The sequence below is a fragment of the Methylocystis sp. Uni0008 genome (assembly GCF_056838045.1).
The window spans coordinates 3041923-3155749 of the sequence record NZ_CM166370.1 but is presented as its reverse complement, the minus strand read 5'-3'; the positions used below and the strand labels follow the sequence as shown (position 1 = coordinate 3155749).

101 protein-coding genes, 2 tRNA genes, 11 pseudogenes and 1 other annotated feature (1 of these 115 cut by a window edge) are annotated in these 113827 nt (G+C 61.7%); of the genes and pseudogenes, 67 read left to right on the top strand and 47 right to left on the bottom strand.

Translation table 11 applies throughout. The annotated features are described in order from the left end of the window. Nucleotides 1–305: 305 nt before the first annotated feature. Both AC0X69_RS15790 and AC0X69_RS15785 read left to right on the top strand, forming a co-directional pair. Nucleotides 306–1472 carry an IS110 family RNA-guided transposase gene (locus AC0X69_RS15790; RefSeq protein WP_482608713.1) on the top strand — a complete coding sequence of 389 codons (1167 nt, stop codon included), beginning with the start codon at nt 306–308 and terminating at the stop codon, nt 1470–1472. Nucleotides 1473–1981: 509 nt separating this feature from the next. Further along, the gene (locus tag AC0X69_RS15785; RefSeq protein ID WP_482608712.1) at nt 1982–2440 is read left to right on the top strand and encodes a transposase; all 459 of its coding nucleotides are present in this window, start codon (nt 1982–1984) and stop codon (nt 2438–2440) included. 94 nt (nt 2441–2534) lie between these two features. Here the strand turns inward: AC0X69_RS15785 and AC0X69_RS15780 are convergent, their stop codons facing one another. Next, complete coding sequence (locus tag AC0X69_RS15780) at nt 2535–3620, bottom strand: transposase (protein ID WP_482608161.1); 1086 nt, start codon at nt 3618–3620, stop codon at nt 2535–2537. Between the two features lie 105 nt (nt 3621–3725). On the opposite strand from AC0X69_RS15780, the gene AC0X69_RS15775 reads away from it, so the two are divergent. After that, nucleotides 3726–3974, top strand: a complete 249-nt coding sequence (locus tag AC0X69_RS15775) for a hypothetical protein (RefSeq protein ID WP_482608711.1) — start codon at nt 3726–3728, stop codon at nt 3972–3974. Here AC0X69_RS15775 and AC0X69_RS15770 read toward each other — a convergent pair. Next, a complete protein-coding gene (locus tag AC0X69_RS15770; RefSeq protein ID WP_482608710.1) occupies nt 3971–4342 on the bottom strand; it encodes a transposase in 372 nt (123 codons plus the stop codon). The two genes, AC0X69_RS15775 and AC0X69_RS15770, sit on opposite strands and share 4 nt — an antisense overlap. A gap of 266 nt (nt 4343–4608) precedes the next feature. Between AC0X69_RS15770 and tnpA the strand changes: the two genes are divergently transcribed. From tnpA to AC0X69_RS15750, 4 genes are read left to right on the top strand one after another with little or no spacing between them, the layout of a single operon-like run. After that, a complete protein-coding gene (gene tnpA, locus AC0X69_RS15765) occupies nt 4609–4980 on the top strand; it encodes an IS66-like element accessory protein TnpA (RefSeq protein ID WP_482608709.1) in 372 nt (123 codons plus the stop codon). Next, the gene (tnpB, locus tag AC0X69_RS15760) at nt 4977–5438 is read left to right on the top strand and encodes an IS66 family insertion sequence element accessory protein TnpB (protein ID WP_482608708.1); all 462 of its coding nucleotides are present in this window, start codon (nt 4977–4979) and stop codon (nt 5436–5438) included. The genes tnpA and tnpB overlap by 4 nt, the downstream gene beginning before the upstream one ends. Further along, nucleotides 5399–7003, top strand: a complete 1605-nt coding sequence (gene tnpC / locus AC0X69_RS15755) for an IS66 family transposase (protein ID WP_482608707.1) — start codon at nt 5399–5401, stop codon at nt 7001–7003. The genes tnpB and tnpC overlap by 40 nt, the downstream gene beginning before the upstream one ends. 2 nt (nt 7004–7005) lie before the next feature. Then, nucleotides 7006–7248, top strand: a complete 243-nt coding sequence (locus AC0X69_RS15750; protein ID WP_482608706.1) for a hypothetical protein — start codon at nt 7006–7008, stop codon at nt 7246–7248. 262 nt (nt 7249–7510) lie between these two features. On the opposite strand, the gene AC0X69_RS15745 is transcribed toward AC0X69_RS15750, so the two are convergent. Continuing rightward, nucleotides 7511–8620 carry a hypothetical protein gene (locus AC0X69_RS15745; RefSeq protein ID WP_482608705.1) on the bottom strand — a complete coding sequence of 370 codons (1110 nt, stop codon included), beginning with the start codon at nt 8618–8620 and terminating at the stop codon, nt 7511–7513. A gap of 108 nt (nt 8621–8728) precedes the next feature. Between AC0X69_RS15745 and AC0X69_RS15740 the strand changes: the two genes are divergently transcribed. Continuing rightward, nucleotides 8729–8953 carry a hypothetical protein gene (locus AC0X69_RS15740; protein WP_482608704.1) on the top strand — a complete coding sequence of 75 codons (225 nt, stop codon included), beginning with the start codon at nt 8729–8731 and terminating at the stop codon, nt 8951–8953. Between the two features lie 391 nt (nt 8954–9344). Here the strand turns inward: AC0X69_RS15740 and AC0X69_RS15735 are convergent, their stop codons facing one another. The 4 genes and pseudogenes from AC0X69_RS15735 to istB (AC0X69_RS15720) form a co-directional block, all read right to left on the bottom strand. After that, nucleotides 9345–10430, bottom strand: a complete 1086-nt coding sequence (locus tag AC0X69_RS15735) for a transposase (protein ID WP_482608161.1) — start codon at nt 10428–10430, stop codon at nt 9345–9347. Nucleotides 10431–10641: 211 nt separating this feature from the next. Continuing rightward, the gene (locus tag AC0X69_RS15730; protein ID WP_482608703.1) at nt 10642–11808 is read right to left on the bottom strand and encodes an SGNH/GDSL hydrolase family protein; all 1167 of its coding nucleotides are present in this window, start codon (nt 11806–11808) and stop codon (nt 10642–10644) included. Between the two features lie 168 nt (nt 11809–11976). Continuing rightward, nucleotides 11977–12135 (bottom strand): annotated as a pseudogene (locus AC0X69_RS15725) (IS256 family transposase); the annotation flags it as partial. A 175-nt stretch (nt 12136–12310) separates the two neighbouring features. After that, nucleotides 12311–12898: pseudogene (gene istB, locus AC0X69_RS15720) on the bottom strand (IS21-like element helper ATPase IstB); the annotation flags it as partial. 138 nt (nt 12899–13036) lie between these two features. Between istB (AC0X69_RS15720) and istA (AC0X69_RS15715) the strand changes: the two are divergent. After that, nucleotides 13037–14305 carry an IS21 family transposase gene (gene istA / locus AC0X69_RS15715; protein ID WP_482608702.1) on the top strand — a complete coding sequence of 423 codons (1269 nt, stop codon included), beginning with the start codon at nt 13037–13039 and terminating at the stop codon, nt 14303–14305. Further along, the gene (istB, locus tag AC0X69_RS15710; RefSeq protein WP_482608701.1) at nt 14302–15168 is read left to right on the top strand and encodes an IS21-like element helper ATPase IstB; all 867 of its coding nucleotides are present in this window, start codon (nt 14302–14304) and stop codon (nt 15166–15168) included. Before istA (AC0X69_RS15715) ends, istB (AC0X69_RS15710) begins: the two co-directional genes overlap by 4 nt. Nucleotides 15169–15234: 66 nt before the next feature. On the opposite strand, the pseudogene AC0X69_RS15705 reads toward istB (AC0X69_RS15710), so the two are convergent. Both AC0X69_RS15705 and AC0X69_RS15700 read right to left on the bottom strand, forming a co-directional pair. Beyond that, nucleotides 15235–15441, bottom strand: a pseudogene (locus AC0X69_RS15705) (ATP-binding protein); the annotation flags it as partial. Beyond that, a pseudogene (locus AC0X69_RS15700) lies at nt 15431–15816 on the bottom strand (IS21 family transposase); the annotation flags it as partial. The pseudogenes AC0X69_RS15705 and AC0X69_RS15700, both read right to left, overlap by 11 nt. Nucleotides 15817–16697: 881 nt before the next feature. On the opposite strand from AC0X69_RS15700, the gene AC0X69_RS15695 reads away from it, so the two are divergent. The 15 genes and pseudogenes from AC0X69_RS15695 to AC0X69_RS15630 all read left to right on the top strand — a co-directional run bounded on the left by AC0X69_RS15695 (nt 16698) and on the right by AC0X69_RS15630 (nt 30637). Beyond that, the gene (locus tag AC0X69_RS15695; RefSeq protein WP_482608700.1) at nt 16698–16844 is read left to right on the top strand and encodes a DUF5989 family protein; all 147 of its coding nucleotides are present in this window, start codon (nt 16698–16700) and stop codon (nt 16842–16844) included. Nucleotides 16845–16850: 6 nt separating this feature from the next. Then, nucleotides 16851–17152 (top strand): annotated as a pseudogene (locus AC0X69_RS15690) (carbamoyltransferase N-terminal domain-containing protein); the annotation flags it as partial. A 430-nt stretch (nt 17153–17582) separates the two neighbouring features. Next, a complete protein-coding gene (gene fcl, locus AC0X69_RS15685) occupies nt 17583–18545 on the top strand; it encodes a GDP-L-fucose synthase (protein ID WP_482608699.1) in 963 nt (320 codons plus the stop codon). Nucleotides 18546–18734: 189 nt separating this feature from the next. Further along, nucleotides 18735–20006, top strand: a complete 1272-nt coding sequence (locus AC0X69_RS15680; protein ID WP_482608698.1) for a glycosyltransferase — start codon at nt 18735–18737, stop codon at nt 20004–20006. 29 nt (nt 20007–20035) lie between these two features. After that, nucleotides 20036–20815 carry a glycosyltransferase family protein gene (locus AC0X69_RS15675; protein ID WP_482608697.1) on the top strand — a complete coding sequence of 260 codons (780 nt, stop codon included), beginning with the start codon at nt 20036–20038 and terminating at the stop codon, nt 20813–20815. Nucleotides 20816–21109: 294 nt separating this feature from the next. Continuing rightward, on the top strand, nt 21110–22375 hold the full coding sequence (locus AC0X69_RS15670; protein WP_482608696.1) for a TIM-barrel domain-containing protein: 1266 nt from the start codon (nt 21110–21112) through the stop codon (nt 22373–22375). Further along, nucleotides 22318–22539: pseudogene (locus tag AC0X69_RS23440) on the top strand (TIM-barrel domain-containing protein); the annotation flags it as partial. The gene AC0X69_RS15670 and the pseudogene AC0X69_RS23440, both read left to right, overlap by 58 nt. Nucleotides 22540–22626: 87 nt before the next feature. Continuing rightward, on the top strand, nt 22627–23046 hold the full coding sequence (locus tag AC0X69_RS23435; RefSeq protein WP_510175244.1) for an RpiB/LacA/LacB family sugar-phosphate isomerase: 420 nt from the start codon (nt 22627–22629) through the stop codon (nt 23044–23046). After that, entirely contained in the window at nt 22958–23434 is a 477-nt protein-coding gene (locus AC0X69_RS15660) for a transaldolase family protein (protein WP_510175245.1), read from the top strand. The genes AC0X69_RS23435 and AC0X69_RS15660 overlap by 89 nt, the downstream gene beginning before the upstream one ends. Next, a pseudogene (locus AC0X69_RS15655) lies at nt 23394–24340 on the top strand (IS3 family transposase); the annotation flags it as partial. The gene AC0X69_RS15660 and the pseudogene AC0X69_RS15655, both read left to right, overlap by 41 nt. Further along, nucleotides 23684–23800 (top strand) — a sequence feature (AL1L pseudoknot). Its footprint overlaps the pseudogene before it by 117 nt. A gap of 65 nt (nt 24341–24405) precedes the next feature. Then, nucleotides 24406–24619: pseudogene (locus AC0X69_RS15650) on the top strand (transposase); the annotation flags it as partial. 435 nt (nt 24620–25054) lie between these two features. After that, nucleotides 25055–25897 carry an integrase core domain-containing protein gene (locus tag AC0X69_RS15645; RefSeq protein WP_482608694.1) on the top strand — a complete coding sequence of 281 codons (843 nt, stop codon included), beginning with the start codon at nt 25055–25057 and terminating at the stop codon, nt 25895–25897. A gap of 216 nt (nt 25898–26113) precedes the next feature. Then, nucleotides 26114–26431, top strand: a pseudogene (locus tag AC0X69_RS15640) (DDE-type integrase/transposase/recombinase); the annotation flags it as partial. Nucleotides 26432–26842: 411 nt separating this feature from the next. Then, nucleotides 26843–27886, top strand: coding sequence for a helix-turn-helix transcriptional regulator (locus tag AC0X69_RS15635; RefSeq protein WP_482608693.1), 1044 nt, complete (start codon nt 26843–26845; stop codon nt 27884–27886). 84 nt (nt 27887–27970) lie between these two features. Then, entirely contained in the window at nt 27971–30637 is a 2667-nt protein-coding gene (locus AC0X69_RS15630; protein WP_482608692.1) for a peroxidase family protein, read from the top strand. A gap of 41 nt (nt 30638–30678) precedes the next feature. Here the strand turns inward: AC0X69_RS15630 and AC0X69_RS15625 are convergent, their stop codons facing one another. Further along, complete coding sequence (locus tag AC0X69_RS15625) at nt 30679–30837, bottom strand: hypothetical protein (protein WP_482608691.1); 159 nt, start codon at nt 30835–30837, stop codon at nt 30679–30681. Between the two features lie 124 nt (nt 30838–30961). Beyond that, nucleotides 30962–31396, bottom strand: a complete 435-nt coding sequence (locus tag AC0X69_RS15620; protein ID WP_482608690.1) for an integrase core domain-containing protein — start codon at nt 31394–31396, stop codon at nt 30962–30964. 198 nt (nt 31397–31594) lie between these two features. On the opposite strand from AC0X69_RS15620, the gene istA (AC0X69_RS15615) reads away from it, so the two are divergent. Both istA (AC0X69_RS15615) and istB (AC0X69_RS15610) read left to right on the top strand, forming a co-directional pair. After that, nucleotides 31595–33094, top strand: a complete 1500-nt coding sequence (istA, locus tag AC0X69_RS15615) for an IS21 family transposase (RefSeq protein WP_482608689.1) — start codon at nt 31595–31597, stop codon at nt 33092–33094. Continuing rightward, a complete protein-coding gene (gene istB, locus AC0X69_RS15610; RefSeq protein WP_482608688.1) occupies nt 33091–33927 on the top strand; it encodes an IS21-like element helper ATPase IstB in 837 nt (278 codons plus the stop codon). The genes istA (AC0X69_RS15615) and istB (AC0X69_RS15610) overlap by 4 nt, the downstream gene beginning before the upstream one ends. A 5-nt stretch (nt 33928–33932) precedes the next feature. Here the strand turns inward: istB (AC0X69_RS15610) and ltrA are convergent, their stop codons facing one another. After that, the gene (ltrA, locus tag AC0X69_RS15605) at nt 33933–35252 is read right to left on the bottom strand and encodes a group II intron reverse transcriptase/maturase (protein WP_482613388.1); all 1320 of its coding nucleotides are present in this window, start codon (nt 35250–35252) and stop codon (nt 33933–33935) included. A 627-nt stretch (nt 35253–35879) separates the two neighbouring features. On the opposite strand from ltrA, the pseudogene AC0X69_RS15600 reads away from it, so the two are divergent. Then, a pseudogene (locus tag AC0X69_RS15600) lies at nt 35880–36365 on the top strand (hypothetical protein); the annotation flags it as partial. A gap of 31 nt (nt 36366–36396) precedes the next feature. Here the strand turns inward: AC0X69_RS15600 and AC0X69_RS15595 are convergent. Beyond that, nucleotides 36397–36750: an arginase family protein gene (locus tag AC0X69_RS15595; RefSeq protein WP_482613460.1), complete on the bottom strand. Its 354-nt coding sequence runs from the start codon at nt 36748–36750 to the stop codon at nt 36397–36399. A 200-nt stretch (nt 36751–36950) separates the two neighbouring features. Here AC0X69_RS15595 and AC0X69_RS15590 point away from each other — a divergent pair, with 200 nt between their 5' ends. After that, nucleotides 36951–37787 carry a hypothetical protein gene (locus tag AC0X69_RS15590; protein WP_482608687.1) on the top strand — a complete coding sequence of 279 codons (837 nt, stop codon included), beginning with the start codon at nt 36951–36953 and terminating at the stop codon, nt 37785–37787. Between the two features lie 290 nt (nt 37788–38077). Then, nucleotides 38078–40261 carry an SF1B family DNA helicase RecD2 gene (gene recD2, locus AC0X69_RS15585; RefSeq protein WP_482608686.1) on the top strand — a complete coding sequence of 728 codons (2184 nt, stop codon included), beginning with the start codon at nt 38078–38080 and terminating at the stop codon, nt 40259–40261. An 87-nt stretch (nt 40262–40348) separates the two neighbouring features. Here recD2 and AC0X69_RS15580 read toward each other — a convergent pair whose 3' ends face one another. Further along, nucleotides 40349–40924, bottom strand: a complete 576-nt coding sequence (locus AC0X69_RS15580) for a hypothetical protein (RefSeq protein WP_482608685.1) — start codon at nt 40922–40924, stop codon at nt 40349–40351. Nucleotides 40925–41340: 416 nt separating this feature from the next. Between AC0X69_RS15580 and AC0X69_RS15575 the strand changes: the two genes are divergently transcribed. The 4 genes from AC0X69_RS15575 to AC0X69_RS15560 all read left to right on the top strand — a co-directional run bounded on the left by AC0X69_RS15575 (nt 41341) and on the right by AC0X69_RS15560 (nt 44408). Continuing rightward, nucleotides 41341–42366 carry an integrase core domain-containing protein gene (locus tag AC0X69_RS15575; RefSeq protein WP_482608684.1) on the top strand — a complete coding sequence of 342 codons (1026 nt, stop codon included), beginning with the start codon at nt 41341–41343 and terminating at the stop codon, nt 42364–42366. Nucleotides 42367–42759: 393 nt separating this feature from the next. Beyond that, nucleotides 42760–43122, top strand: coding sequence for a helix-turn-helix domain-containing protein (locus AC0X69_RS15570; protein WP_482608683.1), 363 nt, complete (start codon nt 42760–42762; stop codon nt 43120–43122). Between the two features lie 256 nt (nt 43123–43378). After that, nucleotides 43379–43870, top strand: coding sequence for a type II toxin-antitoxin system PemK/MazF family toxin (locus AC0X69_RS15565; protein WP_482608682.1), 492 nt, complete (start codon nt 43379–43381; stop codon nt 43868–43870). Between the two features lie 259 nt (nt 43871–44129). Then, nucleotides 44130–44408: a NepR family anti-sigma factor gene (locus AC0X69_RS15560; protein WP_482608681.1), complete on the top strand. Its 279-nt coding sequence runs from the start codon at nt 44130–44132 to the stop codon at nt 44406–44408. A 106-nt stretch (nt 44409–44514) separates the two neighbouring features. On the opposite strand, the gene AC0X69_RS15555 is transcribed toward AC0X69_RS15560, so the two are convergent. Continuing rightward, the gene (locus AC0X69_RS15555) at nt 44515–45234 is read right to left on the bottom strand and encodes a hypothetical protein (protein WP_482608680.1); all 720 of its coding nucleotides are present in this window, start codon (nt 45232–45234) and stop codon (nt 44515–44517) included. A 335-nt stretch (nt 45235–45569) separates the two neighbouring features. Next, nucleotides 45570–45962, bottom strand: coding sequence for a hypothetical protein (locus AC0X69_RS15550; RefSeq protein ID WP_482608679.1), 393 nt, complete (start codon nt 45960–45962; stop codon nt 45570–45572). Between the two features lie 245 nt (nt 45963–46207). Between AC0X69_RS15550 and AC0X69_RS15545 the strand changes: the two genes are divergently transcribed. Then, the gene (locus AC0X69_RS15545; RefSeq protein WP_482608678.1) at nt 46208–50071 is read left to right on the top strand and encodes a tail fiber domain-containing protein; all 3864 of its coding nucleotides are present in this window, start codon (nt 46208–46210) and stop codon (nt 50069–50071) included. Nucleotides 50072–50663: 592 nt separating this feature from the next. On the opposite strand, the gene AC0X69_RS15540 is transcribed toward AC0X69_RS15545, so the two are convergent. Continuing rightward, nucleotides 50664–50786, bottom strand: a complete 123-nt coding sequence (locus AC0X69_RS15540) for a NepR family anti-sigma factor (RefSeq protein WP_482613417.1) — start codon at nt 50784–50786, stop codon at nt 50664–50666. Nucleotides 50787–51095: 309 nt separating this feature from the next. On the opposite strand from AC0X69_RS15540, the gene AC0X69_RS15535 reads away from it, so the two are divergent. Beyond that, nucleotides 51096–52208 carry a two-component system sensor histidine kinase NtrB gene (locus AC0X69_RS15535; RefSeq protein ID WP_482608677.1) on the top strand — a complete coding sequence of 371 codons (1113 nt, stop codon included), beginning with the start codon at nt 51096–51098 and terminating at the stop codon, nt 52206–52208. Between the two features lie 65 nt (nt 52209–52273). Here the strand turns inward: AC0X69_RS15535 and AC0X69_RS15530 are convergent, their stop codons facing one another. After that, nucleotides 52274–52906, bottom strand: a complete 633-nt coding sequence (locus AC0X69_RS15530) for an OmpA family protein (protein ID WP_482608676.1) — start codon at nt 52904–52906, stop codon at nt 52274–52276. Between the two features lie 271 nt (nt 52907–53177). Between AC0X69_RS15530 and AC0X69_RS15525 the strand changes: the two genes are divergently transcribed. The 3 genes from AC0X69_RS15525 (at nt 53178) to AC0X69_RS15515 (ending at nt 54942) form a co-directional block, all read left to right on the top strand. Next, a complete protein-coding gene (locus tag AC0X69_RS15525; protein ID WP_482608675.1) occupies nt 53178–53738 on the top strand; it encodes a hypothetical protein in 561 nt (186 codons plus the stop codon). Between the two features lie 146 nt (nt 53739–53884). Then, entirely contained in the window at nt 53885–54748 is an 864-nt protein-coding gene (locus AC0X69_RS15520; RefSeq protein ID WP_482608674.1) for an ArdC family protein, read from the top strand. Next, complete coding sequence (locus AC0X69_RS15515) at nt 54745–54942, top strand: hypothetical protein (RefSeq protein ID WP_482608673.1); 198 nt, start codon at nt 54745–54747, stop codon at nt 54940–54942. The genes AC0X69_RS15520 and AC0X69_RS15515 overlap by 4 nt, the downstream gene beginning before the upstream one ends. Nucleotides 54943–55737: 795 nt before the next feature. On the opposite strand, the gene AC0X69_RS15510 is transcribed toward AC0X69_RS15515, so the two are convergent. From AC0X69_RS15510 to AC0X69_RS15500, 3 genes are all read right to left on the bottom strand, one after another. Beyond that, nucleotides 55738–56013: a cupin domain-containing protein gene (locus AC0X69_RS15510; protein ID WP_482608672.1), complete on the bottom strand. Its 276-nt coding sequence runs from the start codon at nt 56011–56013 to the stop codon at nt 55738–55740. Nucleotides 56014–56096: 83 nt separating this feature from the next. Then, a complete protein-coding gene (locus AC0X69_RS15505) occupies nt 56097–56807 on the bottom strand; it encodes an ABC transporter substrate-binding protein (RefSeq protein WP_482608671.1) in 711 nt (236 codons plus the stop codon). Between the two features lie 673 nt (nt 56808–57480). Continuing rightward, nucleotides 57481–57723 carry a hypothetical protein gene (locus AC0X69_RS15500; protein ID WP_482608670.1) on the bottom strand — a complete coding sequence of 81 codons (243 nt, stop codon included), beginning with the start codon at nt 57721–57723 and terminating at the stop codon, nt 57481–57483. Nucleotides 57724–57829: 106 nt separating this feature from the next. On the opposite strand from AC0X69_RS15500, the gene AC0X69_RS15495 reads away from it, so the two are divergent. Next, nucleotides 57830–58672 (top strand): DNA-methyltransferase, encoded by an 843-nt coding sequence (locus AC0X69_RS15495; protein ID WP_482608669.1) that lies wholly within the window; start codon nt 57830–57832, stop codon nt 58670–58672. Continuing rightward, nucleotides 58669–58920: a hypothetical protein gene (locus AC0X69_RS15490; protein WP_482608668.1), complete on the top strand. Its 252-nt coding sequence runs from the start codon at nt 58669–58671 to the stop codon at nt 58918–58920. Before AC0X69_RS15495 ends, AC0X69_RS15490 begins: the two co-directional genes overlap by 4 nt. Nucleotides 58921–59036: 116 nt before the next feature. On the opposite strand, the gene AC0X69_RS15485 is transcribed toward AC0X69_RS15490, so the two are convergent. Further along, nucleotides 59037–59369 (bottom strand): hypothetical protein, encoded by a 333-nt coding sequence (locus tag AC0X69_RS15485; protein WP_482608667.1) that lies wholly within the window; start codon nt 59367–59369, stop codon nt 59037–59039. Between the two features lie 123 nt (nt 59370–59492). Between AC0X69_RS15485 and AC0X69_RS15480 the strand changes: the two genes are divergently transcribed. Then, nucleotides 59493–59696, top strand: a complete 204-nt coding sequence (locus tag AC0X69_RS15480) for a helix-turn-helix domain-containing protein (protein WP_482608666.1) — start codon at nt 59493–59495, stop codon at nt 59694–59696. 21 nt (nt 59697–59717) lie between these two features. Here the strand turns inward: AC0X69_RS15480 and AC0X69_RS15475 are convergent, their stop codons facing one another. Further along, nucleotides 59718–59933: a hypothetical protein gene (locus tag AC0X69_RS15475; protein WP_482608665.1), complete on the bottom strand. Its 216-nt coding sequence runs from the start codon at nt 59931–59933 to the stop codon at nt 59718–59720. A 487-nt stretch (nt 59934–60420) separates the two neighbouring features. After that, nucleotides 60421–60494: transfer RNA gene (locus tag AC0X69_RS15470), tRNA-Gln, on the bottom strand. Nucleotides 60495–60552: 58 nt separating this feature from the next. Between AC0X69_RS15470 and AC0X69_RS15465 the strand changes: the two genes are divergently transcribed. The 3 genes from AC0X69_RS15465 to AC0X69_RS15455 all read left to right on the top strand — a co-directional run bounded on the left by AC0X69_RS15465 (nt 60553) and on the right by AC0X69_RS15455 (nt 62435). Continuing rightward, nucleotides 60553–60738 (top strand): hypothetical protein, encoded by a 186-nt coding sequence (locus AC0X69_RS15465; protein WP_482608664.1) that lies wholly within the window; start codon nt 60553–60555, stop codon nt 60736–60738. After that, complete coding sequence (locus AC0X69_RS15460) at nt 60735–61811, top strand: Ppx/GppA phosphatase family protein (protein WP_482608663.1); 1077 nt, start codon at nt 60735–60737, stop codon at nt 61809–61811. Before AC0X69_RS15465 ends, AC0X69_RS15460 begins: the two co-directional genes overlap by 4 nt. 114 nt (nt 61812–61925) lie before the next feature. After that, nucleotides 61926–62435 carry an RNA pyrophosphohydrolase gene (locus tag AC0X69_RS15455; protein WP_482608662.1) on the top strand — a complete coding sequence of 170 codons (510 nt, stop codon included), beginning with the start codon at nt 61926–61928 and terminating at the stop codon, nt 62433–62435. Here AC0X69_RS15455 and AC0X69_RS15450 read toward each other — a convergent pair. After that, nucleotides 62432–63862, bottom strand: a complete 1431-nt coding sequence (locus AC0X69_RS15450; protein WP_482608661.1) for an RsmB/NOP family class I SAM-dependent RNA methyltransferase — start codon at nt 63860–63862, stop codon at nt 62432–62434. The two genes, AC0X69_RS15455 and AC0X69_RS15450, sit on opposite strands and share 4 nt — an antisense overlap. Nucleotides 63863–63989: 127 nt before the next feature. Here AC0X69_RS15450 and AC0X69_RS15445 point away from each other — a divergent pair, with 127 nt between their 5' ends. Continuing rightward, the gene (locus tag AC0X69_RS15445; protein WP_482613415.1) at nt 63990–64148 is read left to right on the top strand and encodes a DUF1674 domain-containing protein; all 159 of its coding nucleotides are present in this window, start codon (nt 63990–63992) and stop codon (nt 64146–64148) included. Nucleotides 64149–64185: 37 nt separating this feature from the next. Next, nucleotides 64186–64995, top strand: coding sequence for a cyclase family protein (locus AC0X69_RS15440; RefSeq protein WP_482608660.1), 810 nt, complete (start codon nt 64186–64188; stop codon nt 64993–64995). A gap of 94 nt (nt 64996–65089) precedes the next feature. On the opposite strand, the gene AC0X69_RS15435 is transcribed toward AC0X69_RS15440, so the two are convergent. Further along, nucleotides 65090–66199 carry a helix-turn-helix transcriptional regulator gene (locus tag AC0X69_RS15435; RefSeq protein ID WP_482608659.1) on the bottom strand — a complete coding sequence of 370 codons (1110 nt, stop codon included), beginning with the start codon at nt 66197–66199 and terminating at the stop codon, nt 65090–65092. A 169-nt stretch (nt 66200–66368) separates the two neighbouring features. After that, nucleotides 66369–67166: a dienelactone hydrolase family protein gene (locus AC0X69_RS15430; protein ID WP_482608658.1), complete on the bottom strand. Its 798-nt coding sequence runs from the start codon at nt 67164–67166 to the stop codon at nt 66369–66371. A gap of 313 nt (nt 67167–67479) precedes the next feature. On the opposite strand from AC0X69_RS15430, the gene AC0X69_RS15425 reads away from it, so the two are divergent. The 4 genes from AC0X69_RS15425 to AC0X69_RS15410 all read left to right on the top strand — a co-directional run bounded on the left by AC0X69_RS15425 (nt 67480) and on the right by AC0X69_RS15410 (nt 72632). Next, nucleotides 67480–69414 (top strand): potassium transporter Kup, encoded by a 1935-nt coding sequence (locus AC0X69_RS15425; protein ID WP_482608657.1) that lies wholly within the window; start codon nt 67480–67482, stop codon nt 69412–69414. Nucleotides 69415–69564: 150 nt separating this feature from the next. Beyond that, on the top strand, nt 69565–70431 hold the full coding sequence (trpA, locus tag AC0X69_RS15420; RefSeq protein ID WP_482608656.1) for a tryptophan synthase subunit alpha: 867 nt from the start codon (nt 69565–69567) through the stop codon (nt 70429–70431). Beyond that, nucleotides 70428–71294: an acetyl-CoA carboxylase, carboxyltransferase subunit beta gene (accD, locus tag AC0X69_RS15415; RefSeq protein WP_482608655.1), complete on the top strand. Its 867-nt coding sequence runs from the start codon at nt 70428–70430 to the stop codon at nt 71292–71294. The genes trpA and accD overlap by 4 nt, the downstream gene beginning before the upstream one ends. A 21-nt stretch (nt 71295–71315) precedes the next feature. Then, entirely contained in the window at nt 71316–72632 is a 1317-nt protein-coding gene (locus AC0X69_RS15410; protein ID WP_482608654.1) for a bifunctional folylpolyglutamate synthase/dihydrofolate synthase, read from the top strand. A 59-nt stretch (nt 72633–72691) separates the two neighbouring features. Here the strand turns inward: AC0X69_RS15410 and AC0X69_RS15405 are convergent, their stop codons facing one another. Beyond that, on the bottom strand, nt 72692–73105 hold the full coding sequence (locus AC0X69_RS15405; protein ID WP_482608653.1) for a hypothetical protein: 414 nt from the start codon (nt 73103–73105) through the stop codon (nt 72692–72694). Between the two features lie 282 nt (nt 73106–73387). Here AC0X69_RS15405 and AC0X69_RS15400 point away from each other — a divergent pair, with 282 nt between their 5' ends. The 6 genes from AC0X69_RS15400 (at nt 73388) to AC0X69_RS15375 (ending at nt 78788) form a co-directional block, all read left to right on the top strand. Continuing rightward, nucleotides 73388–74356 carry a hypothetical protein gene (locus tag AC0X69_RS15400; RefSeq protein WP_482608652.1) on the top strand — a complete coding sequence of 323 codons (969 nt, stop codon included), beginning with the start codon at nt 73388–73390 and terminating at the stop codon, nt 74354–74356. Nucleotides 74357–74464: 108 nt separating this feature from the next. Next, nucleotides 74465–75610: a (5-formylfuran-3-yl)methyl phosphate synthase gene (locus tag AC0X69_RS15395; RefSeq protein ID WP_482608651.1), complete on the top strand. Its 1146-nt coding sequence runs from the start codon at nt 74465–74467 to the stop codon at nt 75608–75610. Beyond that, nucleotides 75597–76235, top strand: coding sequence for an amino acid kinase family protein (locus AC0X69_RS15390; protein ID WP_482608650.1), 639 nt, complete (start codon nt 75597–75599; stop codon nt 76233–76235). Before AC0X69_RS15395 ends, AC0X69_RS15390 begins: the two co-directional genes overlap by 14 nt. After that, on the top strand, nt 76235–76792 hold the full coding sequence (locus AC0X69_RS15385) for a flavoprotein (RefSeq protein WP_482608649.1): 558 nt from the start codon (nt 76235–76237) through the stop codon (nt 76790–76792). The genes AC0X69_RS15390 and AC0X69_RS15385 overlap by 1 nt, the downstream gene beginning before the upstream one ends. A 12-nt stretch (nt 76793–76804) precedes the next feature. Then, complete coding sequence (locus AC0X69_RS15380; protein WP_482608648.1) at nt 76805–78226, top strand: DUF6513 domain-containing protein; 1422 nt, start codon at nt 76805–76807, stop codon at nt 78224–78226. Then, entirely contained in the window at nt 78210–78788 is a 579-nt protein-coding gene (locus AC0X69_RS15375) for a DUF447 domain-containing protein (protein ID WP_482608647.1), read from the top strand. Before AC0X69_RS15380 ends, AC0X69_RS15375 begins: the two co-directional genes overlap by 17 nt. 19 nt (nt 78789–78807) lie before the next feature. On the opposite strand, the gene AC0X69_RS15370 is transcribed toward AC0X69_RS15375, so the two are convergent. From AC0X69_RS15370 to AC0X69_RS15360, 3 genes are all read right to left on the bottom strand, one after another. Beyond that, nucleotides 78808–79842: a hydantoinase/oxoprolinase family protein gene (locus AC0X69_RS15370; RefSeq protein WP_482608646.1), complete on the bottom strand. Its 1035-nt coding sequence runs from the start codon at nt 79840–79842 to the stop codon at nt 78808–78810. A 67-nt stretch (nt 79843–79909) separates the two neighbouring features. Further along, the gene (gene fae / locus AC0X69_RS15365; protein ID WP_482608313.1) at nt 79910–80419 is read right to left on the bottom strand and encodes a formaldehyde-activating enzyme; all 510 of its coding nucleotides are present in this window, start codon (nt 80417–80419) and stop codon (nt 79910–79912) included. Nucleotides 80420–80592: 173 nt separating this feature from the next. After that, nucleotides 80593–81483: an NAD(P)-dependent methylenetetrahydromethanopterin dehydrogenase gene (locus AC0X69_RS15360; RefSeq protein ID WP_482608645.1), complete on the bottom strand. Its 891-nt coding sequence runs from the start codon at nt 81481–81483 to the stop codon at nt 80593–80595. 402 nt (nt 81484–81885) lie between these two features. Between AC0X69_RS15360 and rpmB the strand changes: the two genes are divergently transcribed. Continuing rightward, nucleotides 81886–82179, top strand: coding sequence for a 50S ribosomal protein L28 (rpmB, locus tag AC0X69_RS15355; RefSeq protein WP_138165750.1), 294 nt, complete (start codon nt 81886–81888; stop codon nt 82177–82179). A gap of 223 nt (nt 82180–82402) precedes the next feature. Here rpmB and thrS read toward each other — a convergent pair whose 3' ends face one another. The 4 genes and pseudogenes from thrS to AC0X69_RS15335 form a co-directional block, all read right to left on the bottom strand. Beyond that, complete coding sequence (thrS, locus tag AC0X69_RS15350; protein WP_482608644.1) at nt 82403–84355, bottom strand: threonine--tRNA ligase; 1953 nt, start codon at nt 84353–84355, stop codon at nt 82403–82405. Nucleotides 84356–84527: 172 nt separating this feature from the next. Then, entirely contained in the window at nt 84528–84833 is a 306-nt protein-coding gene (locus tag AC0X69_RS15345; RefSeq protein ID WP_482608643.1) for a HigA family addiction module antitoxin, read from the bottom strand. Between the two features lie 15 nt (nt 84834–84848). Next, nucleotides 84849–85129: pseudogene (locus tag AC0X69_RS15340) on the bottom strand (type II toxin-antitoxin system RelE/ParE family toxin). Nucleotides 85130–85360: 231 nt separating this feature from the next. Further along, nucleotides 85361–85437: transfer RNA gene (locus AC0X69_RS15335), tRNA-Arg, on the bottom strand. Between the two features lie 162 nt (nt 85438–85599). Here AC0X69_RS15335 and AC0X69_RS15330 point away from each other — a divergent pair. From AC0X69_RS15330 to AC0X69_RS15320, 3 genes are all read left to right on the top strand, one after another. Beyond that, on the top strand, nt 85600–86367 hold the full coding sequence (locus AC0X69_RS15330) for an alpha/beta fold hydrolase (protein ID WP_482608642.1): 768 nt from the start codon (nt 85600–85602) through the stop codon (nt 86365–86367). A 71-nt stretch (nt 86368–86438) separates the two neighbouring features. Further along, nucleotides 86439–87278, top strand: a complete 840-nt coding sequence (gene cysE / locus AC0X69_RS15325; RefSeq protein ID WP_482608641.1) for a serine O-acetyltransferase — start codon at nt 86439–86441, stop codon at nt 87276–87278. 14 nt (nt 87279–87292) lie between these two features. Then, entirely contained in the window at nt 87293–87889 is a 597-nt protein-coding gene (locus AC0X69_RS15320) for a hypothetical protein (RefSeq protein WP_482608640.1), read from the top strand. Nucleotides 87890–88081: 192 nt separating this feature from the next. On the opposite strand, the gene parC is transcribed toward AC0X69_RS15320, so the two are convergent. Then, on the bottom strand, nt 88082–90349 hold the full coding sequence (parC, locus tag AC0X69_RS15315; protein WP_482608639.1) for a DNA topoisomerase IV subunit A: 2268 nt from the start codon (nt 90347–90349) through the stop codon (nt 88082–88084). 251 nt (nt 90350–90600) lie between these two features. Here parC and AC0X69_RS15310 point away from each other — a divergent pair, with 251 nt between their 5' ends. After that, nucleotides 90601–90843, top strand: coding sequence for a hypothetical protein (locus AC0X69_RS15310; RefSeq protein WP_482608638.1), 243 nt, complete (start codon nt 90601–90603; stop codon nt 90841–90843). Nucleotides 90844–90866: 23 nt separating this feature from the next. On the opposite strand, the gene recO is transcribed toward AC0X69_RS15310, so the two are convergent. The 6 genes from recO to AC0X69_RS15280 all read right to left on the bottom strand — a co-directional run bounded on the left by recO (nt 90867) and on the right by AC0X69_RS15280 (nt 95289). Continuing rightward, nucleotides 90867–91598: a DNA repair protein RecO gene (gene recO / locus AC0X69_RS15305; protein ID WP_482608637.1), complete on the bottom strand. Its 732-nt coding sequence runs from the start codon at nt 91596–91598 to the stop codon at nt 90867–90869. Between the two features lie 7 nt (nt 91599–91605). Beyond that, complete coding sequence (locus AC0X69_RS15300; RefSeq protein ID WP_482613413.1) at nt 91606–91812, bottom strand: DUF1737 domain-containing protein; 207 nt, start codon at nt 91810–91812, stop codon at nt 91606–91608. Between the two features lie 66 nt (nt 91813–91878). Further along, the gene (gene era / locus AC0X69_RS15295; RefSeq protein WP_482608636.1) at nt 91879–92805 is read right to left on the bottom strand and encodes a GTPase Era; all 927 of its coding nucleotides are present in this window, start codon (nt 92803–92805) and stop codon (nt 91879–91881) included. Further along, nucleotides 92802–93509 (bottom strand): ribonuclease III, encoded by a 708-nt coding sequence (gene rnc / locus AC0X69_RS15290; protein ID WP_482608635.1) that lies wholly within the window; start codon nt 93507–93509, stop codon nt 92802–92804. Before rnc ends, era begins: the two co-directional genes overlap by 4 nt. A gap of 19 nt (nt 93510–93528) precedes the next feature. Next, complete coding sequence (gene lepB, locus AC0X69_RS15285) at nt 93529–94299, bottom strand: signal peptidase I (protein ID WP_482613412.1); 771 nt, start codon at nt 94297–94299, stop codon at nt 93529–93531. A gap of 216 nt (nt 94300–94515) precedes the next feature. Continuing rightward, complete coding sequence (locus AC0X69_RS15280) at nt 94516–95289, bottom strand: pyridoxine 5'-phosphate synthase (RefSeq protein ID WP_482608634.1); 774 nt, start codon at nt 95287–95289, stop codon at nt 94516–94518. Here AC0X69_RS15280 and AC0X69_RS15275 point away from each other — a divergent pair. After that, a complete protein-coding gene (locus AC0X69_RS15275; protein ID WP_482608633.1) occupies nt 95288–96190 on the top strand; it encodes a hypothetical protein in 903 nt (300 codons plus the stop codon). The two genes, AC0X69_RS15280 and AC0X69_RS15275, sit on opposite strands and share 2 nt — an antisense overlap. A 4-nt stretch (nt 96191–96194) precedes the next feature. Here the strand turns inward: AC0X69_RS15275 and AC0X69_RS15270 are convergent, their stop codons facing one another. Both AC0X69_RS15270 and rpoZ read right to left on the bottom strand, forming a co-directional pair. Next, nucleotides 96195–98402, bottom strand: coding sequence for a RelA/SpoT family protein (locus AC0X69_RS15270; protein WP_482608632.1), 2208 nt, complete (start codon nt 98400–98402; stop codon nt 96195–96197). Between the two features lie 252 nt (nt 98403–98654). Continuing rightward, nucleotides 98655–99041 (bottom strand): DNA-directed RNA polymerase subunit omega, encoded by a 387-nt coding sequence (gene rpoZ, locus AC0X69_RS15265; RefSeq protein ID WP_482608631.1) that lies wholly within the window; start codon nt 99039–99041, stop codon nt 98655–98657. 389 nt (nt 99042–99430) lie between these two features. On the opposite strand from rpoZ, the gene AC0X69_RS15260 reads away from it, so the two are divergent. Continuing rightward, nucleotides 99431–100036 carry a LabA-like NYN domain-containing protein gene (locus AC0X69_RS15260; protein WP_482608630.1) on the top strand — a complete coding sequence of 202 codons (606 nt, stop codon included), beginning with the start codon at nt 99431–99433 and terminating at the stop codon, nt 100034–100036. A 71-nt stretch (nt 100037–100107) separates the two neighbouring features. On the opposite strand, the gene smpB is transcribed toward AC0X69_RS15260, so the two are convergent. Further along, nucleotides 100108–100584, bottom strand: coding sequence for an SsrA-binding protein SmpB (gene smpB, locus AC0X69_RS15255; protein ID WP_482608629.1), 477 nt, complete (start codon nt 100582–100584; stop codon nt 100108–100110). Between the two features lie 47 nt (nt 100585–100631). Beyond that, entirely contained in the window at nt 100632–101525 is an 894-nt protein-coding gene (gene dapA / locus AC0X69_RS15250) for a 4-hydroxy-tetrahydrodipicolinate synthase (protein WP_482608628.1), read from the bottom strand. A 201-nt stretch (nt 101526–101726) separates the two neighbouring features. Between dapA and AC0X69_RS15245 the strand changes: the two genes are divergently transcribed. Next, on the top strand, nt 101727–103964 hold the full coding sequence (locus tag AC0X69_RS15245) for a lytic transglycosylase domain-containing protein (protein ID WP_482608627.1): 2238 nt from the start codon (nt 101727–101729) through the stop codon (nt 103962–103964). A gap of 9 nt (nt 103965–103973) precedes the next feature. Here the strand turns inward: AC0X69_RS15245 and AC0X69_RS15240 are convergent, their stop codons facing one another. Continuing rightward, nucleotides 103974–104345, bottom strand: coding sequence for an SH3 domain-containing protein (locus AC0X69_RS15240; RefSeq protein ID WP_482608626.1), 372 nt, complete (start codon nt 104343–104345; stop codon nt 103974–103976). Between the two features lie 261 nt (nt 104346–104606). On the opposite strand from AC0X69_RS15240, the gene AC0X69_RS15235 reads away from it, so the two are divergent. Further along, nucleotides 104607–109724, top strand: a complete 5118-nt coding sequence (locus AC0X69_RS15235) for a hypothetical protein (RefSeq protein ID WP_482608625.1) — start codon at nt 104607–104609, stop codon at nt 109722–109724. Continuing rightward, on the top strand, nt 109721–113827 hold the 5' portion of the coding sequence (locus AC0X69_RS15230; protein ID WP_482608624.1) for an alpha-2-macroglobulin. The gene runs 1743 nt beyond the window's last position; the window shows 4107 of its 5850 coding nt (coding positions 1–4107); its start codon is at nt 109721–109723; the stop codon falls past the right edge of the window. Before AC0X69_RS15235 ends, AC0X69_RS15230 begins: the two co-directional genes overlap by 4 nt.

Below are 113827 nucleotides of genomic sequence, written 5' to 3'. Positions count from 1 at the left end.
GACGCCGGAGCGGCCCGGCTGCGCCCGCCAGAGCCGGGACCATCCGGATTTCCGTGTATGGCCTGAGCGGAAAACATCGTCAGTTCCTCGCCTTGGTGAAGAGAGCCGGTCCCGCAAATTCGGACAGTAGCATAAGTGGATTTCCTGCCTGACAGCGGCGAGGATTCTGGCCGCGAATCAGGAGCAATCGATGACGAAGAGGAGCCGCCGGACACATTCTCCGGCCTTCAAGATTCCATGGGGAGGTGGATAGCGACCGGCGCTCTGGCAGAGTGAGGTTGCGACCACCCACTCTGGAGACGGCCATGCAAGTTAGAGCTGATCGCCCCGAAACGCCGGGCGCCATCCATACCGATCTTGGCGCGATTTTTATCTCTTTGGAACTCAGCCGCTCGACTTGGTTGATCACGTCGCTTTTGCCGGGCGGCGGCGGAAAGATGTCGAAGCACACTCTGCCTGCCGGGGACATCGATGCGCTGCTGGCGCGCTTTTTGGAATTTAAGCAGAAGGCGTTGGCGCGGACTGGGAAATCGTTCTCGATCATCGTCATTCAAGAGGCCGGACTGGACGGCTTCTGGATTCATCGGGCGCTGGAGAATGAAGGGATTGAGAGCCACGTCGTCGATCCGGCCTCGATTGCGACATCACGCCGGCGGCGACGCGCGAAGACCGACAGGATCGACGGTGAGGCGCTGCTTCGCGCGCTCTTGGCGTACAAGCGCGGCGAACCTCGCGTGTGTGCAATGGTCAAAGCGCCGGCTCCCGAGGAAGAAGACCGCCGCCGACTTTGCCGCGAGCGCAAAGTGCTGATCGCCGAGCGGGTCAAGCACGTAAATCGCATCAAAGGATTGCTGTTTTCCCAAGGCGTGTTCGGCTACGAGCCGTTGCGTCGTGATCGTCGGGAACAACTCGACTTGCTGAGCACGGGCGATGGCCGTCGGCTTCCGCCGCATCTCAAGACTCAGATATGCCGTGAACTCGATCGGCTCGAACTGCTGCTCGAGCAGGTCAAGGTGGTGGAGGCCGAGCGGGATGCGCTGCTGATCCCACAAGGAGTCGGTGCGCCAGAACCGGCCGCGATGTTGCTCGCCATCAAGGGCATCGGGCCCGAGTTCGCTGCCGTCCTCTGGGCGGAAGGGCTGTTCCGACACTTCGACAATCGCCGCCAGGTCGCTGCTTACGCGGGTTTGGCGCCGACGCCCTGGCAAAGCGGATCAGTGGATCGCGAGCAGGGCGTTTCTAAATCGGGCAACCCACGGCTGCGAACAACGCTTATCCAACTCGCCTGGCTTTGGCTGCGCCATCAGCCGCAATCGGCCTTGGCTCTGTGGTTCGAAGAACGAGTCAAGCGCAACGGCGGTCGTCTGAAGAAGACAACCATCGTGGCGCTGGCGCGAAAGCTACTGGTGGCGTTGTGGAAATATGTGACGGCCGGCGTCGTCATCGATGGAGCCGTGATGAAAGCCGCCTGACAAGGAACATTGACCGAATCCGCATATTGCGGATCCAGGTAGACGAACCGCACTTTCGCATGGCTTGAAAAGCCGCTTTCAAGAATGGTTTCGTCATCCTGAGCCCAGACCCGCCGCAAGCGGGATCTTGGTGCAGCCGTCGCGAACGGCGACCGAATGTGAGGTTGATCGTGCTCGGAAACGGGCAGCGTCATGCAGTCGGGCTCAGACCTTGGATACCGAAACAGCCACTGGAGTTTTATTCATGCGCCATTGACGCAGCCCACTTGACCCGAACTTCCCCATGTGAGGCGAAGGTCGACGATGGAAGCCAACGCGGCGCTGCGGACGATCGTGCGCCGTGACGATGGCGAAAGCTATCGCGAGATGCTGACTCGGATGGCCAAGGAAAGCAGTGTCGAGACGCCGACGATCGACGACCTGATCCGGCTCGATCGTAAGCGCAAGGTAAGAGGCTCTCGAACGGAGACTGGACGAGCAAGACCGATCCGGAGGCGAAGATCGCCAAGATGAAGGACGGCTCGACGCATTTCGCCTACAAGCCCGAACATGCGGTCGATCTCGACACGGGCGTGATCGTGGCGGCGCCGATCCACGAGGCCGACAAGGGCGACACGACAACGCTCGATCCCACGCTGAAGGAAGCGGAAAAGAATCTGTCCGCCGTCGGACTTGCGCCGACGCCGGAAGATCCTTGCGATCTCGTCGCCGACAAAGGCTACCATTCGCGCGACGTTCTGAAAGACCTCGACGACGGCCCATGGAAGACGCGCATTTCCGAGCCGCGACCGAGCACGGGCTATTCACGATGGCATGGCGACGACGAGGCGCGAGCGGCGGTCTATGGGAACCGCAATCGGTTGAAGTCGGGTGTCGGCAGGGAGGCCATGCGCAAACGCGGCGAGATCGTCGAGCGCAGCTGGGCACCTCCAATAACCTGGCTTTTCGTGACTGGGTGTTGGGCGTGAGGCGGCTCGAGGCCATCCTTCCGGGGAGAATCGGTTCATGGGCTTCGAAAGCGGCGTCGCCCGGTGAGCGGCGCCGTCTTTGCCGCTAATTTTGCTACGCAGGCGCCCCTCTCTCGCGCAGCCAGACGAAGCGGCGCATGTTGTAGGCGAGATTGGCGAGCCCGATCTTGAGCCGCGCCCGCGCCAGGCCGATTGTTCGCACGAACAGGCCCATCAGCCCTTTCTGATGCGCGAACACATGTTCGACGGCGCTGCGCACTTTCGACTTCTGCGCATTGGCGATGCGCGTTCGCTCCGGCATCGGCTTGCCCTTGGGCTTCTTGCGATGAATGCGCGAGACGAAGCCGCGCCGCGACAGCATCGCTTCATTCTTCGCCGAGCGATACGCCGTGTCCGCATAGACCTCGCTCGCCGTGTTGGTTTTGTCGAGCACATCCTCCAGCCGCGCGCCGTCATGCGCGGCAGCGTGCGTCGCCGTCCATTTGCGGATCAGCCCATGCGCCCGGTCGATCGACACATGGTTCTTGTATCCGAATGCGGGGATGGCGAGATCGACCGGCGGAACAGAGCCGTCCTCCTCCCGCACTTTGGCTTTCGTATATTTGACCGTCCAACGCGCATCGCGATCTTTCTGTGCGAGCTTCGCCGGCTTGTCCTTCCAGCCCTCTGGAATGCGGCCGTCCTTGATCGCCTGCTTCTCGCCGTTCGTATTGCGCTGCTTGGGCGCGGCGACAATCGTGGCGTCGACGATCTGGCCCGACATCGCGAGAAAGCCGGCCTCGCGCAGCGCTGCGTCGAACTGCTCGAACAAGCGGTCGGCCGCATTTGCCTTCTTCAGCGCCTCGCGGAACGTCCAGATCGTATTGGCGTCGGGAACCGCGTCGGCCAAACCCAATCCGAGAAAGCGCATGAACGACAGGCGGTCCTTGATCAGATATTCGCAGCGCTCGTCCGACAGAGAATGCATTGCTTGCAGGATCAGCACCTTGAACATGAATACATGATCAAATGGCGGACGCCCGCCCTTGGAGCGGTCGGCCCGCGGGACTGCCGCCTCCAGCGCCGCCCGGAACATCTCGAAATCGACAAGCGCCTTCACGCGCTCCAGATCGTCGCCCTTCGCCGACAGCTCAGCCAGCCGTTCGTCGACATCAAAAAATCCGGGCGTTCCCTTCGCCATGGCCGCGATCCCCTTGCGACATGACCAAGTGAATCAACTCAACGCCGATTTGGCCAGAGGTTTTTGGAGGCGTCCAGCTTCGCCCATGTTCTGGAACGCGGCGGGATGCGCCGCACATGGTTGCGAGGTCGCGAAAACGTTCACAAGCGCTATCTTGTTCATGTCGCGGGCTACACTCTCGGCATTTTAATGCGCGCGCTGTTCGGAGCCGGCACTCCAAGAGAGGCCGCAAGCGCCAAAAACGCATTTTTGCTCGTCATTCAGACCAATGTGGCGATGGCCATTGTCATAGTCGCCGAGATCGACGGCGAAATGGCCTTGCTCGCCATCGTCGCCGCGCCCGAGGCCGATTAATCAAACAGCGACTTCATCACCGCGCTGTTAAGGGCCTTGGCATATGCGGCCGCTATCGTCCTCGACCTGGAGTCATATGAATAGACAAGCTCGTTTCCGATGAATACTTCCAAGCATGGAAATATGTCATGAATGCCCACGAGTCTCCAATTAATGAGGCGTCCGTCGGCTCCAACGTATAGGTTTATCATGCGCCAGCCGCAGCCGGCGCGGGCGATGTAGCGGATGGCGTTCAAAACCTCGCGTGGGTCGACCGAAGGCTTGCGCCCTCTGCGCGCCGGCGAGGGAAGGAACGGCTCAACGCGCTCCCACTCCTCATCGGTCAAATCCGTTGGGTAACGCTTGGTTTTCTTCTCAATGGCGGCCATCTTGGCGCGATTCGCTCGGGTCCACATCCCAAGCTTGAATCACGCCCCTCACTCCGTCGCAACCATTCTCAAACGGTCTCTCAGGGGCAGGTCACGCGCCGCTCAGCACCGCGATGATCGAAAACAGGATGACGCCGACCTGGCCGTACATCTTTCGTATCCCTCCGCCGTGGGCCGCCTGGCATTGATGTCGGTTTTTGAGATAGCTGCCTGACGGGTGGCGCGATGATCGTGTCCATTTCAATTACAAGCGGACACTATCGCCGATGTCGAGCAACAATGACGATCCGGCAGCTTTCCGGCGCAGGCGCCGGTCCTGGTCTCTCGATGAGAAGCGCCGGATCGTCGACGAGAGCCTCGAGGATGGAGTTTCGATCGCCGAGGTTGCGCGACGGTACGACCTCAACGCTAACCAGCTCTTCACCTGGCGGCGGCAATTTGGCGTCGAGCCGACCGCGCTGCAGGAACTCGCGCCGATTCTGCCCGTGACGATCACGCCGGACACGCCGACAGAAAATTCCGCTCCAGGGTCGACCGGCCAGATGGAGATCGTCCTCGCCGAGGGGGATCGGATCATCGTGTGGTCCGATGTCGAGACGCCAGCGCTGTCGCGGGTGGTGAAAGCGCTGCGGCGATGATCCCGCTGCCAGCGGGCTGCCGGGTCTGGATCGCGACCGGTCACACCGACATGCGACGCGGCATGCATGGTCTTGCCCTTCAGGTGCAAGAGCAGTTGAAGCGCGACCCGCATGCGGGCGATCTCTACATCTTCCGCGGGCGCCGCGGCGATCTCGCCAAAATCCTCTGGCATGACGGGATCGGCCTGTCGCTTTACGCCAAGCGACTCGACCGCGGAAAGTTCATCTGGCCTGCGGCGAGCGCGGGCGCGGTGTCGATCTCGGCCGGGCAGATGGCCTATATGTTGGAAGGAATCGACTGGCGAAATCCGCAACTCACCTACAGGCCGCAAAGCGCGCGGGGTGAGGCGCGAAAAATCCGGGCACGGGGGCATTTTGGGGCGCCTCGAATCGCTGGATTCGTGATTCACTTCAGGTCATGGACGCCGCCGCTCTTCTCGATGAAAACGCCGCGCTGAAGGCGGAACTTGCCGTCGCGCGGGCGAAGGCGTCGGAAGACATGGCGCTGATCGCTGCGCAAAAGCTCCAGATCGCCAAATTGCAGCGCCAGATCTACGGGCAGAAGTCAGAGCGGTCGGCAAGGCTGCTCGATCAGTTGTCGCTCGAACTCGAAGAGCTGGAAACGAGCGCGACGGAAGACGAACTCGCCGCGGAGCGCGCTGTCGCCAAAACGACGACGGTCGCTGGCTTCGAGCACAAGCGGCCGGAGCGCGACACCTTCCCCGACCATCTGCCGCGCGAGCGCGTCGTGATCGAGGCGCCGAAAGCCTGCGCCTGTTGCGGCGGGGCGCGTTTGCGCAAGCTCGGCGAGGACGTGACGCGGACGCTGGAGACGACGCCGCGCCAGTGGAAGGTCATCGAGACCGTGCGGGAGAAGTTCACCTGCCGCGACTGCGAGAAGATCACGCAGGCGCCGGCGCCGTTCCATGTCGTCGCGCGCGGCTGGGCGGGTCCGAGCCTGCTAGCGATGATCGTGTTCGAGAAGTTCGGCCAGCATCAGCCGCTGAACCGGCAGGCCGAACGCTATGCGCTCGAGGGCGCGCCGATCGCGCTGTCGACCATGGCCGACGCAGTCGGCTCCGTCTGTGCGGCGCTCGAGCCGCTGCGGCGTCTCGTCGAGGCGCATGTCCTCGCCGCCGAACGGTTGCATGGGGATGACACTACGGTTCCAGTCTTGGCGAAGGGCAAGACGGACACGGGCCGGTGCTGGGTCTATGTCCGCGACGACGCGCCCTTCGGCGGCGCCGGGCCGCCGGCGGCGATGTTCTATTACTCGCGCGACCGGCGCGGCGAACATCCGCAGGGCCATCTGTCGACTTATTCCGGCATCCTGCAAGCGGACGCCTATGACGGCTACAACCGGCTGTATCTGGCGGGGCGCGCGCCCCGCCCGATCCGCGAGGCGGCATGCTGGAGCCATGCGCGACGTCCCTTCTTCGCCATGGCCGACATCGAGGCGAACGCGCGTCGCAAGGCGGCCGGGAAAAAGGAAATGCCCCTCTCGCCGATCGCTATGGAAATCGTGCGTCGCATCGACGCGCTGTTCGCCATCGAGAGATCGATCAACGGCAAGAGCCCCGAGGAACGGCTTGCTGCTCGTCGTAACGAGAGCCGGCCGCTGGTCGACGCGCTCCGGACTTACATGCGAGAGCAAGTCGCGAAACTCTCACGCGGACACGACCTCGCCAAAGCGATGCAATACATGCTGAAGCGCTGGCCCGCCTTCACACTGTTCCTCGAAGACGGGCGCGTTTGCCTCTCCAATAATGCCGCCGAACGCGGCCTGCGCGGCATCGCCTTGGGAAGAAAATCGTGGTTGTTCTGCGGTTCAGATCGCGGGGGCCAGCGTGCCGCCGCCATGTACAGCCTCATCGTCACGGCGAAGATGAATGGCGTCGATCCGCAGACCTGGCTCGCCGACGTTCTCTCGCGTATCGCCGCGCATCCCGCTCACCGGCTGGACGAGTTGCTGCCGTGGAAATGGCGATTGGCGGCTCCGCGTGCGTCGGCGCTGGCGGCCTGAGCATGCACGTCAACAAGGTCGATCACGTCACGACCGTCGAGCGTGTCGCCGCACGTCTTGGTGAGAACGTCGACTTCATTCACGATGTCGCTCTCGAAATGGACACCGAGGACGGCGTCGTGTGGGTCTATGGCGTCGGGGACGACGGCATTCTCGCGTTCACCGACTTCGGCATCGAATCTCTCGTCGAGCTGATCGAAGTCCACAAAGATTTGAAGTCGCGCGCCGGCGCTAACGCAACCTGAAATCATCCCCTGCGGTCCACGCCGGATGCATACCATCTTTCCTTCGGCGCGCCGCCGATCCGGGATCGCGGCAAGGCAGGATGCAAGATCGATCGTCGTCATAGGGCAACCTCCGATTCGGGTTGCTCCCCATAGATTCAGACACTTCTACACCTGAAAAGCGAAAAATCATCCCTCTCGGTCAAACCAAAGCACAGAGCGTTGAACAGCCCGGACCCAGACCACAGGTCACCCAGACCACAACTTTTTCGTCGCTTTTTGACTAAAAGACCTTTTTCAGACAAGAGAAAAGTTTGCTGTATCCGTTCTTATTCGGGTGTCCATCGATTGGCAGGTAATCATCAATTGTAAGGGGACACACGTCGTACGAAAATTTATTTTCGGCAAAAAATTGTTTCACTCTTTTTGTGTCCGCATTTTCTGTGCTGAGGAAGCCGACCTCATCTCGTTGTGGAACGAGTATTATCTTCAAATGCGGAAATCGTTCTCTTAGCCTGAGCAATGCCTTGAAGTTCGGTCCGAATAAATGGAGAAAAGGATCTAGACTCGACGTCTGGATTTGAATTCTGCTGTGTAGTTTTGAAAAGAGCCTGTATGTTAGCGAGTAATAACTCAGAGCGTCCTCCACCTGACGCAAAATCGGTAGATTCTGTTGTTTGAACCGAGAGAAGCCCTTGGCCAAGATTTCTTTATCCGAGGCGTCCACGTTGATTCCCCAAATCGCGCCGCCTAGCTCATTCCCGTTACAGATGCCGTCCTTAGCGCAAACATCATCTATTCCTAAGCTACTTGGGTCTGGATCACGTTTAAAGTCATTACTTATCACGATCAGAATCAAGTTCTTGATCCAAATTTGAGTCGCAAGCCACTGGGACAAGAGTTCAAAATTTTGGATCCCAGCTGCCATGAGTCCGCCATTAAGCACTACGGGATAATCTTCTGAGCCTAAAGCGCTCCTGTTCAGCCAGGGGCAACCCCCTTGACCTTCCGTAAACGAGTCTCCAAGGACGAGGTAATCAACCACAGTGCTCCCGCTATCGAAATTGGTATCAATCAAGCCAAATTTGTTGGTATCAAAGGCGCACTTGTATTCGATCCATCCGTTGAGCTGAGATAGGTTGTATGTCGCCGCAGACACGACTCTGGTGTTGGGTACATACGTCCAAAGGCCAGTAAATCCGATTCGGCGGAAGGCATCTTTGGAAACAAACATGTATCTCTTGTCCCAATAATAATCGTTATTTTTGACGAAAATACCCATGAACTCAATCAGAATAATCGTAATAACCACAATGGCAATGATGTCAATAGTCACACGCGTTGCATTTACTACAAGGCGCTTTTGCAACAGCGAACAGATCCTCTTAGCCACGAGCGCCGGCTCCAAAGATTTCTTGTATGTTCGTGGTTTTTTCGCGGCAGCGGCTCAGTCCAATTGAAACACGTTCTTGTAGTCGTGCTTGAGTGGGGCGTCTGTCCAATGGCCCGTCTAACAATGGACCCGACCCAGCCGATGACGCTTCGCTTTGCCGCAATGAAGGAACTGGCCGAATATGTCGCGCCGAAGCGCAAGCCCGCTCATTGTTGTATACCGACATTGCTTCTCCGGTCCCGTCGCGAGAGTGGTTGGGGGATGTCCCGTTTGCTGTTGAAAAGCGCGAAGCGGCTGATGCGTGACGAATCTTATGCCGCGTCGGCGGTTTGAACAAGGTGCGCCGCCGACGCCGCTTTTGCGTTTCGCTGCACGAGAGCGGCTCGGAAGTTTCCAGAGCATTGCAGAGCCTGGAACTCCGTGGCGTTTGTCCCTCGATCGCCGCTTGAGTTTTTTCGTTTCCCAAGATCACGGAATTGCTTCGACGGTTAGTCTACAAAAGAATGTACCATACTTCTCCTGACCCTCAGCAAAAATGCAGACGAGCTTATCCTCCCATCCCACGGTGGGCATATAACAGAGTGGGCACCTCCAATAACCTGGCTTTTCGTGACTGGGTGTTGGGCGTGAGGCGGCTCGAGGCCATCCTTCCGGGGAGAATCGGTTCATGGGCTTCGAAAGCGGCGTCGCCCGGTGAGCGGCGCCGTCTTTGCCGCTAATTTTGCTACGCAGGCGCCCCTCTCTCGCGCAGCCAGACGAAGCGGCGCATGTTGTAGGCGAGATTGGCGAGCCCGATCTTGAGCCGCGCCCGCGCCAGGCCGATTGTTCGCACGAACAGGCCCATCAGCCCTTTCTGATGCGCGAACACATGTTCGACGGCGCTGCGCACTTTCGACTTCTGCGCATTGGCGATGCGCGTTCGCTCCGGCATCGGCTTGCCCTTGGGCTTCTTGCGATGAATGCGCGAGACGAAGCCGCGCCGCGACAGCATCGCTTCATTCTTCGCCGAGCGATACGCCGTGTCCGCATAGACCTCGCTCGCCGTGTTGGTTTTGTCGAGCACATCCTCCAGCCGCGCGCCGTCATGCGCGGCAGCGTGCGTCGCCGTCCATTTGCGGATCAGCCCATGCGCCCGGTCGATCGACACATGGTTCTTGTATCCGAATGCGGGGATGGCGAGATCGACCGGCGGAACAGAGCCGTCCTCCTCCCGCACTTTGGCTTTCGTATATTTGACCGTCCAACGCGCATCGCGATCTTTCTGTGCGAGCTTCGCCGGCTTGTCCTTCCAGCCCTCTGGAATGCGGCCGTCCTTGATCGCCTGCTTCTCGCCGTTCGTATTGCGCTGCTTGGGCGCGGCGACAATCGTGGCGTCGACGATCTGGCCCGACATCGCGAGAAAGCCGGCCTCGCGCAGCGCTGCGTCGAACTGCTCGAACAAGCGGTCGGCCGCATTTGCCTTCTTCAGCGCCTCGCGGAACGTCCAGATCGTATTGGCGTCGGGAACCGCGTCGGCCAAACCCAATCCGAGAAAGCGCATGAACGACAGGCGGTCCTTGATCAGATATTCGCAGCGCTCGTCCGACAGAGAATGCATTGCTTGCAGGATCAGCACCTTGAACATGAATACATGATCAAATGGCGGACGCCCGCCCTTGGAGCGGTCGGCCCGCGGGACTGCCGCCTCCAGCGCCGCCCGGAACATCTCGAAATCGACAAGCGCCTTCACGCGCTCCAGATCGTCGCCCTTCGCCGACAGCTCAGCCAGCCGTTCGTCGACATCAAAAAATCCGGGCGTTCCCTTCGCCATGGCCGCGATCCCCTTGCGACATGACCAAGTGAATCAACTCAACGCCGATTTGGCCAGAGGTTTTTGGAGGCGTCCGAGTGGTTAGGCCGCAGGCCTCAAACGCGCAAATCCCTTCCAGACAATCCTTAGCGCCTTGGCGTGAAAGCCCAAAATCTCAACCTCCAAATCGGGGTGGGTAATTGCGCCATCGCAATCGCTGGGGCAGTTTATATCAGAGAAGGTGACGCTCTTTTATTAAATGGGCAATGCAAGATGCTACAGATTGGGAGAAAGTGGCGGTGTAGTGTACTTGGTCGACGTACAGCGGCTCATTCCTCCCATCTTGGATATCCGCACACCACAGAAAGTTTTCCCCAGGCGGATTTCTCGCAATTGCCTCCCGCATGGCGGGATATCCATAAAGAGAGTACTTATGCTGTCCATAATCTGAGCCAGCAAAGAGGTGATATCGCTGATCATATTTATACGTCGGAACGGGTTGGAAAACGAAAATGGGCTTTACATTATAGACAGAGGCGATTGCCTCGATGATTTTCTTGTTCGAAAAGTAGCGTTCGATTGTTCGCCCGATCGTATCGGGATCCCGGAATTTGAGGTCGTTTGGTTGGCCTGAAACCTCGTTCGGACACCCAGTAAGCTTGCATTTAAGAGATCGAATAGCGCCGACAACCGGCAGCTTGGCAGCCCAAGTTCGCAGGTCCGCGAGCACTTTGCTAGCCGCGGTAAACGGGGGTACCGTTGAAGAATCCATAATTTCTCGGAGGCGTCTTGTGAACTCCGGCTCATCCTCGCCATGATAAAAGAAATCGTTCAGTCCATCTATGAAAATAGCAACGTTTGGGACGTGCCTCTTGAGGAGTAGTGTCTCGAAAAGTGCGCGTTCTTGGCTCAAATAATAGTAACCTCGTCCGAAATTGTAAACAGACACCGCCTTGCCGGTCTGCTCCTGAATTTCTTGCTGTATGTATGACGGGATCGTTTCAGAGTCTGAAACTCCGTAACCGAAGGTAGTTGATCCGCCGAACACAAACACGTTCAAATTTGCTGGATTTGGGGGCCATTTGGCTTGACCGATTGAATATCTGAAACCATTTTCGTCCACATTCACGTAGTCTCCCCGCTGTGGACGTTCTTTGAATTGTGTAAATGGCTCGTACACGTAGGGCCGGGTCCATGTTTCGGTAAGAAGATTGTAAATTTCCGCAATACTTTTTTCAGGATACACTTTCTTTAAGGATTCGATTCCATATTTTTCAGCTACAGGGTTACTGGTTAGCCTGCGCTCTAGGATACGCAGGGTGATATTCAACGCGGCAAAGAAAAGCAAGGCAGCTAGGGATATGAGCCCAAATTTTGAGAGTAGTGATTTGGCTGACATAGGGGACACCTCGAAAAATATCTGCTTAAGGCGTGATGAGTGGCGTTCGCGGTGGCGCAGCCGGGCTGTTTAACTCTGCCTATCCGTGAGGCCGCGTGAAATCGCCGCCGGGACTATCAGGAATTCCGTGTATGGCCTGAGCGGTTGAACATGTTCAGTCCGTTGTCCGAGAAACCGTTCGCCGAACAGAATGGCGAACTGGGCTTTGGCGGGCGACCATTCACGCGCGGGCATGGTCCATTCTTTCTCCGATCTGTTCAAGACCAGAAACAGCAATTTCATCGCGGCTTCGTCGGTTGGAAAATGCCCTCTGGCGCGAATCCCCTGAGTTCTGACGCGAAGCGCAACACCCCCCTGCCGATCTGATATCGGCCAGGTTGATCAAGACCTTCGGGAGCGTTGCCATGCCAGGCTATTCGCTGTCGATTTCCGCTGAGATTTGACCCGGGATTTCCATTGAGAACTGACCCGGCTTGAAGATGGTTTGAGGGTCAGGGGTTCGTCAAGTTCGGGTTTTCTCCTTTGCGGGTTTGTCGGCTTTTGCCGAGCTGTTTTTGAAGCGGAAGCTGTCGTTTCCGGTCTCGAGGATGTGGCAGCTGTGGGTGAGGCGGTCGAGCAGCGCTGTCGTCATCTTGGCGTCGCCGAACACGCTGGCCCATTCGCCGAAGCCGAGATTGGTCGTGATGATGACGCTGGTGCGTTCATAGAGCTTGCTCAGCAGGTGGAAGAGCAAGGCGCCGCCCGAGGCGCTGAACGGCAGATAACCAAGCTCGTCGAGGATGACGAGATCGGCATGGGTGAGCCGCGCCGCGATTTGCCCGGGCTTGCCTTGGAGCTTTTCCTGCTCGAGCGCGTTGACGAGTTCGACGGTGGAGAAGAACCGGACGCGCTTGCGGTGATGTTCGATGGCCTGGACGCCGATCGCCGTGGCGAGATGCGTCTTGCCCGTGCCGGGCCCGCCGACCAGGACGGCGTTGTGGGCGTCTTCCAGGAACTCGCAGCGGTGAAGCTGGCGAACGAGAGCTTCATTGACCTCGCTGCTGGCGAAGTCGAAGCCGGCGAGATCGCGATAGTTCGGAAAGCGTGTGAGTGCCGGTCGTAAACTCCCCAAATGTGCCGATTGAAAAATCCCCAGTTTTCGTGACGCCCGGCCTTCCAGGGCATGCCCTGGAAGGCCGGGCGGCGCCGACTCGCCGATGCTGCTCCCCTTGGCGGAAGGGAGGGCTCGGTGATCAAACTCGGGGAAATTGTCATGATCCTGGAATTACATCGTCAGGGCGTCTCTGTGTCCGCGATCGCGCGCCAGCTCGGAATCGACCGGAAGACCGTCCGCAAGCACATCGCCGCGGGGCTGACGGCGCCCAGCTACAAGGCGCGGCCGCCGCGCGAACGCGCGATCGCAACTTTCGAGGCCTATCTGCGGGAGCGCCTCGTCGCCTATCCGGCGCTGAGCGGCCGCCGGCTATGGCGAGAGATCAAGGATCGCGGATATGCCGGCGGCTACACTGCGGTCACCGACTTCCTGCGCGAACTTCGGCCGCCGCGCTCGAAAGGCTTCGAGGTGCGCTTCGAGACGCCGCCTGGCGAACAGGCTCAGGTCGACTTCGCCCGCTTCGATGTCGAGTTCCTCGACGAGCTCGGCGTCAAGCGGATCGTCTGGCTCTTTTCCATGGTCCTGGGGCATTCCCGCTTCATCTGGGCGCGCTTCGTCCTGCACCAGGATATGCAAAGCGTCCTACGCTGCCATATGGCCGCCTTCGAGGCGCTCGGCGGCGTCCCGCGCGAGATCCTCTACGATCGCATGAAGACGGCCGTTATCGGGGAAGACCCGGATGGCCTCGTTGTCTACAATCGCGCGCTACTGGATCTGGCGCGCCATTACGGCTTTCAGCCGCGCGCCTGCAAACCCTACCGCGCCAAAACGAAGGGCAAGGTTGAGCGGCCCTTCCGCTACATCCGGGAAGACTTTTTCCTCGGCGGCGCCTTCCGCAATCTTGATGACCTGAACGCCCAGCTCCGAATCTGGCTCGATACGATCGCCAATCCGAGGGTCCACGCCACGACCAGGCGCGTCGTCGATGAGGCTTTCGCCGAAGAGAAGGCGTCGCTCAAGCCGGTGCCGTCGACGCCCTATCAGGCGGTGCTTCGGCTCGAGCGGCGCGCGTCGCATGAAGGCATGGTCAGCGTCGGCGGCAATCTCTACAGCGTCCCGGACACGACCCGGCGACGCGTCCTTGATGTCCATGTCTTCGCCGACGCCATCCGCATCTTCGAGGACGGCGAATTGATCGCCGCCCATGCGCCGCTCGAAGGCCGCGGCGAAAAACGTCTCGATCCGGCGCATCGCAGAATGCCGTTGCAAGCGTATCGTCGCCGGCCGCGCCCGACGCATTGCCGCCCCTCATGCTGCGCGCCGGCGATCACGCCGCGAGACGCCCGCTGGCCTTTCTATGACGCGGTGGGGCGCCGGCTGGCGATGCAGGGAGGCTCGCGATGAATGCAACGCCCTCCGCCGTCATCGACCGCGTCAAACGCAATCTCGTCGGCCTGAGAATGCCGCGCGCCCTCGAAATCCTCGACATCACCCTGCGCGGCATCGAGCGTGGCGAGACTACGGCGCTCGACGCGCTCGACATTCTGCTCACCGAAGAACTGACGCTACGCGAGAACCGCCGCGTCCGGATGGCGCTCCAGATGGCGCGCCTGTCCGCCGTCAAGACGCTCGCCGGCTTCGACTTCGCCTTCCAGCCGTCGCTCGACAAGAGCCGCGTCATGGCGCTCGCCGAATTGCAGTTCATCGATCGCGCCGAAGCGGTTCATCTCATCGGACCGCCCGGCACAGGCAAAACCCATCTCAGCCTGGCGCTCGGCGTCGAGGCGGTTAAAGCCGGCCGCAGCGTCTACTTCGCCTGCCTCGCCGACATCATCGCAACATTGGCCAAGGCCGAACGCGAAGGGGCGCTGCGGGAGAAGATCCGTTACTTCTGCCGCTTCTCGCTGCTGATCGTCGACGAGATCGGCTATCTGCCGGTTACGCCCGGCGGCGGCAATCTGTTCTTCCAGCTCGTCAACGCCCGCTATGAAAGGGGCGCCATGATCCTCACCTCGAACCGCGGCTTCGCGGAATGGGGCGAGATCTTTGGCGATCCAGTCGTCGCCACGGCGCTCCTCGACCGTCTCCTGCATCACGCCGGCGTCTTCCAGATCGAAGGCTCGAGCTATCGCCTGCGCGAGCACGCCGACCTCTTGCCCGAACATGTTCGGACGAAAGCCAGCATCCAACCCGCGCCAATCCCGCCGACCCTCCGGCGCCGGGGACGCCCGCCAAAAAACGGAGGCGACGATCAAGACCTCGGCTGATCGCCACGCCCGCCAACTGGGGAATTTTACTCCGGCGCTTCTGGGGAAATTAACATCGGCATTTACAAAGCGCGCGGCCTTGAGCTGGTAGGCGGTCGATCTGACCTCCCGGTCCGCCGTTTCCGCTTTCAGAAGCTGCGACAGGATCGGCAGCGCGGCCTCGAAGGCCGGAGCGCCTTGCTCGGTCAGTTCGCTGACGGCCTGCGCCATGCCGTGCATTTTGAGGCTGCGCAGCATGATGACGATGGCGCCGGCGGCGGGATTATGACGCATGGCGCACCTCCCGGGCTTTGCGCAGGGCGTCGTAGAGCTCGACATTGGTCTGCGGTTCGGTCGTGAGCGTCAGCGCGTTGGGCGGCTTCACCGGCGGCGCGTCGACCGGCTTTCCGTCGACCAGCCGGCACAGCACGTTCAGGATATGCGTCTTGGTCGGCGCGCCCGCCTCCAACGCCAGTTCGACGGCGGTCAGCACGGCCTGCTCGTCATGCTGGAGGACCAGGGCGATGATCTCGACCATCTCGCGGTCGCCGCCCGTCGTTTTGAGCATCCGCTGTTGCAAGGCCCGGAAGGTGGCAGTTCGGCGAAGGGCGCGCCGTTGCGGAGCGCGCCCGGCTTGCGCTGGATGACCGCGAGATAGTGTCGCCAGTCGCAGTGGGAGGGTCTATCCGTGGCCGCAACAGCTTCTCTACGACAGCCAAGAATACGCGGCAAGCGCAGATCTGGCGCGATTGATGCGCGGGAAAATGCAGACTGTTTTTCAATCACTTCCCTGCCTTCTTCCGTTACAAGGAACGAGATCCTGATTTCATAATGAGTTTGTATTTCTGGGGGATATGCACTATTAAGCGCGTAGCAACGAGCTTCTGGCCCAAGACTGATCAAGGATTATCATTAATGCGAGCCACGACTCCTCGCGGTGTTGCGGGCGGGCAGCGGCGGCATGAAATGCAGCCCGACGTGAAGGAATGCGCAGCTTGTTACTCGTGGCGATATCCAGTAATTTGGCGCCCAATCGAAGCGATGCGGAAGTTGCGGAAAGCTTGCGAAGGTTTGCTGCTCGCGTGCCTCGACAATAACATTGGCTGTCGAGGCCAATTGGGGGCTCGTCCAAATGTCGCATGAGGATTTGTCGAGAGACCGTTCGGCCGTCATGGGAGATCCGATTGATCGTTCGGTCTAGTGATCCCCGCAGCGATCGCGATTCTCAGCATGCTGCCAATTCCAGACGGAGAGTCGCCTAGTATCTGGAACTCGCCGCGACGCTCGCCTGGCGGCGGCATTGCGCGTGAAACTGCGCCCGTTCAATCGACTTTGGTTCAAGCTGGGCCTGGCGCGCCACAAGATCACCAACCCAATCATCATGGGGATCTGTTCTTTGGGGTGATCCTGCCTATCGCGACGCTTTTTCGATTGAGGGGCCGACCCGCTCAAATTGTCCTTCGATAAGGACGCGTCTTCATACTGGAATATACGCGATTTGCCCAAGGGGGCGAGCGACATGAGCAAGCAGTTCTGAGGAGAGAGACAAAATGGATTTTCTGCTCGAACTTTGGGACTATCTCAAGACCCGCAAGAAATACTGGATGGCGCCGGTGTTGGTCATCATGTTGCTGATTGGCGCCGTGATCGTTCTGCAAGGAACCGCGGTCGCTCCGTTCATCTATACGCTCTTCTAGCGTGCGATGCGGATACTTGGCATCTCCGCCTTCTACCATGACAGCGCAGCGGCCGTGGAGGATGGCTAAATTATCGCCGCCGCTCAGGAAGAGCGGTTCTCGCGCAAGAAGCACGACTCGCGCTTTCCGCGTCACGCAGTCGATTACTGTCCTGAAGCCTCCGGCGTGACGCCTCAGGACATAGATTTCGACGCCTTCTATGATAAACTGGTCGTTAATTTTGACCGACTGCTGGAACTTATATCGCCTTTGCGCCGCGCGGATTCCAGTCGCTCAAAATTGCGCTGCCGTTGTGGCTGCGCAAGAGGGGTGGCGCTCAATTGCGTCGATAGGCTGAGCCAAAAGGTCATCCGCAGGGGAGTCGCCACTGGAAAACTTCTTCGCGACGGCAGTTTTGAGCAGATTTTGGTTCAGCCCCCGCCGGCGTCGCCGGCGGGGGGCTTGAACTCCGCCAATCGTAGTGCCAAGCCGTTTTTCTGGCGCGGTTTCTGCGTTCCTATCAACGCCTTGCAAATTGGGACTGTAGAAGATCAGTTTGAAGATATCTGCCATGGGAGCAAGCATGACCCGATCCGCCGCCTCACGCCAGACAGATGGAGTTTGCGATAAGGACACCTGCGCAAGAAGCGCCTTTCCATGTTTTTCTTTCCGCGTCAAAAATTTTGGGATTTTACTTGCTCGGCGACGTGCTCGGAAAAGCAATCGGATCGAAGATTTGTCGCTGACGGAGATGTTCCAATGAATGGTCGGCGGATTTGGGTCGCGGGTCACAAGGGCATGGTGGGTTCGGCAATCACCAGGAATTTGGAGCGCTGTGGCGGCAGGGTCATCAAGGTCGACCGTTCCGTTGTCGATCTGCGCAATCAAATAGCCGTCGAGTTATGGCTCAAGCAGAATAAGCCGGACGCCATCGTGTTCGCGGCCGCAAAAGTCGGCGGCATTTACGCAAATGACACGTTTCCTGCCGATTTCATTTACGACAATCTGGCGATCGAAACCAACATTATCCATTCCGCGCATGCAGCCGACGTCGATCGGCTGGTGTTTCTTGGGTCTTCTTGCATCTACCCAAAATTTGCGCCGCAGCCGATTAAGGAAGAGTCGCTGCTCACGGGTCCGCTTGAGCAGACCAATGAATGGTACGCCATCGCCAAGATCGCCGGCATCAAACTTTGTCAGGCTTATCGCAAACAATATGGCCGCCGTTACATCTCGGTCATGCCGTGCAACCTTTATGGGCCGAATGATAATTTCGATCTCACCACGAGCCACGTGCTTCCGGCGCTCATCCGCAAATTTCACGAGGCAAAAGTTGAAGGACGCGACGAGGTCGTGGTGTGGGGAACGGGAACACCGCTGCGCGAATTCCTCCACGTGGACGATCTGGCGCGCGGCATCGTCTTCTGTCTCGATAACTATGATGAATATGAGCACATCAATTGTGGCGCAGGGTCCGAAATTTCAATTCGCGGCCTCGCTGAGACGATCGCGCGCGCGGTGGGATTTTCGGGTGGAATCGTATTCGATACGACAAAGCCCGACGGCACGCCGCGCAAGCTAATGGATTCGAGTCGTATTCTGGCGCTTGGCTGGAAACCCGAGATCTCGCTGGATGAAGGCATCGCCAGCACCTACCGCTGGTATATCGAGAACAAGCTCGCTGGCCCGCAACGGGAGATTGAGCGCGTCGTACCCTTTTGATCAATGGCGACGCGTCGCGATCGCAAACGTCTCCCCCGGCCCATACGCCAATCCGGCGACGGTGACAACGAGCACGAGCTGAGGCAGCTCGCGCTAGACATCAAGCAACCGCGGATGCTAGCATTTTGAGCCGACCCAAAACTGGGAACTATTGTGGAATTGCGGACTCTAGACGCTCCCCGATGGATCATGCGTTTTCAGTACGCTTGGCGTCGCCTTGTTGCGAAACTCAAGGCGCTATCGACCGCAAAGCGCGCTGCATTCCTAAGCGAGTTATCAGATGGAGAATTCATCCTTGAAATAGGACTCCTCTATCCCGGTGGTGGCGCGACCGCGCGCGACATAGAAATCGGCAAGGACTTTCTGAGAGAATCGCCGAGTAGACGATCAGCGCTTATTGCGGGTCTCCTGCAAGCCCGGCTCCGCATGAGACGGCAAACGCTGCAAGGAGAGAACGACCCGGACGTTTGCCCCATTCTTGGAACAGATCGTATTCTGACTTCATCGGAATGGAAAAAGCGGTCTGCGCATCTGGGACTGGCCGGAAAAAAGCCGCTGCCGCCGATCTCGAAGCTTTCAGATCGGGCTTTTGAACACTCGGGCGACTATGTCGTTTCCGCCATCGCCAGTTTGTACAAGGGCGGCCGGCACATCGAAAAATTCCTCGAAAACATAACATCACAAACGATTTTTGATCAAAGCGAATTGATAATTATTGACGCGGATTCGCCAGATGGCGAGGAGCGGATCATTGCTACATATCAGGCGCGTTATCCGAACATCGTTTACAAGCGCATGAATTACCGAATCGGCATTTATGATGCCTGGAACGTCGGCGTGCAGATTGCGCGGGGAAAATATATGACAAACACAAACCTCGACGATTTGCGCAGAAAGGACTCATTCGAACTGCAGGCCGGAGCGCTCAATCGACACGATTTCGTCGACGTCGTCTACCAGGACTATTTCGTCTCTTTCGATGATTCGCTAAGCTTCGAAGAGGCCGCTATGTTTAATTTTAAGAGCGATTTGCCGATCGTTACGCCACATAATCTCTTATTCCTCTGTTCGCCCCACAATGCGCCGATGTGGCGAAAAACCCTGCATGAAGAGATTGGGCTATTTGACACTTCTTTCAAATGCTCTGGCGACTGGGACTTTTGGCTAAGATGTATGGCCCAAAAAAAATCCTTTCTAAAACTCAACACGCCTCATGTCATTTATTTCCAAAACCCGGAAGGCCTTTCTACTCAACGAAACACCCTGGGAACGAAAGAACGGCGCGAGATCTTGAACCGGCATAGCCCTCAGCTCATCCAACCTCATCTTATTATGTCGCGCAGCCAGTTTGCGGATAGTTTAGGAATCACGCCCAACTGGTATCGGAACAGCTCCTACTACGATCTTGTCCAACGGCAGTTGGTCTCAATGCATGAGAGGCGCAAAATAACCGGTGTGTAGATCAACTGCGGCGTCAGTGGACAAGGAGCATGTTCGTGAAGGTGATCGTGGACGGCGTCGCATTTCAATTGATGCATCCCGGCACAACACAGCTTTGTTTGTCAGTTTTAACTGATCTTGCGACGCATGCCGGCCTCGATGTGGTTTTGCTCGATCGCGGCGGCTGTCCATCGATGCCTGGGGTCGAATATGTCGAATTCCCTTCCTTCAGCTGGCGGAACACGGCGGCCGATTCTCTGCACATCGAGCAATTTTGTGTGGCATTGAAAGCAGACGTCTTCCTATCGACGTATTATACGACTCCATTGACTTTTCCTACAGTTCTAATGGTCCATGATGTAGCTCTTGAGCTTCTGGGTGCAGATCCGCCAAAACGGGCGCTCCAGGAACGGGAGATCGCGCTCAGCTTTGCCAGCTATTATGCCTGCGCCTCGGAACATAGCAGATCCGAACTCGAGCGGTCTCATAACTCGATAACAAACAACCGTGCATTCGTAATCCGCGACAATGCGGCGCGCAGTCTCCCAGAACTCCTGACCAAAGCGCAGCACGAGCGAAACAGCGCCCAGATGAAACTTTTTTTCGAAGACTGGAAGAAACTGCGCTCGATTCAGGCGGAGACCGACATTGGCGAAAACCTACCTTGGCTTTACCGCGGCATCAGCAACAAGCGTCTTGGTGCGTTGCTATGCACGCTCGCCAGGGCGTTGAAACCCCTATCTCGGCGCATGCCTGCGCTAGAGGGGTATGTGTCGAAGCTTCAACAGGTGGGCAATGACATGTGGAACTGCAGCGCTCCGCCCTATTAGACGCGAGCCGCCGCCGCCAACGCTCAGATCCCATGAGGTCACTACGATGTCGATTTGCGTCACGCCTCGCCGGATCCGACCGATCCGTTCGTGACTCGGCGCGTGTTGACGAGTATGGCTCCCGCGGGGGGCCGCCTGGCGTTGATTGCGGTTTTTGAGATAGCTGCGTGACGGGTGGCGCGAGATCGTGTCCACTACTATTACAAGCGGACACTATCGCCGATGTCGCGTAACGATGCCGATTCGCCGGCTCTTCCCGATCGGTGGCAAATTGGAAGCCGATTAAATGTAACGTTGCAGCATTGGCAACGCCCGGGATTACTTCGCATCGAAACCGCGGCGATCCGCCTCGATATTCAGCTTGAGGGCTTCTCTTGTTCTTGGGCGCAGCGGCATGGAGCAGGATGGCGGAGCGTCGCGCGCGATCGGCCGACGCAGGCTTATAATTTCGGCTGGTGGGACAATCGCGTTTACCATTATCTCAGCCGCGAACGCGGTGAAATGTATTTCGGACTTGGCGAGTGCGCCGGCGCCCTGGACCGCTCGGGTCAGCGCTATCGTTTGAGCAACATCGACGCGATGGGGTATGACGCGCGGACCTCCGACCCGCTTTACAAGCACATCCCTTTTTACCTCACTTGCCGGCCTGAGAGCGGAATTGCATTTGGCCTTTTCTACGACACGCTCTCCGACAGCACGTTCGATTTCGGCAAGGAGCTCGATAATTATCACGGTCCTTATCGGTATTTCGTGGCTGAGTACGGCGATCTGGACTATTACTTCATCGCCGGCCCCGGCGTCGCAGAAGTGACGCGCCGCTTCACCTGGCTGACGGGGAGGCCGGCCTTCATCCCGCGTTGGGGCCTCGGCTACTCGGGTTCGTCCATGGCATACACGGACGCGCCCGACGCTGCAGAACGCTTGGCGCTATTCTTGTGGAATTGCGCCGAACACGACATTCTTTGCGACAGCTTTCACCTGTCATCGGGCTACACGTCGATCGGCGACAAGCGCCACGTCTTCAACTGGAACCGGTCGAAGTTTCCCGATCCCGCGGCTTTTTCACTCAGCTTTGCCGAGAAGGGCGTGCGGCTTTGCGCCAATGTTAAGCCCTGTCTTCTGACCGGTAATCCTCTGTTCGAAGAAGCGCGCGCGCTCAGCGTTCTGATAGCGGACGCTGCGGGCGAACCGAGTTTGGCCCAGTTTTGGGGTGATCTTGGCGCGTATCTCGATTTCACTAATCCCGAAACTATTCGATGGTGGCAGGCAAAAATACGAGAAACGCTTCTGGATTGTGGCGTCACCGCAATCTGGAACGATAATAACGAATTCGAGATATTGAGCGCTAATGCGCTGGCGCAAAATTTCGGAAAGCCGGTCGCAGCGCGCGAAATAAAGCCGCTGCAAAGCCTTTTGATGATGCGCGCTTCGCGCGACGAGCAGAAGAGCCGAGCGCCACGCGAGACGAGGAACGGCCGCAAATCAGTTCGGGGGGCGTCGGCATGCATCGCTATGTCCAAACTTGGTCTGGCGACAACACGACCTCTTGGGAGACCTTGAAATACAATTTGAAAATGGGCTTAGGTCTCTCGCTTTCGGGTATTTCAAACAGCGGCCACGATATTGGCGGCTTCTCCGGCCCTGCGCCCGATCCTGAACTTTTCGTGCGCTTTGTGCAGTTCGGCGTGTTCCTGCCGCGCTTTTCTATCCATTCCTGGAATGACGATGGGACGGTCAACGAGCCGTGGATGCACCCCGGGGTGACGCACTATGTTCGCGATCTGGCGCATCAGGGCGTTGAGCACGATGACATGAATGTGCTGGTGCTCGGGGGCCGTGTCATCGGCGTTGAGCTCGCCCGCGAGCTGATTGGAGCGTTCCTGAACGCTCGCTTCACTGACGAACCGCGGCATCGGCGCCGCCTCGCCAAGCTGACAGCGCTTGAAAACCCGCTACGCGCGCTGCAGGTCTTCCGCCAGTCGGTATGGCTCGATTACATCCGCCGCAGCTTGATCACGAGCGGTGAGCTGCGCCGCCTAATCGACGTGGACGGGCTTGCGGGGGGTTACCTCGAACCCAGCAATTTTCGAGAAGGCCATCTCCGGAAGTTCCGACTACCGCACGGTCCTCGAGCGGCCGGACGTGCGGACGCTGGACACGAAGATCCTTTACGAGCAACTCGCGGTCCAAGATATCCGAGACGCCGCCGATGCGCTGCGCCCTGTTTATGACGAGACAGCGCGGCGTGACGGATACGTGAGCCTGGAGGTCTCGCCGCTCCTCGCGTACGACGCGACCGCAACGCTCGACGAAGCCAGGCGATTGTGGCGGGCCGTAGAGCGCGACAATCTGATGATCAAAATCCCGGCGACGCCCCAAGGGATTCCCGCTGTCCGCAAACTCATCGGCGACGGAATCAATGTAAATGTGACATTGCTGTTTGACCAAGACTCGTACGAGCAGGTGGCGGAAGCCTACATTGCGGGCTTAGAGACATATGCCGCACGTGGCGGCGAGCTGAAGCGAGTTGAACCGCCCCGGGTTTGCCGGAGGCCCCAACTCTTGAGAGGATGGGGTCATGGAAGCGAAGAAGAAGACGTCCAACAAATTTTCACCTGAAGTCCGCACTCGGGCGGTTCGAATGGTGCAGGAGCATCGGGGCGATCACGCCTCGCAATGGGCGGCGATTGCATCAATTGCCGCAAAGATCGGCTGCACGGGCGAGACGTTGCGCAATTGGGTTCGCCAGGCAGAGCGGGACGTCGGCGTGCGCCCGGGCGCGACGACGGATGAACGCGAGCGGATCAAGGCTCTGGAGCGGGAGAACCGCGAACTGCGACAAGCCAACGAGATTTTGCGTAAGGCGTCGGCGTATTTTGCGCAGGCGGAGCTCGACCGCCGGTTCAAGCCATGATCGCCTTCATCGACGATCATCGTGAAGTGCACGGGGTCGAGCCGATCTGCAGAGTTTTGCCGATCGCCCCCTCCACTTACCACGCGCGCGCCGCGGGCCGCCGCGATCCCGCAAAGCTCTCGGCGCGCGCCCGACGCGACGTGTGTCTTCGCGAGAAGATCCAGCGCGTTTTCGATGAGAACTTCGGTGTCTATGGCGCGCGAAAGGTGTGGCGACAATTGATCCGGCAAGGCGAGACAGTGGCGCGCTGCACGGTCGAGAGGCTGATGCGCGCCATGGGCTTGCAGGGCGTTGTGCGCGGCAAGCCGATCAGAACGACGGTGAGCGACAAGGCGGCGCTCTGTCCACTCGACAAGGTCAACCGGCAATTCGTGACGGATCGGCCGAATACGTTATGGGTGTCGGACTTCACATACGTCGCTACGTGGCAGGGCTTTGTCTATGTCGCTTTTGTCATCGACGCCTTCGCGCGCCGGATCGTCGGTTGGCGCGCCTCGCGCACGGCGCATGCCGGTTTCGTGCTCGATGCGCTCGAGCAGGCTTTGCACGAGCGCCGCCCGCTTCATGGCGGCGGCCTCGTGCATCACAGTGATCGCGGCGTTCAATACGTCTTGACCTGCCCCTGAGAAACACCTCCATGATCGATTAGAGTCCGGCCTATTGCAGGACGGACGAGATGAAGAAGAAACGGTTCACGGAAGAGCAGATCATTGGCATTTTGCGGGAGCAGGAAGCGGGCGCGAAGGTCGCCGATCTGGCGCGCAAATATGCGGTTTCAGAAGCGAGGCTCTACAATTGGAAAGCCAAGTTTGGCGGGATGGACGTCTCCGAAGCCAAGCGTCTGAAGGCGCTCGAGGATGAGAACGCGAAGCTGAAGAAAATCGTCGCCGATTTGTCGCTTGATCGCGAGATGCTTCAGGACGTCATCCGCCGAAAGCTCTGAGGCCTGGTCGCAAGCGCAAGCTGGCGGCGGGGATTTGCATGGACTGGGACGTTTCGATCCGGCGGGCTTGCCGCGTGCTCGAGTTCGACACATCCAGCTACCATTATAAATCCCGTCGCCCCGATCAGGCCTGTGCTTGCTCAAAACTCCGAAAGGTCAGGAAATCCTGGAGATTTACGCGCGACGGCCATAGCGTCGTGGGCATGATTACAATTCTTTCCGCCCTCGTTTCTCTGCTCTCGTTCCGTGTTCGCAGCCGCGCCTCACTGGAGCTTGAGCTCGTGGCGCTGCGAAATCAGGTGACCGTCCTGCGCCGGCAACGCCCTGGTCAGCTTCGGCTCTTCTCCGCCGACCGGCTGCTTTGGGTTTGGCTCTACCGAGTTTGGCCGCAGGTCCTCGAAGCGATGATGCTGGTCAAGCCAGCAACCGTGGTCCAGTGGCATCGCAAAGGCTGCTCTACTGGCGGTGGCGATCGCGCCGTCAGGGACGTCCCCAGATGAGCACCGAGATCCGCGATCTGATCCGCCGGATGAGTCTGGCCAACCCGCTGTGGGGCGCCCCCCGCATCCACGGCGAACTGCTCAAGCTCGGCATCGAGATCAGCCAGGCCACGGTCGGGAGATACCTGCCGTGGCGGCCCAAAGCCCCCTCCCCGACCTGGCGTAGCTTTCTGCACAATCATTTGACCGACATTGCGGCGATCGACATGTTCGTTGTTGCAACCGCGACGTTTCGTCTGCTCTATGCCCTGATTGTCCTCGGACACGACCGAAGGAGAATCATCCATTTCGCGGTCACGCAAAATCCGACACAAGGCTGGCTGGCGCGCCAAATGACCGAGGCCTTTCCCTGGGACACCGCGCCCCGCTATCTGCTGCGGGACCGCGACGCGTCATATGGTTCGGTCTTTCGCCATCGAGTTCGGGCGATGGGCGTCAAAGAGGTTGTCACCGCGCCGCGGTCGCCTTGGCAGAACCCATATGTCGAGCGCCTCATTGGCTCGATCCGCCGCGAATGTTTGGATCACATCGTCATCTTTAACGAGCATCACTTGCGCGAGGTCCTGTCGAAATATTTTGAATACCATCACAAGGCCAGAACGCATCTCTCGCTAAACAAGGATTGTCCGCAACCTCGCGACTTCCAACCTCCCTCTGCAGGCAAGATTATTGCGTTCCCGGAGGTCGGCGGTCTGCATCATCGCTATGAACGTCGCGCCGCGTGAGCTTTTGCGGCGACCGAACAGGCCGACCTGTTTCGGCGTTGCGTGGCCGTTCGGTTTTCTACTGTATCGCTCGGATGCAACGGCGCTGAGAACCCACGCGTGGAGCCCAGATCGCAACTTCCACCAATGTCATATTCGACTCATCAAAAAAGCATCAGTCGCGATCTTCATCGGCAAACCGATCTCCAGACAGGATAGGTTTTTGAGCAGGGACACGGATTTGCCCCGTCCGTGATTGTCACGGACAAACTCAGGTCCTACGGGGCGGCGCTGCAAACCATTGGCTTCTCGGGTCGGCATGAACAAGGTTTACGCGCCAACAACCGGGCGGAGAACTCGCATCAACCTGTTCGACGACGGGAGCGCAAAATGGGAGGCTTCAAATCACCCATGTCAGCTCAACGCTTCGTTTCGTTCCACGCCGTCTACAACGCCTTCAATGTTCAACGACACCTGATCTCCCGAGCAACGCATCGGCGGTTTCGAGCCGAGGCTCACAATGCTTGGCGCGGCGCGACGGTTGCTGCGGCGTGAAGCGAGAACTCAATGATGCTTTCGCGCGAACTCAGCGCGTTAACGTGTCAATGCCTCCCAAAAAGATCCGGCCACGACGCTCGACATCCGTTCACGCCAAAACCGCCCTCAGAGACCCGGCGGCCCTTCGCGCCCCGGACAAGGTCGTTTCGCGTCTCCGCCGCGCGCCGATTTCGCAGCCCTACAGGACACGGGACGGAGCCATAGCTTTTCGATGGCGATACTTGCGAAGTCATGGCAGATTGGTCAGCGAAGGAGTGAGTTATTTTCCGCTCAGCGGAGAAACGCTCTCTGCTTCCTGACGCAATGCCATTTGCTTCGTTTCGCATCTGCGCACCGGGGGCGAAGGTGGAGCCGGAACTTATTGATAGAATTTATGAATGTTCATTTGTTCCCGAGCTCTGGCCTGGGGTGCTCGACGCGCTCGCCGGTTTGATCGAGGCGCGCGGCGGCTCCCTATTCGTCTCCAATGGCGCGTCAACCTATTGGTCGGCGTCCGACATCAATCGGGACCGGACGGAACGCTGCGTTCGCGAGAACTGGCTTGCCCGCGGCACTTTCGCTGCGCGGCTGTTTGGCGCGCGGCATCCGGGGTTTATCACCGAAGATGACGCATTCACGCCCGAGGAGCTTGAGGTCGAGCCGATCTACCGCGACTTTCTCCGCCCGGGCGGCATTGGTCGGGGCGCCGCGACGGTCTTCCCCATGCCGACCGGCGAAAAGGTGATTCTGGCCGTCAATCGCCTTCTCGAACGGGGGCCTGTCGAGAAGCATTTTGTCGACCGGCTGGACGTGCTGCGGCCGCATCTGGCGCGCGCCATCTTAATGTCCGCCCGACTGCAGCTTGAGCGCGCCCGAGCCGCCAGCGAGACCCTGGGAAGCCTCGGTTTGCCGGCGGTGGTGCTGAACGAGCGGGGGAAGACCCTCGCCGCCAACGATCAGCTGAAAAATGTTACAGGCTTCGTCACCTGGCTCGCGCGGGATCACTTCGCGCTGATGGACAAGACAGCTGACCAGATGCTGCGGGCCGCCCTCGAGGCCGTCGAACGCACGCCGGCGGCCGGCGTGCGTTCGTTCCCGGTGCGCGCACCGGACGGAGACGGCGCTTTGGTCGCCCATCTCATTCCAATCCGCCTGTCGGCGCGCGACATCTTCGTCCGTTGCGCCGCGGCGCTGGTTCTAACGCCCGTGGCCGCCCCCTCCGCGCCGCCCGTGGAGCTGGTCCAATCGCTCTTCGATTTGACTCCGGCCGAAGCGCGGGTCGCCCGCAATCTCGTCTCCGGGCAGTCGGTCGACGACATGGCGGATGCTTCAGGCGTTTCGCACAACACGATCCGGACGCATATGCGCTGCGTTCTGCAAAAGACTGGCTGCAACAGGCAATCGGAAGTCGTGGCGCTGCTATCGGGAGTTTCTTTGACGCGTTCGGCCGGCGCGATCCAGGACGTGAATTGATCTCGTCACCAAGATTGGGGATGCGCTGGAGCAAACTTGAGAGATCGTTTGTAGAAAAGAGTGATTTGAGAGGAGCTTTTTATCATGACTTTGACCTTCGACGAGCATGACGCGGGCCGGGAGCCATTCACTCCAAGCGCTGAGGCGCAGCCGCGCTGCATGAATTCGAAATCGCCCACCCCCGGTCAGGGCCCGCTGACTCAAACACAGAAGTTCATCTGGGTCTTCACGATTTTCGCGCTGTTGATGGTTGGAGGACAGTTATTCGCCTGGCGCTACGGCGTAAGCCTCGATGAAGCGGCAAAAACCGGTTTCGCGAAACACACGGTTCTCTTCTGGCAGATGGTCTCAGCGATCTGGGCCGCGACTGTTCTCGCCACGGCGGCGCTGTCGCTCTACGCCTCAACTCGGAGCGATCGTATCGACGAATGGTGGCGTCTGTTTTGGACGTTTGGGTATATCGCGCTGCTCGTCCATCTTTATTGGGCTATCGCCGTCAACGCGGGCTGGGACTGGAACGAGATTTTCAAGAGCCCGCAAGGATTCGGAAAGCCCGAACATGTCGTCGACCATCCTGTGCTCGACCTCGCACTCGCAGCGCTTTGGGGGATCGACGTCGCGCTGGCTTGGCTGACAACGCCCAAAAACAGGTGGTTGCGCTGGTATCGTTCCGGGCTCCACCTGTTCGTGTTCGTTGCGTTCTTCGGGGCCGCCACAAGCACAGGGACCACGGGCGTCGCACGCGGCCTTGGCTTCGGCCTCGCCGCTGTCGCGACCGGCGCGGCCGCTGTCTTCCTTATCCGGCGCGAGGTGGACGAAAAGTCCCTGTCATGGGCGGTGTTCGTGCGCTTTTTCTGGTTATTCAACAAATTCATCGCACACTGGGACAGCCTCCCAACGTTTCTCGCAGTGCTTAATCTGATCGCCGTACGGGCCCGGCTTCGAGAAAAAAATCTGCACAGCGTGTCCGGCATTCCCGTCACGAATAAAAACGGCGTTCGCTCCTTTCCCAACAAGAAGCCGGAATTTCTCGTCGAGCGGCAGAGCGACGGTCTCTACAATGACCTTGAGAAGCCCACGATGGGATGCAGCAGCGCAAATCAAAGCGGCTCGCTCGGCCCGTCAGATTTCGACAAGAGCCATCCCGGCGCACGCTTTGGCCGCAACGTGCCGCTTTCTGAAGCGCATCCCGAAAAAATTGACGCGCTTCTTGAACCCAATCCTCGTCTCGTGAGCAACGTCCTGCTGGCGCGTCCTATCGAAAATGGCGCTCCTAAGGTGACGCCCGCGACCACTCTCAATCTTCTTGCCGGCGCATGGATTCAATTCCAGACGCATGACTGGTTCAATCACGGAACCCCACGGCCGCTCGACGACGAGCCCTTCGAATTCGACGCAATGGATTGGCCCGAAGGAAAAATGCAAATCCGCCGCACCCGCGCCGATCCAACGCGCGATCCAAAATGTGCGAACGACGCCGCGCCGCCAACCTATGTCAGCGCCGAGACGCACTGGTGGGACGCGTCGCAGATTTATGGAGGCGGCGAGGCTTTGCAGCGGGCGTATCGGACAGGAACTGACGGCAAGCTTAAGATCGATCCGAAGACGTATCGGCTCCCGATCGAAGACGTAGAGATCGGCGCGCTGCCATCGAGTTGGTGGGTTGGCCTGGGATTGATGCATGTGCTCTTCACGCTTGAGCACAATGCTATTTGCGATCATCTGCGCGAACAATTTCCCGAATGGCGCCAGCTGAAAAATGGCGGCGACGACCAGTTCTTCCGGATCGCCCGCCTGATCAACAGCGCGCTGATGGCCAAAATCCACACAGTCGAGTGGACGCCGGCGATCCTCGATCACCCCGCTTTGCAGTTCATCATGCATGGCAGCTGGTGGGGCGCCGCCCAGGAATTCATCACCCGGCATCTCGGCCGGATCAGCGAGGGCGAGATCATCAGCGGCATTCCAGGATCGAGGAAGGATCACTTCGGGGAGGATTATTGCCTCACCGAGGAATTCGTCTCGGTATACCGCATGCATCCGCTGCTGCCCGAGACCCTGCCGCTTCGCCGCCGCGAAGACGATCAACACATCCACGCGCTCAAATTTGTTGGCGAGGATTTCGACGACCCGAACCTCGCGACCGGTCCAAAGGCTATGTCCAACGCTGGAGCCCACGCGTCCTTCGCCGACATCCTTTACAGTTTCGGCATGGAGAACCCGGGCGCTCTGCAACTGCGCAACTATCCCAACTGGATGCGAAGGATGCGCCGCAACCACGGTCACCGACAGGAGGAATTCATCGATCTGGCTGCAATCGACATTCTGCGCGACCGCGAGCGCGGCGTGCCGCGTTACAACAGGTTCCGCGAACTATTTCATATGCCGCGCAAGTCGTTCGAGGCGATGTCGGACGATCCGACGATCGTGGCGGACCTTTGCCGGGTTTATGTCGATCCCGACAAGGTCGATCTGATGGTGGGCATGTATGCGGAGACGCCGCCGGTGGGGTTCGGCTTCAGCGATACGGCGTTCCGAGTCTTCATTCTGATGGCTGGGCGCCGGCTGAAAAGCGACCGCCTGTTCACCGACGATTACCGGCCGGAAATCTACACCCAGGCGGGGCTCGACTGGATTAACGATAACTCAATGATATCAGTGCTGTTACGCCATTTTCCCGAGCTTGCGCCCGCCTTGCGGGGGGTGGATAACGCTTTTGCGCCATGGAGCAAGAAGCGAACAGACGCGTAGCGGTTGTCGAAAAGCATTCCAAAGAAACGCGCATCATCTGTTCAAAATGCAAGACTGTGGTCCATGGCCCAGACGAGCAAAAAACCACGTTCGCCCCGCTCGTGACGCTCGCCGCAGACCGCCGCCGCATCCTGCTCCATCATCTCGTTCAGCGCCTCGACCCCGGCGGCAAGGCAGAACCGCTCGAAGCTCGCCGACATGGTCGCCAGCGCTTCGGCTTTCAGCGCATGCGTGGGAATCGCCCGTCGATGTGGTATGTTCCTTCATGGCGTTGCTTTCCTTTCGTGGAATCAGCACCCCGAGCCTAACTGTCCTTGTCGGAAATTAAATCCGAACATATTGATGGTGCAATCCGCCGAGAATTGGCGTTGGAAGAATGCGCCCGACGGCCTGAATGGCGCGCGATGCCGGCGCGTCTTTGTTCAAAGCGAGATGTGTCCGAGCGCCGTTATAATACTCCATATATGAAAGCAACACATGGCGCAGATGCCGCTCGCCAAAGACGACGACATGGTCAAGACATTCGCGTCGGATGGAGCCGATCAGCCGTTCACATTGTCCGTTCTGCCAAGGCGATCGCGGCGCGGTCGGCCGGTCACGGATCCCCATGGCGCGAAGACGCCGCGTGAATATCTCGCCATAGACGCCGTCGCGATCCCGAATGAGATAGTGCGGCGTCCTTTGCCAACCGCAAGCCTCGGTGAGTTGCCGGGCGATCCATTCGGCGGTCGGGCGCGTTGTCACTCCGAACCATAACATCTGGCGTCGGCTGTGCCGTAAAATCAGCAAGCCATAAAGCAGCCGAAATGAGATTGTCGGAACGACAAACAGGTCGATTTGTACGCGGCGGCGCAATAATCGGCCATTGAGCGGCGCATATTGCGGCCGCGTGGCGGCGTAAAACCCGGCCAGTTTTAGGCTGACTTCCCGAACATTGATTCGGGAGGGCGGCCGGGGATGTTTGCGGTGGAGATTTACGCGGCGGTTCGACGCTTTGTTTTCATTGAGGGCAAGAGCCGGCGTGAGGCGGCGCGCGTGTTCGGACTGAGCCGGGACACGGTGGCGAAGATGTGCCGCTATTCGGCGCCGCCGGGTTACGTGCGCACCAAGGCTCCGGAGCGGCCGAAGCTGGGGCCGTTGCTTCCGGCGATCGACGCCATCCTGGACACCGACAAGATGGCGCCGCCGAAGCAGCGGCATACAGCGAAGCGGATTTTCGAACGGCTGCGGGATGAGCACGGCTTCGCCGGCGGCTACACCGTGGTGAAGGATTATGTGCGGCTGGCGCGCACGCGCTCGCGCGAGGTATTCGTGCCGCTCGCGCATCCGCCGGGTCATGCGCAGGTCGATTTTGGCGAATGCGTCGGCGTCATTGGCGGCGTGCGGATGAAGCTGCCTGTGTTCTGCTTCGACCTGCCGCAGTCGGACGCCTGCTTTATCAAGGCCTATGCGGCGGAGACGACGGAAGCTTTTCTCGACGGCCACGTCTCGGCCTTCGCGTTCTTTGGCGGCGTTCCGCTGTCGATCCTCTACGACAATCTCAAGATCGCCGTGGCGAAGATACTGGGCGGCGGCGAACGGCGGCGCACGCAGGCCTTTACCGAACTCGTCAGTCATTTTTTGTTCGACGACCGCTTCGGGCGTCCCGGCAAAGGCAATGACAAGGGGAAAGTAGAAGGGCTGGTAAAATATTCGCGGGCCAATTTTCTGACGCCCGTTCCGCATGCGCCGTCCATCGAAGCACTCAACGCCAGGCTCGCGAAGCGCTGCCGCGCTCGCCAGAACGAGCGCGCCGGCCGGCATCAGCAGACGATCGGCGAGAGGCTCGTCGCCGACATGGCCGCCTTTCGAGAACTTCCCGCCGCGCCGTTCGAGGCTTGCCACAAGGTCGCGACAAAGGTCTCGTCCCTGTCGCTCGTCCGCTATCGCACGAACGATTATTCGGTTCCCACAAAGTATGGCTTTCGCGACGTGCTGGCGAAAGGCTTCGTCGACGAGGTCGCCATTTTCTGCGACGGCGCCCTGATCGCCCGTCATGCGCGCAGCTACGCCCGCGACGATTTTATTTTTGAGCCGCGTCACTATCTAGCGTTGCTCGAGCAAAAGCCTGGCGCGCTGGATCAAGCGGCGCCCTTGCAGGGCTGGACGTTGCCCGAGACGCTCGCGCATCTGCGCCGACTTCTGGAAACGCGCATGGGCAAGCGCGGCAAGCGCGAGTTCATTCAGGTGCTGCGACTGACGGAAGTGTTTCCCGAAGCCGTCGTCATCGGCGCGGCGCTCGACGCCATAAGGCTGGGCGCCATCGGTTTCGACGCAGTCAAACAACTCGTCATCGCAAGAACTGAGAACAGGCCCGCGCGTCTCGATCTTTCCGCCTATCCCTACTTGCCGTCACTGAACGTCAAGACGACATCGCCCGCCGATTATCTCGCGCTCGTTTCCAGGGAGGCGGCATGACCACGTCCGCCTCTGCCGATATCCCTGCGCCGCCGCGGGTTTTGCTCGGCCATCATCTGCGGCAGCTCAAATTGCCGACGATCCTGCGGGAATACGAGAAGGTCGCCGCCGAGGCGGCGCGCGAAGGTCAGGATCACGTCCGATACCTTTTACGCCTCGTCGAACTCGAACTCATCGACCGCGAACGACGCATGGTCGAGCGGCGTATCCGCGCCGCGCGCTTCCCGGCGGTGAAAAGCTTCGACACATTCGACTTCGCCGCCATCCCATCGCTCAACAAACCGCTCGTTCTCGAACTCGCCCGTTGCGAATATATCGTCGCCCGCGACAACATCATCGCCCTCGGCAACAGCGGCACGGGCAAGACGCATGTCTGCCTGGCGCTCGGCCTCGCCGCCTGTCAACGGGGCCTTTCCGTCGCCTTCACGACAGCCGCCGGGCTCGTTCATCAACTGATGGAGGCGCGCGACGAAAAGCGTCTGCTCAGGCTCCAGGCGCAACTCGCCGCCGTCAAGCTGCTCATCGTCGACGAACTCGGCTATGTGCCACTGTCGCAGACCGGCGCCGAACTACTTTTCGAAGTGTTCAGCCAGCGCCACGAACTCGGATCGACGATCGTCACGTCCAATCTGCCGTTCGACGAATGGACGAGCGTCTTTGGTAATCAGCGTCTCACCGGCGCGCTGCTCGACCGCCTCACCCATCACGTCCACATTCTCGAGAGTAGAGTCGAAGACGGGCGCGGTAGTATGGCCGATTGGCCGATACCCCGTTTCCCGTCCCCGCTCATCGAACCGGACGTGCCGATTTCCGGCATCCGGCTCTCCGATTGACTTCACTACAAAGCTGTCGGTCGCGACTGGTAGTAGACGCTCGCCATTTGGAGCACGCCGATTTCTCCGAACACGAGGCTCCGAGAGAACCGACGACTGCCGCGTGTGCCTACCTTGTGCCGTCTCGCGAGGAAGTTCCGCATCCGATCATAGACGTGATTGTCGATCGCCCGGTACGCCGGCACACGCGTCCCCACCGAGAAGTAATTCGCCCATCCCCGAAGGACTCGGTTCAGGTCTAAAACGATCTCGTCCAGGGGGCGGCTATCGCCACGTCGTAGCATCGATCCAACCTTGTCCTTGATCTTTTGAGTGCTCTTCCTTGATGGGCTGGCGCCGAGATACCAATGGCCATCCTTCCGAAAGTGATGTGGTCCGAACGCATAGCCAAGAAAATCGAACCGCTCTCGCCGAGCGTCCCTCACCGAGGTTTTGGTCTCATTGACGGTCAACCCCAGTTTGGTCATCACACCTCTCGTCCATTCCAAGGCCGCGCGCGCATGCCCGTGGCTCAGAATGACAAAGTCGTCCGCGTAGGCGACGACTTTTGCGGAGAATGCATCCGAGCGCCCTGTCAGCCGCCAGTGCTTCAGGAACCGGTTCATGTACAGGTTACTGAGCAGTGGGCTAATCACCCCGCCTTGAGGGGTGCCGCGCTTGTTCGATTTTCCACCAGAAATGGCCTTCTTACCGTTCGCGCCTTGCTCCTCGACCGGAGTCGTCAGCCACATCTTGACTAGATGGAGGACGTCTCGATCAACGATCCGGCGAGCGACTGACTGCATCAGTGCGCCATGAGGGATCGTATCGAAGAACTTGGCGAGATCGGCATCGACCACATCCGTGTAGCCCCGGCAAATCAGCCGGTGCACTTCCTTGATAGCGTTCGTTGCGCTTCGCCTCGGACGATATCCATAGACATTCTCTTCCAGGTCCGCTTCGAAGATCGGCTCAAGGAGAAGCTTGGCGGCTGTTTGTACCACGCGGTCCCGGATCGTCGGGATGCCGAGTGGCCGTTCTCCACCCCCGGGCTTCGGGATCATTACCCTGCGCACCGGCGCTGCCTTATACGTCTTCGCTGCGAGATCCATCCGCAAGTCCGATAACCACTTCTCCAGCCCCTCCGCCTCGATCATCGCGAACGTAATCCCGTCCACCCCCGGAGCCCCGCGATTCGCGCGAGCCAACCGGTATGCGTGGAAAAGAATGTCCTCCCGACATATCTTGTCGTAGAGCAGGTAGAAGCGGAAAGCGGGTTCGGCCTTCGCTTTACAGTAGAGCTTTCTCTGAAGGGTCCGGATATTCAACGGTGTTTCAAGGTTCATCGCCAATCACCACACCTTCCCATCTTCAAAAGCATGCCAAAAGTCGGGGTCCTTCCCTCCCCCGGCATTACCCGGCTTCGACAGTACTATGACCCCGTCCGACTCCCGCTTGGACCGCCGCCCTGAAAGACGACGTAGAGGTCACTGACCTCGTCCAGAACGGGTCTCCCCCGTTGCCCGTATCACCTTCCCGGCGTGCCATGCCCATTACCCCGGCGGATCGACTGGGGGCATGCGTCGATTACTTGCCCAGTCGTGCAGCCTTCCCCGTCATTCAGTCGGGTCGGCATCCGCGATTTCACTTTCGAGGCCTGCTCAGGCTTCACTCACGTTATGGCCCGTCGGATTGCTCGACCGCCCAAGGCGGCCTTTGTCACGAGGCTTCAGTCCGGCCAGTTACCCAACCCAACCGCTCGTCAGCTACCAGACCAATCGACAATTATCTGGGTGGAACCTTCCTCCACTGGCGATACGCGCCATCGGGGCGCACTGAACGGCGAGAGCTATCGGCTCAAGCAATCGAGGGCCCGGCGTCACAAGCAGCCGCAGCCCACCGCAGAGCAGACCATCGATCCCGATACCGGCGAAATCTCGCCGACGTAGCCAAAGAATTATTTCGCCGCCGACATGCAAAGGGGCCCGATCGGGCCCCTTTGCATGTCGGCCATCGCGACCAACTGGCCTGGTTTTACTCCGCCCCAATGGCAGGAAATCTCTCCGCCGTTGACAGATGCACCGGCGCTGCGAACCCACGCATGGCGCCTGGATCGTAACTTCCCTCAATCTATTCGGCTCATCAAAAAAGCATCCGCGAACTTCATCGGCAAACCAATTCCCAGACCGGATAGGTTTTTTGAGCAGGGACATCCAGACTCACAAATAATCATTAGTCTGGAGACCCTCATGGCCCTCGGGAAACAAGCGAAGACTCTCTCTAAGGGACAGGTCGACGCACTTCTCGGCTACGTCGCCCGAACTCGTCGCCCCATCCGGAACCGGGTCATCGTACTCCTCTCAATAAGAGCCGGGTTGCGTGCGAAGGAGATCGCGTCTTTGACGTGGGACATGGTCACTGACTCTGAGGGGCGCATCGGAGCCGCGATCCACCTTCAGGATAGCGCCTCCAAGGGCAGGTCGGGTCGGATCATCCCCATAAGCTCTCAGCTAAGGACAACCCTTTGCATCCCGCAAGCGCGCCGATGGCGGCGTAACAATTGCTTTCGAGGAGAATTGGAAAAGCTTGCGCCTGTCTCGCATCAAAGATCAGTTGCGCGAGTCGCGCGTTCGCAAAGCCGATCTTGTTCCAGGAGCCATAGGCCGCCTCTTCTTCTGGGTTTAACTCAACGTGAAGCGGCCCAACTAGTTCGTGGCCCGCTTCCCCTAAGCATCTCGTCAATCCCGCTTTCAGCAGGGCGTCGGGGCCTGCCGCAGCGCCCTTGTCGGCGTCGGTGGCGTAACGAAATGTTATGGTGGCAAATCTCATTTCGGGGTGCTGCACCGCTCGCGCGAGCAGCTTCGCTTGTGCTTGCCAATCGCCAGCTTTGATTGGGACAATGCACGGCGGCGTTCGGGCGTAAAGCGCCTTCGGTGCTGAGGGCCGCAGGTTTGAAGCAGGCGGGCGCCTGTCGCTTGCGCGCAACACGGCGGGGGTGCCGTGCGGCCTCTCGCTCACACTGCCAAAAGCCAGGAGAGACTCCATTGCAAATCGAGCGCGAAAAAATAATCGCCGCGATCGGCGGGGCGAAGTCTGTCGAGGCGATGGACGATGAGGCCCGCGCAGAGGCGTTGGAAGATTATTTGATGAAGGAACTGGACGAAAGTCCGGTAGCGAAAGTTCCCACGGTCGCTGATTTGGAGAGCCGGATCGAGACGAGGACCTTCCGCCGAGGCGTCGGCAGCCTTTTCGCGGTGGGTGGATTGTCGCCCTTGGGAGAACGACTTTCGGACGAGCCGGAAACCGTAAGGCAGCTGCCGCCGCTTCCCGCGCAGCCGACTTTGCTGGATTACTTCGAACTGCGGTTTGCTCCAGCGCGCCACGCGCTTCAAAGCGCCGACAGAGCGCTAACGCATAATATGGACGAAGAGGTCGTGTTAGCATGCCTGCTGCACGACTTGGGGCAGACGCTTATCAAAACCGATCATGGATGGTGGGGCGCACAACTGTTCAGGCCGTATGTCTCCGAAAGGGTAGCTTTCGCCATCCAATACCACCAAGCTCTGCGCTTCTTTTCAGATCCATCCGTAGGCTATGAATATCCAGAACAGTACAATTTTATCTTCGGTCGAGACTACGTGCCGCCTCCATACATCCGTGCTGCCTATGAATATTGTCGCAAACACAAATGGTATATATCTGCGCGGCTGATCACCATAAATGACCTTTACTCGTTCGATCCAGATCGCGTTGTCGATTTGAGTAAATTTACTGACATTATCGGGCGGCACTTCAAGCAGCCGCCAGAGGGGCTTGGCTTTGACGAGAGTCCATCCGCGCATATGTGGCGGGCGATCTCGACGCCAGATACGCCGCTCTAGGCGCGCACATCGAGGCCGCGGCGGATCCGAAAGGAGATCAGGGGCTGCGCTGCGTTTCGCCGCACTGGGGACGCTTGCCTTGGGATCTTGAATCGGCGTCCTACCAGCCCCATTCGAGCAAGAATTCTGGCCTCACGACGATAGTCGACAGTCCGGTTGGGGTCATGAGTTGCCCTTGGTGTGAGGCTCGTTTGCGCCGCCAAGGGCTGACCTTCAACGAGGCCATGGTCGTGTGCCTGCAAATATCGATTTAGGATGCCTTTCCTTCCTCTCGTTTCGGTTTGCTCAGCGTGCCTCCATCATTCGACGCGACGCCGCCAAGAGAGACGCTCGTCGGCTCTGTCGAGCGGGTGACCTTCCATAATGAAGACAATGGCTTCGCCGTACTGAAGGTGAAGGCGCGCGGCAAGCGCGACCTCGTTCCGGTCGTCGGCCATGTCGCTTCGATCGCGGCAGGCGAATTCATCCACGCCGTCGGGGTTTGGATCACAGACCGCGCCCACGGCCTTCAGTTCAAGGCGGACTTTCTCAAGACCACGCCGCCAACGACGGCGGAGGGAATCGAAAAATATCTCGGTTCCGGCATGGTGCGCGGGATCGGCCCCGTGCTCGCCAAACGGATCGTCGCGGTTTTCGGCGAGAAGACCTTCGAGGTTATCGAGGCGGAGCCGGAGCGCATGCGCGAGGTTGCCGGCATCGGCGAATTCCGGGCTGGGAAGATTGTCACCGGCTGGGCCGAGCAAAAAGCCGTGCGCGACATCATGGTCTTTTTGCACGCGCACGGGGTCGGCACGTCCCGAGCCGTGCGCATCTTCAAGACTTATGGCCACGACGCCATTCAGGTCATGACCGAGAATCCCTATCGTCTGGCGCGCGACATTCGCGGCATCGGCTTTCGGACCGCCGACGCCATCGCCATGAAGCTCGGCATGACGCGGGAGGCCCCCCAACGGGTGCGGGCCGGAATTTCTTACGCCTTGCAGGAGGCGACAGACGAAGGTCACTGCGGTCTCCCCATCGAGGAGCTGATTAAGCTGGCGACGGCGCTGCTCGAAGTCGATGAGGGAGCCATTCGGACTGCCCTCACGGATGAGCTCGCCGGCGGCGATGTGGTGGCGAACACGATCGAAGAAAAGCCCTGCGTGTTCCTGCGGGGCTTGTATCTCGCCGAACGCGGCGTCGCCGATCGGCTGCGCTCCCTGATAGGTGGCTCGCCGCCCTGGCCGACGATCGATGTCGACAAGGCCATTCCATGGGTCGAGAAGCGCACGGGCAAGACTTTCGCCGCGTCTCAGCGCGCCGCGATCGGCATGGTTCTCAATTCCAAGGCGGCTGTGGTCACCGGCGGCCCCGGCGTCGGTAAAACCACACTGCTCGACGCCATCCTGCGCATTCTCGCGGCCAAAGGAACTCGCCTTCTGCTCGCAGCGCCCACCGGCCGCGCCGCCAAGCGCATGAGCGAGCAGACGGGAATCGAAGCCAAGACCATTCACCGCCTGCTCGAGACCGATCCGAAGAGCGGGGGCTTCCGCCGCGACGCCGACAATCCGCTCGACTGCGATCTGCTCGTCATCGACGAGACAAGCATGGTCGACGCCTCGCTGATGTTTGCGGTATTGAAAGCGGTTCCGGCAAAGTCCGGTTTGCTGCTCGTTGGCGACGTCGACCAACTTCCCTCGGTCGGTCCGGGTCAAGTTCTCGGCGACATCATCGACTCAGGCGTCGTTCCCGTCGCGCGGTTGACGGAAGTGTTCCGGCAAGCGGAGGAAAGCCGGATCGTCAGGAACGCGCATCGCATCAATCGTGGCGAAATGCCCGAATGGCCGAAGTCGGGCGAAGAAACGGATTTCTTTTTCGTCGAGGCGAAAGAGCCGGAGCAAGGCGCGGCCAAGATCGTCGACATTGTTCGCGACCGAATTCCGCGCCGCTTCGGCCTTGATCCCGTTCGCGATGTGCAAGTGCTCTGCCCAATGCAACGCGGCGTTCTCGGCGCGCGAGCGCTCAACAGCGATCTCCAGAACGCCCTCAATCCGAACATGGCCGAGAAGATCGAGCGTTTTGGCTGCAGCTTCGCACCGGGCGATAAGGTGATGCAGATCGAGAACGACTACGACCGCGAGGTGTTCAACGGCGACCTTGGTCGAGTCCGCCGTATCGACCAAGCCGATGGCGTCCTCATCGCGGAGTTTGACGGTCGCCAGGTTGAATATCCGTTTGGCGAACTCGACGCGCTCGTTCCCGCCTATGCGACGACGATCCATAAATCGCAGGGATCAGAATATCCCGCAGTCGTGATCGCAATCGCCACCCAGCACTACGCGATGCTCGCTAGAAATCTCCTCTACACCGCGGTTACTCGCGGCAAGCGCCTTGTCGTCATCGTCGGGCAGCGCAAGGCTTTGGCGATCGCGGTTCGTACCCACGGACGCAAGCGACGGTGGACCAAACTCAAGGAATGGCTGTCGCCGCGCTGATCGAATGGCCTGATCAAACATTGATTAGCTTACAGTAGATGCCGTTCGCGAGGCCAAGGCAAGCCCCCTCGCGTTCAAAGCCGCCTCTTATCGACAGAGGATCATTTGAAAGCCGACACAGAAGTTTGCGCTGCAAATCTGATCAGTGCCAATGAGGCGCGTCGTCGAGCGGCCGGGTTCGGGGTCCAAAACCGAGTAAAATGACTCGGCAAAGCCCTGCTTTCTGCAGTACGCATCTGCAGCCGGTTTCCCGCAGTCAGTCGCCCAGTTGAGACACGCGTCCAGCCGATGTCCTTTCCAGACAGGATTGGCTTTTACCTGGTTCAACGGAACAGGCCCCGTGCAGGTGATAGACTTGAAGCCGGTGCAGAAACTGCCCTCACAGACCTGATTGGTCCCGCTCACTCGCGTGCGCCCTACCCCCGGCTCTGGGGCAAAGTTGCTGGCGCCGAAGAAACGCCTGCGCTTGCAGAAATTGTCGGCCGCCGCCTTGCCGCAATCGGTTGCCCAGGTCAGACACCAGTCCAGACGATCATCAAACCACCTCGGCTGATTGTAAATCTTATTCTGGGCGAATGCAGAGTGCGGCATACCTGAAAAGACTAAAAGGAAAAACATTGGCGCCGCAAAAAGGCGTGCATGGGAAAGCAGCCCGCGTTTCATCAAATCCTCCCACACCAATCACGTTCGAGAGGGATCAATCAAAGCTCCGGCTCAACGTTTCCCGCAGCAAATGGTTCCAATGGCGCGAAGACGCCGTGTGAATATCTCGCCATAGACGCCGTCGCGATCACGAATGAGATAGTGCGGCGTGCTTTCCCGACCGCAAGCCTCGGTGAGTTGTCGGGCGATCCATTCGGCGGTCGGATGCGCCGTCACTCCGAGCCATAACATCTGGCGTCGGCCGTGCTGCAAAATCAGCAAGCCATAAAGCAGCCGAAATGAGATTGTCGGAACGACAAACAGGTCGATTGAAGCGATCCCGTCGGCATGATTGCGGAGGAACGTGTGCCTGCTCAAAAGTCCGAAAGGTCGGGAAAGCCTGGAGATTTTCGCGCGACTGCCATAGCGTCGCGGGCATGATGACAATTCTTTCCGCCCTCGTTTCATTGCTCTCGTTCCGTGTCCGGAGCCGCGCCTCATTGGAGCTTGAGCTCGTCGCCCTGCGACATCAGGTGACCGTCCTGCGTCGGCAACGCCCTGGTCAGCTTCGGCTCCTCTCCGCCGACCGGCTGCTTTGGGTTTGGCTCTACCGAGTTTGGCCGCAGGTCATCGACGCGATGATGCTGGTCAAGCCAGCAACCGTGGTCCAGTGGCATCGTAAAGGCTTTCGGCTCTACTGGCGGTGGCGATCGCGCCGCCTCGGACGGCCGCGGGCGAGCGGCGAGATCCGCGATCTGATCCGTCAGATGAGCTTGGCTAACCCGCTCTGGGGCGCCCCGCGCATCCATGGCGAGCTGCTCAAGCTCGGCATCGAGGTCAGCCAAGCCACGGTCGGGAGATATCTGCCGTGGCGGCCCAAAGCCCCCTCCCCGACTTGGCGTAGCTTTCTGCACAACCACCTCACCGACATTGCGGCGATCGACATGTTCGTTGTTGCAACCGCGACGTTTCGTCTACTCTATGCCCTGATTGTCCTCGGACACGACCGAAGGAGAATCATCCATTTCGCGGTCACGCAAAATCCGACACAAGGCTGGCTGGCGCGCCAAATGACCGAGGCCTTTCCCTGGGATGCCGCGCCCCGCTATCTGCTGCGGGACCGCGACGCGTCATATGGTTCGGTCTTTCGCCGTCGAGTTCGGGCGATGGGCGTGAAAGAGGTTGTCACCGCGCCGCGGTCGCCTTGGCAGAACCCATATGTCGAGCGCCTCATCGGTTCGATCCGCCGCGAATGTTTGGATCACATCGTCATCTTTAACGCGGGTCACTTGCGCGACGTCCTGTCGAAATATTTCGAATACCATCACAAGGCCAGAACGCATCTCTCGCTCAACAAAGATTGTCCGCAGCCTCGCCGCATCCAACCCCCGTCTGCAGGCAAGATTATTGCGTTCCCCGAGGTTGGCGGTTTGCATCATCGTTACGAACGTCGCGCCGCGTGAGCTAATTGTGGCCACCGAACAGGTCGACCTGCTTCGGCATGGGAGGCTGTTCGCATTTACAACTGAATCGCTCGGCTGCAACAGAGTTGGGAAGTCCACGCGTGGCGCCGAAATCGCAGCTTCCGTCAATCTTCTATTCGACTCATCGAAAAAGCGTCAGTCGCCAATTTCATCGGCAAATCAATTCCCAGACCGGATAGGTTTTTGAGCAGGGACAGGATCAGACCAGCAAGCAAATCCTACGATGCACCATGACAACAGAACCGCGCCAATGGACGAAGGAGAGTACCGGGGCGCTCAAGGCCAATGACCGCGATTCCGGGGCGACGCATCGATGATGCCTCAAACTGTGAACAACACGAATTCCTCATTTTGACGATGTATAATTCATAAATGGATCATATTGCCGGCCGCATCGCCGAGATCGCACGCAACATCGAAATCGTCGGCGCAGACAATGCGACGCGGTTCGGATTCACGCAGGTGCCGAATTTTCTACTCAAGGCCCCCGAGCTTTCAGCTGGAGCGAAGCTCACCTACGCGATGCTCCTGCATTATGCCTGGGCCAACGACTACTGTTTTCCGGGGCAGGAGCGCCTAGCCGACGACATGGGAGCGGGCAAGCGCAGCGTGATCCGCTTCCTACAGGAACTTGAGACGGCGGGCTTTATCGCGGTGACTCGCCGGGGCCTTGGGAAATCCAACGTCTACCAACTCTTTCTCCAGCCGACGAAGAAACCGCGCAAGAACACATGACGCGACTGGCATTCACAGAAGTGCCAAATTGGCATTTCTGGAAGTGCCAAAGTTGCCGCTCTGAAGGTGCCAAATTGGCAGTTCACTCTATATAAGAATACGCATTTAATAATACTCATATTAATAATACTCAGTTAGGGAAATGCAAATTTAAAAATGTAGAAGAAATCCAAAAATTCAACCCTTAAGGTAATTACCTGTTTACAACACACATTCTATAAATGTCAAGTGCTTGCACTCCATCTGACGGTACAACTTGCGCATTTGTGAATATCAATACTTGGGCACTTTTCGGCCTGCCGAGGCGTACTGGGTCGTGGAGCTGACGAGGTGGTATAATCCTCAAACCTTTATGGACAAAGATTTTGATCGGTGGAATGACAAGAAGAAGGCGATCAACGGCGCGGTCGGCGCTGCGCTATTTCACGAACGGGAAGTCTGGTGGTGCGTGCTCGGCGCGAACGTGGGCTTTGAGCAGGACGGTGGAAAAGGAGACTTCTCGCGCCCAGTCGTTATTCTCAAGAAGTTCAATCTCGACGCCTGCCTCATTGTTCCGCTGACAGCTCGACCGAAGAAGGGGAAGTACTATCTTCCGATCGGAAAGATCGAGCAGCGTGACGCCGTCGCTGTCCTCTCACAGGTACGATTCATCGATCGCAAGCGCCTTACGAATAAGATCTGCACGCTCGACGAAGACGTGTATCGCAGGCTCGCGACTGCGGTTGTTTCGGCCAGCTTCGTGAACTGATGGGTCAAAAATAATTCTCCCCCGCCTTGTGGGCGGGGGCAGGCCGAGGCCGTTTGTACTAGAAGTGTACCATGGCACCGTAAATGCGCAATGAAGCTCGATCGAAGATGAAGAGCCGGAGTTTCCGCACCCGAACTCTTTACAATCGTTCAAGACAGGATTCTCATAGACATGATTCGAGGATGACGCGTCATTTTGTCGTCTCGATCGGTGAGGCTGGCGACAATATCTCTTCTCCAGAAACCGAGGGGTTCGGGAGATGACGACGGCATTGAAAGGCCGGCACGCAGTAGTCGTGGCCAGGCTAAAAAGCAGCTCAAAAAGCCGAGGGCCTGCTGACCTCACAGCAGCGATGTTCGTTGCCCAGACATCAGGGGAGCATCGCCTTATCCCGACAGCTCAAGCGCTCTCGCCGAGTATCTGCAGCAAAATCGGTCAACAGCTGCAGGAAATCTATGGCTCAATCCTCTGTGAGCCTCTTCCAGATCAATTCTCTGAACTTTTGATCGGGCTGGAATACGCGCGGACAAAATCTTAGGCCTACGCGAATTTTCAAGTCATCAAACCAGCGCAGGGAATGGCTCAACAGAGCCATTTTGCTAACGTCGCACATTATCTGTTTCGCGACACATCCTTCAAGAATGTCAAGCCGAGCTTCCAGGTACCGTGTGATCGTTTGCCTCTGCTAGGGATTGCCTTCCGATCTTCGTAAGCTGTTCGATAGTATTTGGATCGCCCGTCGCTCCGATCACAGCCAGCTCCGTCAAAACGGTGTCGATATATTCCAGAGTATACTCGAGATTTTCGATCCATTGATTCACCACGCCTACGAAGTGCCGCACGAATATCTTGTCGTCGGGCGCTGTTGCGGATTTCTCATGCGGGATCAGACGCGAGTATAGTTCTGAAACATGCTGAACTGTCGGGATTCCGAGCAATCCGAGACGGTTGGCGTTTGACTGATACATGGTTGTGGAGACCGCGGGGTGCTGCGAGATTGTTATCGCGTCATGAGCATGCTTATCCCACTCCGGGGTGTCCGGCTGCCAATCGTCTCGCAAACTCCTAAGGACGCTCTTGTGAATCTCGCACTTGCTCTTGATGGCGGTTACCTCTCCGAGCAATCCGAGCGCAAGAGTCTGAGTGTCAAATCGAGTTTGCTCCTGACGTTCGCGTTTTCTGCGATTCTCCGCATCCTCTTGAGCACGGATAACGTTGCTAAATCCTCGCGACGCCCCCCAGACGAGCCCTCCGAAAGCTATGAGCGCACCTAAAATCGTTCCGCCTGCCTGGATTCCTCCATTCTTCGCGAGGAAAGCCAAAAGTGATGGCTCTCTATCTGACCCATGTTTGGCTTCAGCCACGGCGGGTTCCTGCAACGGCGGCGATGGGAAGGGAGCTGACTTGTTGACCTCTCCCTGTCTCGCGGGCGCGGTTGTCTTAGTGTCAGTCGCACCATCCACTGCTGGGCCTGGCGTCGTGTGTTGATCTGCCGGTGTTGATTGAACAGCCTTCTGCGGCAATACGCCCTTCGCTTGGCTAGCTGGAGTCAGCATCGCGAGAGCAAATGCTGCGCCAACAATGACTGCCACTCTTCGACACTGCATTGTGCCTCCCGATCCCAGCGTTTGCGGCATCCATGGCTATTAGTGCAATATTCTGATTTGCTCCCGATTGCGCCGACAAAGCGCAGCGCGCCTTATTCGCCAAAGACATCCTGTTCAAACTGCGAGTAGGAAAGCCAATGCGCCCCACTGGCGAGATCATAAAAGCCGGCGTCGATTCCCGCAGAATCTGTATAAAAACTGGCCTTTTGGATATCTTGCACGGTTGAGTATGGCGGGTTGGCGTACACGAATAGAAGCAGGCCTCGTCCATTGCCGACCAGCCCACTGAACCACGTCCGCAGTCGATCAAAGCGCTCCATCGTGCTATCGGTCGTATGCCGGCCATCTGTGATCGCGATGACCGACGTTCCAAACGGGCTTGGCTTGATGAACGCGGCCGCCAGCGGCGCTACGGGAGACAAGTCGCTGTAGCCGCGCCGATGAAGGCGGGCGCGAACGCCTGCCATAAACTCGTGCATATCCATGGCAAAGCCCCTCCCTTAGCTCACATGAGCAAACACACGAATTCGCTTACGGTAACTGCAGCGCCCCGCGCCTGTCTATTGCCCCACTTCGGCATCCCCTGCTGCTGAACGACCGCCTCGGCTCTCGATGAGAGTCGCACAACGTGCACAACAGTCTGTCAATATCGGCCGCTCCTTCAAAGTCGCATCTTTTATCCACTTTCGCAGAACACAAAATGCAAGCTTCCGCGCTATAATTTCCCTATATGCACGCCGTCGCCGCGTTCTTCGCGAGCATCATCGCTGTCGTAAGTAGCGTGTTCACATCGCCGGCGGTCGCACCCGAGGCACCCGTCGATAGTCGGGCAATGCACGCAGCAGCCGCGGCAGCGACGCAGATTGCGAGCAGCAACCCCTTCTTCGATCCCTCTGCGCCGCCGGTTACTCCCGCCGCTACTGCTCCCGCATTCTCCCCTCCCCCGCCGCAGACCGTCATCAACCAGCCGGTGATCGAGCGCATCATCGAGCGCGTCGTGCCGCAAGGCGGTGCGGGCATATCTGCGGATACGCTTTCCGCCATCCTCAGCGACTTCGGGCAATCGATCGAGGCCCGCCTCACGGCGGTCAATCCGCCTAAGGCGGACATACCTCAGCAAGTCGCTGCCGCGGGCAATTCGGCAAGCTACTATTTCGCACCCGCCTCGCAGCGTATCGATCAGCTCACCCACACGACCATTACCAGCCCGACCATTACAGGCGGGTCGATCTCCAATACCTCAATTTCCGGATACCTTCCGACCTCGGGCGGCACGCTCTCGGGGGCGCTCTCAGCTGGCACACTCGCACTCTCGGGAGCATTCACCGGCACCGACGCGACCTTCAGTGGGACGCTCACCGCCGGCACGCTCAACGTCGCCGGCGTCTCCTCCGGCGGCGCGCTTGTGGGGCCTTACTTCACCGCGACCTCTACGACGGCGACGAGTTCGTTTGCGGGACGCGTCAATATCGGTGGAGGTAATGGCGGTAGCACTAGCGACGGTGCCGTAGTGAGCATCAACAACACCACAGGAACGGTTCCACTCGCCATACACAGCGCAAACGCAATGGGTATCGAACTCTATACTCACAGCGACACGTCGTTCCGCGCGCCTGTCATTGACATGTTCCACGTTGGAGGAACCCAAGATGCGCCCACTGCGACCCCGCAAGGTCAACTGGGCTACCTCGGTTTTGGTGGGCACACTGGAACCGCGTACCTGCAGGGTGCCGCTACGATACAAGCCGATGCCACCCAAGCATGGACGCCGACCGCAAACGGCACGAATCTGAGGTTCTTCACTACCGCCAACAACACGACCAGCATGCAGGAGCGTTTTCGTATTGATCAAAACGGCAACGTCGGCATCGGCACTACATCCCCCGGCGCGCTTCTCTCCGCCGCCGGCAACATCCTTGGCGCGGGCACCCTCGCGCTCACCGGCACCACCGGCACGACGACGATCGCAAGTGGACAGGGCTTCACGATAGGCAGCTCTCAGTTCGTCGTGCAGCAAGGCAGCGGCAATGTCGGTCTCGGTGCTACGTCGCCTACCGGCCGTCTCCATATCTTAACCGGCACTTCGCTCGTCACCCCGAATCCAAACGCTGATGAACTGGTCGTCGAAAAAGGTTCTGGTGATGGTGGAATTACAATTGCCAACCAGAGCAATGCTAAGGGTATCCTCTACTTCGGGGATCCTCAAAACTCTGCTTCAGGGCGAATCATTTATGACCACAGTGACGATAGTCTGCAAATTGGAGCAAACAGCGGCGAACGCCTCCGTATCACCTCCGCTGGCAACGTCGGCATCGGCACCACGAGCCCCGCTCAACTGTTCTCGGTTGCAGGCAACGGCTACTTAACCGGCGGCCTCGGCGTCGGTCTCGCCAACACGACAGCGGGGACGATCCTCACCAGCGGCAGTGTAACGGTTGGACAAGGCTCGACAAACGCTCTCTATGTTGGCGGTAATCCTTCGCTTGGTAATTACAATATCGCATTCACGGGAGGTTTAAACACCCCGACCATCCAAGCAGCAAACGGCGGAACAACGAATGTCCCGCTTGCAATCCAAACAGCCGGCACCGCTGCTCTGACGCTTGGCAACAGCACCGGTGGCGTCGTCTTAAATGGCAACGTCGGGATCGGGACGACGACGCCAACCACCAAACTCGACATAATGGGTACCGCGCGAACGAACGGGGATGGCTTCGGTTTTGAGGTGTCCGATGATGTCAATGCGTACGCTGGTCGACTTCAATACCGTTCATCGCTACTCGGCCTCGCCAACATCACCAACATGCGTCTCGGCGGCTCGACTGGTTCGACTGCCTTCAGTGTATCCGACTACGACAGCGCCATTCGCTTCATCGTCAACCGCACCGGCAACGTCGGCATCGGTACTACCACCCCAGGCGCGCTGCTATCGGCAAACGGCAACATCCTCGGCGCAGGCACCCTCGCCCTCACCGGCACCACCGGCACCACGACCATCGCCGCCGGACAGGGCTTCACCATCGGCGGCTCTCAATTCGTCGTGCAGCAAGGCAGCGGGAATATTGGTATCGGGACGACAAATCCGGTCTACAAACTCGATGTTGAAGGCAGCGCCGCCGTAAGGAGCGGCAATCTCGTGCTCGCCTGGTCGCCCGACAATGCGCGGTACCTGCAGTTAAACCACGACGGTACGAACGGGAACATTTCCTCGCAATCCGGCGGTGGACTGACATTTGGCACTCATTCCGCAACAGACATCATATTTAATCCTAATAATACTGAGGCGCTTCGCATCAAAAGTGGCGGCAACGTCGGCATTGGGACGACGAGTCCGCTCGCCAAACTGGACATATTCAAATCAAGTGGCGGTTCTGGAATTCGCGATAGTATCGGACTTATTCTCTCCAATGATTCCACGGCGGGCGGTGCGGGCAACGCGCTTGCATGGAATATCGGCGGAGTCGAACGGGCAGCTATAAACGGATCGACTCTGGGAACCGGAGGTATGCTCCGCTTCGGTACAACACAGAACGGAGGCTCAACGGCAACCGAAAGGATGCGCATTGATAATTCCGGCAACCTCGGCATCGGGACGACGACGCCCACCGCACAACTTTCAACCACCGGCACAGTGCGCTTCGCTGGCCTCGGCTCGGCTGGTGCAAACCTCGTCACTGATGCTCTCGGCAACGTCACGGCGTCCTCTGATGAACATCTGAAAGACAAGCAAGGCGACTTTACCCGCGGCCTCACGGCCATCAACGCGATCTCTCCTGTGCTGTACAAATGGCGACCGGAGACGGGCTTCGACACGCAATCAACCTACGCGGGCTTTTTTGCACAGAACGTCCAAGCCGCGATCCCTGAAGCCGTTTCGCAAGACTCGCGTGGCCACCTCACGCTCGCCGACCGCCCCATCCTCGCCGCGCTCGTGAACGCCACGAAAGAAATCGGCATGATCGCTAGCGCGTTCAAAAGCTCGCTCACCGCGTGGCTCGGCAGTGCCAGCAACGGCATCGGTGATCTTTTCGCAAAAGATATCTACGCGACGAACGGTACGTTTGAGACGACCAGCACCCGGAAACTCTGCATCACCGACGGCGCAAACGACAATGCACCCCTGTGTCTCACCAAATCCCAACTCGCCGCCCTGCTAGGCCAATCCGCCGCCGCCAACCTCTCACTATCCGTGATATCGGGCACCGCGACCGACGTACCAGAATCCGTGCTACCGCACGCGCCCGTCATCGAATTGAACGGTAACGCCTCCAGCACGATCGACGTCGGCGACACTTACAGCGATCTCGGCGCGCGCATCGTCGCGCCGGAAAGCGATCTCAATCTGGGGCTCGTCATCGTGCTCGACGGCGCAACCACGACCGCCGTCTCAATCGACACCACAGAGCCGGGCGAGCATACGATTCTCTACACCGTCACCTCGCCCACCACCGGCCTCACCAGCAGCATCATGCGCACGGTCTTAGTGCGCTCGGCCGCCGAACAGCTGCCGGTGCCAGTGGTTGAAGACGATCCCTTCACCTCACCGCCCGCCAATGACAATGATTCGCAATCACCTGCGGTCGACACATTTTGATCCACCGCCCAGGGTTGCCAAGCCAATGTTCCGCGCGCTGCGATGACCGCGCGCGGAGCGTATGAGTCATGAACTTGAGGTCGTTGCTGCTTCAATTTGCAGCGCAAGCACTGAGGGTTTACGATCGGCCAATCGCTGGCGTCGGTCTCTCCGCCAGCGGGAGAAACGCCCCGCCCGTGAACGGCGGGGCGTTTTTTGTTCGGTAGAACTCTTACTACTTCGCAAGACGCTCTATCGCGTCGATAAATGCGTCCGGCGCAGTCCTGATCCGCTCTATGACCTGCGTCGGCAATTTTCTCAGCATGCTGATCGCAGACGAGGCGGTGAACGCCTTAACGGTTGAAACGATGCGTTGCATGCGCGACTCCGTTCGAAGACGCCGAATCCATGGCTGGCGTTCGCCAAGTCCCGCAACGATCGTGGCAGCACTTCCGTAAAACTTTAGTTGCTATCGCGCCTGGGACGTCGATTTACTGATTTAGAGTTAATCTCTAGGCGCGACCTGCGCCGCGTCTAGGCCGATCCCGCAATGGTCACACGGAGATTCTTCGTCGGCGGAGATTCTGCCCTAGCGCCCATGAGGTGCAGATGGTTACGCCTTCCGCTCCAGCTCGGCCAGCAAATCGTTCATCTTCTCGGGGAGCGGCTCCGCTAGAACTTTGTCGACCCTTAAACGCAGTTGCTCACCGATCGCTTCCGCAGTCGCGCGCTGCATATCTAAAGTTGTCACGGTGCGACACTCGCTTGGCCCTCTGTCAGGCATAACGCGCACTCCCTTGAGGGAGGAACCGCCTCGCGGGCAGACTGTTCCGCGAAAAATGCGACAAGGTAAACGTTGACAGGAGCTTAGAGCGCTGCGCATCGCTCGGCAACTTCATCCGATGCTCACGCTCGAATTTGGAACCATAGACTAAACGCTTGATTTTCAGTATGGTCGCGGTTGAGGGGCCTCGAATATTTTTACGCGTCCGAAAGCGGCCCAATCCTTACCCAAGCGGTATTGCTAATGCATCCGAGTGACAGCTTGTCCAAGGCTCACCTACGCGAGCCGTTGTTGGCTGCGCTCGTAGACAAAGCCCTGGATGGCATCGTTACGATCGATGAGACAGGCACGATCCTGTCGTTCAATCCAGCTGCGGTGGCGTTGTTTGGATACACGCCCGACGAAGTGCTCGGGCGAAACGTCCGCATGCTGATGCCCGAACCATACCGCAGTCACCACGATGAATACCTGCGGCACTACCTCCGCACCGGAGAAGCCAAAATCATCGGTATCGGCCGGCAGGTCGAGGGACAGCGTCGAGACGGCTCGGTCTTTCCTATGGAGCTTGGCGTTGCTGCCGTTGAAGCCGAGGGCGAGCGATACTTTGTCGGCTTCATACACGACTTGAGCGAGCGGCGCAGATTCGAAACCCGAATGCACGATATACATGCAGACCGTATTGATATTATCGAGAATATGACCGTTGCGCTCGCGCACGAACTCAAACAACCTCTCACCGGAATTAACGCCTACCTCAATGCTGCGAGCAGGCTCGTTAAGAAGGGAGATCTAGGCGAAATAGAGCAGGTCTTGGACAAGGCCTCCAACCAAGTACTCCGCGTAGCCGAGATCGTGGATAGCCTGCGCCAATTTATCGCGCGCGGCGAAGCGATCAAAACCCTCCATCATCTCAACGAGGTTATCCGGACAGCGTGTGAATTCACCGACGCCATGGCGAAGGAGTGCGGAGTCGCGACAACAGTCAATCTGGATGCAGAAGACGACCTAGCGCTCGTCAATAGGGTTCAGATCCAGCAGGTCATTGTGAACCTGAAGCGCAATGCCATCGAAGCGATGGAAAATTGCGAGCGACGCGAATTAACGGTGTCGACGCGCGTGATCGAAGGACACGGGATCCGGGTTGATGTTGCTGACACCGGCCCAGGCATTTCGGAAGCGATCAAAGAAAGGTTGTTCGAACAGTTTGCAACCACGAAGCCACACGGTCTGGGCGTCGGCCTGTCTATCTCGCGTGCGATCATCAATGCACACCACGGACGATTGTGGGCCGAGCCCAATCCTGGCGGCGGCACGATCTTTAGCTTCGTCTTGCCCTTGGCAGACGATAATCAACAGCTCTCGGAAACCGCATAGGCGAAGCGTAAAAACACCATCGATTAAACTTCACACGGCTCGCCGAACGCTAAGCCTAAGGACAATCATTTCTTCCTGACAGAGATCCAGATACAGCCAGGCCGTGCGGTTGTCGGTGCCCGCAAGGAGGCTCTCCCCTCGCCCGCCACGGCAACGAATGAATGTCCGACACCGAGGCGCATCAACTCCCTCTGGACAGTCGTGGCGCGTAGAGCGGACAGCCGAGCAATTTCGCTCGCACTTCCGCCAGCATCACTGTGCACCCCTATCACAGCGTGCGTTCCTGGATATTCCCTCAATATCCCCGCAAGTCGTTGCAGCTCTTCGTGCGCCGTCGCTGTAAGCGTCGCGCTGCTCAGGCCAAACGCGACCCGGCCGAGGTCGAACGAAGCTTCCTTTCCCGGCGCATGCTCTAGGAACAAGCGGAGTTTGGTCTCGAAGTCTGGAGCCGCAACACTCTCTAGATTTGCATTGGTGACAGCTTCACTTTTCGGCGACGGAGCAGGCACTTTCTCCGACTGCTCTTCACGAGCGGACACAGACTCATGGTCATTATTCTTCGGAGCAAAGCCGATGGCAGGGCTCGACGGAATTTGAGGCGTGAACAGCCACCACACCAATACAATGATGATGGCGACAGCGGCCACGAGGCCCAGGGCCGTAGCGAGAGGATGAAGGCCCTTTTCCTCGAAGAGCATCGGGTCCTCTTGGCCAGCCCATCCATACTCTCCCTCAGGTGTCGGGAATTCTCCCCTGTATTGGCTCCACACCCATGCTTGCGGCGCGCTTTCATCAGCGCCCGCATGCCTGCTTTTGGCATCGTCGGAATTCTTAGACATCCTTGCCCCCGCGAGGCATCGGCGAATAAGTCCCGGTCGAGGTTCCCTGATCAGCATCTCCGCAGATGCGGGTCTGTCGCCGTTTCCAAAGATCATTGACCTACATAGTGATTGTGATCACGAGGACGAGATGCGCAACTTCTTCCGAACGCTTGCGCCGGAGCAATTCGATGCGAATGTTTCGATCCGCGCAAATGGCAGCTATAGCTATTCCTATCACGGGACGCTTGTCTTCGTGCCTGCGTTGATACAGGCCAGCCGCGCCGGCTTCTTGGACCTTGAACTAGACGCACGCCTCAAGGACGCTACTGCACAGTTGCGCCAAGAAGGCTTCGAAAAGGCCGACTATCTCGGCCGAGGGCGTTACGCGGTGGTCTTGCAGCGCTCTCGGGCCGGCGGCGAATCCTCATACTTCCCTTCACGCGAGCTGTCGGTATTCAGCATACGCCCGCAACCAAACGGCGCGATCATGATCGCCGGCTTCCGCCCAGATGCAACCGCCCCCTGTCAACTAACTGGCACGGAAGCAGAGATCGACGGCCGGCTCATCGTGACGCTTGAGCGCGGCGTTACCGTCCTCCGTCACAATGCCGAGAACAACGCCGCGACCCTCGATCGCTTCGGCGAATACCATTGGCGCATCAAGTCGCCGGACGCCAACCCATTCATGACCGTCCTGCCGGCAAAGTGACGCCTCGGCAATTAGTGGCTTCGCGACTACATCAGATCCTCACCGCCGTTTTCATACACTTGCCTCTGCTGCTCCGAGCGCTTCGGCGCATCCCGTGCGTCGATAGCGAGGAGCAGGCACATGCGTTCTTTCACACGGAGGCGGCCATGAAGATAGCCGCCGTTTATCACCACGTCACGCAGTCCATAATCGCCGAACTGGAACAAGGCGCAGCCCCCTGGGTCAAGCCGTGGAAAGGCGGTGGTCGCATCGGCATCATGCCAGCGAACGCCATCACCGGGCATCACTACCGAGGGATCAACATCCCGATCCTATGGCACGCGGCCGACACGTACGGCTTCCCTGCTCACGCCTGGCTCACCTTCAAGCAGGCGCTCGACAAGGGCGCGCATGTGCGCAAGGGCGAAAAGGGCACGCAGATCGTCTTCACCAAACAGCTCACAGTGAAGAAGGACGACGCCGAAGATGAAGAGCGACAGATTTCGATGCTGCGCGCCTTCATCGTCTTCAACGTCGCGCAGGTCGATGGACTCGATCTGCCAGAGTCCGCGCCGGAGCAATCGCCGCCGAGAGTGGGCGCGGCCGATGAGTTTGCCGCGGCGACGAGCGCAGACATCCGCCATGGAGGAGATCGGGCATGCTTTGTCCCCTCCTTAGATTTTGTCGCTCTTCCCTACCCTGAGATGTTTGAGACTGAAGAGCAATACCAAGCGACGAAGCTGCATGAGCTTGTGCATTGGAGCGGCCACAAATCGCGCCTTAATCGCGATCTCAGTCACCGCTTCGGCACACAAGCATACGCGGCCGAGGAATTGGTGGCCGAACTCGGCGCGGCATTCCTATGCGCTCACCTTGGCGTGCAGGGACAGTTGCGACACGCCGGCTATATCGATAGTTGGCTGTCGCTTCTCAAAGACGACGACCGTGCCATCTTCACGGCCGCGTCGAAAGCGAGCGTGGCGGCGGACTATCTGCGTTCGTTCTCCGAGAAATTGGAGAAGGAATCGTGAGCGGGCCTCGCTATCTCGTCTTGGACGGCAAGCGCTATCTATGGTCAGACCTCTTGCGCCTGCGCAAGGAACAGCGCAAAGCCGCCAAGAAGGAGCAGCCGACACTCTTCCCTGTCGCGGAAGACTGCCGGCCGCCGAGCCAAAAGACGGCGTGCGGCAGATACAAAGAGCCGACCCTGTTCGGTGAGAACTGAAGCGTCTCAAATGAGCAAGCAACTATGAGCCTCGCGTCATGCGAGGCTTTTTCATGAATATGCAAGGACCTTCCCGCCAAGCATTCGCCGCACGATTCTCCCTTCAGGATATTTCGAGAGGAACATTCGAAGCACGAGAACGAGATCCGCCGCATACCGCGACGCGCCTAAGTCAGTCGCTGCACGGATGTCTGAGACAATCATCTGGCGCACGGCCATGGGACCTCGCTTCAGATTCAACAAATAACTCGAAAGGAGCGATCGATGCTTCGCGGAGAGGACGGAATCCGTGAACAGTTCGCTCGAATCGAGTCCCGCGAATTTCGCACATTCTTCGAGGGTAATCATAATGAATGACTCCATTTTGGCCGCTCACCGCGGCCAACTGTCGGGTTTCGGGTTTGATGCTGGCCTCGCGTAGCTCGATGTCGCCTGCTGCGCCGCAAAGGAGAGCTGCGTGCGAGCTTGGCTGCGAGCCGTCGAGGAATGAGTCTTCCCTATCAGGACATTGTGAACTCGCGATGGCATCGCGTAAGACAACGTCGTTAAAGAAATTTAATTCTGATCCAAGGGAACCAACGGATCTACTCGTCGCCGGCGACGAGGATCTAAGTCATCCGCGCTGCCGGCAATAGTGGCGAGCTTGCCCCATGCGCCGGGGTCAGCACAATCGGAACTCCGACGTAGAACGCGAGAGGCGCAAGCGCCCACTGCGAGAACGCCTTGTTCCCATTTCACCGTCCTGCAAGCAGCATTCATATCCGCGCTGTGCATGACGCTCGCGAGCCCTCGATATCAGGCTTTCTGGTTGGATGCAGGCAAAGAAAAAGGGGTGGCAAGCTCAACATAAAGGCGTCGCCACGGTTTATCGTCGATGAGACGCCAACGATGTCCTGTCCCCGACGTGTCTGACGCCAGCAAAATGTCTCCCGGGCGCAATGTAAAATTCTCACCGTCGCGCGTGGTAAACTCCAGTGTCCCGGACAGCGTGACGACAAACTGCTCGCACTGCGCAGTGTGCCAGTCGCGCGAGGAGCCGGCCGCGGTCTCCTCGAAATGCGCCTTCTTCACGAGAGTTACGGCTCCCAGCGGAAGCTCGATGTGTTCTACATGAGAGCGACCGTCAGCTCCTGTGAACAGGTGGACACAACGGATTACGCCTGGAGCCATTTCTTCACCAATAGCGGGAGCATGCCGCTTTTCTGCAATCGCGCTTGGGCGTCATTTATCGCCGTGCGCAAGTCATCGTTGCCGAGGCGAACCGCGATGCCGAGCCTCTCATCAGTTATCCCTTCCTGCACTACACGCAGCCGAGGGCGGTTCCTGGTCATCCAACGCATGACTGGAGCGAGCTTCATTACCGCGCCGATTTTTTCGGCAGCCAAGTCGTTCAACATTATGCCGATTGCGTGATAGGGATAAGTGCGCACCTCGGCAATTCGACCTTCATCCTTGAGGCGATGGGCCACTGGTTCAGAGGTATTGCCTTGTTGCACTCCAAGAATCATCCCGTGCAGGTCGTCTACGGACTTTATGTGCGGCGTAGCTTCGATATTGCACACCAGACTTTGGCCGGAGCGGATATAGGGCGTGCAGAATGAAGCCAACCGCAAGCGATCGGACGTGATTGTCGCGCCGGACGCGACGCAATCCCACGCCCCGCTCGCGAGGCCTCCGAAAATCTCGTTGAAATCTGCGCCAGTATAGAGAACGAGCCGCCACGCGAGACCAAGATCGGCTGCGACGGCCTGCATCAGTTCAATGTCAAAACCGCAAGGTTCGCCGCCGTCTATGAACTCGAACGGCGGATCGGGCAATGCAGAGCTGACGCTCAAAACGCCGGGTATGACGGTGCTGACGCCCATAAAGCACGCTACGTGGACAGAGAGTTACGCCTGTCCCCGCCTATCAAACCGTCTGTCGCGAAGCAAGCAGCTCGACATAGGAGCAATCATCCGATGGTTCGTGAAATGCTTCGCAGCCTTCATACTCGCGCTCCGCTCTCGATAGCATCATTGATGCCGGCAACAACGCCTGATCCGTATGCGACAGATGCTGCGCGATAATTCGAGAATAGCAGTCCGCGAGGCGTCTTGCGTGTATAGCGCGCACGAATGACGCGCCTTCACCTACTCTTCAGGCGTGACCACCAATATGCTATGCACGCACAGACTGTTCTATTGGCAACTACCCTGAGAGGTTTGAATGGCCTTGTCGTCTCGTGAGATCGCGGAACTTCGCAAAATCATCTCGATTGCACAAAAGCTACTTGCGAAGGCAACGGCACAGCCAAAGAGTGGACGTACAAAAATCGGTCGCCCAACCACGAATGCTCCCCACAGTTCTCGGAGGAGAGGTAGGGACCTAGCCGCTTTTCGGAAAGCGATTGTGGCAGAAAGAAAGCGCGGCGTACCTGTCGTCGAGATCGCTCGCAAGCACGGCGTCACGCCCAGTTACGTCTATCAGATGAGGTGATTGGGGCGGGTTCGGCTAGGATTGAAAGCTCGGACTGGGTTAGCCAAACTTGGTGACTGAAAGCTACGGCTTATCCGGCGGATGATGCGCGATGATGCGCGCGCTTTGATGCAACAGAAGTCGCCCATGCGTCTGCTTCGGAACAGCGGCGCTGTACGCCGCCCAGCCCACCTCGATGTTATTCGCGGCGGCGATCACGTTCGCATGCCCGGAGTCATCGATAGTGGTGACCGTGAATGTCAGCTTGGCCGCTTCCCTGGTATCGAGCCAATCAGCATACCCTTCGAGCGCCATGGCGACGAACATCGTCGTGTCGCGCGTGAACCAGGTGTCGCGGTAGCGACGCGAGATTTCTCCCGCGAGCCATCGCGCGTATTCGGCCGTGTTTTGAGGGACGCGTCGGCCATGGATCATGAAGAACAAAGAAAGAACACTTGGGCGCTTGTCGTCAAGATCCCTGACAGCCACCCTTCCTCAATTTTTTTGGACGTACAGGCTTTTTTTCGTTTTTGCATCCGCGCTCATGGGCTGCCGTATGCGCGCGCGGCTAAGCACTGCGAACGGTGACACGCGCAAAAATTCGATATCAATGGGTGTCCTCTCGCAACGGAGGACATTTATGAATCGAATCATTCTCGGAAACTGTCTCGACACCTTGGTCCAGCTTCCCGACAAGAGCATCGATCTGCTCTGCACCGATCCGCCCTATGGAATCGGCATCGCGAAGAGGGGCAAGCTCGGCAACGCCAAGTTTACGCCGAAGAACTGGGACGCCGCCATTCCGCCGAAGGTCTACTTCGACGAGATGCTCCGGGTGAGCAAGCGCCAGGTCATTTGGGGCGGCAACCACTTCACTCACTACCTTCCCGCGTCGCGATGCTGGCTGGTGTGGTGGAAAAACGACGGTCTGCCCTGCGGCACGTTCGCTGACTGCGAACTGGCGTGGACCTCGTTCGACAAGCCGGCGCAAGTCTTCAATAGCCGCTGGCGCGGATTTATCCGCGACAGCAAGGAGGCGCGCGTCGGGCATCCGACGCAGAAGGCGCTCGAAGTGATGAAGTGGTGCATCGCTTCGTTCAGCGGGCCCGGTGATACCGTCCTTGATCCTTTCTTGGGCTCTGGCACCACCGCTGTCGCCGCAAAGCTGCTCGGCCGTAACTTCATCGGCGTCGAACAGGACGAGGAATATGTCGCTATGGCGCGCGAGCGATTGCGTCGTGCGACGCCGGCAAACGACAACAGGAGGAAGGCATGAGCATCGAAAGCCGCATCGCCGCGGCGAAGGAACTCATCCGGAAGCGCGAAGAGATCGACCAGCAGCTTGCGGAGCTTTTCGCGGGGGGCACGCCGAAGAAGCAGAAATGCTCAATATGCGGAAGCACGGAACATACCGCGCGCACATGCCCGCAGAAGTCTTCGGCGACGCCAAAGCCGCAGACTACGCTCCCCTCGCCGCCATTCGATGCATTGTCGCGTCTCGTCGATGGCGACGGCAGCGCGTAGAAAAATCGGATGAAGCCGCATACGTCAGTCCCCGCACCACAAAGTGCGGGGACATCTTTTTGCGAGAAGATGCGATATCCTCTGCCAAATCGGCGCGCGAAATCCGCAGCGCGAAGCTAATCGCAGTCAATCACAGGTGCATTTCTCCCTGTTTCTTTTAGAAACGCGCGGTACTCTGCGGTGTCCGCGTTGCATTCCTTGTGCGCTTTCCACTTGCTGAAGGCGAAGACCCGATTTTCCAATTCCTTCCTTTCGGCCGCTATGGAGCGCGAGAGGGCTTGATTGCTGTAAAAAGGGCTTTGCCGCGCCGACTCCGGGTTCGCCCAGATGCTGACAATCGTCTCCCCTGTCTCGCGCAGATGCGCCACGAAACGAGCGAACGCCGCCGGGGACGAGAAAGCCATGACGGCGAGCACTCCGATCAGGATCCCAAGCGCAATACGGTTCATTGGCCTCCTCCTGCGCTGCTTAAGCAAACTCTCCATGCTATTCAGGTTGCAGCTCTCATTCTGGGGTGGACAACCTGTATTGTCAATACAACTTCGATGATCCGCGTCAAATTGCGAGAGGCTATGGACGCCTACCGCCAACGAACCGGCGAGAAGCTCACGTACGAGCTGTTGGCGCAGCAGACGGGTATTGCCCTGACGACCTTGCAATCGCTTGCGACGCGTCCCGAATACAACACCCGTTTGAGCACGATCGAGAAAATCTGTATCGCATTGAAGTGTAGCCCAGGCGACCTTCTCGAAATGTCCGACGACGCAGATCCGTAGCGGTCAGCTATGGACTTACGATCAGTCGCTCAGGTCGTCGATCACCACGTCAACGGTCGTCTCGCAGGCGACGAACTGGTTGCCGTCACCCTTGCCGGAGATAGTGAAGCCTCGCCGATCACAGGTGAGTTTCAGGACGCCACCCGAATAGACCGTCAGACCGCCGCCGTAGACGGAGACGTGAGCTTTCTTGCCGCTCGGGATGCGGAAGATCGGGCTGCTTTGTCCCGACTCCAAATGAAACGAAGTTCCCTTGTCTGCCAGCTGAGGCAGCGTCGCGGGAACCCCAATCGGCGAAGGCTTTGGAGGGACGCGCTGCGTTAATTGCTTCGGCAGTGGGAATCTTCGGTGCGTCGATAGCCCGTGTCTGATCGGGCGCATCGCTCTGAGTCGCTAAGCGAAAGCCCAAGACCGATACCCAGACGAAACAGATCACCGAAATGGCAGTAAAAAGATACCGCAGCCCGTCGTTGATCGCGCCATATGCGAGCACGCCGAACAGCATGAAAAGCACCGAGAAAAGGGTGATCAAGAAAACGGACATCAACCGAGGCTACCGAGGGCTTCGCTTGTTGTCGAGGAGCTTGAGGACTGGCGTTTGAGCGGGGCTACGCACCAAACATTAGGTTCCGCCGACCTCTTGAAATTGGACCCAAGAGCGGCTCGCTTGGGAGCCTAATCAGAGCCTAATGAGAACTGTTTATTCCTAACTTATTGATTTTATTGGCTGGGGGACCTGGATTCGAACCAAGATTAACGGAGTCAGAGTCCGCTGTTCTACCGTTGAACTATCCCCCAACGGCGCCGCCGCAAAAACGCGCGCGAACGGCTGGTGACTTAGAGAGCGGCGCGAACGGTGTCAACCGCCACGCCGCCAATGGACACGCTCACGCTCAACGCCTTCAGAACCCTTGCAGGCGGCGCGCCGATCCTGCATGAAGGGAATTTACGCCAGCCTCGTGGCGTTGCAAGGATCGCCGCTCCGCTTCCGGCGATGCGGCGCGAGGCGAGACAGAGCGGCTTCGCGGAATGGATCGAGTGAGGGAATCCGGTCTATCGTCTACGCCGTCGGCGCAGGCTGCGCGCGAGCTTCGAACGGACCCCGCCGCCAGCTTCGAGCGCCACACCTATGCCGCGCTCGACCTCGGCACCAACAACTGCCGGCTGCTGATCGCCCGCCCCGAGCACCGGCCGCGCCGGCGCAACAACGACTTTCTGCGCATCATCGACGCTTTTTCGCGGATCGTGCGATTAGGGGAAGGCCTCGGCAAGGCCGGACGGATCAGCGAGGAGGCGATCGAGCGCACCATCGCGGCGCTTGAGATCTGCCGCGAAAAAATGGACGTGCGCGGCGTCACCCGCGCCAGGCTCGTCGCCACCCAGGCCTGCCGCAGCGCGGCGAACGGCGACGAATTCGTCGAGCGCGTGCGCGAACGCACCGGACTGCGGCTCGAGATCATCGATCGCGAAACCGAGGCCCGCTTCGCGGCCCGCGGCTGCGGATCGCTCGCCGATCCAGCCGCCGAGAGCGTCCTGCTCTTCGACATCGGCGGCGGATCCACCGAACTCGTCTGGCTGACGCGCGAACGCCGCAACGAAAATGGCGCCTACGCCTTCCGCGCCTGGACCTCGCTCGAACTCGGCGTCGTGACCCTCGCGGAGCATTTCGGCGGCCGCAGCGTCTCTTCCGAGACCTTCTTGGCCATGTGCCAGCAGGCGCGCGAGAGTCTCGCGCCCTTCGCGCGCCGCATGGCCTCGGAGCGTCGCTGTCCGCGCTTCCATCTTCTCGGCACTTCGGGGACCGTCACCACCCTGGCAGGCGTTCATCTCGGCCTCGAGCGCTATGACCGCTGGCGCGTCGACGGCCTGTGGATGAGCGACGACGACGCGACCCGGGCCATCATGCGGCTGCGCGACATGGATTTCGATGAGCGAGTCGCCAACGGCTGCATCGGTCCGCAACGGGCCGATCTCGTTCTCGCCGGATGCGCCATCTTCGAGGCGATTCGCGCGCTTTTCCCGGCGCAGCGGACGCGCATCGCTGACCGGGGGTTGCGCGAAGGCATGCTCCTGGAGCTAATGGAGGCCGACGGGGCGCTGATGCGCCGCGTCTAGCGGCCGGCGGCCGACGCATGGATCGGCAGAATAGTTCCGGCGAATTCCAGGGGAGCGCATGACGGACGCACTCGACGAGGCGCGCAGACGCTTCCCTTGCCGCGAGACGCGGCGATGAGCGGACGGGGACTCTATCGGCCCTGCGTCGGTGTGCTGCTGCTGAACGCGCAGGGCCTCGCCTTTATCGGCCGGCGGCGCGCCAAGGGCGCCCATGACCGGACCCGCCCCCCCTATCTCTGGCAGATGCCGCAGGGCGGCATCGACGAGGGCGAGACGCCCTATGAGGCGGCGCTGCGCGAACTCTATGAAGAGACCAACGTGTCGAGCGTGGCCCTCCTGGCCGAGGCCTCTGACTGGCTTTGCTATGATCTGCCCAAGGACTCCAACAATCGGTGGAGCGGCAGATATATCGGCCAGACTCAGCGGTGGTTCGCGCTGCGTTTCACCGGCCATGAGGACGAGATCGACATTCATGCGCCCGGCGGCGGCGTCCATAAGCCGGAATTCGACGCCTGGCGCTGGGAAAAGCTCACTGCGCTGCCGGAACTCATCGTCCCCTTCAAGCGGACCGTTTACGAGCAGGTGGTGAAGGAATTTGCGCCGCTCGCCGAGGCGCAGGCTTAAGCCGACCGCAGCAGCCGCGCGGCGAAGAAACCGTCGATCCCGGCAAGCCGCGGATCTTCGTTCCGCCAGTAATGCGGCAAGGTGCGCAGATCGCCGTCGCCGTTGATGAATTCCTCGGGGATTCCCTCTTCCGGATCGACTGGCATCCGGCGGAAATCCGGATTGCGGCGCAAAAACGCGGCGATCTGCTGCTCGCCCTCTTCCGGCTCGAGGGAGCAGGTGCAATAGACGATGCGCCCGCCGGCGCGCGTCAGCAGCGCCGCGCGATTGAGCAGCTTCGTCTGCAGGCTTGCGAGGGTTTCGATGTCTCCCGGCTTCTTGGTCCAGGGAACGTCGGGGTGACGCCGGATCGTTCCCGTCGCTGAACAGGGGGCGTCGATCAGAATCGCGTCGAAGGGCTGGGCCTGATAGGCGGCCGCGTCGCCGACCGCCACATCGGCGTGCAAATGCAGCCGCGCCAGATTGGCCGCCAGCAGCTTCAGGCGCTCCGCCGAACGGTCTAGCGCGACCACATGCGCGCGGGCGAGCGCCATCTGCGCTGTCTTGCCGCCAGGCGCGGCGCACATGTCCAGCACGCGCTCGTCCGGCCGCGCCGCGAGTAGCCGCGCCGGCAGAGCGGCGGCTGCGTCCTGCACCCACCACTCCCCTTCGTCATAGCCTGGCAGCTCGCTGACCGGCGCGCGGCTGCGCAGCCGCACGGAGCCGGTCGGCATCACGACGCCGTCGAGCCGCTCCGCCCATCCCTGCGGATCGTCCTTCACCGAGACGTCGAGAGGCGGCTCGAGCATATGCATCGCCGCGATCGCGCGCCCTGCTTCTTCGCCGTAACGCTTGCGCCACCGCTGCGCCAGCCACGGCGGCGCGTCATGCTCGCCGCTTGCGGCGATGTCCAGGAATTCCTCGCGACGGCGCACGAGATTGCGCAGCACGCCGTTGACAAGCCCGCCAAAGCCCGCGGTCTTGGGTTCAAGGCGCGCCGCGCGAACGGCGAGGTCGACGGCGGCGTGGTCGGCGGCCTCGAGAAACAGGATTTGCGCCGCGGCCGCGATCAGCGAGAACTCGAGTCGCGCAGCCTGGCGCGGCAGTCCTTTTTCGAGGAGTTCGCCGAGCGCGTGGCGGATGACGCCGAGCCGCCGCAATGCGACCGTGACGATCGAGCGCGTGAGCGACACGTCCCGGGCGTCGAGACCGGAGAGGCGCGAGGGCACGGCGTTCGCCGCGAAACATTCATCGAGCCGATGACCGCCCTGCACGATGTCGCCGATGATGTTGGCGGCGGCGAGTCGCGCCGGCAGACCGGGAATCTTCGCCGCTTCAGCTTCACGCGCCGCTTCGGCGGGGACGAAGCCCTGCCGCGCGCCTTGACGCGCAGGCGCGCGCGCCGATTTGGTCCGGGCGGAAAATGATCTACTGTCGCTGTTCGCCAATCGGCTTCTCCCTCCGCGACCGAGCCGAATCATAGCACAAGAGGCGTCTCGGGCGCGAGGAATGCACAAAGGATCGGCGGTGTCGAAGGCGGAAGACCAACGGAATTCGACGGAGCGGCGCGCGCAAATGCCGCCGGCGGCGCAGCGCGCGTTGGCGGAAGCGGAGGCGCGCCGCCGCGAGGCCGAGCAGCGTCGGGCGGCGCCCGAAGAACTCGGAGGCCGCGGCGGACCCGACCCGGCGCGCTATGGCGACTGGGAAGTCAAAGGAATCGCTAGCGATTTTTAAATCCGTGGCGCGAAAGCCGGTTTTTGGAGCGTCCATTATGAAGAGACCAAGCATATTCTGCGGCCTGTTTCTGTGCCTGACGCTCTCCGGCGCACGACCCGAATGGGCCCAGGCGCAGAGCGTCGATCTCGCTTCGAGCAGGGTCGTCGACCTCAGCCACGCCTTTAACGCCGAAACCATCTATTGGCCGACCTCGCCGTCGGGATTTGAGCTGAGAGTGCTGCACAAGGGACCGACCAAGGCCGGCTTCTTCTATTTCGCGCAGGCCTTTTGTTCACCAGAGCACGGCGGCACGCATCTCGACGCGCCGATGCATTTCGCCGAACGCGGCTGGACGAGCACCGATATTCCCGCCGAGCGCTTGGTCGCTCCGGCGATCGTCATCGATGTCGCCGCCAAGGCCGAGGCGAATCCGGACTATATGCTGAGCGTCGAGGACATCGCCGCCTGGGAGGCCGCGCACGGCCGCATTCCCGACAAAGCCATCGTGCTGCTGCGCACCGGATGGAGCGCGCGCTGGCCGGACAAGAAGGCGTATCTCGGCGACGACACGCCCGGCGACGCCACGCATCTCCATTTCCCGTCGTTCGGCCCCGAAGCCGCCGCATGGCTGGCGAAAGAGCGCCGTCCGAATTTCATCGGCGTGGACACGGCGAGCGTCGACAACGGACCGTCGCAGGATTTCCTGGTGCACAGGATCATCGGCGCCGCCAATATCGGCGGGCTCGAGAACCTGACCAACCTCGATCAGCTGCCGCCGACAGGCGCGATCGTCGTCGCCCTGCCGATGAAGATCGAAAAAGGCTCGGGTGGCCCCGCGCGCATCATCGCGCTCACGCCGCGGTAAATCCATTCTGTGCGTATGTCGCTGCAGTGAGAGGCTCCTCGCCTCACGGCGCTGCGCGCGAAGACGGGCGCCGCGGTGAGGAAAGATTTTCTCGTTACGACTCCTGATGAGAACCAGGAAACTTGTGAGGGATGCGCGCATGCGCCGCGAGCAGGGACGCAAGTTGCGACTGGCGGCTGACGCCCGTCTTTGCGAAGACCGTCTTGAGCTGATAGCGCACCGTTTCACGTGAGGTTCCGTCGCGACGGGCGATCTGGTCGGGGGTCAGGCCCTCCGCCACCCCGCTCGCCACTCGCGCCTCGGCCGCGGTCAGGTCGAACAGCCCTCTGACGAGCGCAATGTCCGGCGTCGAGGGAGCGGCTACCGGGGTGAACGCCAGCACGCCAAACCCGCCTTCGAAAATATCTCGAGACCGGCCCGTGGCGGGAATCAGATGAACGACGACGGGACTTTCGGCCGCCGGCTTGGACGGAAATGAGCGGACCGATGTCGCCGCAGAATTGGAAATCTCCGCGATCGCGCGGGTCAGCAGCGCATTGGCCGATGGGTCGACGAGCGCAATACGGTCTTTTGGCAGCCACGCGAGATGCGACTTCAATGCTTGGAGAAGCGCATTGGTCGCCAGCACTTTTCCCTGCGAATCGAGAATGGCGGCCGGCAGACCGATCATGGCGAGCGCGTCGGCGACCGCTCGCAGCCGCTCCAGCCGCCACCTTGCCGCGAGCATCCCGGCTCGGGCGAGATGGGGGCGCAGCGCGTCAAGACGCCTGATGTCTTCGGCGCTAAATTGAGACAGACCAACACGGCGGGCGATCTGAACGACCACCAAGTCGCCGGTCGGCGCCTTGATCGCCGTCGCGGTGCTGTGATGCAGCCCCGCAGGCCTCAGGCACTCGGCCACCATCGCATCCGCGAGATACTCTTCCTCGGAGAACGCCTCGTGATCGGCGACAAAGCCGGCCCTGTCGGCGGCCAGGAGGCGCGCCGTCGCTTGCGTCCGCGTCACGGCTTCCGAAGCCACAAATGCGCCGGCGGCCTCCATTCCGGCGGAATACCGCCAACCCAGCCAGGCGTTTACATTTCCAACGGCGACAAATCCGCCTGCGCCGTCAACTAATCGAGCAAGGTCATACATCACCTCTGGCCAGAGGTCGGGGCATGCGGCGGCGCCATAAATATCATCAATGAGTCGTTCAATATTCATAAAAATGTTCTTTGAAAGGAAAGCTGTCTTACCCGGGCGTAAGCGAACCGCCTGCGAGCACTCTAAATCAGAATAGTAAGTTTTCAAACGAGACGATGCTGGAATCGCGCGGCGATTACGCCAGCACATCTGCGGTTAAACGACGCTACATGCTCGTCCGGGCGCGGCGTTACTCAACGCCCTTCGCGCGCAAGAAGGATAGCGCCGTACCCCAGGCGTCCGTCGCCGCCTCCGCGCGATAGCTGTCTCGATAATCGGCGAAGAACGCATGCGGCGCGCCGTCATAGACGACGATCTCGGCGGGCGCCTGCGCCATCTTCAGGCGCTCGCGCATGGTCTCTATCAGTTCGGTCGGAATGCTCGGATCGGCGCCGCCATAGAGGCCCAACGTCGGCGTTTTCAGCTCAGCAGCGACGTCGATCGGCCATTGCGGCTGCTCCGGCGTGTGCGGCCCGTCGAGCCGGCCGTACCACGGCACGCAGGCGAGGAGCCGGGGATTGTGAACGGCGTAGAGCCAGGCGATGCGCCCGCCCCAGCAAAACCCGGTGATCGCCGCGCGCGCGGGATCTCCCCCTCTGCTGGCGGCGCAAGCGAGCGCCTCATCGAACGCCGCCATCGTCTCGGCGTCGGGAACTTTGGCGACGATGGCGCGGATCGCGTCGATGTCCGGCGCCTGTTGCGGGTCGCCGTAGCGAATGAGGAAGTCGGGCGCGATGGCGATAAAGCCGAGCTTCGCAAAGCGCCGCACGACGTCGCGGATATGCTCGTGCAGCCCGAAGATTTCCTGCGCCACCAGAATGATGGGGAAATTGCCCCCCGCCAGCGGGCGCGCCAGATAGGCCGGCGCGCCGCCCGGCAGCGTCGTCGTGCCCGCCTCGAGCCCCGTCTCGTCAGTGACGATGGCGCCTGCCGAAGGCGCGCCGGCGGCATGGGCGAACTTACCCGGATTGTTTGGCGGCGGCGTCACGAGGCCTCCTGCGAGCTGAGAACGGCAATTAGCTATGAAAAGGACGCGCTTTGTCCAGCCGGCCACTGGACGCCGTTCGGGTTTCTCCCAAAGACCGATCGGGAAGGCGTCCCCACGCCGAAGTCCGGGCGCCAATCTTGCGCCGCAACAGCGGCTTCTCATTGCCCGCGAAAGCGCGTATATCGCCGCACCGTGCTCGGCGGCCCCCGCCGAAGGAGAGGAAGCCCTTGTTCGTCCTCGATCTCGCCCTGGGCGAACGCCCTCTTCCGAGAGCGTTACGAAACGCGGCCGGTCCCATCAAAGGAAACGTCCCATGACGCAGCAATCCGGCGCCGGTCCCGTCCCCGGCGGGGAGGCAACGCAAGCTCATGGGCATCACGGAGACGAGCGCACAAAGGGTGGGCTCGTCGGTCTGATCATCGGGTCGATCGGCGTCGTCTATGGCGACATCGGCACGAGCCCTCTCTACGCTCTGCGCGAGTCGCTCGCCCATCAGGTGGAGCACGACGCGCTGACGGAGGAGTCCGTCATCGGGGCGATCTCGCTGCTCATTTTCGCGCTGATTTTCACCGTCACGATCAAATACGTCATCTTCGTCCTGCGGGCGGACAACCGGGGCGAGGGCGGCATCCTGTCGCTGATGGCGCTAGCGCAGACCGCCATGGGGCGGCGCACGCAATTCGCCTTTCTCGTTGGCGTTGGGGGCGCGGCGCTCTTCGCCGGCGAGGCGATCATCACGCCGGCCATTTCGGTGATGTCGGCGATCGAAGGGCTGGAGCTCGTCACGCACCGTTTCAACGAATTCGTTCTTCCGATCACCATCTTCATTCTCGTCACGCTGTTCTGGGTGCAAAGTCACGGAACGGCGCGGGTGGCGGCTTTCTTCGGCCCCATCATGATCACCTTTTTCCTAAGCATTGGCGTGCTGGGCGCGATTCATATTCCGGAAGCGCCGCAAGTGCTGCGCAGTTTTGACCCTCGGCAGGGCATCACTTTTCTGGTGACGCACGGCTGGCTTGGATTCGTCGTTCTGGGCTCGGTGTTCCTGGCGGTCACCGGCGTCGAGGCGCTTTACGCCGACATGGGTCATTTCGGCCGCGGCCCGATCAGGACGGCCTGGCTGGGGTTCGTGTTGCCGGCGCTGCTGCTCAACTATCTTGGCCAGGGCGCGCTCGTGCTGTCGCGCCCGGAAGCCGTGGGCAACCCGTTCTTCCTGCTGGCGCCGGACTGGGCGCTGCTCCCGCTCGTGATCCTTTCGACGCTGGCGACGACGATTGCGGCGCAAGCGGTCATCACCGGAGCTTTCTCGCTGTCCCGGCAGGCGATTCAGCTCGGCCTCATTCCTCGCCTGGAGGTGACGCATACGTCGGCGTTTCAGGAGGGTCAGATCTACATCGGCCGCATCAACCGGCTGCTGCTCGTCGGCGTGCTGCTGCTCGTCATCGCCTTTAGAAGCTCGTCGGCGCTGGCTTCCGCCTATGGCATCGCGGTCACCGGCACCATGGTGCTTTCGACGTCGCTCCTGTTTATCGTCGCCTGGCGGAAATGGGGCTGGCCGCTGTTCGTGTCGATCCTCTTCGCCGCCTCGTTCCTCGTCGTCGAATTCGCTTTTCTCGCCGCCAATCTCATGAAGGTGAAGGATGGCGGCTGGGTGCCGCTCGCGCTCGGCGGCTGCGTCATGATCATCATGTGGACATGGACGCGCGGCACGCGCCTTCTCGCCGAGAAAACCCATCGCGACTCCATCCCGATGATGGAGCTCATCGCCATGCTGCAGAAGTCGAAGCCGACGCGCGTGCCGGGTACGGCGGTCTTTCTGACGAGCGATCCGGCTGTCGCGCCAACGGCGCTGATGCACAATCTCAAGCACAACAAGGTTCTGCACGAGCGCGTACTGGTGATCTGCGTGAAGACCGAGGACCGGCCGCGCGTCATGCCGGAAAAACGCTTCGAAATAGAAAGGCTCGCGGACGATTTCTACCGCGCCACGCTCCACTACGGCTTCATGGAGAGCCCCCGCGTTCCCGCGGCGCTCGCCGCCATGCGCAAGGCCGGCTTTAAATACGACATCATGACCACGAGTTTCTTCCTCGGCCGCCGTTCGATCAAGGAGAGTCCCTCATCCGAAATGCCGACCTGGCAGGACAAGCTCTACGTCGCGCTCACCCGCCAGGCCGCCAACGCGACGGACTTCTTTTCGATCCCCTCTGACCGCGTCGTCGAATTGGGCGCGCAGGTGACGATTTAGCGCGCGCGAAAACAGTGGACGGGACGGCGCCCAGGGCCTAAGCAACGGCGGCCCGCAGGGCTCGCGCGAGAGCCGAACGCCTCGGCGGCTCCCCGTCGCATCGGGCTTTTTTTAACAACCACGCCGCCTTACGAAGGACGTCCGTCGCTTATGCCCACCCGCATCGATGATCGCTTCGCCGCCCTCAAGAAGGAAGGGCGCGCCGCTCTCGTGACCTTCGTGATGGCGGGCGACCCGGATCTGGCGACGTCGCTCGACATCTTGAAAGGCCTGCCCGCCGCGGGCGCGGACGTGATCGAAGTCGGCATGCCTTTCACCGACCCGATGGCGGACGGGCCGGCGATTCAGGCGGCCGGCCTGCGGGCGCTGAAGGCGGGGACGACGCTCAAGAAGACCTTGAAGCTCGTGGCGGACTTCCGCGCCGGAGACGACGTCACGCCAATCGTTCTGATGGGCTACTACAATCCGATTTACGTCTATGGCGTCGACGCCTTCCTGCGCGACGCCCATAGCGCCGGCGTCGATGGCCTCATCGTCGTGGACCTGCCGCCGGAAGAAGACGCCGAACTCTGCATTCCCTCCCGGAGCGCCGGCCTGAACTTCATTCGCCTCGCGACGCCGACGACCGACGACAAGCGGCTTCCCAAGGTGCTCGAAAATACGAGCGGCTTCGTTTACTATGTGTCGCTTACCGGCATCACCGGCGCGGCGCTCGCGGACTATGCCGGCGTAAGCCAGGCGGTCGCGCGCATCAAGCGGCATACCGAGCTGCCGATCGCCGTCGGCTTCGGCGTCAAAAATGCGGAGAACGCCGCCGAGATCGCTCGCAACGCCGATGGCGTCGTCGTCGGCACCGCGCTGGTGGAAGCGCTCAGGGCCTCGCTCGACGCCGAAGGCCGCGCCGCGCCCTCAAGCGTCGCCGCGGTGACGGGGCTTGTCGCGTCGATCGCCGATGGCGTCAAGGACGCCAGGCCGAAGGGCGGCGTGATGAGTTGGCTGACGAGGCTCGTGTCATGAACTGGTATTCGAACGTCGTCCCCCCGAAGATCAAGGCGCTGATCAAGCGCGAGGCGCCCGAAAATCTCTGGGTCAAATGTCCCGAGAGCGGCCAGCTGGTCTTCCACAAGGACATTGAAGCCAATCTCTTCGTCGTTCCCGGCTCGGGCTATCACATGCGCTGCCCGGTCGAGACGCGGCTCGCCAGCCTTTTCGACAATGGCGAGTGCGAACTGCTGCCGACGCCGGAAGCGCCGCTCGACCCGCTGAAGTTCCGCGACATCAAGCGCTACGTCGACAAGCTGAAGGAATATCGAACCAAAACCGGCATGGCTGACGCCGTGACGCTCGCCTTCGGAAACCTCGAAGGGGCGCCCGTCACGGTCGCCGTTCAGGACTTCGAATTCCTGGGCGGTTCGCTCGGCATGGCGGCGGGCGAAGCGATCATCGCCGGCTGCGAACATGCGCTCGCCAAGCGCTCGCCCTTCGTGATCTTCACCGCCTCCGGCGGCGCACGCATGCAGGAGGGCATGTTCTCGCTCATGCAGATGCCGCGCACGACCATCGCCGTGCAGCGCCTGCGCGAGGCGCGCCTGCCCTATATGGTCGTGCTGACCAATCCGACGACGGGCGGCGTCACCGCCTCCTACGCTATGCTCGGCGACGTGCAGATCGCCGAGCCCGGCGCGATCATCGGATTCGCCGGCGCCCGCGTCATCGAGCAGACGATCCGCGAGAAGCTCCCCGAAGGCTTTCAGCGCGCCGAATATTTGCGCGATCACGGCATGGTGGACATGGTGGTGCCGCGACAGGAAATGCGCGAGACGCTGGCGCGCCTGTGCGGGCTGCTGACCAAGTCGCCGCCGCGACGCGCCGCCGCCTGACCGTCGCGAGGCGCAGCCGCTATGGATCAGCATGACGCGATCCTGTCGCGACTGCTCACGCTCCACCCAAAGAAGATCGATCTGTCGCTTGGGCGCACCGAGCGGCTGCTCGCAGCGCTCGGCCGCCCGGACCTCAGGCTGCCGCCGATCATTCACGTCGCGGGCACCAACGGCAAAGGCTCGACCATCGCCTTTCTCCGGGCGATGCTCGAAGCCGCCGGCAAGCGCGTGCATGTCTACACGTCCCCCCACCTTCTTCGCTTCAACGAACGGATTCGCCTTGGCGCCGAGGGCGGCGGAAAGCTCGTCGACGACGAACGCCTGAACGCGGCGCTCGAGCGTTGCGAACAGGCGAACGCGGGCCAACCGATCACCTTCTTCGAGATCACCACGGCGGCCGCCTTCACGCTGTTCGCCGAAGCGCCGGCCGACTGGCTGCTGCTGGAGACGGGTCTCGGCGGACGCTACGACGCGACCAACGTCATCGCCGATCCCAAATGCGCCATCATCACCTCGATCTCCCTCGACCATTTGGAATTCCTTGGGGATACGGTCGAAAAGATCGCCCATGAGAAGGCCGGGATATTGAAACGCGGGGCGCCGGCGATCATCGCCTTCCAGTCGGAGCCCGTGTCGCGGACGCTCGAGCGAGAAGCGCGGCGCGTCGGCGCGCCGCTCATCGTCGCCGGCCGGGACTTTCACATAGTCCACGAGAACGGGCGCCTCGTTTACGAGGATGAGCGCGGACTTCTTGATCTCCCGCTGCCGCGGCTTGCCGGACGCCACCAGCATGAAAACGCCGCCGGCGCCATCGCCGCCCTGCGCGCGGTCGCGCCAGAGGTGCCGACATCGGCGATCGAAGCCGGGCTGACGCGCGCCGAATGGCCTGCCCGGCTGCAGCGGCTCACGCGGGGGCGCATCGTCGATCTCGCGCCCCCGGGCGCCGAGGTGTGGCTCGACGGCGGCCATAATGAGGACGGCGGCCGGGTGCTCGCCGAGGCGATGGCCGAGTTTCACGACAAGGCGCCGCGCCCGCTGGCGCTCATCTGCGGCGCGCAGACGACGAAGGACATTCGCGCGCTGCTCAAGCATTTCGTGGGGCTGGCGCGCGAGGTCGTCGCCGTGCCGGTCGAGGGCGAACATAAGAGCTGGCCGCCCGAGGAAGTCGCGAGCCTGGCCAAAGCGGAAGGCATGCCCGGCGCCGCCGCCGGCGGCGTCGAGGAAGCGTTGGCGCTCCTCTCGACGCGCAGCTTCGACGCGCCGCCGCGCGTGCTCATCGCCGGTTCGCTCTATCTCGCCGCCTCGGTGCTGGCCGCGAATGGGTCGGTTGTCGACTAAGCACCACCAGATATATCTGATTTATCCGAGGGGAGCTCCGTGGAGCTCCCCTCAATACATTAGATGGCTTTATCTAACTGAGACTTTTGTAACTGTTGCAAAAGGCTAAAGGTCATTGTTCTAATATCGTTTTTTACATCTTGTAGCGCTTGCTCGGTCAGTTTGCCATTGCCCTCGACTCGAGCTTCCAACCGAGACAAGCGATCTTGTATTTCCTTAAGGCTTTGAATCTCGGAGCCAGCAGATACTACCGTACCGCTAAGATCATACATAGCGGCTTGGTTGATTGCTCGAGCTACCCAAGATCCAAGCCTAAGGCCGTTTTTCCGAGCAGCGCGTCGGGCCGCCTGGATGGTCTCGACATCCATCGACTTCAACCGCCAATCTTTCGGATCGACACCCTCAGCGCCATTGGTGTCAACCACAGCTGTAGAGTCGGCGCTCTTCGACATGTACAGGCTGGATTCATTCATCGCTTCCCCGCTTTTTTCGAATGCTCATTGAGGTACCACACTGGCCACAATAAGCGTACAAGTCACATGATACACAAATGGTGACATCTTCAATACCCTTTCCCACATATTTGTAAAAAAAATTGCCATTTTCTCTTGAAATTTGGTAAATGCCCCTTATCAGCATTCCGCGGCAGACCCCCGGGAGCAATTTTTGTTGCAATAACATCTAGGGCGCGGGAAAAAGATTTCCCCTGCGCGCAGAAGCGCCGGGAATCTATGGGACTGAGGGGAGGGCGGATCTTGAGCGCTGGCGAAGAGGATAATTCGAACGCGCCTCATCCCTCTACCGGAGATGAGGCGCCACTTTTAGAAAGTGCTCAGCTCGTCCTCGACCACTTTCTTGTCGACTTGCACGAATTTCATTCGACCGTCCGGAGATTGGTGCCTGACATAGACACCAAATTGGTCAAGGTCTTGAACAGATATCCTCAAGGCTTCCGCATCGGCTCCGTCACATCAAACGGCGCATTTCTCCCGGACCAGAGGCACGGACTCATTACCCTAGATAAAGGTGCAATTATTGCACTGGACAAGATGTTGAAGAAACTGTTCCCCGGCGCCAGCGATCTCGAGGCCGAGGCGATGCTGTTCCGCGCCGTCGAAGTATACGCTGTGCACGAGGCCCTGCACATTGAGCAGGGTTTGAGCCGATTCGCAGACGTCCAAAAGGTTAAATTAGTAGGTCCAAGAGACCTTCTCGGGCAATTCGACCTCCTAGCAGATCATGACGCCGCGCGATTTGTCGCCGCGCTTGCGGTGGCCAGGATGGGCCGCGCACGCAGAGTGAGTTTCCTCCACGAGCTGCTCCTCACCGAATCGATGGTCAATGCGATCGCTCCGCAGACTTTTAAGGCGCCGCCCGATAAGCCTCATAAACGCCATCGGTTCCTGGGGATCGCACTACACGTTGCGCTCCTGAACCACTTGTTGATCCGCAACAGCTGGGAGCAATTCGAGAAGCGCAATTTTTCTCTCGACACTCCGCTTTATCCGTACGTGTCGTTGGACGACGGCCAAGTCATTCTGACTGGGATGGGAGTCTCGCCGAAGTTGATAGGTTCTGCCCACGCGCCAACCGACTTCTTGCGCACTGTTTTGGATGGGCTCGACAGTGAGCCATTCCATCATTCTGTGCAAAGGGCGGAAGTGATTCTTTACTTGGCGGGATTATTGCCGGTAGTTGAAACGGCAGCGGACGAGGTCGCTTAAGCGTAGCGCTGCTGGTTTTTTCTTAAACCCGCTAACGAGGTCAAAACGGGCTTGGCAGAAGTGTTCGGTTCGATCTAAGTGGGTTGATACCCCAACGAGAGCGAATCCATGACCCTGATGTTGGCGAGCGTCCTCTCCCGCGAAGAGGCGGAGATCGCTTTGGCGCGCGGCGCCGACATCATCGACTGCAAGGCGCCGTCGCGCGGCGCGCTCGGCGCGCTGCCGCTGGATGCGGTCGCCGAGATCGTCGCCTTCGCCGACGGCCGTCGGCCGGTGAGCGCCGTCGTGGAGCTGCCGCACGACGTTGCGCATGCGCTGCGCGACTTCGAAGAGATCGTCGCCGCAGGCGCGGACTATGTGAAATTCGCCCTGCCAGCGACGCCCGACGCCGTCGAGATCATCGACGCGCTGGCGCCGCTGACCGCGAAAACCAGGCTCGTGGCCGTGCTCTTCGCCGATCTCGGTCCGGAATTCGACATCCTCGAGCCGCTGGCCGGCGCCGGCTTTCATGGCGCGATGCTCGACACCGCGCATAAGGGCAAAGGCCGGCTGCTTGACTATATGAGCGTCGGCGCGCTGTCCGAATTCGTCGCGCGCTGCAGCAATCTCGGACTAGCCTCCGGCCTGGCCGGCGCCCTGGAGCCTCCCGACGTGCCCCGTCTGCTCGTCACCGGGGCGGACGTGCTCGGCTTTCGCGGGGCGCTCTGCGCGCATGGCGACCGCCGCGCCGCGATCGACGCGCGCGCCACGGCGCTCATTCGCGACCTGATCCCTTCCGCGCGAGACGCGCAAGCCGCCTTTCACGCCCACTGGTCGTTCCTCGGCCGCGGCTATATCGAACCCCCCGGCGCGAACGACACCGATTGCGTGTTTCTGAAGGATTATGTCGCGCCGGTCGAAATCGGCGCTTACGCTCATGAACACGGCCACACGCAGCGCGTGCGTTTCAACGTCGAAGCCGACGTGACGCGCGTCAACGGCTCCGACGACATGCGTTCGATCTTTTCCTACGACGTGATCATGGACGCGATAAAAATGATTCTCGCCGGCGGCCATATCGAGCTTGTCGAAACCATCGCCGAGCGTCTCGCGGAGAGCGTGCTGCTCCATGAGCGCGTGCGCGCCGTCACCGTGCAGGTTGAAAAGCTCGACGTCGCGCCGGGCGCGGTCGGGGTGAAGATTCGCCGCGCGCGCGCCCATGAGGAGGCGCGTCGCCTGCAGCCGGCGCCGCTGCGCATCGATGCCGTCAAGTAGCGCGCCCCTCGTCGTCAAACTCGGCGGGAGTCTGCATGCCTCGCCGGCGCTCGACGGGTGGCTCTCAGCGCTCAAGCGCTGGCTCCGGCCGCTGACCATCGTTCCTGGCGGCGGACCCTTCGCAGACGCGGTGCGCGCCGCGCAGCCGGTGATGCGCTACGACGACAGCGCGGCGCACGCCATGGCGGTTCTGGCTATGGAGCAATATGCCCTGGCGCTGGCGAGCCGAGAGCAAGCGTTGGAGCTCGCGGGCTCCGTCGAAGCGATCCAGGCGGCGCAGGCGCGAAGACGCATCGCGCTGTGGCGCCCGAGCGGCATGGTCGCCGCCGCTAAAGATATCGCGCCGTCCTGGGAGGTCACCTCCGACAGCCTCGCCGCGTGGCTCGCCCGAAAAACGGGCGCACGCGGGCTGCTGTTGATCAAGAGCGTCGACGTCAGCGACGGCGCCGCGCTGCGCGAGATTGTGCGCGAGGGCGTTGTGGATCCGGCGCTTCCGGATTATCTCGGTGAGACGCCGCTCTTCATCGCCGGTCCCTCAACTCTCCCGCACGCCGGCGCGCTCCTCGCCGAAGGCGTTCCGTCGGGCTCAGCCATCGTAACTTTTCCAACGCGGAAGTCCGCCTGATGACCAAGAAGAAAGTAGTCACGCCGCGCTGGGGTTGGGCGCTCACCGGATCCGGGCATTTCTTCACCGAATGCCTCGACATGATTCGCACGCTCGATCACGTCGACCTCTTCGTCAGCAAGGCGGCGGCTGAAGTCGTGCGCATGTATAAGCACGATCTTTCGCTGCCCGAGACGGTGCGCATCTTCAAGGACACGACGGCGAGCGCGGCGCCGGTCGGCAACTTCTATTACAATTTCTACCACACGCTGGTGCTCGCGCCGGCGACGTCGAACACCGTGGCGAAGTGCGTCGCCGGCATCTCGGACAATCTCGCGACCAATGTCTTCGCACAGGCCGGCAAATGCCGCGTGCCGACGATCGTCTTCGCCTGCGACACCGCGCCCGAACTCGAAACGCGCGCGCCAAAGGGCATGGTGATGGTCTATCCGCGCCGCATCGATCTGCAGAACACCGACGCGCTCAAATCCTTCGAAGCGACGCAGGTCGTCGAGAGTCTCGCGGCGCTGCAGGAGGCGGTGGAGCGCCGTCGGCGCGAAGTCGAGCCGCAACCCTAACGAAAGCTCCCTATGAGCGAGCGCCTGCTGTTCCTCACCGGCCATCTCGCTTTGCCGCGGTTGGAGCGCATGGTGGCGAGCTTCGGCGAAGCGGCGGGGAACTGGCGCATCCACGACATCGGCGTGAAGGTCGCGGCGCTGATGACGCAAGAGATCATTCAGCGGCGGCTGCCGCGGCCCGTGCAAGCCGACCGCGTCATATTGCCGGGGCGCTGTCGCGCCAATCTCGACGCGCTGACCGACGATTTCGGCGTGGCCTTCGAACGCGGGCCGGAGGAGATCGCCGATCTTCCAGCCTATCTCGGACGCGGCGGCGCGGCGCCCGATCTCTCCCGCTACGACATGCAGATCTTCGCCGAGATCGTCGACGCGTCAAAGATGAGCGTCGCGGAGATCATGGTTAAAGCGCGTGAACTCGTCGCCGGCGGCGCCGACGTCATCGATCTCGGCTGTCTGCCGGACACGCCTTTCAATCATCTCGAGGAAACGGTCGCGGCGCTCAAGGCCGACGGCCTGAAGGTGAGCGTCGACTCGGCGAACGTCGCGGAGCTTGAACGCGCCGCGAAAGCCGGCGTCGATCACCTCTTGAGCCTCGACGAAGAAACACTGTCGATCCTTCCCGACAATTCGCCCATCGTTCCAATCCTGACGCCGCGGCCGCATGGCGATCTCGACTCGCTGCAGCGCGCGGCGCGGCGCGCGCGGGACCGATGCATCAGCGCCATACTTGATCCTATTCTCGATCCGATTCATTTCGGTTTCGCCGCGTCGATCGCGCGCTACGTCGAGCTGCGCGCGCGCGAGCCCGAGGCCGAGATCATGATGGGCACCGGCAATCTCACGGAACTGACCGACGCCGACTCGGCTGGCGTCACCGCGGCGATGCTCGGCATATGTTCCGAACTCGATATCCGCCATCTGCTCACCGTGCAGGTTTCGCCGCACACGCGGCGGACTCTGCAGGAGCACGACGCCGCGAGAAGGCTGATGTTTGCGGCGCGCGCAGACCGCGCTCTGCCGAAAGGCTATAGCGACGCGCTGCTGCAGATTCACGACCGCAAGCCTTACGCCGCAACGCCGGAAGAGATCGCCGAGCTTGCACGCGAACTGCGGGATGCTAATTTCCGCATAGAGACGACCCGGGACGGCGTGCACATCTACGCCAAGGGTTTCCACCATGTCGCGGCCGACGCAATGGCGCTCTTTCCGCATCTTGCCGTCGAACATGACGGCGCCCACGCCTTTTACCTTGGCGCGGAATTGATGAAAGCCGAGATCGCCTACAAGCTCGGCAAGCGCTATCGTCAGGACGAGCCTCTCGCCTTTGGCGTCGCGACGGACATCGACGCAGAGGATGCGACCCGCTTCAAGGAAATGGGCCACACCATGCGCAAGGCGGGCCAGGGACCTGCGAAAGATGCCTCTGATACATGAATGCGTCGTCACGACGCTGTCGCCGGAAGGTCGCCCGCATATCGCGCCGCTCGGATTGATCGAGGAAGACGGCTTCTGGATCGCCGCGCCGTTTCGCCCTTCTTCGACCCTGTTCAATCTCACGCATAATCCCAGACTGACGGCGAACTTCACCGACGATGCGCGCATCTTTGCCGGCCTCGTCACGGGACGCCGCACCTGGCCGCTCACCGATATCGAGGGCTGGCCGGCGCCGCGCCTTTCCGCCGCGCTGGCGCACGCCGAACTCGTCGTCGCTCGCGTCGAGGAGCATGAACTGCGGCCGCGCTTCTTCTGCAGGGTGAAGCGCATTGAATCGCATCGCGCTTTTCTCGGCATGAATCGGGCGCGCGCCGCCGTGCTTGAAGCGGCGATACTCGCGACGCGGCTCGACATGCTGCCGCCCGACAAAATCGAGAGCGAGCTCGCCTATCTGCAGATCGCCATCGACAAGACCGCCGGCGAGGCCGAGCGCGAAGCCTGGGACATGGTGAAAGCGAAAATCGACGCGCATCAGCACGCCAAGGTCGACGCGGCCCAATAGGCGCGACAGCGACACTGGGTTAAGCGGGCCTCGAGTCTGGCAGCAGCGCCAGCGCCGCCGCCGGGGCGCAATTCGCCGCTCGATCGGCCAAAGCCGGCGACGCCGCGATCAGCTCGGCAAAATCGACGAATGTCCGCCCCTGCGTACGCGCCGCAAGCTTGCGGCCGACGCCGGCGCCGACGATCGGCGCCTCGAAGGCGAGCGCGCCGCGCGATTGAATCAACGCAATCTGGTCTTCGATGACGCGTCGTTGCGCGCGCGCCAAATATTCAGCAAAGGCGCGCCACTGAGCTTCGCTCAGTTCGGCGGCGTCGCGCCCGGCAAGGCGCGCCAGTCGCGCGCGCGAGGCCGCGACCGTCTTCGGTCGTCCGTCCGCCGTCGGCGAAAGATCGGCGTCTGTTTCGCCTTCGGCGAGATCGCCGAGCACGCGTCGCACGTCCGCCATTGACGCGAAGGCTTCGTTGACGAGCGGCGTCCATCGTCCGGCGACCGGCGCGCGAGGCGCATAGGCCTGAGGCGCGCCGCGCGAAAAGCCCGCGTAGGCGAGTTCGCCACAGGCGAGGCGTTCGGCGTCGCTCGCGCCAAGCGCGGCCACCCGACCGCCGCAAATCGGCGTCAGATCTGTCGTCGTCGAGCCGATGTCGACGAACAGCGCATCGGCGCAATGACTCGCAACGAGTTCGGCCGAGGCGCGCCAATTGGCGGAAGCGACGGCTTCGACATTCGCGCCGACGTCGTCACGCGCGATGAAGCCGCGCTCGCCAGCGTAGAACATAATGTCAGGAGCGCCGATCTCGCGCGCGGCGATTGAGGCGACCGCAGCGACTCCTCGCGCCCTGCTCTCGAAGGCGTCGGAGAGCTCCGCCGTCATCGTGACGCGATGGCGCTCAGCCTCGCCGATTGCCGCACGCGCGTCGTGAAGCGCCTGCTCCAGGCTCGCAACGCTTTCGTGGGGCGCGCAGGCGATCTGGACGACAGCCGTCAAGCGGCCGTTATCCGCCCGCGCGGCCTTCACATGCGCGCCGCCGATATCCCAGCCGATCACCGCGGGCACGCGCGTCTCCCAAAGAAAAAGGGGAGCCGCGCGGGCTCCCCTTCACTGTCGAAGGCTTTCGCGCGGCTCAGTTCGGCGCGAAGGGGTGCTTGGCTTCGTTGCGCTTGGCGACGACCTCGGAGGCCTTCGGCTCGCCCTTGACGGCGCGCGCGATCGCTTCCTTCGTCGCGGTGTAGTTGTAGTCCTGGATCTTCTTGTCGTCCGAAGCGTCCCAGTGAATGAACACGCCGACCGAAATGAAGATGTCGTCGGCTTCGTCGACCGGGATCACGCCCTCGGCGACCGAATCCGCAACGGCCTTGGCGACGCCATGCTGCGCCGGGCCGAACATCTGCACCGCCTGCTTGGCGCCCTTGATCGTCACCTTGTTGAAGAGGATCGTGTTGGGCTTGCAGAGCAGGTTCGGCGCGACGACCGCGAGCAGCGTCGTGAAGCCGTCCTTGTTGTTGACGAGCGCATTGGCGAAGGCCAGCTCGGCCGCCGAGCCGCGCGGACCCATGATCAGGTCGATATGCGCGACTTCGTTGCCGTCGCCGACCAGCGATTCGCCGACCAGCATCTTGTTGATCACTGCCATGTGTTTTCTCCCAAAAATCCCAGCGCGTGAAGCGCTTCATACAAGCCGCGCGCGTGGCGCGCACGGCGATGAGAAAGCTCCGCGAGCGGTCGCTCGCGGCGCGGACTCAACCATTTTTGCGCACGCTTGCCAAGGCGCGCCAAGGCGGCGCGGACCGGCAGGCGCGAGCAACGTCAGACGAGTTCGCGCGCAAGCGCGAAAGCGTGACGGAAGTCGAGGCAGAGCGGCTTGTCGGACGTCGCCATCTTTTTGAAGAGGCCGGACTCCGTACCGTATTTGATGTTGCCGATGGCCAACGCGCCGATGCCCAGCGCGCCATGCGGCGAGACCACCACGCCATTGTCATGAAGGCCGCAGCCTTCGACGCCGAGTGGCGGCACCGCGTTGACGTCGGCGGCGATCAACAGATCCTTGGCGGCGGCGAGGTCGTCTTTCGAAAGCACCTGCACGCCCGCGCGCGCCGCGCACAGCGCAATCTCATGCTGACAAAGAAGCGTGCGCACCTGCTCTGGCGTGGAGCCGTCGGCGGGCGACACCTTGATGTTGAAGCGGTGGTTCATTTCATCGGCGAGCTTGGCGACGCGCTCGAGGCCGCTATAGCCGACGACGGTGACCTCAGCGCCCTCCAGCGCCGCGATGACGGCGGCGGAATAGCCGACGACCCCCGTCGCGCCGTAAATGACGATCTTGGAGCCCTTGAGCTCGCGCTGCTTCTTCTCGCGCAGAATCTTCTCGACGCAGGCGACCATCGCGCCGGCGGTGGTGAAGGAGCCGTAAGGATCGGCGAAGAGCGAGACCTCAAAAGGCTTGAGCAGCGCTTTCTTGGCCGCGTCCATCATATCGAGCGCGAGAACCGCGTCGCGGCCGGCAAAGAAGATGCCGGTGCGCAGCGCCGCGGAGGGCGCGCGCGAGAACATCGCGTCCTGCACGAGCGCGGTGACTTCGTCGAGCGTGACATTGGTGTAGGGAACCGCGGCGTCATAGCCGGCGTCGAGGGCCATATTCACGTCGAAGGGGCTCATGTGCTTCAACGTGCTGAGCATGTGCAGAATCGCTTTGGCCATTGAATTTCCCCAACCTTTCCCTCGATTTTCGCGTCCTACGCGGCCAAAAGGCGACGCGCGCGGCGGGAGACGGCCTCCAGCCCCTCGATTTCTCCAATGATTCCCGGCAAAAGGAACGGCGCACGGTCGCGCGCCTCGGCTTCGCCCGGAGCGACGTGAGGCTTAGAACCCAGAACGCAGCCGATGTCCAGAGGCGTGTGCGCCGCAGCGTCCGCCGCAGGCCGCGCGCGAATCCTTCATCGCCGCTCGGTTGACGTCGGCCGCGCTTTGCCTCTATAAGCGCCCGAAATCGAGGCTCGGCGCATCGGCGTCGCGCCTCGCTGTCGTTTTCACCCTCTGCTGCCACCGCCGGGCGCTCGGCGCCGCGGGCACGCATGGAATTATAGAGCGAAAGGAACCGCCATGTCCCGCCGTTGCGAGCTCACCGGAAAGGGCGTGCAGTCCGGCCATCTCGTCAGCCACTCCAACCGGAAGACGAAGACCCGCTTTCTGCCCAATCTCGTCAATGTGACGCTCGCCTCCGAGGCGCTGGCGCGTTCGGTGCGGCTGCGCATCTCAGCGGCGGCGCTGCGTTCGGTCGAGCATCGCGGCGGGCTCGACGCCTTCCTGGTCAAGGCGAAGAGCGAAGAACTGTCGCAGAACGCCCGCGCGCTGAAGCGCGAGATCGAGAAGAAGCAGGCGGCCGCGAGCGCCTGATCCGCGTCACGCCGTTTCGAAAGGCCCCGCGCTTCACAGCGACGGGGCTTTTTTTGTTCTTTGTCGGACGCGGCCTCGAGAGCGCGAATGACTTCTCCCTCCCCTTCACGGGGAGGGTGGTTCGCGACGCGAACCGGGTGGGGTTGGAAAGATCCCCCACCCGCTCGCCTTCGGCGAGCGACCTCCCCACAAGGGGGAGGTATGAACGCCCAGCATCCTTAGATTAACGCCGCACATCCGGCGGCGTCGCTTCGTCGGACAGCAGCTTCAGCGCCTCGTCGATCGGAAGCTGCGTCTGCGCCTGCGAGCCGAGCCGGCGCATCGAGATCGTGCGCTCGGCCGCCTCCTTCTTGCCGGCGACGAGCAGCACGGGAACCTTCGCGAGCGAATGTTCGCGCACCTTGTAGGTGATCTTCTCGTTGCGCGCGTCGACCTCGACAGCAAGCCCGAGCTTGCGCGCCGCGGCGGCGACCTCATAGGCGTAGTCGTCGGCGTCCTGCGTGATCGTGCAGACGACGATCTGCAGCGGCGACAGCCACAACGGCAGGTGACCGGCGTAATGCTCGATGAGAATGCCCGTGAAGCGTTCGAGCGAGCCGAAGATCGCGCGATGGATCATCACCGGCGTCTTCTTCTCGCTGTCCGGTCCGATGTAATAGGCGCCAAAGCGCGACGGCAGGTTGAAGTCGACCTGCGTCGTGCCGCATTGCCATTCGCGGCCGATGGCGTCGCGCAGCGTATATTCGAACTTCGGGCCGTAGAACGCGCCCTCGCCCGGATTGACGCCCGTCTTGATGCGTCCGCCCGAGCGCGCTTCGATGTCGCTCAGGACGCGCGTCATGATCGCCTCGGCCTGGTCCCACGCCTCGTCTGAGCCGACGCGCTTTTCCGGACGCGTCGAGAGCTTCACGACGACTTCCTCGAATCCGAAATCGGCGTAGGTCGACAAGATCAGATCGTTGATCTTGAGACACTCATCGGCCATCTGCTCTTCGGTGCAGAAGACATGCGCGTCGTCCTGCGTAAAGGCGCGCACGCGCAAGAGTCCGTGCAGCGCGCCGGAAGGCTCGTAGCGATGCACGACGCCGAACTCGGCCATGCGCAGCGGCAGATCGCGATAGGACTTCAGGCCATGTTTGAAGATCTGGATATGGCCCGGACAGTTCATCGGCTTGATGGCGTAGAGCCGATCTTCGTCCGTCTGCTCGCGCGCGGGCTGCGAGACGAACATGTTCTCGCGAAACCACTCCCAGTGGCCGGACGTCTCCCACAGCGATTTGTCGAGCAGCAACGGCGCGTTGACTTCGCTGTAGTCGGCCTTCAGGCGCCGGCGCATGTAGGAGATGACGTTCTGGAACAGCGCCCAGCCCTTGGGGTGCCAGAAGATCGCGCCGGGGCCTTCCTCCTGGAAATGGAAGAGGTCCATCTCGCGCCCGAGGCGGCGATGGTCGCGCCGCTCGGCTTCTTCCAGCCGATGGAGATAAGCGTCGAGCTCCTCCTGCGTCGTCCATGCCGTGCCGTAGATGCGCGACAGCATCGGCTTCGTCGAATCGCCGCGCCAATAGGCGCCCGCGACCTTCATCAGCTTGAAGGCCGTGCCGACCTTGCCGACCGACGGCATATGCGGACCGCGACAGAGATCGAGCCACTGGCCCTGCCGGTAGACGCTCAAGGGCTCATCCGACTTGATGGCGTCGATGAGTTCGCCTTTGAAAATCTCGCCCTTCGTTAAGAACCATTGCTTGGCGTCGTCGCGATTCCACACTTCGCGCGTGATCTTGGCGTCGCGCGCGACGATCTCACGCATCTTCTTTTCGATCGCCGGCAGGTCTTCGAGCGTGAACGGCTCTGAGCGGAAGAAATCGTAATAGAAGCCGTTCTCGATGACGGGGCCGATCGTCACCTGCGTGCCGGGATAAAGCTCCTGAACCGCCTCCGCCAACACATGCGCGGCGTCATGCCGGATGAGATCGAGCGCGCGCGGATCCTCGCGTGTGACGAACTCGATTCTAGCGTCGCGCTCGATCGGGCTTGCGAGATCGACGAGCGCGCCGTCCAGCGTCATGGCGACGCTGCGCTTGGCGAGAGAGGGGGAGATGCTCTTGGCGATATCGACGCCCGAGACGCCGGGCTCGAACTGACGGGACGCCCCGTCGGGGAATGTGACCGCTACCATGTATGCGCTCCTGTCGCGCTCAGTCGCCGATACGAGTCGACGTAAGTCGCTTTGGATGGACGGGCGCATACATAACCCCGGCTGCGCAGGAGCGCAATCGGCGCGGAGGACCTTGCTGAGGGAAGACGTGGCGCGCCACCGCCAATGAAGATGCGCGATGTCCGCCGGTTAGTTACGCAGCCTTCGGCTTGTTCACGGTCTCGATCCGGTCGAGAGCCTTGCCGAGATTGCGCTCTGCGACTTGAACGTCATAATCAATCTGCAGGTTTAGCCAAAGCTGCGCCGTTGTGCCAAGCGCCTTGGCAAGCCGAAGCGCGGTGTCGGCCGTAATGCCGGTCTGCTCGTTGGCGACTCGCTCAATTCGGGTGCGAGGCAAGCCGCAGACTTTGGCAAGAGCGCCTGCCGACATCTCGAGCGGAACGAGGAACTCTTCCCGCAAAACCTCACCGGGATGCATGGGCTTGAGCTTCTTGGTCACTGGAGCCGTCCCCTTCTAATGGTAGTCCGCGATCTCGACGTCCGCCGGGCCTTCCGCCGTCCAAACAAAGCATATCCGGAATTGGTCATTGATACGGATCGAGTGTTGACCCTGGCGATTTCCCGCAAGCGCCTCAAGCCTGTTGCCCGGCGGAGACCTCAAGTCGGCCAGATTGCTCGCAGCGTTCAGGTAGCGCAGTTTCGGCGCGCCACCTTGACCCAGTCGGCCGGAAAGCCCTTCGGACTTTCGCCATGGAAGACGGCTTCTGTCGACTTGTTCCGGAAGCGCCTGATCATAACCCGTATGTATCATAAGATGATACATACGCCAAGCGGCCAGTATCGATCACTGGCACAGGCTAATTTCCGCCCGTTCGTATTTATCCGGCCCCCGGACCGCTAGCTGACCTGCCGGCCTCGCGTTGCAAGGCTGAGGCGGTCCAATCATCCAGCAGTTCATGCGGCAATCAGCGGCTCGGCGCTGCGGCTTGCGCGCCACCGGGCGAGAATATTGCGAAAATCATAGGATGGCGCGCCCGAAAGGATTCGAACCTCTGACCCCCAGATTCGTAGTCTGGTGCTCTATCCAGCTGAGCTACGGGCGCCTGTTTCGCCATAGCCCCGGCGGTTTAGACGGGTTATGGCGACGTGTCGGCTCGTTTACCGGCAAGCGGCGGGAATGGCAATAGCGCATTTACTTTCGCCGGGCTGCGGCCTTGCGTCGACGACGTAAGCATTTAGATAAAGTGCGCTAAGTGGGATTTGTAATGGAAACGTTCCTCTCGGATGGCGTCGAGATAGCCTATGTCGATTTCGAGCCCTTAACGGAAGATCGCGGAGAACCGATCGTTCTTGTGCACGGCTTCGCCTCGACCCATGCGGTGAACTGGCTGTTCACGCAGTGGGTCAAGACGCTGACCGAGGACGGCCGCCGCGTCATCGTGTTCGACAATCGCGGCCATGGCCAGTCCGCCAAGCTCTATGATCCGGCCCTCTACAGTCTCGATCTGATGGCGGCGGACGTCGTCAATCTGCTCGAACATCTGTCGATCCCCCGCGCCGACATCATGGGCTATTCGCTCGGCGGACGCATCGGCACGGTGCTCGCGCTGAGCGCGCCGGAGCGCGTGCGCTCCCTGATCCTTGGCGGCATCGGGGAAAATCTCATCGAGAACACAGGGCTCCCGCGCGGCCTTGCCGAGGCCATGGAGGCCGAGCGCATCGAGGACATCGACGACTCGACGCTCAAGATCTTCCGCGGCTTCGCCGAAGCGACCCGCAGCGATCTCGCCGCGCTGGCCGCCTGCGTGCGCGGCGCCCGCAAGGCCGTCGAGCCGCAGCTGCTGGCGCGCATTGCGGCGCCGGTGCTGATCTGCGTCGGCACCCGCGACGACGTCGCCGGCGACCCGCATCCGCTGGCGGAGTTCTTCCCGAACGCCCGCATCGTCGATATTCCCGGCCGCGACCATAACCGGGCGGTCGGCGACCGGATCTACAAGCAGGCGGTGCTGGAATTCCTCGACGAGCGGCCTTGACGCCGCAGGCGCCGCCCGCATGCTATTGTCGAGGCGGTTCGCTATATAACGGCCCGACCAAGGAGGGGCGGATGGGCGCAGAGACGCGCGAACAGGGCGCGAAAATCATCGATTTCGCCCAGAGCGACCCGCTCTTTGCGCGGCTGCGCACGGAAGCGGAAGAGATTTTGCGCCGCGAGCCGGAACTCGGCGGATTCCTGCACCCCGCGATCCTCTCGCAAAACGGCGTCGCCGGCGTCGTCGCGCATCGCGTGGCGCAGCGGCTCGACCGGCCGGAAGCGCCCTATATCGCCATCCGCCAGGCTTTCGAAGAATGCGTCGCGCGCGAGCCTGGGATGCTCGAGGCGTTTCGCGCCGACCTGCTCGCCGTGCTCGAGCGCGATCCCGCCTGCACAAGGCTGATCGAGCCGGCGCTCTACTTCAAGGGCTTCCATGCGCTGCAGACCTACCGCCTGGCGCATTGGCTCTGGAAGAACGGGCGCAGCGACTTCGCGCTCATCCTGCAAAGCCTGTCGTCGCAGACCTTCCAGGTCGACATCCATCCCGCCGCCGTGATCGGCAAGAGCGTGTTCATCGATCACGCCACCGGCGTCGTCATCGGCGCGACCAGCGTCGTCGAGGACGAGGTGTCCCTGCTGCACGGCGTCACGTTAGGGGGCACCGGCAAGGCGCGCGGCGACCGGCACCCCAAGGTGAGGCGCGGCGTGCTGATCGGCGCCGGCGCGAAGGTGCTCGGCAATATCGAGATCGGCCGCTGCGCCATGATCGCCGCCGGCTCCGTCGTGCTCGACCCCGTGCCGGCCAACAAGACCGTCGCCGGCGTGCCGGCCCGCATCGTGGGCGACGCGCGCTGCGCCGAGCCGGCGCTTGCCATGGATCAAATGCTGGCTTATCTCGACGCCGGCATGTGAAGTCGGGGTTGACCTTGAGCAGAATTCTAGCGGGCCTGGCGCTCGTCGTCGTGGCGGCGTCGCTGCTTTCCACACGCGCTGCAACGGGTGCGGGCTGGCATTACTACGATCCCGAATGTCCGATCGATCTCGGCGGCAAGTCGATGAAATTCGTCGCCATGCAGCCGAAGAAAAACGTCGACCGGGAATGCGTCGCGCTGCCGGACGTCGGCCCGAGCGTCATTGTGCTCGACGCCGCCGACAATGAATTGCGCGACATGAACTGGGACATCCGCATCCTGCGCGGCAGAGGGCCGAACGGCGACGCCGACCCGGAAAGCGATGTCGTCGACCGCCTGCCGGTGCAGAAATTTCGCAACGGCATGGTGAATTTCGACCAGAATTTTAAAGACGCCGGCAATTACGTGCTCTACGCGAAGCTGACGAGCGACGACGGCGCGAAGAGTTTTGAAGGTCGGCACCCGTTCTCGGTCGGCCTCGTCACCGATGAGGAATTCTACCTCTACATCGCCTTCGGCGTTTTCGCGGCCGTCGCCGGCGGCGTCGCCTTTACGCTGTGGCGCCAGGGCAAGCTCGGATTCAAGATCCCGGATTTTTCGAAGACGGATTGAGGTTTCCTGCTGACCGCTTGCAGGAAAAGCCCCCTCCCCAGCCCTCCCCCGCGCGCGCAGGAGAGGGAGCAGTTGGCGCGCGTCACGAAGATACGTGAATCTTCGACGTGAGCCGCGACGGCGCCGTTCTGCCTTCTCCCGTGAAACGGGGGAAGGTGGCGCGAAGCGCCGGATGGGGGCAGAAGGCTGATTTCACCCAAACCGATTATTCCTGGGAAATCCTCTCGGCGGCAGTCGTCCCGCTTCGGCGCGGTGGCCGATCCAGTCCTTCAGTTCCGCCTTTTCGATCGTAAAGACGCGGTTCGAGGCGTCGGTCCATGTCAGACCGTCTTTGAGCGCAAAGACTTTCGCGTCAGAGACGCCGCCGTCCTTGTAGCGCTGCATGCGCACGCCCTTGCCGCGCGCCATGCGCGGCGCTTCGCTGAGCGGAAACACCAGGAGCTTCCGGTTCTCGCCGATGATGGCGACATGATCGCCCTGCGCCTGCGTCACGATCGTCAGTCTCGACGGCGGATCGACAGTGAGCACGGCGCGGCCCTTGCGCGTCGACGATAAAAGATCGTCCGCGCTCGCGACGAAACCGCGCCCGTCATTGGTCACGAGCAGCAGCGCGGCGCCTGCTTCATGCGGCATGACGGCGACGACGTCGGCGCCTTCCTCGATGTCGGCGAAGAGCCGGATCGGCTCGCCATGGCCGCGACCGCCCGGAAGCTTTGACGCCTCTAACGTATAGGCCTTGCCGTTCGAGGCGAGCGCAATGATCTTCGACGTGGTCTGCGCGAAGAAGGAGGCGCCGAGTTCGTCGTCGCCCTTGAACTGCAGGTTTGAGAGATCCTGCACATGGCCTTTCAGCGCGCGAATCCATCCCTTCTTAGAGACGACGACCGTCACCGGCTCGCGCTCGATCATCGCCTCGGCGAGCTCGAGATCGATCGCCTCGGGCGCGTCTTCGAAGGTCGTGCGCCTTTTGCCGATCGGCGTCTGCGGGCCGTAGGTTTTCTTTAGTTCGCGCACCTGCCAGGCGATGGTCTTCCACTGCTTGGCCTCATCCGCGAGCAGCGCGTCGATGTCCTTGCGCTCGTCGGAAAGCTCTTTCAGCTCCTTGCGCAGCTCCATCTCTTCAAGCTTGCGCAAGGCGCGCAGCCGCGTGTCGAGAATGTAGTCGACCTGAAGGTCGGTGAGCTTGAACGCCTTTTTCAGCTCCGCCTTCGCGTCGTCCTCTTCGCGGATGATGCGGATCACCTCGTCGAGATTGAGGAAGACAATGACCATGCCTTCCAATTGCTCGATGCGCCGGATGATCGCCGCGAGGCGATGGCGCGAGCGGCGCTGCAGAACGACCCGGCGATGGTCGAGCCATTGCCGAAGCGCCTCGTCGAGCGACACGACTCGCGGCGTCACGCCGTCGACGAGCACATTCATGTTCATCGCAAAGCGCGTTTCGAGTTCGGAGAGCTTGAACAGCGTCTCCATCATCAGCGCCGGATCGACCGTGCGCGAACGCGGCTCGAAGACGATGCGCACGTCTTCCGCCGACTCGTCGCGAACGTCGGCGACGAGCGGCAGTTTGCGCTCGGCGATGAGTTCGGCGAGCCTTTCGATGAGCCGCGACTTCTGCACGCCGTAGGGAATTTCGGTGACGACGGCGACCCACCCGCCGCGCGGCAGCTCCTCTTTTGTCCAGCGCGCGCGCAGACGGAACGAGCCGCGGCCCGTGCGATAGGTCTCGATGGTCTCTTCGCGCTTGTCGACGACGATGCCGCCGGTCGGGAAATCCGGCCCCTGCACGAAGGTTAAGAGCTGCTCGGCGGTCGCCTTGCGATGGGAGATGAGATAGAGCGCGGCGTCGCAGAGTTCGGAGAGGTTATGCGGCGGAATGGACGTCGCCATGCCGACGGCGATTCCCTGCGCGCCATTCGCGAGGAGATTCGGCAGCGCCGACGGCAGCACCACCGGCTCCTTCTCCTCGCCGGAATAGTTCGGGATGAAATCGATGGCGTCTTCGTCGATGCCTTCGAGCAGAAGCCGCGCGACCGCCGTCATGCGCGCTTCGGTGTAGCGATAGGCGGCCGCCGAATCGCCATCGACATTGCCGAAATTGCCCTGCCCGTCGACGAGCGGATAGCGGGAGGAGAAATCCTGCGCGAGGCGCACCAGCGCGTCATAGATCGCCTGATCGCCGTGCGGGTGGAACGAACCCATCACGTCGCCGACGATCTTTGCGCATTTTTTGAACGGCGCGCCGGGATCGAGGCGAAGAATATGCATTCCATAGAGTATGCGGCGATGCACCGGCTTGAGCCCGTCGCGGGCGTCCGGCAGCGCGCGTCCGGTGATCGTCGATAGCGCGTAACGCAGATAGCGCTCCTCGAGCGCCTCGCGCAGATCGACGGGCGCAATCACGCTAACATCGCTTGCGCCCTTGCCTTTTCCCGTTCCCGCGCCGCCCTTTTGAACCATCTCGACAACCCGATTCTGCCTCTGCGATCCGTACTATGGCCGCGAGCGCCTCGGCGCAAGCCGACGATTTTCAAGGCGGCCCTTTACGATGAAAGCGCGCCGTCTCCGCGGCGACGGCCTTTTGCGCCGATTGTTGCAAATATGCTCTTGCAACGGCCGCGCTTCGTCGATTAGAAGCCGTTACTGGCGATGGCGCAGATCGGCGCGGTCGAAATTTTGCCGGTTTTCTGCGGCTTTCAAGACAGGCGTCCATGAAGAAACTGCTTCTGCTGCTCACCGCCGCGTTCTTCGTCACATCCGGTTCCTTCGCCTTGGACAGGTCGCAGGCTCCGGGCGCCGGCCCGACGCTCGCCGCGCGCGACCGCACGCCGCAAACGCGGGAAGCCGACGAGGACATGCAGGCGATCTGCCGCGAAGCGCTTGTCGACATCGACCAGGGCTACGGCGTCAGCAGCCATGAATCGCGCTACATCTGCGGCGACAAGCGCCGCTAACCGATCCTCCGACTTCGCTTTTCTCAAGCCGCTCGCGAAATCGCGCCGAGGTAGAGTTCGCGCGATTCAGGCAGCGCAACGCCGCGCGGCGCGAGCACGTCGCGCGTGAGGAAATATCCGGTCAAGCGGAACGCGGCGATGAGATCGCCCGCTTCAGCGCCGACGCTCTCATGCTGAAGGAAGTCCGGATAGGGCAACAGCCTGTCGCGCCATGGCGCGCCGGCGGCGCGACTGACCGCGCGGCCTGATTTCGGCGACACATAAGCGAGATCGTCCTGGGCGCCGGTCAGCGCGCAGGCATGAAGATCGAGTCCGAAGCCGAGCGCGCCGAGCAGCGCGAGCTCAAATCGCGCCATCATCGTCGCGGCGCGCTCCGAATCGCGAACGTCGCCAAGCCGCGCGGCGATCGCCTCGGCCATTTCAAACAATTCCTCATGCGGATCGCGCTCCGGCAGCAGACGCAAAAGCGCGCAAAGCGCGGCGACGCCATGGAGCGCCGCAGCGCGATCGAGAAAATGCGCGGCGCGGGCGGCAAGCGGCTCAATCGTGAGCGCGCCGAGATGGTCCTCGAGACGCGCGCGCCATTGCGCCGCGACGAGATTGCCGGGCTGCAGAATCGGACGAAGCCGGCGCGAGCGGCCGCCGCGCACGAGACCGAGATGGCGCCCGTGTCCGCGGGTCATCAGCTCCAGGATGACGGAGGTTTCGCCATGCCGACGCGCGCCGATGATGAGGCCGTCGTCGCGCCATTCCATGTCAGGCTCACACTTCGGAAAGCTTCATATCCGGCCTGTAATCTAGGCCCTCGACGTCCTTGATCAAAGCCTGGCCGCAGATCACCCGGTTCTGCGCCGTGTCGAAGGTGAGCGACGGGGACCCGTAGAGCCGCCAGCCGAGACTCAGCGCTTCGGTGACGCGATGACAAAACGCCGCGTCGTCCGGCCCGGTGAGGAAGCGATAGGCGGTCATCGCCTTGCGTTCGTCAGACATGCGAATTCTCCAGCGCGGCGCGAATCGCCTGGCGCAAGGGCGATATTATTCGCCCTTGGGAAAATCGAGACGCATCTCGCGATAGCGCTCGGGATCGTCGGCCCAGTTTTCGCGCACCTTCACAAAAAGGAAGAGGTGGACGGGCTGTTCGGCGGCCTCGGCGATCTCTTTGCGCGCCGCCTGGCCGATCGCCTTGATGGTGCGGCCGCCCTCGCCGATGACGATCTTCTTCTGGCTGTCGCGCGCGACATAGATCGTCTGCTCGATGCGCGCCGAGCCGTCCTTCTGATTGGTCCAGGACTCGGTCTCGACGGTCGACTGATAGGGCAATTCGTCGTGCAGCCGCTCGTAGATCTTCTCGCGGGTGATCTCGGCGGCGAGCAGCCGCAGCGGCGCGTCGGAGAGCTGATCCTCCGGATAGAGCCAGGGTGAAGGCTTCATGCGCTTCGCGAGCGCCTTGCGCAGATCGCTGACGCCGTCGCCCTTCAGCGCCGAAATCATGAAGGTTTCATCGAATTTCTGACGCGCGTTGAGGGTCTGCGCCAATGCGAGCAGCTTCTCGCGGGGGATGAGATCAATCTTGTTCAGAACGAGCAGCTTCGGCGCCCTCGCCTGCTCAAGTTGGGTCAATATGGCTTCTACTTCCTCGTCGAGTCCCTTGCGCGAGTCGACGAGCAGCGCGATCACGTCGGCGTCGGCGGCGCCCGACAGGGCGCTTGCGACCATCGCGCGATCGAGCCGGCGCTTCGGCTTGAAGATGCCCGGCGTGTCGACGAGGATGATCTGCGCCGGGCCCTCGATGGCGATGCCGCGAACGAGCGCCCGCGTCGTCTGCGCCTTGCGCGAGACGATCGAGACCTTGGCGCCGACGAGCTGATTGAGCAGCGTCGACTTGCCGGCGTTTGGCGCGCCGACGAGCGCCGCAAACCCGCAGCGCGTTTCCTCTGGCGCAGATTCGTTTTCGCCGCTCACATTTCTCCCTTTCCGACGGCTGCGCCCTCACGGGCCAGAAAAGCCGCCGCGGCGGCCTGCTCGGCGATGCGTTTGGAGGCGCCTGAGCCCGGCGCCGCCTCGAAACCCTTCACCTCCACGGCGACCTCGAAGAACGGCGCGTGGTCCGGCCCGCTACGGGCGACGAGATGGTAGCGGGGCGTTGCGAGGCCGCGCGCCTGAGCCCACTCCTGCAAGGCCGTCTTCGCGTCGCGCAGATCCTGGCCGCTCGCCGCCATGCGGTCGCCGAAGGCCTTGCGGACGATGCGCTCCGCCGCAGCCGCGCCGCCGTCGAGAAAGGCGGCGCCGATGATCGCTTCGCAGATGTCGCCAAGCAAGGCGCGCTTGCCGCGTCCGCCGGTCTGGGCCTCGCCTTCGCCGAGCCGCATTTCGGGGCCGACGCCCCAGGCCTCCGCCACGTCGGCGCAGGTCTCCTTGCGCACCAGCGCCGCGAGGCGACGCGACAGCTCGCCCTCGCTCTCGTTCGGAAAGGCGTCGTACAGCATGTGCGCCACGGCGAGGCCGAGCACGCGGTCGCCCAGGAACTCGAGCCGCTCGTAGGACTCGCGCCTCGCGGGCGACGCGCTGACATGCGTCAGCGCCCGGCCAAGCAGCGTCTGATCGGCGAATTCATGTCCGATGCGCGCCTCAAGCGCAGCGAGACCCGCGTCGCGGCCGCGCGTCATGTCACGCCCGCACGTCCGGTCAATGAGCCGACCGGAACAGCCGGTCCCATCGCACCGACCACGGCCAGCGCCAGAAGGCGAGCGCCGATTCGTCTTTCTTGACCGAGAAGAAGATGATCTCGGCGCGGCCCACGAGATTGACGAAGGGCACGAAGCCGACGCCGCCCAGCTCCGGCGCGATGCGCGAATCAGTGGAGTTGTCGCGATTGTCGCCCATCATGAAATAATGATCGGACGGCACCACGAAGAGTTCGGTGTTGTCGTTGACGCCGTGGTCGCCCTCGATCTCGATGATCGTATGTTCGACGGCGGGATGGTCCCCGTCGCCGGGAAGCGTTTCCGTATAGGTCATCACCGGGGCGTCGCGGCCCTCGCGATTTTCGGTCACCGCCTTTTCGATCGGCGTGCGCGGAACGATGACGCCATTGATGTAAAGCCGGCCGTCGATGATCTGAATGCGGTCGCCGGGAAGGCCGATGACGCGCTTGATGTAGTCGGTTTCATTGTCGCGCGGCAGCTTGAAGACGACGACGTCGCCGCGGTTCGGCGGCGAGGCCAGAATGCGGCCGGAGAAAATGTCGGGTCCGAACGGCATCGAGTAATTCGAATAGCCGTAGGCGTATTTCGAGACGAAGACATAGTCGCCGATCAGCAGGGTCGGGATCATCGAGCCCGAGGGAATATTGAACGGCTGAAACAGCAGCGTGCGGATGACGAGCGCGATCGCCAGCGCCTCGAGAATGACCTTTACGGTCTCGAAAAATCCGCCCTCTTCGCGTTTTTGCGCCACCGGAACGTTCCTGCTCAAGCCGACTCACTCCTCATGCATTTGGACGGCGGCGGCCCGCCCTACCGTCCGGCTTATCACGCTACAGCTTCCCTGAGAACCTGCGCAACGCCGAAGGATAGCGCCGGGCCCGCGTCAAAGGGATGACCGCCCGCCACTTTAGCCGCGCTCGGCCGGCGCTTGGCCGTTCCTCCCGGATTAACGCTAACGCGGCGCGGTTCAGACCACGGCGCCGGCTCTCGGAGCGGCCGCCCGGCCCTGCTCCATCGCCGCGCGCATGCGCCGGATCGCCTCTGGGAGCCCGACGAAAATCGCCTCGCCGATCAGGAAATGGCCGATGTTCAGCTCGGCGATCTGAGGCAGCGTCGAGACGCGGCGCGCCGTGTCATAATCGAGCCCGTGCCCGGCGTGGATTTCGAGCCCGCGCGCGGCGCCATAGGCGGCGGCTTCCGCGATCCGCCCGAATTCCGCCTCGGCCCGGCCCTTGTCGCCGACCTCGACGGCGTGACACCAGGCGCCCGTATGAAGCTCGACGACGGGCGCCTTGATGGAGACCGCGGCGTCGAGCGCCTCCGCCGTGGGCTCGATGAAGAGCGACACACGCACGCCCTCCCGCGTCAGCTGATCGACGTAGGGCAAAAGGTAATCGTGCTGGCCGACGACGTCGAGCCCGCCTTCTGTCGTGCGCTCCGTGCGCTTTTCCGGCACGAGACAGACGGCGTGCGGGGCCGTCGCGACGGCGATGTCGAGCATCTGCTCCGTCGCCGCCATTTCAAAATTGAGCGGCTTCGAAATGGCCGCTTTCAGCCGCGCCATGTCGGCGTCGTTGATGTGACGGCGGTCTTCGCGCAGATGCGCGGTGACGCCGTCGGCCCCGGCATCGATAGCGAGCAGCGCGGCGCGAACGGGATCCGGCCGCGGCCCGCCGCGCGCGTTGCGGACAGTCGCGACATGGTCGACATTGACGCCGAGGCGGAGGGGTTTAGCGTTCATGCCGCTGATGATCCTCTGTGGCAGTTCGTGGTACGTTGAAAAAAGCCCTTCTCATTGCCTTGCCAACAATTTGTCAGCGTCGCAATATTTGAGGTTATTTATGAAGTTGAACTTCGCGCCCTGGCTCGTGATTCTCTTCGCCGCGTTCGCATGCTTCGGTTCCGCGCAGGCTCACTCGCCTTATTTTTCGACAGCTGGTAAAATCATTTTACCCAATGGGAAACCGGGTGAATTGCGCCTGCTGCATGGCGACGGCGTCTTTTGGGCGGATCCTATTCGCGTTCTCGCATTGGATGAAGAGGGCCGCATGATCGCGCGCAGCCCGCCTTCGCCAAGCATCGCCATGTCATGTCTACACGCCCGATGTCGGGTGTTCGATCTCGCTGAAGACGTCGTTCTCGAACTCGATCCTACAACCTTCCGCACCGGCGCTTTGGTCCCGGCGATCGACAATGCTGATCGGAGCTTAAACTGGGAGATCTACGGGGCCGACAATGAGAGCTGGGGCTGGGGCCGGCGCAAAGCCGGGTTCTTAGAATTGATTTGGGGAAATTTGGCGCTCGCGCGCCGTACAGGGATGTGCATTGGCTTCACGATCATGGCTGGCTTTGTCGCCGGACCGGCTCTGCACGCGGCTTTCAGACGGAGATTGACGGTTGACCGGCCGAGCCTGATGAAGTCGATGGCGCGCCTTGTCTGGCGCTTGATTCTGCTCATGATCGGCGCTGCGGCGATATTTGCTAGTTTTTATCTCTCCGTCGCGTTTTGCGGATCCACCTTGACGCTATGGATGGTCGTTCTCGTCGGATCGGCAGCCGTGACATTGGCGATTTCGGCGGCTCTGCGCAGGATGGATGAAATGGATGACGGCGTGGAGCCGCCATCGGCCCTCCCGCCGTGACTAGCTACCCAATCATCCTTTCCACCTTGCTCACCAGCGCGCTCGATCGCAGCCGCGTGACGACGCCATTGAGATGTTTCAGATCGGCGACTTCGAGATCGAAGGTCATCTCGCGGAAATCCGGCGACTGCGCCTTGAAACTGATGTTGTCGATATTGGCGCCGGTCTCGCCGATCAGCGTCGCCAGCGCGCCGAGCGAGCCAGGCTCGTTGATCGCCGTCACCACGATGCGAGCGGGGAACAGCGCCGAGGAGCCGGCGTCGATATCCCAGCGCACGTCGAGCCAGCGTTCTGGCTGATCGTCGAAGGCGGTGAGCGACGGCGACTGGATCGGATAGATGGTGATGCCCTCGCCCGGCGTGAAAATGCCGACGATGCGGTCGCCCGGCACGGCGCCGCCCTCCGGCGCGAAGCGCACCGGGGCGTCGCCGCGCAGGCCGCGGATGGGAATGGCGCCGCCGTCGTCTTTCGCGCCCGGCGCCTTGAAGACCACATTGGCGTTGGCCTTGACGCCGAACCATCCCGGCTCGCCCGGCGCGATCGGCGTCGGCGCGGCTTTGCGCTCTTCGCTGAAATCCGGATAGACCGCCTTGACGACGTCGCCCGAATAGATTTCGCCGCGGCCGACGGCGGCGAGCGCGTCTTCGACCGACGGCCGTGCGAGCCTTGTGAGCGCCGCTTTCAGCTTGTCCTCGCTCCAGACGCGGCCGGCGCGCTCGAAGGCGCGTTCGACGATCTGGCGACCAAGCCCCGCATATTGCTGGCGCACGGCGTCGCGCGTCGCGCGCCTTATCGCGGCGCGCGCCTTGCCGGTCGCGACCGCCGCCTCCCAGGCGGCCGGCGGCACATGGCCCTCCGCGCGAATGATCTCGACTTCGTCGCCGTTCTTGAGCTGCGACAGCACCGGGGCGACGCGCCCGTTGATCTTCGCGCCGACGGCCGAATCGCCGAGCTTGGTGTGCACGGCGTAGGCGAAATCGATCGGCGTCGCGCCGCGCGGCAGCGCGATCAACCCGCCCTTCGGCGTGAAGCAGAACACCTGATCCTGGAACAGCTCCAAACGGGTATGTTCGAGGAATTCCTCGGGGCTGTCGCCATGCGCGAGCAGATCGAGCGTTTCCTGCAGCCAGCGGAAGGCGCGGCTTTCCTTGGCGAGATCCTCGCGGCCCTGCGCGCCGATCGCGTCCTTGTAGAGCGCATGGGCGGCGATGCCGAAGCGGGCGATCTCATGCATTTCGGCGGTGCGTATCTGAAGTTCGACGCGCTGATGGCCGGGACCGATCACCGTCGTGTGGATCGATCGATAGTCGTTCTGTTTCGGCGTCGAGATGTAGTCCTTGAAGCGGCCGGGGACGTTGGGCCATTTCGTGTGCACGACGCCAAGCGCGCGATAACAGTCCTCGACGCTGCCGACGATGATCCGAAAGCCGAAGATGTCGGAGAGCTGCTCGAAGGAGACCGACTTGCGCTCCATCTTGCGCCATACGGAATAGGGCGTCTTCTGACGCCCGGTCACCGCGGCGGTGATGCCGCGCGCCGCAAACTCCTTCGTCAGCTCGTCCTCGATGCGCTTGATGATGCGCCCGTTCTTCGCGCGCAGATCGTGCAGGCGCTCTTCAATGGTCTGATGCGCTTCCGGCATCAGGTGGCGGAAGGCGAGGCCCTCCAGCTCCTCGCGCAACCGCTGCATGCCCATGCGGCCGGCGAGCGGCGCGTAGATGTCGAGCGTCTCCTGGGCGATGCGCGCGCGCTTGTCCTGCGGCACGAAATGCAGCGTGCGCATATTGTGCAGCCGGTCGGCGAGCTTGACGAGCAGCACGCGCACGTCCTCAGCGACAGCGAGCAGCAATTTGCGGAAGTTCTCGCCCTGCCGCGCCTGTTTGGTGACGAGATCGAGCTTCTCAATCTTTGTCAGGCCCTCGACGAGCCTGCCGATCTGTTCTCCGAACAGCCGGTCGATCTCTTCCCGCGTCGCGTCGGTGTCCTCAAGCGTGTCGTGCAGCACGGCCGCGACGATGGTCGCGTCGTCGAGCTTCAGATCGGTGAGGATGGCGGCGACTTCGAGCGGGTGCGAGAAATAGGGATCGCCCGAGGCGCGCGTCTGCGCGCCATGCGCCTTCATTGCGTAGACATAGGCTCGGTTTAACAGATCCTCGTCGACGCGCGGGTTATACTTCCGCACGCGTTCCACAAGCTCGTACTGACGCATCATGCGCGGGGCGCCAAACACTGGTTATGCGCCGACGCGCCCGCCGCCCGCGCGCAATTTTTACGCGAAACTCGAAGCGAGCGGCGCCGGAGCGGGCGGATGTGTTTATCGAGAATAGCGCAGGCCGGCCGCCATGACCAACCCGCCATGACCAACCCGCCATGGCTACCAGCGATGACGGAGGGCTCAGGCGCGCAACGGAGGTTTTCGCGGCGCGTCCGCCGCGAACGCGCCGACAATCTGATCGAGGCGAATCTACTCCGCTTCGTCCTCGACCTCTGCGGGCGGCACGAGCCCTTCGAGACCGCGCAGCAGGTCCTCTTCGGTCATGCGATCGAACTGGGCCTCGCCCTCAAGTTCGCCCGCGGCCGCAGGAGTCAGCGCAGGCGCCGCTTCAGCTTCGGGCTCGTCGACCTCGACGTGATGCTGGAGCGAATGAATGAAGTCCTCGGAAAGATCCTCGGGCGCGAGCGCCGATTCAGCGATTTCGCGAAGGGCGACCACCGGATTTTTGTCGCGGTCGCGATCGACGAGGATCGGCTGACCCGATGAGATGTTCCGCGCCCGATGCGCCGCCAGAAGGACGAGGTCGAAGCGGTTTTCGATCTTGTCGATACAATCTTCGACAGTAACGCGCGCCATCTGCTGTCAAGCTCCATTCGGTTCGGTTGTAGCGCTGATACGCGAATTATGGAAAATAGGCAATAATCTCTTGGCTCTAGTCGCCCGGACGCTTTTTTTTGACGCTCCTATCTGAATCTTTTCTAGAAAATGCCCGATGCTCGACCCGTAAAAAAACGCAGTTCCTCTTGACGCTTCGACGGGGAGAGGCGATGTATTCGCAGAGATGCGTGCGGCGCTTTTTCAAATATGGGTGCTGAATAGCCCGGCGGATGCAGCGAGAACGGCGCAGTCGCCATTGCTACTTCGGGCGCCGAAATTGAGACGATAGAGCGAAACGCCGAACTGCGGGTTAGCGGCGTGAGCCGGCGCCGCCCGCGTAAACACAGTGACCCGACCGCGAGACTGAGATGGCAGATATCGAACGAATTGCGTTGTTCATTGATGGCGCGAACCTTTACGCGACAGCGAAATCGCTCGGTTTCGATATTGATTATAAGCGCCTGCTTCGCGAGTTCCAGGGCAAGGGCCGTCTGATACGCGCCTTCTACTACACCGCGCTGATCGAGGATCAGGAATATTCGTCGATCCGTCCGCTGATCGACTGGCTGGATTACAACGGCTACGCCGTCGTGACCAAGCCGACGAAGGAATTCGTCGATTCGCTGGGCCGCCGCAAGGTCAAAGGCAATATGGACATTGAGCTTGCGGTCGACGCCATGGAAATGGCCGGGCATATCGACCACATGGTGCTGTTCTCGGGCGACGGCGACTTCCGTTCGCTCGTCGAAGCGGTGCAGCGGCGCGGCGTTCGGGTGTCGGTGATTTCGACGATCACCACTCAACCCCCGATGATCGCCGACGAATTGCGTCGCCAGGCCGACGAATTCATCGACCTCATCCATCTCGTCGGCAAGATCGGCCGCGATCCAGGCGAACGCGCCGAGCGCATGCAGCGCTATCAGGAACGCCGTCCGGCGCCGCAGGCCGCGCACGCCGAAGACGAAGGCGAGTGACGGGAAATTTCGGAGCTGCAGTCGGGATTTCGGCGCCTCCATTTCGGGGCGCCGATTTTTTTGACGGAAGCTTAACCGCGCGCCCGCAGCAGCCGGCCTTTTTCGCGGCTCCAGTCGCGCTTCTTTTCGACTTCCCGTTTATCGTGCAGCTTCTTGCCCTTTGCTAAGGCAAGTTGCAGTTTGGCGCGACCCTTGGCGTTGAAATAGAGCTTAAGCGGCACGATGGTCATGCCCTCGCGCTCAACTGCCTGAGAGAGTTTGGCCAGCTCCCGCGACTTGAGCAGGAGTTTACGCGGCCGCTTCGGCGGATGGTTGTAGCGGTTGCCGGCGAGATACTCGGGGATATTGGCGTTGACGAGCCAAGCTTCGCCTTGGCGATCGACGTGAGCGTAGCTCTCGGCGATCGTCGCCTTGCCCGTACGCAGCGACTTCACCTCGGTGCCCGTCAGCGCCAGCCCCGCCTCGAACGTCTCGCCGATCTCGTAATTGTAGCGCGCCTTGCGATTATCGGCGACGACCCTGAAATTCGGCTCGGGCGTTGCGGCCACTGACTCCCTCGAAGCGTTTCGACCAAACAGACTGGCGCGGATCCGGACTAGGCGGCGAGGACGCCGGCATGAATCATCGCCGCGCGAATGCGATCCTTGGTGGCTTGCGTGCCGAGCACGAGCGGAAGACGCACCTCTTCCTCTGCCCTGCCAAGAAGCGACAGTCCATATTTCGCGCCGGTGACGCCGGCCTCGAGAAATGTCGCGACATGCAGCGGCGTCAGCCGATCCTGAATCTCCAGCGCCCTGGCGTAATCGCCGGCGAGACAGGCGTTTTGCAGATCGGCGCAAAGCCGCGGCGCGATGTTGGCGACCACCGAGATGCAGCCATGCGCGCCAGCCGCCATGCAGGCGAGCGCGGTGAGATCGTCGCCCGAAAGCTGGATGAAGTCCGGCCCCATCGCCTGACGTTGAACCGAGATGCGACCGATATTGCCGGTGGCGTCCTTGACCCCGACGACGTTCTTGAGTTCGGCGCAGCGCTTCATGGTGTCGACGCTCATATCGATGACCGAGCGTGGCGGAATATTGTAGATGATGATGGGAATCGAGACGGCGTCGTTGATCGCCTTGAAGTGCAGGTAAAGCCCCTCCTGATTGGGCTTGTTGTAATAGGGCGTGACGATCAGGAGGCCGTCAGCCCCGGCGCGCTCGGCGTGGCCGGCGATCGCGATCGCCTCGCGGGTATTGTTCGAGCCCGCGCCCGCAACGACCGGAACCCGGCCGCGCGCCGCGCGGATCGTCTCGGTGATGACCCGCCCGTGCTCCTCATGGCTTAGCGTCGGGCTCTCGCCTGTCGTGCCGACGGGCACCAGCCCGTGGGTGCCACTTTCGATCTGCCAATCGATCAGCGCGCGAAGTGCGTCATAGTCGACTTCTCCATGGGAAAACGGCGTGACCAGGGCCGTCATCGACCCATGAAAAATCGGCTTTCCATTCATAGAATCAGAGCTTTCCCTGCGCCTCAGAGCCGCCGTAATCGCGTCTCTAAGATTGAGCGCCCTTCATAGCCGCTGGGCTGCGTTGAGGAAAGCCCCACGCTATAATGGGAGATGGCCAAGAGTCAGAAGCAGTCAGCCCGCGGAGTTGACCCTTCGTAAACCAAATGAGCGCAGCTTTTTCACGCCATTAGGAAACCGGTGATGATGTTGCCTCGACGCGTCGCGACTCGGTTCAAACTCACAGTCGGCATCGCAGCCCTCGCGATCGCCGCGCCCCTGTTCAGCGGCCTTGATCGTCTCGGCGACGGCGAAGCCAAGCGCAAAGCCGAGTGGCGCTGGACGTCCTCCGTTCCTTTCAGTCTCGGCGCGTGGCGCTCGCGGGTCGGCTCCTTGCAGGAGTCCGTGCGCGAATTCGTCGAGCGCAAAGACGACGAAGCGGCGCATCCGCTGGAAAATTCCCTCTTTGCCGCCGAGGATGGCGCGCTGCCGCCGATCGTCTCCTACGCGCCGGCGCAGGGCTGGCTGAACGGCGCCGAAGCGAAGGCGAATCTCGCCGCCCTGCTGGGCGACGACACGGACGCCTTCATACAAGCGGTCGCGCTTTATAAAGCCGGCGACTTCGTTCAAGGCGACAACGCAGCGGCGCGGCTCCAGACGCCGCTTGCCGACGCGGCCGCGCGATGGACCGGCCTTCGGCTTCACCCCCACGAAGCCGGGTTCAGGCGCATCGCCGAATTCCTCGCCGCGCATCCGAACTGGCCCGCCGGCGACTGGCTGCGCCGCCGCGGCGAGCAGGCGCTTATCGCCGAGCGGCACGCCGACAAGTCCATCATGGCCTGGTTCGCCGGCTCCAGGCCGCTTACCGCCTTTGGCAAATACGCCCTGGCGCGAGCCATCGCGCGCGAAGGGGATTTCGAATCGGCTGCGGCGCTGGCGCGCGACGCCTGGCGCAATGAAGACCTCGGACAGGGCTTCGACACGACCTTCAATAAGGAACTCGGCGAACTGCTGACGCCCGCCGACCACAAGTTCCGCGCCGATCGTCTGCTCTACGCCGGAAAGAACTCGCTCGCCTTGCGCAGCGCCGAACTCGCCGGCAAGGATGTCGTGCTGCTCGCGCGGGCGCGCATCTCGGGCGCCGATAAGCTGGCGGCGAGTTTGCCGCCGTCTGTGCAAAACGACCCCGGATTGCTCTACGGACGCGTGCACAAGCTGCGAACGGGCAACAAATTCGCCGAGGCGGGCGCGCTGCTGCGCAAGGCGCCGCGCGACGCGGAACTGGTCGTTGACGGCGACTCCTGGTGGGAGGAGCGGCGCATCGTGGCCCGCAAGCTCCTCGACCAGGGCGATCCGCAGACCGCCTATATGCTCTGCGCCCAGCACGCCGCCGCGAAGACCAGCAACAAGGTCGACGCGGAGTTCAACGCCGGCTGGATCGCCCTGCGATTCCTCAACGATCCGATCAAGGCCGAGCGTCACTTCAAGCAGCTTGCCAGCATCGCCGAAACGCCGTTGCAGAAGTCCCGCGCATGGTACTGGTTGGGCCGCACGGCGGAGGCGGAGAACGACTCAAGGGCGCGCAATTTCTATCTCCAGGCGGCGACGCACTCGACGACCTTTTACGGGCAGCTGGCCAACGCCCGGCTCGGGGCGGAAGACCGCCCGCTTCGCCCGCCGCCGCTGGCGGCCTCCAGCGACAAACGGGACGAAGCCGTGCGCGTCGCGGAGCTGCTGTTCGCCGTTGGCCAGAAGGATATCGCCGCGCCGCTTGCGCTCGACAGCGCAAAATACTTGCAGGACGAGGCGCAGGTCGCCGCGCTCGGCGAGGTCGTGGCGCGTCAGGGCGACGCCAAACTCTCGCTCATTTATGGCAAGGCCGCTTCCTATAGAGGGATCGCGCTCGACGACGTCGCATTCCCCGCCTACGGCGTTCCGGATTTCAGCGCGCTTCCCGGCTCTGCGTCGCGCTCGATCGTCTTCGCCGTCGCGCGTCAGGAAAGCGCCTTCGATCCCAAGGCCGTCTCCTCCGCCGGCGCCATGGGCCTGATGCAGATGATCGCCTCTACGGCGCGGCACACCGCCTCCATGCGCGGCGTGAGCTTCGACATGTCGCGGATGCTCAACGATCCGCCCTTCAACGCGCAGCTCGGCGCGGCGCATCTCGGCATTCTGCTCGGCGAATACAGGGGCGCTTATCTCCTTACCTTCGCCGCCTACAACGCGGGCGGCGGGCGGGTGAAACAGTGGATCGACGCCTATGGCGATCCGCGCAAGGCCAATGTCGATCCGATCGACTGGGTCGAGCGGATCCCAATCACCGAAACGCGCAATTACGTGCAGCGGGTGATGGAAAATTTCGTCGTCTATCGCGCGAAGTTCGCAGACAAGGCGACGCGGGCGCCGCAGATGGAGCTGGCGCGCGCGGGCGACAGCCTCTGATCTGAAGCCTCAGCAGGGAAACCGATTGTGGTAGCCGAGCAGTTCGCCGAGCGGCGCGCTGTGGCGCAGCTCGGTCAGCGGCCAGGCGAAATATTGAGTGCTGCCGGAATAGGGATAGCCGAAATCGCAAGGTGACGTCTCGGTGACTCTCGACGACATGAACACGAGTTCGGGCGTGGCGACGAAAAAGCGCCGGTTTCCGACGGCGATGCGGGTCCAGCTCGGATCGTCGCGGATTATCTTGACTTCGGTCCCTGCGGGCGCCGTCTCGAGCGCCGCATAATGCTCATCGGGACCGGCGCGTAGCACCGCTGGATAGGCGAGCGTGAGCTTTATCGCCGCCGCCTCCTCGCCGCATGAAAGCGCGGCAAAAAAAACCAAGGCCAATACCCGCCGCCGCATGCTGGAATTCCCGGTTAGATGTGCGCTGGCGCAATCCTCAGTCGAGAAACCTAGCCTAAGAGATATTCCTGCCGGTGCCAAACGGGTTCGGCCAGAACGCGCGGGAAAAGGCGGCATGAAAAATCGTCGGCGCCCAGGGAGGCGCTTCGCTCTCGACAGGGGCGCGGCGCGCGGCCTATGCTCCAATCCTGCGGCCGAGCGCCCTTTCCGGCGACCCGCCCCGCGGCATACGGTGCGCTTATGCGGCGGATCGCGTTCTCTCTCATCGCGGCGCTGGCGGCGTATTTCGCGCATCCGGCTTGGCGCGCCACGCAGAGCGCCATCGCCGAGACGAAAGCCAAACCAAGCTCGATCAGCTTTGCGCCTGGCGAGTTGCCCGCGGATCACGACGGCGCGAGTCTCCTGACCGTTCCTGCGCCCGGCCGCTATTCGATCCGGGCGAAGAGTCCGTCAGGCGCGCGCATCGAACTCGTCGACATGATCGCCGGTCCGCTCGACTCGAGCGGCGCGCCGGGCGTGCGCGACGGACGCATCGACGCGCTGCTCGACAAGGGCGTCTACAAGCTGCGGGTTTCCGGTGCGAAAGGCGCGAGCGGCAAGACAGCGCTCGCCGCGCAGGGCTTCGTCGAAGTCGAGGCGTCGAAACCGACGCTCGCGCCGGGGCGCGTTCAAAGCGGCGAACTGGGGGATTTGCAGCAACGCTCCTATTCCTTCGAGGTCGGCGCAGAGGGGCGCGTAAGCCTCGAGGCGATCGGCCGCGCGCTGAGCGATTTGCGCGTCTGGCGCGGCGACGGCGAACTCGTCGATCTCGCCTTCGCGCAGGAGACGGTCGAAACCAAACCCGGCCGCGCCATGAACCGGCTGCGTCTCGAAGGGGCGCTAGAGCCGGGGCGTTATGTCGTCACCGCCTATGGCGGCGAGAAACTCGTCTGGGCGCAAGGCGATGCGGCGCAGCCCTTCATGCTGCGGCTCGAAGAGCCGGCGCTGCTCGCGGCGGGCGTCGCGGAGGGCGTGATCGGCCCGTTCGGCGCCGCGCGTTTCGACGCGCCGGCAAGCTATGACGCTTTCCGTCTCGACCTCGCGCAAGCGACGCCGGCGCGGCTCGAAGCGCGGCGCAATGAATCGAGAGAGATCGCGACGATCTCCAAGAACAGCCGTACGCCCTCCGCAAACCTGAGGCTCGCGTCCGACGGCAAGACGAACGCGCGTCTTGAGGTCTCCGGCTATGAAGGCCAGGCGTTCACGCTGCGCGGCCTGCGTCAGACGGACCGCGAAACATTCGAAGCGTCGGGGCCGTATCTTATCGGCGTCGACCTCGCCGGCGACGGCGGCGACGAAGCGCCGGCGACGGCGCTCTTCGCGCGCACCGAAAGCGACGGCAAGACGCGTGTGATCGCTTCGGACGCGCCGCGGATCGGCGCAGGAAAGGCCTGGCGCGGCAAGTTCAATCTGTTCGGTCCGACCTCAATTCTCTTCGAGGCGACGCGCGACGGAGCCGTGGCGATCGACGCCAAAGGCCTGAAGGTCAATGCTTGGATCGAACCGGCGCTTGGCGCGCTCACGCCACGCGCGGACGGCACGGACTCCGCGCGCTATGATCTGCAGGCGGGTTATTATTTTCTCAGGCTCGAGCCGAAGGGAGATTCCGGCGGCGTCATCGATGTGACGATCGGACTGCCCGGACTGTCCGCGTCGGCGCCCGCGCCTGCGCCCTCGCGCGCCACAATGTCCTTCGGCACGCAGTCGCTCGACAGCGGCGGCTCCTATCTCATTTTGACGAATGTCGCGCCGCAATTGCTGACGGGGCCGCGCGTCGTCGCGCTTCCCGTCGAACTCGACAAGGCGCCTCTGGCGATCTGGCAGGACGCGGGCAAGGAGGTCGCGCTGCCGGTGCGGCTTTCCAAGACCGGCAAGGTCGTTGCGCGCGATTCGCGTGGCGCTCAAGTCGCGGTGACGCTCGGCGACGAAAGGCAGGAGAACGAGCAGCGACTCGCGACGGTAAAGATCGCAGCCTCGGAAAGACCGCGTGCGCTCGGGCTCATCTTCATTCCCGAATCCACTGCGACGAAGCCGGATGAGCCCGGCAAGCCCGCGCCGACGACGCTTTCCGCCGCCGTCGCGCGTCCGGCTTTTTTCGATCTCGCGCGCGACGAGACGAAGCGACTGCGCTTCGACGTGCCGCAAGGCGGGCTCTACCGCGTCGAAACGCTGGGACGCATGAAGACGGCGCTGCGCATCGGCGCGAATGTGTCGCCCCGTCTTGGCGAAGGCGAGGCGAACGGGCCCGGCGATAACGCGCTGGTGACGGCCTTTCTGCGCGCTGGCGGCTATCGCGCGGCGGTAACGGCGAAGGAGTCCGCCGGCCATCTCGGTCTTGCCGTCTCGCCCGCGACTCTCGCGCCGACAGCGAAACTCGTCGACGCCGGAATCGCCCGCGCCACGCTCGAGTCCGGCAAGGGCGCGATCACGCCAATCGAGATCACGCGCGACGGGGAATATCGCATTGAGCTTCTCGGCCTGAAGCAGAAATGGCGCGCGCGACTGGAGGACGCCGACGGCTGGCCGCTTGCCGCGCCGGGCGAAATGCAGCGCCTGACGCGAAACTTCGAAAAGGGCGCCTATCGGCTGGTCGTCATGCCGAGAGATGTCGAAGCCCGGATGGTGGCGCGATTGACGCCGATCGTCGCAGCGAAACCGCTGGAAGGCCACGGCCCGCATCCCCTGCCCTTCGGCAAATCGCAAAGGCTGCAATGGCGCGAGCCGCAGGCGCGCGACGCGGCGCGCGGGCCTGACGTCTGGCGCTTTGCGCTCTATGGCGACGCGGAGATCGATCTCTCGATCGGCGAGGGCATGGTCGGAGAGATTTTTGGCGGCGGGCCGGACAGCGTCGGAAAGGTCGTGGCCGGCAGGCCATTCAAGTCGAAACTGACCGCCGGCGAATATCGGGTCGAGGCGCGAAGCCTCGCGCATGACGATCGTCTCGACTACGAGATTTCACTCAATTCGAAGGAACTGCAGCCGGATGCGCCCCGCGCCGTCGAACCGCCGACGCGCGTTGATTTTTCTCTCGCGAAAGACAGCGTCGTCGATCTTTCGAGCTTCGGCGAGATCGAAACCATCGGCGCGTTGAAGGATGGCGGAGGCGACGTGATCGAACGTCTGCAGCCGCGCGCGGACGACTGGAATTTCGCCCTGTCGCGGCGCCTGCCCGCCGGCGATTACCGCCTCGATATTGAAAAACTTGGCGCCCAGCCGAGCGCAGCTGCGGAAGCCCAGGAAGCGCCCAGCGAGCAGCCCGAAGAAGCGGCCGGCGAAGAGACTTCCAATGAAGAGGACGCTGCGGAGAGCGAAGCGCCGCCGATAAGCGGCGTCGAGCTTCGCCTGTCGCTCCTCGACGAGAAGAATGACGGCTCACTCGCGCGCTCGGGCGAGAAGACGCTGAGCGGCGCTGGCGCACATATCCTTTCACTGGCGTCTGCGCCCGCCGGCAGTCTCGCGCTGGTCGCGGCGCGCGCGGAAGGCGACGCCGCTATTTCGATCGAGCGGCGTGAGGCTGACGGAAAATGGCGGGCGATCGGCGTCGAGCGCGGCCGCGCGCCTGTCGCCGCATGGCCGGCAGCCAATGGCGCCGAACTGCGCGCCGTCGTTTGGGCGATCGGCGGCGGCGACGCGCCGATTTCGGTCTCCGCGCGCGCCGTCGAACGCCGCGCGCGCCGAATCGGCGATGTCGCACTCGATCCTATCGACGGCGTCGCCGGAATATGCGTCGCCAAGGTCGCGACGCCTGACGCCGCGCTGGTGACGCTGGCGACGCAAGAGACGATCGCCGCAGGCTCGGTCGGCGGGAGCTTGCTGCGCCCGGCGCGCGCCGGACCGCTTGCGCCGCAGGCGCAGGAGCTCTGGCTGATGAGCCGAGGCGATTGCGCCTCGCCCGTCGGCGTCGCCGCTTTCGACTGGAAGGGCGCCGAAATTTCGCTCGACATCGGCGAGGGCGAGCGCGCCCATCTCGTTCCCCTCACGCCCCCCGCCGGCAAGCAGCGGCTGTGGCTCGCGCGCTCCGCCTTCGCGCAGCCCGCCATCGACGGCGGACGCGGCGTCGGCGTGGCAAAGGGCGCGGCGCTGACGCTTGCCGGCGACTCGCCGCTCGCGCTCTGGAACGCAGACGGCGTCGCGCCGATGCGCGTGACGCTGGGCGCGACCGACGTCGAGACGCGGCCAGCCACAAAAGGCGGCATGCTGTTTTCGGGAATCGTGCCGCCGATGAGCGCGCTGCCCGTCGATATGGATGAAGCCGAGGGACCGCTCGCGCTCGATCTTGCCGGCGGGCTCGCCGCTTTTGCACAGCCGCGCGTCGTCTTTGGCGATGGCGCCGCCACCTCGCGCATTCTGCACGGCGTCAAATCGCGCGTGCTCCTCGTCAATCTGACGCAAGCGCCGCTCCCGGCGCGCATTGCGCGCGAGACTGGCGAAAGCCGGCGGCTCGACGCGACCCGCGCCGTCACGCGTTTCTTTCCCGCGGCCGGCCAGATTTCGCTGCCGCTCGACGCGCAACGGAATGACAGGCTGATCGTCAGCGGCGCAGAAGCGACCGTCATATCCGACAGCGGGCGTGTGATGCGCGGCGAAGTCATCTCGCTTGACGGCGCTGGCGAAGCGATCATCGATCACGGGCCCGGCCTCGTCGCCTTCTGGATCGAACGCGCCGGCGCGACTCCCTGGCCGGCGCCGGCGGCGCGCGCGCTCAGTCTGCCGCAGCGCGTGGCGCTTGAAGGCGCGGCGATGCGCTTTGCGATCAAGAGCGACAAGCCCGCTTTGCTGAAGGCGACAGGCGCCGCGCCGGCAATCGTCAGTTTCAGCCAGAACGGCAGACGGGAGACGCTCGCCTTCGTCAATGGCGTCGATCTCAGCCGCTACATGACTCCGGGCGAGGCGACGCTCGACATCTACGCGCCTTATGAAGGCGCGCTCTCCGGCATGCTCGATGTTTCGGCTCAGCCAATCATCGAGGCGCGTGAGGGCGTGAACGACCCTGTCGCGGTTTCGCCCGGCGCGAGCGCTCTCTTCAGCTTCGAGGCGAAGGCGGCGCGCGACATCGGAATCGGCGTGCGCGGTGAACCTGACCGCGTCAGCGCGCGGCTCATGGATGCGCAAGGCAAGACGCTCGGCGAAGGCGTCGCGCAAACGATGAAGCTTTCGCCCGGCCGCTATTTCATCGAGGCGCGCACGCCCGCCGATGCGCCGGCGACGACGGTCCGCATCGCGATCGTCGGGCTGTCGCCGCCTGTGAACGCGCCGCCGGCGGAGATCGTCGCGGAGCTGCTCGACAAGGCCGGGATGAAGAAAAGCAAGGCGCAATGAATTCGAAAGGCGCGGCGATGAAAAGACTTCTGCTCCTGACCCTTTGCGCGCTCCTTGCCGCAGCGAGCCCGCTGCGCGCGGAAACGCCGACCATCTTTGATCTCGCCCAACGCGCCGACGGCGCACGCGTCGCGCCCGACAGATTTTTGCGCGCCTATGATCCGGTCACGGTCTTCTTCCCCAGCGACACGGGACCGAAGGCCGGCGGCGCGGAGGACTCGCCGCAGAAATATGTGACGATGACCCCGCAGCCGGCCGGCGAATGGCGCTGGCTCGGTCCGCGCGCCCTGCAGTTTCGCCCTGCCGACGCCTGGAAGCCGCTCTCGCGCGTGAGCTTGAAGCTGGGCTCGGCGGAGACCAAACTCGTCGCGCTGCTGCCGACGCCGCGTTCCACCAATCCCACTGAGAGCGCCGATCCGCAGCTCGAACTGACGCAGATCGCCCTCACCTTCGCCGAGCCGGTCGACCTCGCCGCGCTCACGCGGCTGCTGACGATCGAAGTTCGTCCCTCGCCTGGCGTCTCGCCGCAAGGCGGTCAGGCGCTCAGCGCCTCGGCCTATGAGATCCGCGCGCTGGAGCGCGGCGAACGCGCCGAGGAACAGACCTACGTCATCCGCTTCCGCGAACGGATCGCCGACGGCCGCGTCGCGATCCTGCGTCTGCGGCTTTCCGACGAACCCGGTCTCGACGACCAGACGTATGAATTGCGGCTGCGCACCGCGCCGCCCTTCGCGGCGACGGAAGCAAGCTGCGGCCGCGGATGGAGCGACGATCGCGCCGAAAACGTGCTGCGCTGCGCATCCTATCTTGTGACGCCCGAGAGCAGCGAAGAGGAAGGCGGCGACGCCGCCGCGATTCCCTATGCATCGGCGAGCAAGCGGCAGCTCACGCTCTCCTTCAACGCGACGCCCGAGACGCTGGACATCATGCGCGCGCGTGAAGCGCTGCGGATCACGCCGCCCGTAGACGATCTCGCCGTGGAAACCGACGGCAGGCGCCTTCGCATGGTTGCGAAATTCCTGTCGGATCGGGTCTACGAACTCTCCATCGCCGAAGGCGCGCTCAAAGATTCGCAGGGCCGCGCGCTCGCAAGCGCCTTTACCCAGCGCTTCGCCTTCACGCGCGACGCGCCGGCATTGCAGTGGGACGCGGGCTATGGCGTCGCCGAACGTCTCGGTCCGCAGCTCCTGCCCGTGCGCGGCCGCGGCTATGATCGCGCCGACATCCGCATCCACGCGATCGATCCGCTGTCGCGAAACTTCTTCCCCTTCCCCGCGCATGGCGTCGAGACGAGCGATTCAGGCGCGCCGCCTCTGCCCGGCAACGAGCCGAAATCATGGAGCGAGGCTGCTAACATCGAGGCCGACGCGATCAAGGAACGCATCAAGTCGCTGGGATCGCCCGCGGTGTCGCGGCTCGTCGAGCTGCCAATCCGACGCAATGGTCCCGACGCGAAATTCGGCGTCGATCTGAAGGAGGATTTCGCCAAGGTCAGCGGCCGCGATCAGCCGGGGACCTATCTTGTCGGCCTGCGTGCAGTCGACGAGGACAAGCGCCGCTGGCTGCGCGTGCAGATCACCGATCTTTCGCTCTCGGCGATCGAAGAGCCGACGCGGGTGCGTTTCGCCGTCACCTCGCTCGCGACGACGCAGCCCGTGAGCGGCGCGCAGATTCGTATCGAAGGCATCAAGGACGAGAAATTCGTCACGCTCGCGAGCGGAACCACGGATTCCTCCGGCTTCTATTCCTGGACGCCGGATAAGCGCGGCGGGGCCGAGGCGCGCCGCATCATCGTGAACAAGGGCTTAGATACGCTCGTCGTCGATCCCAACAGCGCGCCTTCGGAATATTCGCGGGAAATCTGGTCAAAGCCCGAGTCGGAATGGCTCGCCTGGACCAGCGAGGCGGACCAGCCGCGCGCCGAAAAGCCGCGAACGCTGTGCCATCTCTTCTCCGAGCGGCCGATCTATCGGCCGGAGGAGAGTGCGCACATCAAGGGCTTCGTGCGCAGCTATCGCGGCGGCGCGCTAAGCCTGACGAAGACCGGCGGAACGCTTGTCGTGACAGGCCCCGGCAATCAGGAGTGGCGTATTCCGGTGAAGCTCGACGCCGCCGGCGGCTTCTACCACAAGTTCGACGCGCAAACGCAGGCGACGGGCGACTATGCAGCGCGGTTCGAACCGGACGCGCCGAAAAAGGATAAGACCGAAGCGCAGAAGAGCGATACGAACGAAGCCGCTGAGGCAGAGAGCGAAGCGACAGATGCCGCTCAAGACATCTCCTGCGGCCAATTCTCGTTCAAGAAAGAAGCCTATCGTCTGCCGACGTTCGAAGTCGTGCTCAACGCGCCGCAGACCGTCGCGCTCGATGGGACTTTCGATGTCGATCTCCTCGCCCGCTATTTTGCCGGTGGCCTGGCGGCGGAACGTCCCGTCAAATGGCGCGCGGCGCAGTTTCCGCATGTCTTCACGCCGCCAGGACGCGAGGGCTTTCTCTTTTCGACCGACGCGCGCTTCTCGGGCGACGGCAAGTTCAAGTCCACCGCGGTGCTGGAGCGCGATCAGCGCACGGACGCCGGCGGCGCCGCGCGCATGACCTTCGACACGACGATCGAGCCGACGGCGCAGCCGCGCCGCTACTCCATCGAAGCGACAGTCACGGGCGACGACGGCATAGAAGTGCGCAACGTTCAGAACGTCATCGCGCTGCCGCCCTTCGTGCTCGGCGTCAAGACGCCGCGCTATGTGGAGCGTCCCGGCGTCATCGCACCGGAGCTCATCGCCATAGACGGCAAGGGCGACGCAGTCGCCGGCCTCGACATGACGCTGCGGCTCATCAAGCGCAACTGGATTTCGACGCTGCAGGCGTCGGACTTTGCGCAAGGCGCGGCGAAATATGTGACGCAGGCGCAGGACGACGTTCTGATCGAGCGCAAGGTGACGAGCGCCAAGGAGGCGCAGAAAATCGAACTGGAGACGCGCGACGCCGGGGTCTATCTCGTGCAGCTCGAGGCCTATGACAGGCTCAAGCGGCGTCAGCAGGTGAGCGTCGATTTCTTCGTCGGCGGCGACACGCCGGTTACTTTCGCCCGGCCGCCCGCCGAGTCTGCGACGATCACCACCGACAAGGACAAATACGCGCCGGGCGAGACGGCTACGCTCATCATCCAGTCGCCGTTCCAGAACGCGCGCGCGCTCGCCATCGTCGAACAGCCGGGCGGCGTCTATGACTATCGTTTCGTCGACATCGCCAATGGCTTTGGCCGCTATGCGTTGCCGGTGAAAAAGGAGCAGATGCCGAAGCTCGCCGTGCATTTCCTGATCATGCGCGGACGGCTGAAGGATGCGCCGCCGCAGCCGACGGCGACCTTCGATCAAGGCAAGCCGGTCACGATCGCCGCGACGAAATGGGTCGAGGTGACGCCGGTCAAGAACATCGTCAATGTGAAGCTCGAACATCCCGCGAAGGCGCGTCCGGGCGATACGATCGAAGTCGCGCTGCGGCTCTCAGACGACGCTGGCAAACCACTCGCCGGCGAAGCCACCTTCTGGATGGTCGATCAGGCGGTGCTGTCGCTCGCCAAGGAACGGCCGCTCGATCCGCTGCCCGATTTCATCGTCGAGCGCGAAACGAAAATGGCGGCGCGCGACACGCGCAACATGGCCTTCGGCGTCATTCCGCTCGAGGAGATCGCCGGCGGCGACGGCGACGAACTGCAGGAATGGGGCGCGGAGAACAACATCTCCGTGCGCAAGAATTTCACGCCGGTGCCGATCTATCTGCCGAGCGTGAAGGTCGGCCCCGACGGCGTTGCGAAAATCAAGGTGCAGCTCCCCGACACGCTGACCGTCTTTAAGCTGCGCGCCAAGGCGGTCAGCGGGCCGGATCGCTTCGGCGCGGCCGGCGGCGAACTGCTGATCCGCCAGGCGCTCGTCGCGCAGCCGGCGTTGCCGCGCTTCATCCGGCCGGGCGATTCCTTCGACATCGGCCTCGTCGCGCGCATCGTCGAAGGACCCGGCGGCGCGGGCAAAGCGTCGATCGCGGCGCCGGCGCTGACGCTCTCGGGCGATGCCAGCCGCAAGATCGAGTGGACGCAGAACAAG

What these genes read in the sequence shown, in the direction of transcription:
- AC0X69_RS15790 (WP_482608713.1), top strand. Translation starts at nt 306, where the DNA reads ATGCAAGTTAGAGCTGATCGCCCCGAAACGCCGGGCGCCATCCATACC.
- AC0X69_RS15785 (WP_482608712.1), top strand. Translation starts at nt 1,982, where the DNA reads ATGAAGGACGGCTCGACGCATTTCGCCTACAAGCCCGAACATGCGGTC.
- AC0X69_RS15780 (WP_482608161.1), bottom strand. Translation starts at nt 3,620, where the DNA reads ATGGCGAAGGGAACGCCCGGATTTTTTGATGTCGACGAACGGCTGGCT.
- AC0X69_RS15775 (WP_482608711.1), top strand. Translation starts at nt 3,726, where the DNA reads ATGCGCCGCACATGGTTGCGAGGTCGCGAAAACGTTCACAAGCGCTAT.
- AC0X69_RS15770 (WP_482608710.1), bottom strand. Translation starts at nt 4,342, where the DNA reads ATGGCCGCCATTGAGAAGAAAACCAAGCGTTACCCAACGGATTTGACC.
- tnpA (WP_482608709.1), top strand. Translation starts at nt 4,609, where the DNA reads ATGTCGAGCAACAATGACGATCCGGCAGCTTTCCGGCGCAGGCGCCGG.
- tnpB (WP_482608708.1), top strand. Translation starts at nt 4,977, where the DNA reads ATGATCCCGCTGCCAGCGGGCTGCCGGGTCTGGATCGCGACCGGTCAC.
- tnpC (WP_482608707.1), top strand. Translation starts at nt 5,399, where the DNA reads ATGGACGCCGCCGCTCTTCTCGATGAAAACGCCGCGCTGAAGGCGGAA.
- AC0X69_RS15750 (WP_482608706.1), top strand. Translation starts at nt 7,006, where the DNA reads ATGCACGTCAACAAGGTCGATCACGTCACGACCGTCGAGCGTGTCGCC.
- AC0X69_RS15740 (WP_482608704.1), top strand. Translation starts at nt 8,729, where the DNA reads ATGGCCCGTCTAACAATGGACCCGACCCAGCCGATGACGCTTCGCTTT.
- AC0X69_RS15735 (WP_482608161.1), bottom strand. Translation starts at nt 10,430, where the DNA reads ATGGCGAAGGGAACGCCCGGATTTTTTGATGTCGACGAACGGCTGGCT.
- AC0X69_RS15730 (WP_482608703.1), bottom strand. Translation starts at nt 11,808, where the DNA reads ATGTCAGCCAAATCACTACTCTCAAAATTTGGGCTCATATCCCTAGCT.
- istB (WP_482608701.1), top strand. Translation starts at nt 14,302, where the DNA reads ATGAATGCAACGCCCTCCGCCGTCATCGACCGCGTCAAACGCAATCTC.
- AC0X69_RS15695 (WP_482608700.1), top strand. Translation starts at nt 16,698, where the DNA reads ATGGATTTTCTGCTCGAACTTTGGGACTATCTCAAGACCCGCAAGAAA.
- fcl (WP_482608699.1), top strand. Translation starts at nt 17,583, where the DNA reads ATGAATGGTCGGCGGATTTGGGTCGCGGGTCACAAGGGCATGGTGGGT.
- AC0X69_RS15680 (WP_482608698.1), top strand. Translation starts at nt 18,735, where the DNA reads ATGCGTTTTCAGTACGCTTGGCGTCGCCTTGTTGCGAAACTCAAGGCG.
- AC0X69_RS15675 (WP_482608697.1), top strand. Translation starts at nt 20,036, where the DNA reads ATGTTCGTGAAGGTGATCGTGGACGGCGTCGCATTTCAATTGATGCAT.
- AC0X69_RS23435 (WP_510175244.1), top strand. Translation starts at nt 22,627, where the DNA reads ATGAATGTGCTGGTGCTCGGGGGCCGTGTCATCGGCGTTGAGCTCGCC.
- AC0X69_RS15630 (WP_482608692.1), top strand. Translation starts at nt 27,971, where the DNA reads ATGACTTTGACCTTCGACGAGCATGACGCGGGCCGGGAGCCATTCACT.
- AC0X69_RS15625 (WP_482608691.1), bottom strand. Translation starts at nt 30,837, where the DNA reads ATGTCGGCGAGCTTCGAGCGGTTCTGCCTTGCCGCCGGGGTCGAGGCG.
- AC0X69_RS15620 (WP_482608690.1), bottom strand. Translation starts at nt 31,396, where the DNA reads ATGTTATGGTTCGGAGTGACAACGCGCCCGACCGCCGAATGGATCGCC.
- istA (WP_482608689.1), top strand. Translation starts at nt 31,595, where the DNA reads ATGTTTGCGGTGGAGATTTACGCGGCGGTTCGACGCTTTGTTTTCATT.
- istB (WP_482608688.1), top strand. Translation starts at nt 33,091, where the DNA reads ATGACCACGTCCGCCTCTGCCGATATCCCTGCGCCGCCGCGGGTTTTG.
- ltrA (WP_482613388.1), bottom strand. Translation starts at nt 35,252, where the DNA reads ATGAACCTTGAAACACCGTTGAATATCCGGACCCTTCAGAGAAAGCTC.
- AC0X69_RS15580 (WP_482608685.1), bottom strand. Translation starts at nt 40,924, where the DNA reads ATGAAACGCGGGCTGCTTTCCCATGCACGCCTTTTTGCGGCGCCAATG.
- AC0X69_RS15575 (WP_482608684.1), top strand. Translation starts at nt 41,341, where the DNA reads ATGATGACAATTCTTTCCGCCCTCGTTTCATTGCTCTCGTTCCGTGTC.
- AC0X69_RS15570 (WP_482608683.1), top strand. Translation starts at nt 42,760, where the DNA reads ATGGATCATATTGCCGGCCGCATCGCCGAGATCGCACGCAACATCGAA.
- AC0X69_RS15560 (WP_482608681.1), top strand. Translation starts at nt 44,130, where the DNA reads ATGACGACGGCATTGAAAGGCCGGCACGCAGTAGTCGTGGCCAGGCTA.
- AC0X69_RS15550 (WP_482608679.1), bottom strand. Translation starts at nt 45,962, where the DNA reads ATGGATATGCACGAGTTTATGGCAGGCGTTCGCGCCCGCCTTCATCGG.
- AC0X69_RS15545 (WP_482608678.1), top strand. Translation starts at nt 46,208, where the DNA reads ATGCACGCCGTCGCCGCGTTCTTCGCGAGCATCATCGCTGTCGTAAGT.
- AC0X69_RS15540 (WP_482613417.1), bottom strand. Translation starts at nt 50,786, where the DNA reads ATGCAGCGCGCGACTGCGGAAGCGATCGGTGAGCAACTGCGTTTAAGG.
- AC0X69_RS15530 (WP_482608676.1), bottom strand. Translation starts at nt 52,906, where the DNA reads ATGCTCTTCGAGGAAAAGGGCCTTCATCCTCTCGCTACGGCCCTGGGC.
- AC0X69_RS15525 (WP_482608675.1), top strand. Translation starts at nt 53,178, where the DNA reads ATGCGCAACTTCTTCCGAACGCTTGCGCCGGAGCAATTCGATGCGAAT.
- AC0X69_RS15520 (WP_482608674.1), top strand. Translation starts at nt 53,885, where the DNA reads ATGAAGATAGCCGCCGTTTATCACCACGTCACGCAGTCCATAATCGCC.
- AC0X69_RS15505 (WP_482608671.1), bottom strand. Translation starts at nt 56,807, where the DNA reads ATGGGCGTCAGCACCGTCATACCCGGCGTTTTGAGCGTCAGCTCTGCA.
- AC0X69_RS15500 (WP_482608670.1), bottom strand. Translation starts at nt 57,723, where the DNA reads ATGTTCGTCGCCATGGCGCTCGAAGGGTATGCTGATTGGCTCGATACC.
- AC0X69_RS15495 (WP_482608669.1), top strand. Translation starts at nt 57,830, where the DNA reads ATGAAGAACAAAGAAAGAACACTTGGGCGCTTGTCGTCAAGATCCCTG.
- AC0X69_RS15490 (WP_482608668.1), top strand. Translation starts at nt 58,669, where the DNA reads ATGAGCATCGAAAGCCGCATCGCCGCGGCGAAGGAACTCATCCGGAAG.
- AC0X69_RS15485 (WP_482608667.1), bottom strand. Translation starts at nt 59,369, where the DNA reads ATGAACCGTATTGCGCTTGGGATCCTGATCGGAGTGCTCGCCGTCATG.
- AC0X69_RS15480 (WP_482608666.1), top strand. Translation starts at nt 59,493, where the DNA reads ATGGACGCCTACCGCCAACGAACCGGCGAGAAGCTCACGTACGAGCTG.
- AC0X69_RS15455 (WP_482608662.1), top strand. Translation starts at nt 61,926, where the DNA reads ATGAGCGGACGGGGACTCTATCGGCCCTGCGTCGGTGTGCTGCTGCTG.
- AC0X69_RS15445 (WP_482613415.1), top strand. Translation starts at nt 63,990, where the DNA reads ATGCCGCCGGCGGCGCAGCGCGCGTTGGCGGAAGCGGAGGCGCGCCGC.
- AC0X69_RS15440 (WP_482608660.1), top strand. Translation starts at nt 64,186, where the DNA reads ATGAAGAGACCAAGCATATTCTGCGGCCTGTTTCTGTGCCTGACGCTC.
- AC0X69_RS15435 (WP_482608659.1), bottom strand. Translation starts at nt 66,199, where the DNA reads ATGAATATTGAACGACTCATTGATGATATTTATGGCGCCGCCGCATGC.
- AC0X69_RS15425 (WP_482608657.1), top strand. Translation starts at nt 67,480, where the DNA reads ATGACGCAGCAATCCGGCGCCGGTCCCGTCCCCGGCGGGGAGGCAACG.
- trpA (WP_482608656.1), top strand. Translation starts at nt 69,565, where the DNA reads ATGCCCACCCGCATCGATGATCGCTTCGCCGCCCTCAAGAAGGAAGGG.
- accD (WP_482608655.1), top strand. Translation starts at nt 70,428, where the DNA reads ATGAACTGGTATTCGAACGTCGTCCCCCCGAAGATCAAGGCGCTGATC.
- AC0X69_RS15410 (WP_482608654.1), top strand. Translation starts at nt 71,316, where the DNA reads ATGGATCAGCATGACGCGATCCTGTCGCGACTGCTCACGCTCCACCCA.
- AC0X69_RS15405 (WP_482608653.1), bottom strand. Translation starts at nt 73,105, where the DNA reads ATGAATGAATCCAGCCTGTACATGTCGAAGAGCGCCGACTCTACAGCT.
- AC0X69_RS15395 (WP_482608651.1), top strand. Translation starts at nt 74,465, where the DNA reads ATGACCCTGATGTTGGCGAGCGTCCTCTCCCGCGAAGAGGCGGAGATC.
- AC0X69_RS15390 (WP_482608650.1), top strand. Translation starts at nt 75,597, where the DNA reads ATGCCGTCAAGTAGCGCGCCCCTCGTCGTCAAACTCGGCGGGAGTCTG.
- AC0X69_RS15385 (WP_482608649.1), top strand. Translation starts at nt 76,235, where the DNA reads ATGACCAAGAAGAAAGTAGTCACGCCGCGCTGGGGTTGGGCGCTCACC.
- AC0X69_RS15380 (WP_482608648.1), top strand. Translation starts at nt 76,805, where the DNA reads ATGAGCGAGCGCCTGCTGTTCCTCACCGGCCATCTCGCTTTGCCGCGG.
- AC0X69_RS15375 (WP_482608647.1), top strand. Translation starts at nt 78,210, where the DNA reads ATGCCTCTGATACATGAATGCGTCGTCACGACGCTGTCGCCGGAAGGT.
- fae (WP_482608313.1), bottom strand. Translation starts at nt 80,419, where the DNA reads ATGGCAGTGATCAACAAGATGCTGGTCGGCGAATCGCTGGTCGGCGAC.
- AC0X69_RS15360 (WP_482608645.1), bottom strand. Translation starts at nt 81,483, where the DNA reads ATGGCCAAAGCGATTCTGCACATGCTCAGCACGTTGAAGCACATGAGC.
- rpmB (WP_138165750.1), top strand. Translation starts at nt 81,886, where the DNA reads ATGTCCCGCCGTTGCGAGCTCACCGGAAAGGGCGTGCAGTCCGGCCAT.
- thrS (WP_482608644.1), bottom strand. Translation starts at nt 84,355, where the DNA reads ATGGTAGCGGTCACATTCCCCGACGGGGCGTCCCGTCAGTTCGAGCCC.
- AC0X69_RS15330 (WP_482608642.1), top strand. Translation starts at nt 85,600, where the DNA reads ATGGAAACGTTCCTCTCGGATGGCGTCGAGATAGCCTATGTCGATTTC.
- cysE (WP_482608641.1), top strand. Translation starts at nt 86,439, where the DNA reads ATGGGCGCAGAGACGCGCGAACAGGGCGCGAAAATCATCGATTTCGCC.
- parC (WP_482608639.1), bottom strand. Translation starts at nt 90,349, where the DNA reads ATGGTTCAAAAGGGCGGCGCGGGAACGGGAAAAGGCAAGGGCGCAAGC.
- AC0X69_RS15310 (WP_482608638.1), top strand. Translation starts at nt 90,601, where the DNA reads ATGAAGAAACTGCTTCTGCTGCTCACCGCCGCGTTCTTCGTCACATCC.
- recO (WP_482608637.1), bottom strand. Translation starts at nt 91,598, where the DNA reads ATGGAATGGCGCGACGACGGCCTCATCATCGGCGCGCGTCGGCATGGC.
- AC0X69_RS15300 (WP_482613413.1), bottom strand. Translation starts at nt 91,812, where the DNA reads ATGACCGCCTATCGCTTCCTCACCGGGCCGGACGACGCGGCGTTTTGT.
- rnc (WP_482608635.1), bottom strand. Translation starts at nt 93,509, where the DNA reads ATGACGCGCGGCCGCGACGCGGGTCTCGCTGCGCTTGAGGCGCGCATC.
- AC0X69_RS15275 (WP_482608633.1), top strand. Translation starts at nt 95,288, where the DNA reads ATGCCGCTGATGATCCTCTGTGGCAGTTCGTGGTACGTTGAAAAAAGC.
- AC0X69_RS15280 (WP_482608634.1), bottom strand. Translation starts at nt 95,289, where the DNA reads ATGAACGCTAAACCCCTCCGCCTCGGCGTCAATGTCGACCATGTCGCG.
- AC0X69_RS15270 (WP_482608632.1), bottom strand. Translation starts at nt 98,402, where the DNA reads ATGATGCGTCAGTACGAGCTTGTGGAACGCGTGCGGAAGTATAACCCG.
- rpoZ (WP_482608631.1), bottom strand. Translation starts at nt 99,041, where the DNA reads ATGGCGCGCGTTACTGTCGAAGATTGTATCGACAAGATCGAAAACCGC.
- AC0X69_RS15260 (WP_482608630.1), top strand. Translation starts at nt 99,431, where the DNA reads ATGGCAGATATCGAACGAATTGCGTTGTTCATTGATGGCGCGAACCTT.
- dapA (WP_482608628.1), bottom strand. Translation starts at nt 101,525, where the DNA reads ATGAATGGAAAGCCGATTTTTCATGGGTCGATGACGGCCCTGGTCACG.
- AC0X69_RS15245 (WP_482608627.1), top strand. Translation starts at nt 101,727, where the DNA reads ATGATGTTGCCTCGACGCGTCGCGACTCGGTTCAAACTCACAGTCGGC.
- AC0X69_RS15235 (WP_482608625.1), top strand. Translation starts at nt 104,607, where the DNA reads ATGCGGCGGATCGCGTTCTCTCTCATCGCGGCGCTGGCGGCGTATTTC.